Source organism: Rhodomicrobium vannielii ATCC 17100 (genome assembly GCF_000166055.1).
Taxonomy (GTDB): domain Bacteria; phylum Pseudomonadota; class Alphaproteobacteria; order Rhizobiales; family Rhodomicrobiaceae; genus Rhodomicrobium; species Rhodomicrobium vannielii.
Window position 1 is genome coordinate 2,387,501 of sequence record NC_014664.1, and the last position, 112,823, is coordinate 2,500,323.

Here is a 112,823-nt window from a genome sequence, read left to right on the forward strand (position 1 = left end):
TACACCGAGAGCGAAGTTGGCCTGGAAGGAGTCGCGCCACAGGACACGAAGCGGCTCGCGGGAAGCGATATGGCGTTCGCTGCGCCGGAGCCTCACACCACCGTTCTCGTAAAAAGAATGGAAGAGGAAGAGAGCACCGACGAAGGATACGACCGCCGGTCCATCATCGCGAAGGGCTACGAATCACTCGATTCGGTCATCAGGGGCGTCGGCGTCGATCCGATGCAGGCCGGGCTGGTTTCCGCAGCCGTCGCCGCGATAACGAAAACGCGGAAGCTCCGTGCGGGCGAGGAAGTGCGGCTCGGCCTCACGCCCTCGGCGTCAGAGGAAGGCGGCGTGGACGTCGGCAAGATCACCGTGGTGTATCAGGGGACAAACGTCACCATCGTGCGCGACGGCGAAGGCGGCTACGCGCCGAGCGAAAAGCACCTGAAGCCCGAACACAAGGCGGATGACACCGTCGGCGACAGGGCGACCGTCTATCTCAGCGCGTATCGCGCGGCGCAATCGCAGGAAATCCCGTACGACTTCCTGATGAAGTTCGTCAAAGTCCATTCCTATGACGTAGACTTCAAGCAGCGTGTAAAGTCAGGCGACGGTTTCGAGCTGTTTTACGATCTGGTGCAAGACGAAAATGGCGTCGAGCGACCGGGCGAACTGTTTTACGCTGCCGTCACGATCGGCGGAGAAACGCACGGTTATTATCGGTTCCGCAGCAACGAGGGTGTCGATTATTTCGACGACCGCGGCTCGAACTCGAAGAAGTTTCTCATGCGCACGCCGATTCGCGGCGCCCGCCTGACGTCCGGCTTCGGATGGCGCAAACACCCGCTGCTGCACACGCTTCGGCTTCATTCCGGCGTCGACTGGGCAGGCCCGATCGGGACGCCAATCTACGCGGCCGGTAACGGTGTGATCGAGACGGCGGAGCGCAATGGCAACTACGGAAATTACGTTCGCATCCGCCACGCCAACGGCTACAAGACCGCCTATGCTCACATGCTGCGTTTCGCCCAAGGGGTCGCGACGGGCGTCAAGGTTCGACAGGGGCAGGTCATCGGCTATCTCGGCAACACCGGCATGTCGACGGGTCCGCATCTCCATTACGAGGTGCTGATCAACAGCCGCTTCACCAACCCGCTTTCGATCAAGATCCCCAAGGCGCGACAACTTCAAGGACGCCTGCTCGCCGATTTCCGCAAGGAAAGGGCCCGCATCGACGATCTGATGCGCCGCCCGCCAGTGAAGACGCGCGTCGCGACGGTCGAGCGTTAGGACAATAAGTCTCTTAAAGTCCGCGCGCCGTTGCTCCAAAATGCGGCGTCAACCAGCTTCCGCGTCGTCGTCGTCGTCGAGGCCCGGCAGCGATGCCAGCGGCGCAAGAACCGGGTCGGCCGCTGCCCAAACCGCTTGCGTTTCGATCAACGCGAGTTCGCTGCGCCCCTCGCTCTTCTCTACGACGGCATCGATGGCAGCGGTTGCAGCGCGAAGCGAGGCGCTCGCGACGAAGCCGTTCAGCTTGTAGGACAACAGGAACGCCGCAAGCGCGTCGCCCGTGCCGTGCGCCGTAAGCGCCCGCCTTGGCGAGACAGTTGCGAAGACTTCGCCGCCCTTGACGAGAATGTTGGCAACCGAATCGGGTTTCCCCGAAGGCGCGGAGGTCACGACAACGGTCGGTCGCGCGAGCGCCAGCGCCGCCGCAATCGCGCTTGCCGGGCTGGCGATGGGGCGTCTTGCCAGCCATCCGAGTTCGAAAAGGTTCGGCGTGACGGCGTCGGCCACCGGCACGAGCACATCGCGCACGGCCTCGGCTGTCGCCTCGCTGACATAGAGCCCGCGCGGCAAGTCGCCCACGACGGGATCGCACAGATAAAGCGCGGCCGGATTTGCCGCTCTGATTTTCGCGATCCAGTGGCGGCTGAGCTCCGCATGCTCGGGCGTGGGAATGTAGCCCGTCAGCACGCCATCGATCTCGGAAAGCCAGCCGTTTTCTTCCGCCGCGTGAAGGAGGGCGTCGAGCTTGTCGACGGCGACAGGCTCTCCCGCCAGCGCCTTGTATCCGGGCCGGTTCGAGAGCAGAATCGTCGGCAGGGGCAGGACATCATGCCCCATACGTTGCATGACAAAGGCCGTCGCGGAATTCCCGACATGCCCGTAAATCACCTGTGACGAGATCGATAGAACTTTCGCCATATGGACCGCGCGCTCTTTTTCGACAGTCTTACGCGGAAAGCGCCGCCTTGGCTCGGAAAATTTTGGCCAATGGCGGCAAAGCGCTTGCCCGCTCAATGCAAAGTTGAGTCATATCCGAAGGAGAACACCCGATGATCAAGCCTCGCCGCAGCGTCCTTTACATGCCCGGCTCGAACGCCCGTGCGCTCGAAAAGGCGAAAACCCTGGCCGCCGACGCACTCATTCTCGACCTTGAAGACGCGGTCGCGCCAGACGCGAAAGAACTCGCGCGCACTCAGGTTTGCGAGGCGGTGAAGGCGGGCGGCTATGGCGCGCACAAGATCGTCATCCGCGTGAACGGCTTCTCGACGCCCTATGGCGAGGCGGATTTCGCGGCCGCGCTCGAAGCGATGCCCGATGCGATCCTGCTGCCGAAGATCGAGACGGCGGCGGATCTCGACCTTGCTCGCAAGCGCGCGCCGAACGGCACCGGGATTTCGCTTTGGGCGATGATCGAGACGCCGCTCGCCATCTTCAACCTCAAGGAAATCGCGCAGGCCGCTGCCTCGAACGAGCTGCCGCTCACCTGTTTCGTGCTCGGCACCAACGACCTCGTGAAAGCCACGCGCGTTCTGCCCGGCGCGGATCGCCTGCCGCTCATCGCATGGCTGTCGCTGACGGTCGCCGCCGCGCGCGCCTACGGCATCGCGGTGGTGGACGGCGTCTATAATTCCATCAAGGACGAGGAAGGTTTCCGCGCGGAATGCGTGCAGGGCCGCGCGCTCGGCATGGACGGCAAGACGCTCATCCATCCGAATCAGCTCGCCATTTGCAATGAGGTGTTCTCGCCTTCGCCCGAGGAAGTCGCCGCCGCAACGAAAATCGTCGAAGCGTTCGACTTGCCGGAAAATCAGGGGAAGGGCGCGATCAGCCTCGACGGGCGCATGGTGGAGCGGCTCCATGCCGACATCGCGCGGCAGACGCTCGCCATGGCGGAAGCCATCGCGCGGCCGAAGCATTAGCTTGTGACACGGCGCGGCGCTTCCGGGTCTGCCGGGGCGCCGCGAACGGCGCCGACAGGCTTGCCGGGCGCAAGGCTTCGTGCTTAAGCTTTTGGCGGTTCGTGCAAAGCGGGGAGCGGCTTGGACGGGGTCATCTGGCAATGGAGCGGCGCGCTCGCCGAGGGCGCGGCCATGACAGTCGGCCTTGCGCTGGCGACGCTTCCATTCGGCCTCGCGCTGGGGCTTGCGGCAGCGCTGGCCAAAACCTCGCATATCGCGACGGCGCGCGGCCTTGCGGAAGCTTACACCACCATCTTTCGCGCGCTGCCCGAGCTTCTCACGCTGCTTCTCATCTATTTCGGCGGCCAGATCCTGCTTCAGAAGATCGCCGCAGCCACAGGCCTGCCGGTCGATGTGCAGGTTTCGCCGTTCGTGGCCGGGCTAGTCGCGCTCGCGCTCGTGTTCGGCGCTTATTCGAGCGAAGTCATTCTCGCGGCGCTGAACGCCGTCGAGCGTGGCCAGATCGAAGCCGCGCGCAGCTTCGGCATGTCGCCGCGACAGGTGTTTCGCCGCGTGCGGCTGCCGCAGATGCTTCGCTTCGCGCTGCCCGGCCTTGGCAATAACTGGCTCGTGCTGCTGAAGGACACGTCCCTCGTCTCCGTCATCGCGCTGAGCGACCTCCTGCGGGAAACCACCATCGCGGTGCAGGCCACGCGCGAGCCGTTCAAATTCTACGCGGTGGCCTGCGTGATTTACCTCGCCATGACGGCACTTTCGACGCTCGCCATCGCAAGGGCCGAACGCGCGGCGGGGCGCGGCTTCAGGAGCGCGCGATGATAAACTGGACCCTGTTCGAGCGTTTCGGGCCGCGCATGGTAGAGGGCTTCGCCGTCACGCTGGAGCTTGCTTTCGGCTCGGTGCTGCTCGGCCTGTTGATCGCGGCGCCGGTTGCGCTCGGGCGGGCCTATGGCGGGCGCGCGCTGTCGGGCGCGCTTTTCGGCTACACCTACATGATGCGCGGCACGCCGCTGCTCGCGCAGCTCTTCCTCGTCTATTACGGATCGGCGCAGTTTCAGACGAGCCTCGACGCGGCTGGGCTTTGGTGGCTGTTCCGCGATCCGTTTTACTGCTCGCTTCTCACCTTCACGCTGAACACCGCCGCCTATCAGGCCGAAATCCTCGCAGGGGCCGTGCGCGCCGTGCCGCGCGGGCAGGTGGAGGCGGCGAAGGCCGCCGCGATGTCGCCCGCTCTTGTCGCGCGCCGCATCGTTCTGCCGCAGGCCGCGCGGCTCGCGCTGCGCCCCCTCGGCAACGAATTGATCCTGATGGTGAAGGCGAGCGCGCTCGCCAGCGTCGTCACCGTCTATGACTTGCTTGCGACGGCGAAGCTCGCGTTCCAGCGCACCTACGATTTTCAGGCCTACATCGCCGCGGCGCTCGTCTATGTGCTGACGGTGGAGATCATCCGCCGGGTGTGGAATATGCTCGACAGGCGGTTGAACCGTCACCTCATCCGCGCGTAACCGTTCGGCGCGGGCGGATACGCAAGCACTGTGCAAGAGGCCTTACGCCAAAGCCCGGTCACGGTTATGGTTGCGATTGCGATTTGAATTGCGGAGCAGCCTCGGTCAAGCGATTGATGGACGCGTGAGAGCGGTTTCTTCGGCGGGGCATGCGCGCGAAGAAGACGGGTCGCCGCTCAAGAAGCTGGGCTTGAGGGGGTCCGATGCGGGTTTGGCTGAAAGCGCTCTTATTGTTCGGCCTCATGGTGGCGACGCCCTTCGCCATTCAAGCCTTGGTCGGACGCCCGCCGCGCTGGTTCGACGCGGCTCCCTATTTTTCAGTCGCGGATTATATCCCGAGCGTCCAGACGCTGATCTACATCGTCGGCGTTGTCGGGGTGATCGCCGTCATCTTCAACTATCTTTTTTACAGCACCGGGCTCGATGAGATCCACGGCTGGCTCAAACTCGCCGAGCGGGAGATGAACGTCATCCTGAAGGGCGTGGACGCAAGCAGCGGCAAGGGCCGGGCGGACGACCGGATCAAGTGGTGGAACGACATCACCAGCAAGGATGCCTTCTCCAAAACGCCCGATAAAATCTTCGACTTGAACGAAGAAGACGCGAAAAACCGAGGTGGGCCAGGACCCAAGGCGGCGATAACGGCCTTTCTGCTGCGCGAAATATACGATGGCGATATCGAACTCGCGCAGAACAAGATCCTTGCAGAAATGAGAGCCAACGACGGCAAAGTTCCCCATGTCGTCGCGGGGCTTCGGGAAATCCTCGGCCTCGACGATTATCTCGCCGCGAAAGCGGAGTATGAGAAGGAGAAGGCCGCCGGGGTGGTGCGCGATGAGCCACGCTTCAGCGATTTTGGCGTCAACTGGGCGGCGCTGCTTCTCGTCGTGCGGCTTGGCGGCTTCCCGCGCGATATCACGATGACGAAGGGCAAAGACCCGGACAAGGAGATCGTGAAAAATCGGGAAGCACTGGAACTGCTCACTCGCGTTTGATTGGCGCGACCCGGCGTCCGAATATCGACGGCGAAACAAGACATCCATCCGCCGCAATGAGGCGTTTCCTGCCTCCCTCGGGATGAGCGGTGCCCTCGTCGCCCGGTACCGAAGTCGCCGTGGCAGCAGGCCTCCGTAAACGCGAATCGAGCGCATGACACTCCGCATCACCACTTGGAACATCAATTCCGTCCGCCTCCGCTTCGAGCTTGTCGCCCGCTTTGTGCGCGAGACGCGGCCCGATATCCTTTGCCTCCAAGAAATCAAATGCCGCGACGAATTTTTCCCGCTCGAAGGCTTCCGCGAGCTTGGCTTCCCGCACATCGCGATCTGCGGGCAGCCGGGCTATCACGGCGTAGCGACGCTGTCGAAGCTGCCGCTTGAACCGCTGCCGCGTCAGAGCTTCTGCGGCACGGAGGAAGCGCGCCATCTCGGGGCCAAGGTCGCGCTGCCGAGCGGCGGCACGCTCGCCCTGCATAATATCTACGTGCCCGCGGGCGGCGACATCCCCGACCCGGAGTTGAACCCGAAGTTCAAGCAGAAGCTCGCCTATCTCGCGGCGCTGGCGAAGTGGGAGCGCGGCTGGACGGACGACGCGAACGCCGTGCTCGTCGGCGACTTCAACGTCGCGCCGCTCGAAACCGACGTGTGGTCGCACAAGCAGCTTCTGAAGGTGGTCAGCCATACCCCCGTCGAGGTGGAGGCGCTGACGAAGGTGCGCGTGGATGGCCGCTGGGTGGATCTCGTCCGCAAGGTCATCCCGCCGGAAGAGAAGGTCTACAGTTGGTGGAGTTACCGCGCGCGGGACTGGGCGGCGTCGGATCGCGGGCGGCGGCTGGATCACATCTGGGGCAGCGCGGCGATGGCCGAGCGCACGCGCGCCGTCAGCGTGCTGAAAGATGCGCGCGGCTGGCCGGGACCGTCCGACCACGTGCCGGTCACGCTCGATTTCGAGGGGTAAACAGCCGGCTAAACCAGTCGTGTCAAATGTAGCGCTTACACCCCAGCGGACTTTTCGGGACCAAGTCGATTCGCTCGACCCAAAATTCCTTCCGGCTCGGAACCTGTCGCGGAACTGATGTTCCCCAATATGCACGGCGGTTTCGGCTGAGGATGCTTATCATCCGCCCCCGAAACGCTTCCGCCTGTCGCAATTCCAACGTATTCACAGGGAGTAACGCGTCGAAAATTATTGAGATATCGATTTACGCACCGTTCTTGCGGTGGATCATTACTGGCGGCGACGTCGCACTTTTGGCCGCGATGACGGCAGTCGCCTTTGTATGCATGGCATGGTCCGGCACGGAGGATGAGAATGACCGTGCTTGATTACCTCTCGGCTGCGCTTCCCATTCTCGTCGCGCCAGCGTCTCCGCGATCTGTGCCAGCTTAAGCCGCCGTAGGCACCGCCCGCCAGAGGCCTTCCAGATGCCCACGCGCGTCCTCCAGATCGCGGATGCGGGGCGCGCCCGCGTCGTCGGCGACCAGCAGGCCGAGCTTGCGCAAATGGCGGCAGCCGTCCTCGATTTCGAAGTCGCAATCGATGGAAAATTCGGTCTTCAGGAACCTGTCCGCCTCGATCTTCGTGGCCTCAAGGCCGAGATGGCCGTAGCGCAGAAGAAGGGCGTAGGTCAACACGGCCTCCTTGATGTCCTCTTCCTCGGCGTCGTCGTTCAGCGCGGCGAGGACGCTCTGATTGCTGGCGATGTTGTGGAAATAAAGGCTCTGCGCGAGCTTCGCCATATAGCGCGTGCGCGTGTTCAGGAAGCTCGTGAAGCTGCGGATGATCGCGCCGACCGCGCCCGCGATTGTGAAAATGACGAAGAAAAGGCTAAGCGCAACAGCGGCGACGAACTTCAGCGCGGCCATGACGATGGCAAAAATCGTGCTGCCGCCGGAGCCGATCCAGAGCCACAGCTTGTCGAACAGGTTGAATTTGATCTTCGCGTTCGGAAACAGGATCTCTATGTCGCTTTTCGGGATGCGGCGGAAGATCTTGAGGTGCAGCGTTTCTTCGGACACCCCTTCCAACATCTTCTGGTTTCGGATTTTCTTGACGCGCTTTTCAGCTTTCTCGCGCGAGATTTTCTCGATGCGCATGATTTCGGCGACGCGCGTTTCCACTGGCTTCAGCTTGAGGCCGATGAACAGACGTCGATAGGCATCTACTTCGACCGGTCGCTCGATAAGCCATGCGGTCTTCCACGATGTGGTATTGACAGGAATTTTCACATCGCCGCGATAGAAGAGAAGATGAAAGTCGAACTCTTTGAGGTCGACTTCGGCGGCGAACCCCTGGTGATATTCCGCGCCGAGGATCTTCTCCAGCTCATCTTGGCCGATCTGAATGTAATTTGCCGCAGTGGCAGTCTCGATAATACTCTTCCTGAGCTTCGGCAACAATTCCGTGCGTCGATCAGGGCCAAGCTTGACCACGTTCACGGTTTCATCGTCGGGATTGAATGGGTCGTAAAGCTCCACGAGAGAATCGAGCCAGCGCGCCGACTCCACTTGCCGCAGCGCGCAAATATACTGAAAAACGTCTCCCGCGAGCACCCGCTGGCCGGTGTCGAAAAGCTTATCGAGCGCGCGCGCAATGACCACGCCGCGATCCACCGAGATAAACTTTTCGGAAACGACAGACGGGATGGTCTGCCCGGGGACGGTGTCGATGCCTGTTTCGGTCTCAATCTGAACGGGAGGAGCCTCAGACGCCATGCGATCCGCCTCCAGTTGCCCGTCCATCCGCTGCCCTCCGGTTGTAACCATTCGTTTACCCTTTTTCGCGGTCGTCAGCAATACAACCCCGGAAAAGCGCGAGCGATCAATTGGCTGGACGGGTCGGGGTGGCTTTCGCGGCGGGCGATGCCGGCTTGGCGGGTTCGCTTGCTTTCGACGGTGCCGCTTCCGGGTTCGCGACAACGGCGGCTGGCGGGGCGACGGCATCCACCATGATCCCTTCGATGCGCCAAACGCCGCCAATTTTCAGGAACAAGAGATCGTATTGAATCTGAAGCGGTTTGGTCGGGAAATCGCCGACGAGGTGAAGCTGGTTCTGCGGCGTCAGCTCGGGCTGCCTGACGAGGTTCGGAGCAAGCACGAGCGCCGGATTGAGACTGACCCCCCGGTTCCGCAAATTGGCGAAAATCGCCGTAAGCTGGGCCTGATCGAAGCGCTCGCGGAACACCGGCGAACCGAGGTCGCGAAGCACGGAATAGTTGCCCGTCTGGTTCGCGTGCTGCAACGCCATGATCGTCGATTTTATCAGAATGACAATTTCGAGCGTGTCTATCGCCATCTTGGCCTGCCCGGTTTGCGCGGGCGGTTTCGTCGGCGCCGGCGGTGCCTTGGACTGCGCCGAAGCGCTGGCGACGAAGGCTGTCAGGCACGCAACGCTAAGGCAAATACGAAACAGGCTCACTCGCATGACATCTCCTCGGACACAAAAAAGGTTGCCGCAACGCGCGGCAACCTTATCTGCATAAACTGGACTTTACCCAACTTACCAAGTGAACTGTAGACCGGCGCGACCGGCAACATTGTCGCGCTCGGTGCTGAAACCAACGCCACCCGTCGCGGCGACGCGCTCTCCGGCGCCGAAAAGGTTCTTCCCGAGAACGCCCTGGAAGCCGAGGCCGATTGCATTCGAACCATCATACGTGCCGAAGTTGACAGATACGCCGAATTTCTCACCCGCAACGAGGTCCGGCGTCTGGATCGACAGCGCAATCGCAACACCGTCGCGCACGTCCTTGATGCGGTCGTTCAGCACCGCGTCGTTGAAATCGACGTAAGCCTTGTTGGTGGCGTCGCCAGCCGCGATTGGAGCACCGAGGTTCGTGATGCGATTGCCGTTATAGTCGGAATTTCCGCCGAAGCTCGATGCGCCAGAAACGGCGAGGGTGTCGGTCGTAGTGGCGCCGGTCACGGTGGAGTTGCCGGTAATGTGGGTGTTACCCGTGATGGTAGCGCCGCCGGTGGTGACGTTCAGCGCGCCGCCAGATGTGATACCGCCCGTTCCGGCGGTAAGGGCCTGACCGGAGACAGTACCGGTCGTGGTCGAGTTGCCTGTAATGGTCGTGTCGCCGGTGATGGTCGTGGCGCCTGTGATCGTCGTGGCGCCTGTGATCGTCGTGGCGCCGGTGATGGTAGCGCCGCCGCTGAGCGTTGCAAGGCCAGTCGTCGTGATGCCGCCCGCTCCGGCGGTGAGGGTCTGCCCCGAGACGGTACCGGTCGTGGTCGAGATATTGCCACTGGTGGATGAGATATTGCCGGACTGTGTCTGTATTCCGCCGGTCGTTGTCGAGATTTGCGCGTTGCCGGTGGCCGTTACCCCCGCTCCGGTCACTTCAACAGTGCCCGACGTGGAAGGGCCAGAGCCGTTGTCGACCTGCGTTGTCGCGGTGAAGCCTGTGCCAGACACCGTCGCAGTGTTGGTGGCGGTGCTCGTCGTGGGGTCGGCAACGCCGCCAACATAAGTCGTCGTTACAGCCGTCTGTGTCGCCGTAACTGACGATCCGTTCACCGCTACCGATGTGTCGGTTACGGTCTGAGTTCCGTCTGCGGGAGCAGCTGCCGGATCTGTGGCCGTCGCTCCGTTGAAGGTCAGGCCGGTCGCGTTGCTCGTGCCATCGGTAAGGTTTCCGCTAGCGTCGGTTTCAAGCGCCGCTCCGGCCGCCACGCCGTCCACACGAACCGTCGACTGCGCGAACGCCGAACCGCTGGAAAGTGCGATGATGCTCACGCCGCCAAGAAGCGCCGCAAAGGCCTTGTTTGCATACATTGAGAAGTTCCCCTTTTTTGCGCCCTGGAAGGCGGGTATGTGCAACGCGAAGGACGCAATACAAACTTAACCATGCCTTAGGTTGCATATTCGCCTGATCCTCTCAACCTTAACGTGCAGCGATACCGCGTAACCGCACGGTTGTGCTGCAATCTCGCAACACTTTCGGTTGAGTTGAGCTAGGGGAGGATCTGCGGCTTATCGATCTCGTCATTTGAACCATAGGTGCGGCGTTCTGTATGATCGGGCGATTCGCGCCGGCCCCTTCCCGCGCCGGCCCACATCAGCGGAGCAGCGAGACACATGAAGTCCATCGAACAGCGGATTGCGGAAGAACTTGGCGTGCGCGATGCGCAGGTGCAGGCGGCGGTCGATCTCCTCGACGGCGGCTCGACGGTGCCGTTCATCGCGCGCTACCGCAAGGAAGCCACCGGCATGCTCGACGATGCGCAGCTCCGCACGCTGGAGGAGCGGCTGCGCTATCTGCGCGAGATGGAAGACCGGCGCAAGGCGATCCTCGACAGCGTCCGCGAGCAGGGCAAGCTCGACGATGCGCTAGAGGCGCGGATCATGGCGGCGGATTCGAAGGCGCGACTCGAAGACATCTATCTGCCGTTCAAGCAGAAACGGCGCACCAAGGCGCAGATCGCGAAGGAGGCCGGGCTTGAGCCGCTGGCAGACGCGCTGCTGACCGATCCGACGAAGCTGCCGGACGCGATCGCAACGACGTTCATCGACGCCGAGAAGGGCGTGGCGGATGCGCAAGCGGCGCTCGACGGCGCTCGTGCGATCCTCGTGGAGCGCTTCGCCGAAGACGCGGACCTGATCGGCGGCTTGCGCGAAGAAATGTGGGGACGCGGGCGGCTCGCGGCCAAGGCGAAGGACGACAAGAAGGACGCGCCCGAAGCCGCCAAATTCGCGGACTATTTCGACAAGGCCGAGTCGTTCGCCAAGATGCCGTCGCATCGCATCCTCGCGATGTTCCGCGGCGAGAAGGAAGGCTTCCTCGACCTGAATTTCGAGCCGGAAGACCCGGCGCAGGCCGCGCCATCGGGGCCGTCGCTGTATGAGGCGCGCATCGCACGGCGCTTCAACATCGCCGACAAGGGCCGCCCCGCCGACAAGTGGCTGAACGACACGGTTCGTTGGGCGTGGCGCACGCGTATTCAGGGCCATCTTTCCGTGGATCTTCGCATGCGGCTTTGGCAGGCGGCGGAGGAAGAGGCGGTGAAGGTGTTCGCCGGAAATCTGCGCGACCTGCTGCTCGCCGCGCCCGCCGGAACGCGCGCCACGATGGGCCTCGATCCGGGGTTCCGCACGGGCGTGAAGGTGGCCGTAGTGGACTCGACCGGCAAGGTCGCCGCGACGGCCACGATCTATCCGCATGAGCCGAAGCGGCAATGGACGGAGTCGCTCGCGATCCTCGGCCGCCTCTGCAAGCAGCACAATGTCGACCTCATCGCCATCGGCAACGGCACGGCCTCGCGCGAGACGGACAAGCTCGCGGGCGAACTCGTTGCGCTCGCGCCGGAGCTGAAGCTGACGAAGGTCATGGTGTCGGAGGCGGGCGCGTCGGTCTATTCCGCCAGCGCCTATGCCAGCGCCGAACTGCCGGACCTCGACGTGTCGATTCGCGGCGCGGTGTCCATCGCGCGTCGCCTGCAAGACCCGCTCGCCGAGCTCGTGAAGATTGACCCGAAGTCCATCGGCGTCGGCCAGTATCAGCACGACCTCTCGGAAACGAAGCTGTCGCGCTCGCTCGACGCGGTGGTGGAAGACTGCGTGAACGGCGTCGGTGTGGACCTCAACACGGCGTCGGTGCCGCTGCTCGCGCGCGTGTCGGGCATCAGCGAAACGCTCGCCAAGAACATCGTCGCCTATCGCGATCAGAAGGGCGCGTTCAAGCGCCGCGCCGAGCTTCAGGAGGTGCCACGCCTTGGGCCGAAGGCGTTCGAGCAGGCGGCGGGCTTCCTGCGCATTCCGAACGGCGACGACCCGCTCGACGCGTCGTCGGTGCATCCGGAAGCCTATCCGGTCGTGCGCAAGATCGTGTCGGCGGCGAAGGTGGACATCAAGACGCTCATCGGCAACGCGCCCGTGCTGCGCGGCCTCCAGCCGAAGCAATTCGCCGACGAGAAATTCGGCCTGCCGACCGTGACCGACATCTTGCGCGAGCTTGAGAAGCCCGGCCGCGACCCGCGCCCCGCCTTCAAGACCGCGACCTTCCAGGAGGGCGTCGAAAAAATCTCCGACCTGAAGCCCGGCATGGTGCTGGAAGGCGTGGTGACGAACGTGGCCGCGTTCGGCGCGTTCATCGACATCGGCGTGCATCAGGACGGCCTCGCGCATGTCTCCGCGCTGTCGAAGACCTTCGTGAAAGACCCGCGCGACGTGGTGAAGCCGGGCGATGTCGTGCGCGTGAAGGTGCTGGAGGTGGACGCGCCGAGGAAGCGCATTTCGCTGACGCTGCGCCTCGACGATCCGATTGGCGCGGAGAGCGAGCGTCCGCAGGGCGGCGGGCAGCGCGCCCCCACGCCGAAGAAGATGAGCGCCGCGCCGAAGGCTGGCGCGCGGCCCGAGGCTGGCGGCGGCGCGTTCGCGGACGCTTTCCGCAAGGCGGGGCTTAACGGGCGGAAGTGATGACGCGGGGCGGGCGGAGCGATCCGCCTGCTCTGTTTACAGCGCGGTCTGCGTTTCGGCATCGCAGTGCAGCGGCTTTCCTCGGCTGAGTGCGGCGCTGCTACTAAGCCGCTCAGCGCTTTCTGCCAAGGCAGAAGCGGTATTTAGCATGAAATGGTGGGGTCAGCACCCCCTTTGGAAACCCCGGGATCACCGCGAGCACAGCGGATTACATTGAGGACAGGATTACGGGATCACACAGAAAAAAACAACATATTGAAAATAAATAAAATAAATGAATTTCAGGAGCCATATCGCGCGATTCATAATAATTTATAGTGCGGAACCGCCGATCATGCTACGTTAAGGCTTCAATTCGGGTTCCCGAAAGGTGCCCTATGATGAGCCCAACCCCTCATTGTTTAGCTGGCTCCTCTGGGCCATTGTCGTTTCAGAAAATAGCGGGGACTAAAAACAATGGCCAACGGACGACAAGCAACCGCCAAGCGAATGAAAATGGCAGAGCGCTCCAAACAACAAATGGAGATGCATTTTTCAGGATTTCATTCAGCTTTTTTGTGGCATCGCAAGACAAACGACGGGTTCACAACAGTTCCTCGGACACTGCCAATTATAATGCAGGCCGTTGACATGCAATCAAAGGGACAGCCTGCGGGGCATACTCTATTTTGTCTCTGGGCTCGTTCACCGGATAACCCCGTCATCGTCATTGAGAACCCGGTTACTTTTGCCGCAGAGGCCGGATTTTTTGGAGAGCGTGCTGTTGATACTTGGCGTAAGCGCATGAAAAAGCTTCGGGAGCTTTTCATGGTCCAGACGAAATCCGGCCCTTCTGGAGAGTTCCATTATATTTTGCTGGTTAATCCAAACGCTGCATTGGAGTGGATGCGAGACCGCGGACTTGTTCAGGACGGAATATATGCCCGGTTCGTTGACCGCCTGATGGAGGTTGGCGCTTACGGAGAAATTGAAGCGGTGCATGATGCTTGGGCGGCGCAAAAGGCAGTTGATGACGCCGCCGCCGCTGATGCCACCGCTTCGGCGACGGCCAAGCTGGTTGTGGCCGCAGCTTAGGGCAGCGAAAACGGAGGTGAAAATGATGAAAAGAAGAGTTTGCGATCTTAAGCGCCTGCTCACCCGCTTAAGGTCGACAAAATAGAGCTCGGCCCCGAAAGGGCCGAGCATGGTGGGTATCTCTACCGCGCTTGCGGAGCAGGCTGCAAACCATCGCCCCGCAAGCGCACCATAACCAAACAAAAGTTGCCGCTCCAGTTTATTTCGCAATTATTCCGAAAGGCTCCTCACCTCGCCACCCCGACACCCCAAGCGTCGCAGCGCCGCAAGCGCCGTTATTCCCCTCCGCCGCGTCTCCTGTTAAAACAGCCGCTTCATCTCCCGGAACGCGAGAGGAATGGCCTTGCTGGAACGCTGGTCGAGTTCAGCGCTGGAAACGTTGGCGCGCGCGCAGGACACCGCCGCCCAGATGTTCGCGCCGTCCGTGCGGCTCGGCGTGACCGGGCTGTCGCGCTCCGGCAAGACGGTGTTCATCACCTCGCTCGTGCATAATCTCATGGCGGGCAATGCGCTGCCGTTCTTCGAGCCGCTGGCGCAGAAGCGCATCCTGCGCACCTATCTCGAACCGCAGCCGGACGACGCCGTGCCGCGCTTCGACTACGAGGGCAACCTCGCCAAGCTCACCGCCGCCGAACCGGAATGGCCGGAGGGCACGCGCCAGATCAGCGAGCTTCGCCTCACGTTCGAGTATGCGCCCGGCGCGATGATGCGGCGCGCGCTCGGCGCAACGCGGCTGATGCATCTCGACATCGTGGATTATCCCGGCGAGTGGCTGCTCGACCTGCCGCTGCTCGACCTCACCTTCGAGGAGTGGTCGCGGCAGTCCATCGCGATGGCGCGCGAGCCGAGCCGCGAACCGGCGGCGAAGGAGTGGCTGGCGTTCCTCGCGGAGACGAACGCACGTCAGAAGAAAAACGAGCAGACGGCGAAACAGGGCGCGGAGATTTTCACGCAGTACTTGCGCAAATGCCGCGACGACGCGCTGTCCTTCTCCAGCCTTACACCGGGCCGCTTCCTGATGCCGGGCGACCTCGCGGGCTCGCCCGCCTTCACCTTCTTCCCGCTCGAAGCGCCGGGAGGCGCGGCGCCGCCGGACAACAGCCTTTGGGCGATGATGGCGCGACGGTTCAACTCCTACAAGCGGCACGTCATCCAGCCGTTCTACCGCGATCATTTCGCGCGGCTAGACCGCCAGATCGTGCTGGCCGACGTGCTGACCGTGGTGAATGCGGGCGCGGATGCCGTCGCCGACCTCGAACGCGCGATGAGCGACATCCTCGGCTGTTTCCGCCACGGCCAGAACCCGTGGCACGCCATGTTCAGCGGGCGGCGCATCGACCGCATCGTGTTCGCCGCGACGAAGGCGGATCACCTCCACCACACCAACCACGACCGGCTTGAAGCGATCCTCGGCCTCATCGCCAAGAAGAGCATCGCGCGCGCAAACTTCACCGGCGCGGAGGTGAAGGCCTTCGCGCTCGCGAGCGTCCGCGCGACGGGCGAGGCGGAGGCGCGGCAGGGCAACGACCGCCTACCATGTATCGTCGGCGTGCCCCTGAAAGGCGAGCGCCTCGGCAGCCGCGCCTTCGACGGCAAGGAACAGCTCGCGATCTTCCCCGGCGACCTGCCGGAAGACCCCGCGCTCGCGCTGTCGCCGGAATGGCTGAAAATGGGGCACTCGGCGGCGCACTTCGTCCGCTTCCGCCCGCAACGCCAGCGCGCGCTCGGCTTCGGCGAAAGTCCGGTGCTGTCTCACATCCGGCTCGACCGGGCCTTGAACTTCCTCATCGGCGACAAACTCTCATGACCGGCGAACCGAAAGGCCGCACACCCGCGGCGTTCAATCTCGACGACCCAAGGCTCTCGGCGGACGTGCCTCTGAGGGATGAGGCGCCCGCGTACAAGCCGGAGGCGCAGAAGGTGTCGCCAGCCGCCGCGTCGCGCGCCGGAGAACCCGGCCCCGACAAGCCCGGCGCCGCCCCACCGCCCGGCGCGCAGCCGAACGCGAAACCGCGCGCTGCCGGGCCTCAGCCAAATGCGACGGCTCCTGCGCTCGCGCCTTCGGACCAGCCTTCCGGGACAACGGCAGAACCTCCAGAGAAAGCGATCTCGCGCACGCGGAAATGGGGCGGCCTCTTCCTCTCGGCGGTCGGCGGCCTCGTCGTGCTCGCAATGCTCATCTGGGTGCAGGACACGTTCCTGTCGCTCCTCGGCCGCCACGACTGGATTGGCTGGGCCGCGACGATCCTGCTTGCTGTCGCCGTCTTCTCCTTCGCGATGATCCTCGGGCGGGAAATCGCTGGCCTCGCCCGGCTTTCGGCCATGACGAATGTGCGCAAACGCGCCGACTCAGCGCTCATGGTCGAGGACACGAAACAGGCCCGCGTCGCGGCGGGTGAAATCCGCGCCATCTTCGCCGAGAGGCGCGAACTCGCGGACGGTATCGCGCGGCTCAAGAAACACGAGCGCGACATCATGGATGCGAAGCAGGTGCTGGGCCTGACGGAGCGCGAGCTGCTCGTGCCGCTCGACAAGCTCGCGCGCGTGACCATCGGCTCATCCGGCCGCCGGGTGCTGACGGTGACGACGCTCTCGCCCGCCGCCATCATCTCGGTCGGCTTCGTCGCCTATGAAAACTTCCGCATGCTCCGAAACCTCGCCTCGATCTATGGCGGCAGGCCCGGCATCTTCGCCATCCTGAAACTGATGCGGCTTATCGCGGGACATCTCGCGCTCACGGGCGGCATCGCGTTCACCGACGACATCCTGTCTCAGGTGCTCGGCCATGGGCTGACCGCGCGCGTTTCAAAGCGTCTCGGCGAAGGGCTTATCAACGGCGGCTTCACCATGCGCATCGGTCTCGCGGCGGTGGAAGTGCTGCGGCCGCTGCCCTATGTGGAGGCAAAGCAGCCGCGCTTCCGTGAGTTTGTGTCCGAGTTTCTGAAGGTCGGGCACCGCTTCGCCGGAGAGATCACACCGGAAGGGAAAGAACGAGGCCGAGGCTGAATGCCGCGATGAACAGGCTCGCGCTCGCGGCTAAAGCCAGTGGGCGCAGACCCTTCGCCGCGAGCTTTCGGAAACTCGTTTCCAGCCCCATAGCGCCGAGCGCCATGGTTAGCAGCACCATCGTCAGCGTGCCGAAACCGCTCCGCACTTCCGCCGGAATATCCACTACGCTGTTGAAGAGCGTGAGGGCAACGAAGCCAAGCACGAACCAGGGCATCGGCACGGAGGCGCGCGCGCCATCTTCAGCCGCCGAGGCGCGCCGCGACGCGACGAAACCTAGCGTCAGCACGAGCGGGGCCAACATCATCACGCGGCTCAACTTGGCTATCGTTCCATATTCGCCCGCTTGCTGGCCGGACTGGAACGTAGCGGCGACAACTTGCGCGATCTCGTGGATCGACGCGCCCGCCCATAAGCCATAGCCCTGCGGACCAAGGCCCAGCATCGCCGGCAGCATGGGATAGACGAACATCGCGATGGAGCCGAACAGCGTCACGCAGGCGACCGCGTAGGCCACGTCTTCGTCATGCGCGTTCGTGACCGTGTTCGTGGCGATGACCGCCGACGCGCCACAGATCGATGTGCCCGCCGCAATCAGTTCGGCGAGCTTCCGCTCCACGCCGAGCATGCGGCCAAGCCATTTCGTGAAGACGAAGGTCGCGACGAGCGAAGCTGCTATGATCGCGACCCCTGCGCCGCCAACCGCAGCGACTTGCCCGACCGTGAGTTGAAGGCCGAGTAGCACGATGCCGATGCGCAGAAGCTTGCGCATGGAAAAAAGCACGCCTTCCCTTGCGCGCGATGGCGTGCCGAACAGATTGTGAAACGCCATACCGAGCACGATCGCGAGAATCAGCGGACTGAAGGTGGCGACGCCCGGGACTTCCCGCAGCGCGAAAGCCGCGCCCGTGATCGTCCCGACGAGGAACAACCCGGGCCAGATGCTTTGGCCGACACGATGCCGGAGCGCGCGGTGGAGGCGATGAAAGCGACGCCTTTTGCGTAAATCGCCTTCATCGTGAAATACGGTTTCGATATTCGCCACGATTGACCCCCAAGGATTTCCTTGATGGTCGCCCGCGCAGAACAATCATTCCAACAAATAGTTTGGGTGGTTTTAATCTGGAAATGAGAACGATTGCGCGGCTAAGGACGTTTCACTCGACCAGATCGAGCAGCGCGCGCTCCGCCTGGCTGATGCTCCGTTCCTTATGCCGGGCGACGTAAAACGGGCGTTCCGGTAGCGGCAGAGACACCAGCGCGAGCGTCCCCGCGCTCACGAGCGGTTCCGCCACAAGGTCGGATATCGCCGTCGCCCCCGCACCGGCACGGACCGCCGCACACACGGCTTCGTTCGATGGCAGTTCCATCGCAACTTTCAGGGAGGTTGGGTCCACGCCAAGCCCGCGCAGAGCATCCTCGAAAATCGCGCGCGTCCCGGAGCCCGGCTCACGCATCACCCACTGACCTTGCATCAGATCGTCAGTGGCCACGTCCCGACCGTTCCATTCGTGCAGGGGACTGACGACGAGCACCAGCCTGTCGCCCTTCACGGCGCGCAGCCGCAGAGCTGGATCGTCGATCTTGCCTTCCGCGAAACCGATATCGGCAAACCCCTCGCGCACAGCCGCAGTCACCTGCTCCGTGTTGCCGATGGCAAGCTGGACCGAGACCCCCGGATACGCCGCGCGAAAGCGGTGGAGCAACGGCGGCAACCAGTAATTCGCGATGGTCTGGCTCGCGAATAACGACAAGGTGCCCGCCATGCAGCCTGCAAGATCGTGCAGCACGCGCTCTGCTGCGGCGCTCCGCGCCAGCACCGCGCGCGCCTCGGAGAGGAAGAGGCGACCCGCATCCGTCAGTTCGATGCGCCGTCCGATGCGATGGAAAAGCCGGGTGTTGTAGCGGGCCTCCAGCGCCGCGATGGCCGCGCTCGCCGCCGACTGGGTGATGTGGATCGCCTCGGCCGCGCGCGTCATGTGCTCCCGCTCGGCCACGGCGACGAAAATGCGCAATTGCTCAAGAGTCATTGCCGATGCCGCCGCCGCTTTCCGTTGCCCGGCTACTGTAGGGCGTTCCCGGGCACGGATACAACGGCAAGGGGGAACGAGGCTGAACCTCGCCTGTTTACTCTCCAAAAATGCCGCTTTGCGGCTCTCAAGGAGAGATTTCAATGAGACGTTTCCTGATCGCCGTTGCGGCCTTTCTTGTCGCCGCGGGTTTCACAGCGCCTTCCTTTGCGCAACTTTCGACGCCCAGGTTGTCTCCCGATGAAGCGTTCGTGCGCGATCTCAGTTCGGGCGGGCTTTTCGAAATTCAGGCGGCCTATATTGCCTTGCAGAAAACGGACAACGAGGATGTGAAGCAGTTCGCAAAAAAAATGGTCGAGGACCATGGTGCTGCCGACGCCAAGCTCAAGGATACGCTGAGCAAGGCTAATATAAAAGCGCCGCAGGTCACGATCGACGAGCGGCGCATGCAGGAGCTTGACTATTTGAAGGTGGCCGATCGCGATTTCGACCGCCAGTATATTCAGCAGCAGCGCGAAGCGCATCGCGACACGGTGAAACTTCTGGAAAACTACATCCAGCGTGGCGGCAACGAGCAGTTAAAGCAGTTCGCGACCAATCTCCTGCCGACCATCAAGCAGCATCTTGAAATGGCCGACACTCTCAGACCCAAAGAATCTGCGCGCCGCTAGTGGTCGGTTCCATCCCGTAGCGCAAATGTTCTCCCGAACGTAGGCGGACCGAATACGCGGGAAAGCGGTCACGCCACGAACAGGAAAAAGCCGCGCCTCGCGGCTTTTTCTATGCGCCGGAAGCCGTGCGTGCGATCAGTTGTTGAAAGCTGAAGCCGGATGTCTTGCCTTGGGAGGCGGGCATCGTGAGGGTAGCACTGACAAAGGGATTCGCGCCATGACATCGCATCCATCCTATCGCCAATCGATTGAGGGCAGCCTCTCCACGAAGATCGGAGACGCGGGCCTGAGCCCGGACCGGCTCACGCAGTGGCTGACGCTGCTGACGCCGCGCTTCAAGGCGCTTGAGGAAGCCGCGCAGACCGACAGTTTCGCGCATTTCCGCATTCTGAAGGACACCGCCGACATCGAGGAAACCCGCGCGGCTTATGACAAGCTCGCGGCCGGTGCGGAAACCATCGTCATTCTCGGCACGGGCGGTTCGAGCCTTGGCGGGCAGGCGCTGGCGCAGGTCGGAGGCTGGGGCATTCCGGGCGACAACGGCAATGCGGCGGCCAAGTTGCCGGAGCTTCGCTTCTGCGACAACCTTGACTCGCGTTCCTTCACGCGCGGCCTCGCAAGCCTCAACATTCCGAAGACGCGCTTCATCGCGATTTCGAAGTCCGGCACGACGGGCGAAACGCTGTCGCAGGTGCTGACCGCGTTCAAATTCATCGAGGATCAGGGCCACGGCGCGCTCATCCCGCAAATCTTCCTCGGCGTGACGGAGCCCAAAAAGCCCGGCGTTGCGAACGGCCTGCGCGAGTTGTTCTCCGCGCGCGGCATCCCGCTGCTTGCGCACCCGACCGACATTGGCGGGCGCTATTCGGTGTTTTCGGTCGTCGGCCTCCTGCCGGCGCTCGTGCGCGGTCTCGACGTGGCGGCTTTCCGCGCGGGCGCGCTCGACGTCGTGAAGCAGCTCTCCTCGGCCACCATGCCGGAGGATCACCCCGCCGCAGTCGGCGCAGCGCTTTCCATCGGCCTCGCGAAGGATCTCGGCGTCACGAACTCGGTGCTCATGCCGTATTCGGATCGGCTCGAACGCTTCAGCGCGTGGTATGTGCAGCTTTGGGCCGAAAGCCTCGGCAAGAACGGCGAGGGCACGACGCCCATCGGCACGCTCGGCCCGGTGGACCAGCACAGCCAGCTTCAGCTCTTTATGGACGGCCCGGCGACGCACCTCATGACGGTCGTTCGCGTGGCCGAGGCGGAAGACGCGGATCGCGGCCTTACGATCCCCGCCGAACTGGCCGCTGAGGCGGGTGCGCCGTATCTCGCAGGAAAGAGCATCGGCGATCTCGTCGCGGCGCAGCAGAAGGCCATCGTCGACGCGCTCACCAAGGCGAACCGCCCCGTGCGCACCATCGACGTGCCGAAGCTCGACGAGCGGGCGATTGGCGCGCTCATGATGCACTTCTTCATCGAGACGATCCTCGCGGGCGACCTCCTCGGCGTCGATCCGTTCGATCAGCCCGCCGTGGAACTCGCGAAGATCCTCACGCGGCAATATCTCGCCGCCTGACGAACGCCGAAGCACGGGGACGAAGGGTGACGATCCGCGAACTGAGTCAGGTCGAAATCAATCGCATCGCCGCTGGCGAGGTGATTGAGCGGCCTGCCAGCGCGGTGAAGGAGCTTGTCGAAAACGCCATCGACGCGGGCGCGACCGCCATCGAAGTCATCGCCGAGAGCGGCGGGCTGTCGTTGATCCGCGTCTCCGACGACGGCATCGGCATGGACGAGGCGGACCTCGCGCTGTGTGTCCGCCGCCACGCCACATCGAAGCTGCCGAGCGGCGACCTCATGGCTATCCGCACGCTCGGCTTTCGTGGCGAAGCGCTGCCGTCGCTCGGTTCGGTCGGCACGCTTTCCATCGTGACCCGCCCGCGCGCGCTTACACGCGGCCATGAAATCGAGGTGCGCGGCGGTGAAACATCGCCCGTGCGCCCCGCCGCTGCGCGCCCCGGCACATGCGTCGAGGTGCGCGACCTGTTCGCCGCGACGCCTGCGCGCCTCAAATTCATGAAGTCGGAACGCGCCGAGAATGCCGCCATCTCGGACGTGGTGAAGCGGCTCGCGCTGGCCTGCCCGCATGTCGGTTTTGCGCTGACGGTCGGCGAGCGCGCCTCGCTCCAACTCGCCCGCGCCGCCGATGGCGATGAAAACGCCGTGCGCGCCCGCCTCGCCCGCATCATGGGCCGCGAGTTCGGCGAAGACGCCGAGCCGGTTCACCTCGAACGCGACGGGCTGGCGCTGACGGGTTACGCCGGGCGGCCGACGCTCAACCGGCCGGATGCGTCGCTGCAATATGTGTTCGTGAACGGTCGCCCCGTGAAAGACCGGCTGCTGTTTTCGGCCATTCGCGGCGCTTATGTCGATGTCGTCCCGCGCGGGCGCTTTCCGCTGGCGGTGCTGTTTCTCACCGTGCGCGTCGAGGATGTCGACGTAAACGTGCATCCGGCGAAGGCCGAGGTGCGGTTCCGCGAGGCGAGCCTTGTGCGCGCGCTCGTCGTCTCGGCGCTGCACGATGCGCTGCGGTGCGCGGGCGCGATGGCGGCGCGTCCAACCGGCGCGCTGACGCCCGCTTCCGCTGCGGCGCCGGAACCGTTGCAATATCGAGCGCCGCTGCGGACCTGGCCACAAAGTCCGTACCGCTCGACATACCCGCAACCGATGACGGAACCCGGCGCTGGGTTCGAGGAAACGGCGCTTGCGTTCGACACGGAAGATGCGAGCCAGTCGTCAGCGAATGGAGCGACGCACGAAGCCCGCGATTCCGAAGATGCAAATTACGAGCGCCTCGGCATGGCGCGCGCACAGGTTCACAACACCTACATCCTCTCCGAGACGCCGGACGGCGTGATCCTCATCGACCAGCACGCCGCGCATGAGCGCATCGTCTATGAGAAGCTCAAGGCGGCCCTTCTCGGCGGGCGCATCGCGCGGCAATTGCTGCTCATTCCCGAGATCGTGGAAATGCCGGAAGACGACGCCGCGCTCGTGGCCGAGCATGCGGAGACGGTCGCCGGGAGCGGCCTCGCGCTCGAAAGTTTCGGCCCCGGCGCGATCATCGTGCGCGAAGTGCCCGCGCTGCTAGGTCACTGCGATCTGCAGACCCTCGTCCGCGACCTTGCCCACGAACTGAAGGACAGCGCGAACACGGTCGAGGCGCGGCTTCACGCGATCTGCGCGACGATGGCGTGTCACGGAAGCGTCCGCGCGGGGCGCCCGATGCGGCTCGACGAGATGAACGCGCTGCTCCGCGAGATGGAAACCACGCCGAACGCCGCGCAGTGCAATCACGGGCGGCCGACCTATGTCGAGCTGTCGCGCGGCGATCTGGAACGGCTGTTCGAGCGGCGGTAGGCTGATTGCCGTTACGGCCTCAGGCAATCGGCGATGCTCGCGGCGTTCGCGCGCATCATGCCGAAATATTGCTCCGGCCCTGCTTCGATCCGCACGCCGATTTCATCGAGAATGCCCCGGCGCGCGTGGGTGCCTTCCACCAGCATGTCGATCAGTCTCGGCGAAAATTGCGGCTCGGCGAAAATGCAAACCGCGCCCTTTTCGCGAATTGCATCGCGCAGGGCGGCGACGCTGCCCGCGCCGGGCGCGCGCTCGGGGCTCGGCGTCACGGTGCCGAGACTGTTCAGGCCATAGCGATGTTCGAGATATTGCGTCACATCATGGAAGACGACGAACGGTCGCGCCGATAAACCGGCTAGCGTCTTCCGCATTTCGGCATCGAGCGCCGAAAGCCTCGCCTCAAGCGCGGTGGCGTTTGCGTCGTAGCGCGCCGCGTTTGCCGGATCGACGGCGGAGAGTTGCCGCGCAATCTCGCGCACCAGCGCGGCGGCATTTACCGGATCGAGCCAGAAATGCACGTCCGCCTCGTCGGGCGTCGGTGCCGCAGTCGATGACGCGCCATGCGAGGCTCTTGGCGCGAGAAGGTTCAGCCCGGACGCCCGGTCGAGATCAACGACCCGCGCCTTCTCGGGCAGCGATGCCAGCGCCTTGTCCAGGAACACCTCAAGGTGCGGCGAAACGCGGATGACGAGATCGGCACCCGCAAGCGCTCGCGCGTCTGATGGCTTCAGAGCGTAGGAATGGGGCGAGGCCGCTCCGTCGAGGAGCAATTTAGGCTCGGCCACACCCGCCATTACGGCGGCGGCGAGCGAGTGCACGGGTTTGATGGTAGCCACAACGCTCGGCGCGGCGAGCGATGGCGTCGCCACCGCGAGCGCAGCGAAAAGCAAGGCGACGATCACCAGCTCCGCAGCGAACGGGACGTATCGCCTCCAACGCCGGGTGATGTTCAAGGAATTGCGCGCCAACGCGCGGCGGCCCGGCAAGGAATTGATCATGATTTCGTCCGCAACCGGAAACAAGGTGTGATGGTATATCGTTACATCATGATTGAATGCGCCGGAAAATGATAGGGCCACCGAAGGCCCTATCTCCCGCAAACTATTCGGCCGCCTCGGCCATGGCCCGGTGTTCGTCCGCAGGCTGACCGAGTGATGCCGCGAGAAATTCCGCAAAGAGCCGCACGGCCGGGCGCATCGACTGCGCGCCGAGCGCTACGCAGGCTATTTCCGCTTTCGGCACAATGTCGCGAATGGGTTTCACGACGACCTTGCCGCCATCGTACGAGGTGCTGGACGATGGCGTGGCGACATGAACCGAATATCCGTGCCCGCGCGCGACAAGCCCACGCATAACCTCGAACGTCGCAATGCGCTGGCGCACGATCGGCGACACGCCCACGGCATCGAAAACTCGCATGATGTAGCCGGCGATGAGCTGATCGCCGAAGAAGATCATCGGATCGTCCTTCAGGTCGTGCAGGCTGACATCCGGCGCTTTCGCAAGCCGATGATCGGGTGGCAGGCAGACGACGAACGGCAGCTTCATCAAAACGGTGGTATCGAGGGTCGATGGCACGGCGTAATTGAAAGTGAAGCCGAGTTCGACGCGCCCGTTGACGACATCCGCGAGTAGCCGCTCCTGATCGCCCTCGGCAAGCCGAAGCTGGATGAGCGGATAGCGCTTCGAAAAGTCGGTCATGATCGCGGGCATGTAGCACGCGGCCAGCGTCGGGAAGCAGCCGACAGTGACTTCGCCTCGCTCGGTATCGCCGAGCGATTCCGCGGATTTCGAGAATTCGTCGGCGTGCTTGAGGAGCAGGCGAGCTTCCGCGATGAGCTTTTGGCCCGCCGGGGTCAGCGTGACGCCTTTCGCGTGATGGCGCACGAAGATGGCGATGCCGAGCATCTGCTCCAGCTCCGCGATTGCGGCGGAAACGGACGGCTGGGACACCTGAAGCTTGCGTGCGGCTTCAGTGACGTTCCCGCTGTCGGCGGCGGCGGTGACATACCGCAAAAGTCTGAGTGAAATATTCATACGAAGGGATTAACCCAAACCACGCCTTATAGGCCACAAAAGAAAATTTAATATCCCGGGAAATTTGCACACGAAGCCAAAACCCCCGCTTGTGGGCGGGGGTTTTACAAGTAATGCGGGAAATCTACTTACCGCGGATGCTGTCTTTCACGCCACCGAAAGTATTTTGAACCTTGCCTTCGGTCTTGTCAGCCTTACCTTCCGCTTCCGTCTTCGTGTCTCCGGTGACTTTGCCAACCGTTTCCTTGACGGATCCCTTCGCCTGCTTGGCACTGCCCTCTACGCGGTCCTTATCCATTTTGCACTCCTTTGACTATCTTCTGGGAGGAGAACCCTCCGGCAGGCAAAGAGTTCAATGGACGAACGCGATGGGCGGCGCGAAACTCGGAATCCCCGTCGAGCAAATTCGGAATCGTCCCATGCCCACACTTGCCCCGGAAAACAGCCTGCTCCTCGCCATCGATTTTCAGCCGCGCCTGATGGCGGTGATCGAGGACGCCGCCACCGTCGTCGGCCACGCGAAGAAGTTGCGGGCGGCGGCATCCCTTCTCGGCGTGCCGACCCTCTTCACCGAGCAATATGCAAAGGGCCTCGGCACTACGGTGGAAGACCTGGCCCCAATGGAGGCGTTCCAGAAAATGACGTTCGACGCTTGCGGCACTCCCGGATTTCTCGACCGCCTGGGCGAAGGGAAAGACATCGTGGTGGCTGGCTGTGAAGCGCACATTTGCGTTTTGCAAACCGTGCTGAGCCTTCTCGACGCGGGCCGGCGCATCTTCGTTGTTCGCGATGCGATTGGATCGCGGCGCGCGGAGAGCAAGGAAACCGCCGTCCGTCGCATGGAGCGACACGGCGCGGAGATCGTCACGGTCGAGATGGTCGTTTTCGAATGGCTGCAGACGGCGGAAAACGCCCGTTTTCGCGAGGCGGCCGCGTTGATCAAGTGACGGCTCGCGAATTGCGGTTTACGCCTCAAACGCGGGCGTAGACATCCTCCAGCCGCACGATGTCATCTTCGCCGAGATAGGGGCCGGACTGCACCTCGATCAACGTCAGCGGAATGAGCCCGGGATTTTCCAGCCGGTGCGTCGAGCCGAGCGGCACATAGATCGACTGGTTTTCCGAGAGAAGCTTGGTTTCGCCGTCGATGGTGACGCGCGCGGTGCCCTTGACGACGATCCAGTGTTCGGATCGGTGATGATGCCGCTGGAGCGAAAGCGCCGCGCCCGGCTCGACTGTAATCTGCTTCACTTGATAGCGGTCGGAGTGATGTAGCGTTTCGTAGTTGCCCCACGGGCGATGCACCGTGGTGTGCTGCTCGGCCTCGTTCCGGCGCGTAGCGGCTAGCTGCTGCACCACCTCTTTCACGGTGCCGCTCTCGGTGCGCCTCGCGACGAGTGTCGCGTCCTTCGTGGATATGACGACGATATCTTCCACGCCCGAGACGGCGACAAGGCCGCTTTCCGCGCGCACATAGCAGCGGCTCGCGTCGCGCAAGAGTACGTCGCCGCGCGTCGCGTTTTCGCGCTCGTCCTTCTCCGCCGCATCATAAAGCGCGTCCCACGTGCCGACGTCGCTCCACCCGGCGTCGAGGGGCACAAGCGCCGCTTTCTCGGTCTTCTCCATGACAGCGTAGTCGATGGAATCGGCGGGGCATTCGCGGAAACTGTCGGCGAGGCGGATGAAATTCATCGGATCGGCAGTCGCGTTCTGCACTGCGTCGAGGGTCGCCGCGACCATGGCGGGTTCGAAGCGCGCCAGTTCGTCGAGATAGGCCCGCGCCCCGAACAGAAAGATGCCCGAGTTCCAGAAATAGAGGTCTTCCGCGCAGAAACGCTCGGCGGTGGCGCGGTCGGGCTTTTCGACGAAACGATCGACTTTCAGCACCGCTCCGGCTTGATCCGCCGGACCGGCGGTCTTCACATAGCCGTAGCCGGTTTCAGGCTTCGTCGGCTTGATGCCGAAGGTGACGAGACGACCGTTCTGCGCCGCACCGCGACCAGCTTCCACGGCGGCGAGAAACGCGCGCGGGTTCTCGATATGATGGTCCGACGGCATGACGAGAATCAGCGCGTCGGGGCCACCCCGTTCCAGCGCGAGATGCGCCGCGACCGCCGCCGCTGGCGCGGTTGAGCGGCCTTCCGGTTCGAGCACGATGCCCTGACACGCCAGCTTCGCGGTCCGAAAGGCGGCCACTACGCCGAAGCGGTTCTCTTCGTTGGTTATGACGAAGGGCGGCATGAATGCGCCAGAGGCGGGCACCCGTCGCGCCGCGTCAACCAGCAGCGGCTCGGCGCTGACGAGAGCATGAAATTGCTTCGGATGCTTCGAGCGCGAAAGCGGCCAAAGCCTCGAACCCGACCCGCCCGCGAGAATGACTGGAATGATCATCCAAAGCCCCATGCAAAAAGTAAGTCTCTTCTCTTTGCGACTTCGAGGCGAAGGTCATGTCCTAAATATGACGCGGGCACAATCGGTTGCGAAGAAGGAAGGCAAGGGGTGCCTTCCTTCCGCTGGAAATCAGCAGCCGTGAATGGCCATGCAGCGGCGGAAACGAGGGCCGAATCCCCAGCGGGCGCGACATTCGCGAATCCACGCGCGGCAGCGACCGTACTGTACGGTTTGCACCATGGTATTTTCGTAAGCTGCGGCAGGAATCTTCGGAGCTTCGGCAGCGCCCGCAGCGGAGGAAAGGGCGGCGGCGGCGCCAAAAAGCGCAAAGCCGAAAGCGGCATAAGCAAGCGTCTTCATGATCTGTCTTTTCCTATAAATCCTCCCTCGGCGCAAAAACCGTGCCTCGCTTTCGTGACAGGAAAAGGACAAGCCTGCGCCTTTCTCTCGAAATGCCGAAAAATTGAATCCGTTTCGATTCAACAGGCGGCTGCGGAGAAAAGCGGCATCCGGCTCATTCGGTCGGAACCAGCGGTTTGACCGATGGCAGCATCGGCGCGGCGGCGGCTTGCCGATGCGATTCCTCGTCGTCGGGTTCGTCGCGCGGGCCGGCGAGCCATCCGAACAGCCTCAGAAACAGTCGGCTCGCGTCGTCCATCACCATGAAGAACGCGGGCACGAACAGGAGCGATAGCAACGTCGAGACGAGCAGGCCGCCGATCACGGCAATCGCCATCGGCGAACGGAACTCGCCGCCTGCGCCGAACGCCAGCGCGCTCGGAAACATGCCGCCCGCCATCGCGATGGTCGTCATCACGATGGGCCGCGCGCGCTTTCGCCCGGCGTCGATGATCGCGACGCCGCGAGGCACGCCGCGCCGCAATTCCACGATGGCGAAATCCACGAGCATGATCGCGTTTTTCGTCACGATGCCCATCAGCATGAGGAAACCGATGAAGACGGGCAGGCTGATCGGCCGATCCGTCAGCAGCAGCGCGAAAATCGCGCCGCCGATGCAGAGCGGCAGCGATAGCAGGATCGCGACCGGCTGAAGGAAGCTGCCGAACAGGATCACAAGCACGCTGAATACCATCATCACGCCCGCGCCCATGGCGTAGCCGAAGCTCGAAAACGTCTCCGTCATCACTTCGACGTCGCCGGATTCGCGCAAGACAACGCCCGGCGGCAGGGCCTTCGCGGCGGGAAGCTGGTACACGGCGGCGAGTGCCTGACCCAGCGCGTCGGTGCCGACGAGATCTGCGCCGATGGCGACGCGGCGCAACCGGTCATACCGCTCGATGGACGACGGGCCCTTGCCGAGCTTCACCTCAGCCACGGTAATGAGCGGCACGGTGTCGCCGCGCGCCGTCTTCACCTTGAGGTTCTGCAAAAGCTGAAGGTTCGTGCGCGCCTGCTCATCGAGCTGCACGCGGATCGGCACTTGCCGGTTCGGCGCATTGAACTTGGCGAGGTTCTGATCCACGTCGCCGAGCGTGGCGATGCGGACGACTTCGGACAGGGCCTCCGTCGAAACGCCGAGTTCGGCCGCGATCACGGCGCGGGGGATGATGAGGATTTCCGGGCGGTCGAGTGCTGCGCCGTTCACCGCATTCGCGAGCCACGGCACGGTGCGCATCTCGCTCGTGAGTTTTGCGGCGGTCTCGCTCACCTTGTCGTTGTCGGTGCCGGTCACTTCGATGGTGAAACTGCGCTGCCCGTTTTCAGCCATCACCCAGGAGCGAACGTCGGGGATCTCCTTCAACTCGGCGCTGATAAGCTGCTCAAGTTCGCGCTGGGTAATGGCACGCTCGGCGCGGGGTGTGTATTGGACCGTGAGCGTCGCCTTGCGCACCTCGGCCGAGCCGCCGGTCGGGCCGAGAATGCGGCCGCCGTCGATGAACACCGACACTACTTCGGGTCTGCGCTTTATGATGGCTTCGGCCCGGCTCGTGATGATTTCCGTATCGCCGAGGCGAGAGCCGGGCGGCAGTTCGATCGCGAAGATCGAGCGGTTCGTGTCTTCGGCCGGAAGGAAGCCCGATGGCAGCAGCGACACGCTCGCGATGGAGGCGGCGAACACCACGAAACCCAGCATCAGCGTGCGGTAATAGTGGCGGACGGTCCAGCCGATCACGCGCGTATAAGTGCGCATGATTAAGCCGTCGCGAGGGTCTTCATGCGCCTTCGGGCGAAGGAAGTAGGCCGCGATCATAGGCGTGAGGAGGCGCGCGACGAACAGCGAGAACAGAACGGCGGCGGCGACCGTCAGCCCGAACTGGCGGAAATACTGGCCCGCGATGCCCCCCATGAAACTCACCGGTGCGAACACGGCGACGATGGTGAGCGTGATCGCGATCACCGCGAGACCGATCTCGTCGGCCGCTTCCAGCGCCGCGCGATAGGGCGATTTTCCCATGCGGATGTGCCGCACGATGTTTTCGATCTCGACGATGGCATCGTCGACGAGGATGCCCGTCACGAGCGTGATCGCAAGCAGCGACACCATGTTGAGCGAGAAGCCCAGCATCTCCATCGCCCAGAATGTGGGAAAGACCGAGAGCGGCAGTGCGATGGCGGCAATGAGGGTGGCCCGCCAATCGCGCAGGAAAAGGAAGACGACCAGCACCGCGAGCGCCGCGCCTTCGAGCAGCGTATGCATCGCGGATTCGTAATTGCCGAGCGTGAAATCGACCGTCGAGTCGATCTTCTCGAACGCCACGTCCGGGTGCGCCGCAGCGAGTGTGGCAAGTGCGGCGGCCACGCGCTCCGCGACCACGATATCGCTTTCGCCCTTCGCGCGCACGACGGTGAAGGCGACGACATCGCGCCCGTTCAGCGTCGCGAACGTCCGCCGCTCCTCGGTGGCGTCGCTCACGGTGCCGAGTTGATCGAGGCGCACCTTGCGGCCGCCAGGCAGCGTGACGGAGGTCGCGGCGAGGTGCTCGACCGTCGTTGCGCTCGCCAGCGCGCGGATGGATTGTTCCGCGCCGCCGAGCCAGCCGCGCCCGCCCGCGAGATCGGTATTCGTCGCGTGAAGCTGCGCGTTAACCTCGCCCGCCGAAATGCCAAGCGCGATGAGCCGATCCGGGTCGAGCGAAACGCGGATCTCGCGCTTCACGCCGCCAACGCGGGACACTTGCGCCACGCCGCGCACGCCTTGCAGCTTCCGCGCGGCCGTGTCGTCTATGAACCACGACAGTTCTTCGAGCGTCATCGACGGCGCCGACGCGGCATAGGTGACGATGGGCAGGCCCTCAATGTCGAGCCGTTGGGTGATCGGTTCGTTGATGGTGCGCGGCAATTCCTGGCGCACCTTCGACACGGCATCCTTCACGTCGTTGACAGCGCGGTCCGTGTCGGTGCCGAGCTGGAATTCAATGGTCGTGACGGAGGAACCGTCCGTAATCGAGGACGTGACGTGCTTGACGCCCGTGACGCTGGCGACGGTGTCCTCGACGCGCTTCGTCACCTGCGATTCAAGTTCGACCGGCGCCGCACCCGATTGCGTGATGGTGACGGTGACGATGGGAATGTCGATGTTCGGAAAGCGCGTAACGCCGAGGCTGAAGAACGAGATAAGCCCGAGCGTCATCAGCACGAGGAACAGCACGAGCGACGGGATGGGCTTGCGGATCGCCCAGGCGGAGACGTTCGTGCTCATTTCGCGATCCCCGGCGACGGCGCCGTGGCGGCTGTTTGTGTTTCGACGAAGTGGGGCGTGATCTCGTCGCCGTCGCGCAACAGCGATGCCGCGCGCATGACGACCACCTCACCCTCGGCAAGCCCTTCCCGAATTTCGATGCTGTCGCCCGAAAGAAGGCCGGGTTTTACGGCGCGCTCGCGCACCTTGCTGTCTACGACGACGAGCAACGTCGCGCTGTCGTTCTTGTAAAGCACCGCCGTCGCGGGAACGCCGACCGCGTCGCGCTTGCCCGCGCTGATGAGCGCCTGCGCAAAGGTGCCGATGCGCAGGTCCGGCGTAGTGCCGAGCGAGATGCGAACGCGGCCGAGGCGGGTTGTCGGGCTCACCTCCTGCGAGACGAGCCGCAATTGCCCCTCGCGCGCGCCGAGCCCCTCGATCTCGATCCGCGCGCGCTGGCCAGCCCTCAGCTTCGCCATATGAAACTCCGGCACCTCCGCGTCGAGTTCCACCTCGCCGCCCTTAATGACCCGAAACAGCGGGTCGCCTGCCGCCGACGACACGGAGCCAACGCGGGCGGTGCGGCGGCTTACGATGCCAGCGGCGGGCGAGCGGATATCGGTTCGCGCGAGCTTCACGTCGAGTTCGCGACGCTGCGCACGGATCAGAAGCTGCTCGGCGTCGGCGAGTTTCAACCCTTCGCGCTGGGCTGCGAGCCGCGCCCGCGCCGTGCGGAAAGCCGCGTCCCGTTCGTCGAAGGCGGCTTGACTGACGGTGCCCGTTTCGCGCAGCGGCTTGACACGGTTGAACGAGTCCTCGGCCTGCTTCAGCGTGGCTTCGCTTTCCACGATCTGATTTTTCACCTGCTCTATGACAGCCTGAGTTTTCGCGAACGACGCAGCGTTCTGCGCGATCTGCGCTTCGAGGATGTCGCGCGACAGGCGCGCCAGAACCTGCCCCTCGGCGATGGTGTCGCCTTCCTCGGCGAGAAGCTCCGTAAGTCGCAGTCCATCGATCTCCGGGCCGACCAGCACCTCCTCGCGAGCGACCAGAGACCCCGTCACCAGCAACTTATCCACAAAAGATATTGTCCGCGCGTCGGCGACCGTCACCACCGGAGGCTTTGCCTTTCGAGGGCCGTCATCGGCAGAAGCGCCGCCACCTGCGGCCAGCGCTAGAAAAGTGACGATGAGCAGCCTCGCGAGGGAGCTGCGTCCGAAAAAATCGAGCGCCATGGCGGAAGACATTTTTTTTCCAATGATCGTTGCACGGCTCGGAATGACAGCGAGCCGCGGCATCGCGTTCGTCGCCCTTTTTCATCCGCTGCGAGCAAATGATGCTGACCATAAGAGCGCACGCCATTTGCCGATAAAGCAGAAAATCGGAGCCTCTTTAAGCTTCAGTTCGAGGCGATGTTATGTCCTTGGAGTAGCGACGACTATTCATCTCCACGAGAAGCCCGTCGACGTCAAGGATCGCGCCGGTGTCGCGAACGGTCGGGCGCGCGAGCAACGCCGCCGCCGTAAGCCCGAGCACCGGGTGGTGCCAGCGCGGCGCAACGTCCATGAGAGGGCGGAGGACGAACGCTCGTTCATGAGCGCGCGGATGGGGAAGGGTGAGCTTCGCATCCCTTACAGGGTGGCCCCGCAGCCAGTTGCGCACGAGGCTCTTATAGCTTACGATGTCGAGATCGAGTGGGCGCGGAGCCCATCGGTGATCGGCGTGATGATGCTTGACGGTGAGAAATCGCCCCGCTTGCGCCTCAATCCGCTTCAAAACTCGTAACAGTGCGTCCGCAGGCATTGACGAGTTGACGGATGCGACGGCATTTACAAAGTCGGGCTGTTCTACCTCGCTATGCGCCTTCGTCCGATAGAGTCTCGACGTTTTTTCGATTTCGACGCCGCATGAAGCCAGTTCCCGGACCGCCCTCTGGAGAGTCTCCTCGGGCGATCCCCAAGGCCCAGGCAGGTTGGACCCGAGTGCAATGAAAATCCCGTTTTGCAACAAAATGCCTTGATTTGCACTCATATATCGAGCCATCAATGTTTCTTTCGCCTGTTGGGGGAATGGTAGCCCTTAGAAACTACTTAGAATGCAACAAGACATTCGCAGCCAAGGTAACCGGATGAATTTCTATACGACCGAGCGAATTGCTCTCTTCATAGACGGGGCGAACCTCTATGCCACGGCTAAGGCTTTGGGCTTCGATATAGATTATAAGCGACTTTTAAATCTTTTCCGCAACAAAGGCGTATTGCTGCGAGCGCTGTATTACACCGCTCTGGCAGAGGAACAGGAATATTCTTCCATTCGTCCTTTGATCGATTGGCTCGACTATAACGGCTACTCGATGGTTACCAAGCCCACGAAGGAATTCACCGATGCCTCCGGGCGCCGGAAGATCAAGGGCAACATGGACATCGAACTCGCTGTCGACGCCATGGAACTGTCGGAACACCTCGACCACATCATTCTTTTCTCGGGCGACGGAGATTTCCGCACGCTCGTGGAAGCGCTCCAGCACAAGGGCAAACGCGTGAGTGTCGTCTCGACGCTGACGACACAGCCGCCCATGGTTGCGGACGAGCTTCGTCGGCAGGCGGATCAGTTCATCGATCTCGCGGACCTTCAGAAGGACATCTGCCGCACCCAGCGAGGCGAAAATGGCCGCGAATATCAAGCGCACATCCATGAGCAACGGCATCATGAGCGCATGAACGCGGCGACTCTGCGCGATACTCCGGTGGATGCGGACTAGCGACAGGCAGCAGGGGCGTGACTCAAGTCGCCCTGCCCCTCAGCCCCGCTTGCGCCGCGCGACAAGATGGCGAGCGAACCACAGCCCGATTGCCTCTTTTGCCCGAGGCTCGCAGACTTCCGCCGCGATAACAGAGCCGATCACCCCGATTGGTTCAACGCTCCGGTTCCGTCCTTCGGTTTCCCCGATGCTCCACTCCTGATTGTGGGTCTCGCGCCCGGTCTTCGAGGCGCGAACCGCACCGGTCGTCCATTCACGGGTGACTACGCCGGGGTTTTGCTCTACGAGACGCTGCTCGACTTCGGCTTCGCGTCCGGCACGTACGATCAGCGCGCCGACGATGGACTGTCGTTGCGCGCCTGCCGAATCACGAACACTGTTCGATGCGTGCCACCCGAGAACAAGCCCACGCCTGCAGAAGCGGCGGCCTGCCGGGGATTCCTCTCGGCAACGATTCGCGAGATGCCGCACCTGCGCGCGATCCTGGCGCTCGGCCGCATCGCCTTCGACGGGACGTTACGCGCGCTCGATCTCAAAGTTTCGCAGTACAAGTTCGCTCATGGCGCCGCCCACGATCTCGACGGCGGACGTAAACTTTTCGGCAGTTATCATTGTTCACGGTATAACACGAACACCGGCCGCTTAACGGCGGAAATGTTCAGGGATATCTTTAAGCAAATCGCGGTCTATCTTGAGAGCACCGCAAAAGAACAGAGCCAAGGCAATGCTGGAAGTCACCACCGATAAGGTTGCGCACGTCATTCTCCGCGCTCGCGAACTCGACGTGAAAACCGCTGCATGGGACGACGACGCAGATAGCGACGACGCGACGAGCGATGCGATCCTCGAAGATCGCCCCGACGACGCGACGCGGCAGGAACTCAGGGAATTCCTCGACAGCCTCAACGAGGACGAGCAGGCGAGCCTGATAGCGCTGGCCTGGATCGGACGCGGCACCTATGCGCCGGGCGAACTCGACGAGGCGATCGCGACAGCCAAGACGGAACACGGGAATAACCCGGTAGATTATCTGTTCGGCCTGCCGCTTCTGCCGGATTACCTTGAGGACGCACTCGACCAACTTGGCTATTCGGTTGAAGAAGCCGAAGAAGGCATCGTCCGCCGGACCTAGTGCACTGACTCATTCAGAAGGTGCAGATTGAGGCGGTTGAGCTTGTCGAAGATTTCATCGGCGGTTTTGGTCCAGACGAAGGGTTTTGCGTTCCGGTTGTGATCGGCGATGTAGCGCTTGATGGCGTCTTCGAGGTCGGCGACGGATTTGAAGACGCCACGACGGATGCGCCGCCGGGTAATGGCGGAGAAGAAGTTTTCGACCGCGTTCAGCCAGGACGCCGAGGTCGGCGTGAAGTGAAAAACCCACCTCGGATGATCCGCCAGCCAGGCGTCCACCTTGGGATGCTTGTGGGTTCCGTAGTTGTCCAGAATGACGTGGATGATCTTGCCGGCTGGGACCTTGCGCTCCACGGCGTTGAGGAATTTGATGAACTCCTGATGGCGGTGGCGCTTCATGCAGCGGCCGAGCACGGTTCCATCCAGCACGTTGAGTGCGGCGAACAGCGTGGTGGTTCCGTTGCGCTTGTAATCGTGGGTCATGGTCGCGCATTTGCCGGGCTTCAACGGCAGGCCCGGTTGAGTGCGGTCGAGCGCCTGGATCTGGCTCTTCTCGTCGATGGACAGGACCACGGCATGGCAGGGCGGGCTCATGTAGAGGCCCACCACATCCTCGACCTTTTCGGCGAAGGCGGGATCGTTCGACTTCTTGAACGTGCGCAAGCGGTGCGGCTGAAGGCGGTGGGCTCCCCAGATGCGCTGCACCGTGCGCAAGCTGACGCCCGCCGCCTTGGCGACAGCGCGTCCGGTCCAATGCGTGGCGTTTCCGGGGGGCTCGGAACACGGCAGCGCCAGCACTTTCGCGACGCTCTTCGCTGACAAAGGCGGCTTGCCTGGCTTGCGGGTCTGGTCGCGCAACAGCCCGTCCACCCCTTTTTCGGCGTAGCGCCGCTGCCAACGCCATACGGCTGGCCGGCTGACGCCGCTTAAGCGGGCGACGTCGAAAACGGAACGGCGCTCAGCAGAATGAAGCACGATCTTTGCCCGCTGCGCGTGCTTCTGCGGGCTGTTGCGGTCCCCGATGACCGCCGCCAAACGTGAGCGGTCTTCGGACGAGAGAAGGATGCAGACGGTTTGAGCCATGCCTGAAGCATGCCTTGCTTCGTCTGCTTTGTGAATCCTATGTTTGCGTCAGTGCACTAGCGTCGTCTCGTAATTCAGGGGCGGCACGCCGCTGGCTAGGTCTGGTGGTCGACGCAACAGCACCGTGAGCGCGCGAGCGCCCGCACAGACCTCCTCGCGAAGGCCGTCGGCCTCGACGTTCGCTGCGGGAGGTCACGGCCAGTCACCTCGAGACGGGGCTTGTAACGCCCCCGCGCCGGGTGCCAGCAACGATCACCTCTCCTGTTTAGCGGCGACGGAAGCGGTCGACCGGCGTCGTAACCTCTTCGGCTTCCACGGTCGTTTCTGGCGTTGTGACCAGAGCATTCGATGTCGCCGTGTCATTAGCGGGCGTGGGCGGCGTCTTCGCGTCGGAACCGTCTTTGCCGACCGGAGACGCGACCACATCGACCGGCTCGTTCGAACGGCCGGACAAGCCCTTGGTCTTTGCGTAGGAGTCGGGCAACGATTCGCCTTCGAGCGACACCACGTCGAGGGCTGAGATCTCGGCGGCGAAGTCATCGGGGTTCGCTGAGGCGTTGGCGGGCGGCGTCTTCCACTCGAAACTGCCAAGCGCACCGGTGGTCGGCGAAATCGGTTGCCATTCAGCGGAAACGGTTCCGTCCGGAGCAACCCAGACCGGGTCCGGAGCGCCACGCGCCGCCTTCGCGAGCCATTCGCGCGCACGACCCGAATCGCGGTTCTGCCCGGCCTCGATGCGCGCCATCAGGCGGCAAACGCGCGCGGGCGGATTGTTGGCGAGATAGGGTTCGAGCGCAAGCCGCGCCGTCTTCCATTCCTGCGCGTCAATGGCGGAAACCGCAACCGCAACCGCGCCTTCGAGCGTCTGCGAGCCGGCCGCGACGAGCGACTTGACGCGCGCGAGGCGGTCACGGGGCGAGTCGCCGCGCCGTGCGTGGGCAAAGGTCAGCGCGATTTCAGGATGCTGCGTCGAGCGCCATGCCTGCGTGAGTATTTTCGTCGCGCGCGATGTCTGCCCCTGCGTGGTCAGGATGCGGCCCGCAACCACAGCGGCGGGGATCAGCGTCGGCGACAGGTCGAAAGCTTCCGTCGCGTAGGCGAGCGCCTTGCTTGGCTGCGAGTCTTCCAGCTCGATGGCGAGCTGCGTCAGAAGCAGCGAACGGCGCCGGTCGGCTTCGGGCTTGGCGAGGTGACGATGTTCCTTCGCGATCTGAAGGGTTTTCAGCGCGGCCCGCCAGTCGCCCTCGCGGGACTGGATCTCGAACAGCGCACTCGAAGACCACGCCAGCGCAGGATTCGCGGCCAGTGCGCGTTCCGCAAACTGCTTGGCGGCCTCGTTCTGGTTCGCCTTCTTCGCTTCCATGTAAAGACCGCGAAGGCCAAGCTCTGCCATTTCCGGCTTTTCGAGCATGCGCTCGAACGCCTGCCGCGACGCAATCGAATCCTCATTCAACTGTGCCGACTGCGCCTGAAGCAGAAGGGCGAGCGGCTCGTTCGGAACGGTACGTCTCGCGATCGCGTCCGCCTTGAGCGCGGCGGATTTGTCGCCCGCACCCGCTGCGAAAATGCCGCGACGCACGGCTTCCTGGCCGACGCGCTGGCGGCGGCGCTGCATCCTGCCGCGAAATTTCTTCGGGCCGGTCCATGTGAGGAGGCCGAGCCATCCCAGAAGGAACACGATGACAAAGGCCAGCAGCAGAGCTACCGAGCCGATGAAGACGCTCGTCTGGATGTCATAGCCGAGCCACTGGATGGTGACGTTACCCGGCCGGTCCGCGATCCAGGCAAACCCGACGGCGACAAGGACGATGATCACGAAATAGCCGATGAGGCGGGTCATGACTTAGATTCCAAAGTTAGCGAGTTCGCGCTTGGTTGCCGGTTGTTCAGTTCTGGGCGGCCTGGGGCTTCGTCAGGGACGCGATAATCTGCTGATCGGTGTTCTTCACGGCTTCGTCGGCGGCGACGCGGGCTTTCACCTGCTCAAGCCACGCGCCGATTTCGTCCTTCGCCGTAGCGGGGAGCGTGTCGGCGGCCGCAAGGGCACCTGCGGCATTCCCTGCCTTCAGCGCGGACGAAACCCGCCCGAGGATGGCCTCGACCGTATCGCCACCATCGCCGGACGGCTTGACCTGAACCGCGGAGCGCGCACGCGCCATCACCTGGCCCACGACGCTGTCGGGCGACTGCTTCTGATAATGCCGCTGGATCGCCACGCGCGCCGCATCCTCGAAACTCGCCCGCAGCGCGGCGATGGAGGGCACGCCCTTATCCTTGTAAGCGGCAAGTTCCGACACCGGGAGCTTTTCCGGCGACAGGTTTTCGATGGCCGTCAATTCTTCTGCAAAGGGCCGCCCTTCGGCGACCGCGCGCTTGAAGTTGGCGAGTGCAAGCGAAAGTGCTGCGTTGCGGGCGTCGGCGCGCCGTTCGCCAAGGCCGCGTTCAAGGCCCGTGATACGGTCTCCGATGGGCGCGAACTGCTCCGCGACAGCCGCCGCCACGACTTCCTTGCTCGGCTCGATGCCAGGCTTCTGCTCGACGGCTTCGATGCGCTGCGTCACCGATTGCAGGGAGGCCGTCGCGTCCTTGCCGGTCTTCTCAAGCGCATCAAGACGATTGTTGACCTCGGTCAGATCGACGGCCGGAGCCGCCGGAGCCGGGCTCGCTTCCGCCGCCGCGACAGGCCGCGCGCGCACGGCTTCGCCGAGTTGCGCCGTCCGCTGCTGGAGGTCCGCGATTTGCCGACGTGCTTCCGCGTCAGCGCCGCCGCTCGTGTCGGTTGGCACCGTGAAATACACCGCACCAGCGCCGACAAGGCCGCCAATAATGCCCGCCGTCAGCGCCTTTAGAACGCTGCCGCCTCCGCCGCTTGAGGGCTGCGGCGCCTGCTCGATGATCTGCGGCTTCGGCCGGGGCGACGTGTCTGCGCCCGCAGCCGCTGGCTGAGCCTTTTCGCCATCGATGATAGTCGGTCTCGGTTTCTTGTCTTCGGGCATCGTCGGACCAGCCTATTTATCTTTTTTGCAAGCGCCATATTCCACAGGATCGTGGTCGCGGAAGGGCAGGGTTGCGCCTAACGTACAAGGTCGAGAAGAGCCTTGCGATTCGGCCTTTCGGATATGTAAACGCCACGCGGTTCGAGCGTTCGAAGTTGCTGCGCTACGGTTTCCGATATGCAAAAATATGACAGTTTTTTAGCGCATTCAGCCAATCGATGCCTGTGACATAATGAAACGTATATTTCGGCCGTGCGTGGCGAGAGCAACGTCACCCCGTCGAGCGTGCCCCGTTCGATCATGTCGGCGATATCGGGTTTGAACGCCTCGGCGGCTTGCATGACGTAAACCGCCAGCGACCGCGACGGCATGCCGTGGCTGGTCAATTCTCCGACGATGTCGAACGAAAGATGTTCGCCCGCCACATGGACGAAGCGCGTGCCGGGCGCGGCCTGAGCGACAATCGCGGCGGCGAGTTGTTCGCCTGTGTCAGCGACCGCGAGAGGCTTTTGAAGGCCGCAATGTCGGGCGCGTCGCGCTGTAGCGTCACCCACGCAATAGATAGGGAAACGCGCCAAGCCGCCGATTGCGCCCGCCTGTTCCAGCGCGCGCAACGTGTTGCCGCTCGTGACGATGAGCGCGTCCGTATTCTCAAGCTCCGCCGCGTCGAAATCGAGCGCGCGCAGTTCGATGAGCGGCTGGAGCACGGGCTCATGCCCAAGTTCCCGCAATTCGCCCGCAAACGGCGCGGCGTCCTGCTCCGCTCTCGTTACCAGCAAACGCATTCCGCCTCCGCTGTCGCAAAATTCCGGACGAGGTGCGGAAGCCGCGAGGCGGCATTCCGCTGATGCGCGATCATGTCAGGCCGCCGGGGGGAACACATCCTTGCCGCCCCGTGCATAAAGCTCCTGCGCGGCGTCCTTGCCCATGGCGGCTGCGTCGTTCGCGCTGCCCTCGCGGGTGGTTTCGTAGATGCGCGCGCCGTCGGGCGTGAGGATCGCGCCCTTGAACGACACCCTGCCGTGACCGTCATAGCGGGCGAGCGCGGCAATCGGCGTGCGACACGAACCGTCGAGTTCGCTGAGGAAGGCGCGCTCGGCGTCGATGGCGTAGCCGGTCGCCTCGTCATGCAGCGCCATGATGAGCTCGCGCGTCACCTGATCGTTCGAGCGGATCTCGATGCCGATGGCGCCCTGCGCAGGCGCGGGCAGCATATCTTCCACAGGAATATGTTGGGTGATGCGGTCGGAAAGGCCAAGCCTGTTCAGCCCGGCGGAAGCCAGCAGCGTCGCGTCCGCCACGCCGTCTTCGAGCTTCTTGAGGCGCGACTGCACGTTGCCGCGGAAGAGCACCGTCTTCAGGTCCGGGCGCTTGTTCTTGATGAAGGCTTCGCGGCGGACGGAGGCCGTGCCGATGACCGCGCCCTCCGGCATATCTGCAAGCGATTTCGCCTTCATCGAAATGAACGCGTCGCGCACATCCTCGCGGGGGAGGTTGCAAGCGATTTCAAGCCCATCCGGCAGGAAAGCCTGCACGTCCTTCATCGAATGGACGGCGATGTCGATCTGGTCAGCGAACAGCGCCTCTTCAAGTTCCTTGGTGAAAAGCCCCTTGCCGCCAACCAAAGACAAGGCCTTGTCGAGGATTTTATCGCCAGTCGTCTTGATGACGACGCGCTCGAATTTGACCTCGTCGCCATAGATCGCGGCCAGGCGGTTCTGTACTTCCGTAGCTTGCGCCAAAGCCAGCGCACTGCCACGTGTACCGATGCGAATTTGCCTTGCGTCTGAGTGATTTTTCATGGTTGTGTTGACTTAGGTTGTAGGGGTGCGTCCGACTTCTTGAGGGATGCAGAGGATTGGGACACTAAGCATATCGCAGCCGCAAGGTACAGCACTAAAGCAAGACGGAATTAGACACTGATCATGCAGCAACGCGCGAGCACCGGAGCAACTAAGGAGCCGGGGGCGACAAAAGACCGCGAGTTGACAGTGCTGGGAATCGAGACGAGTTGCGATGAAACCGCTGCTGCTATAGTCCGGCGCGACCCTTTCGGCAACGGCACACTTCTCTCGTCTATCATAAGGTCGCAATTCAAAGATCACGAAGCCTATGGCGGCGTCGTGCCGGAAATTGCTGCGCGCGCTCATGTCCAGGTGGTCGACAAGATCGTGGAAGCCGCGCTCAATGAGGCGAAGCTTGACTTCGGCGACCTCGACGGCGTGGCCGCGACAGCCGGGCCCGGTCTTATCGGTGGCGTGCTCGTTGGACTCGTCACGGCGAAGGCCATCGCGCTCGTGCACGACATCCCGCTCGCCGCGGTGAACCATCTCGAAGGCCATGCGCTGACGGTCGGTCTCACGGAAGGGCTTCGGCCGCCATACCTGCTGTTGCTGGTGTCGGGCGGTCATACGGAATTTCTGAAAGTCGGCGGTGCGTTCCAATACGAGAAGCTCGGCGGCACCATCGACGATGCGCTGGGCGAGGCGTTCGACAAGGTCGCCAAGATGCTCGGCCTCGGCTTTCCCGGCGGCCCCGCCGTGGAGCGCACGGCCGCCAGCGGCGATCCGTATCGCTTCGATCTGCCGCGCCCGCTCGCGGGACGCCCCCGCCCCGACTTCTCCTTTTCCGGCCTCAAGACCGCCGTGCGGCAGGTCGCGCTTACGCATGCGCCTGTGTCGCGTCAGGTCGCGGCCGATCTTTGCGCCTCGTTCCAGAAGGCAGCGGGCGACGTGGTGCGCGACAGGTTGCGCGCCGCCATGACAATCTATGAAGCGTCCGGCTTGCCTCGGCGGCTCGTTGTGGCGGGCGGGGTCGCGTCCAACCGCACGCTGCGAACCGCGCTGCTCAAGGAGTGCGAGGCGTCCGAATACACCTTCCACGCGCCGCCGCCGGGGCTTTGCACCGACAATGCGGCAATGATCGCCTGGGCTGGCGCAAACCGGATCGCGGCCGGGCTTGTGGATGGGCTCGACGTTGCGGCCCGCGCGCGCTGGCCGATTTCCGAAGTTTCGGTCCCGGTCGAGACGGTGAAGGAGCTTTCCGCGGCGGAATGACCCTGACCGGGCCTGCGGGTTGCGCGGTCTCCACCGCCTCGCTACCAAAGCCGCCTGAATCGGCATCGCCCGCAGCCGCATGTCGCGGGGCATTTATAGAGAGGCGGCTCGGCCATGGCCACGAACACCCCCGGCGAGACAACGCGATTGCAGCACATAGGGGTCATAGGTGGCGGCGCCTGGGGAACGGCGCTTGCGCAATCCGCCTGCCGCGCGGGGCGCAAGGTCACGCTCTGGGCCTATGAGTTCGAAACGGTCGCCGAAATCAACGATCACCGCACCAACCGCGTCTATCTGCCGGGTGTCGCGCTCGATCCAGGCATTCGCGCGACCGCAAAGGCGAAGGACATCGCGGCGGCTGACGCTCTTCTTTTTGTTGCGCCATCGCAGTTCTCCCGCGCCGTCGCCAGCGAAATCGCGCCGCATCTTCAAAGCGGCACGCCCGTCGTGATCTGCACCAAAGGTGTGGAGCAGGGCACGAATGCGTTCATGAGCGAGGTGGTGCACGAGGTGTTGCCCGGCGCGAAAATCGCCGTCCTCTCCGGCCCGAGCTTCGCGGGTGAGGTGGCGCGCAGTCTGCCCACCGCGCTGACGCTTGCCTGCCCGGACGAGGCGCTCGGCGCGGAGCTGACCGCAGCCCTCGCGCATCGCACCTTCCGCCTTTACTGGACCGACGACGTTACGGCCGCCCAAGTCGGCGGCGCGGTGAAGAACGTGCTGGCGATTGCGGCGGGGATTGTGGAAGGCCGGAAATTCGGCGCTAACGCTCACGCGGCCATGGTCACGCGCGGTTTCGCGGAATTGGTGCGGCTCGGGCGGGCGCTCGGCGGGCGCTTTGAAACGCTGACCGGGCTTTCCGGGCTCGGCGATCTCATCCTCACCGCATCGAGCGTTCAGTCGCGCAACATGTCGCTGGGGTTGGCGCTTGGGCAGGGCCGCCTGTTGTCCGAAATTCTCGGCCAGCGGAAATCCGTCTCCGAGGGCGTGCATTCGGCGGGCGCGGTTGTCGCGCTGGCGGCGAAGCACGGGGTGGAGATGCCGATCTGCGAGGCCGTGCACAGCGTCGTCAAGGGCGAGACGAGCGTCGACGACGCCATCGATGCGCTGTTGTCGCGCCCGTTGCGCGCCGAGGTAGATTTTCCGCCCGCGCAGTGAATCGCGCGCCGCTTCCCTGAACGCGGGTCTCTTCGCCTTTAACAAATCCGGCCGTGACGAGAAATCGCCAACAAAAAAGGAGGCCGAAGCCTCCTTCCTTGCAAATTGTAAACCCGCGTTACTGAGCCTTCGGGGTTTCGGCAGACTTGTTCTCGTTGATCTTCTCGTTGACCTTGTCCTTCGCCTGATCGTAGGCTTGACCGGCCTTCTCCTTCGCCTGCTTCCAGCTTTCGGCCGCCTTCTGGCGCCACTCGGTTACACGCTGATTGAACGCCTGATCGTTCAGCGTCTTGTAAGCCGGAGCGGCCTTAAGCTGCTCCTTCGTGGCGTCGACCGTGAAGACGTGCTTGTTGTCTTTGGTTTCGGATTTGATCGCGTCGAAGGGAACGGCGACTTCCTTCTCGCCGATGCCGAGCACACCGCCGACGCCGATCACTGCAATCGCGATACGGCCGTCCTTGTCGAACACGAGGTTCGCAATCTTGCCGATCTGCTGGTTGTCCTTCGCGAGGACGGGCGTGCCGACGAAGTCCGTGCCGAGCACTTCTTCATTCGTCTGCTGCTCGATGAACGTGACAGGAGCCGTAGCGGCGGGAGCCGTCGTCTGCGCTGCGAGGGGGCTGATAGCAATCATCAAAGCCGTGACAGCCGTGAGTGTGGTTTTCATTCGGGAAACTCCATGTTCGCCGTGCCAAGAAACACGGATGGTAAGACACACGCATATAGGAAAGGTTCCGGTTGGCGGAATGACGCGAAATCATGAATATTTCGAAAGCTTCGGGCTTCCAAATCGACCGGAACTGAACAAAGCTGCAAAAAAACGCCGGAGCTCATTCAACCTCTGCGGGTCGATTCGTCCGTACGATGATGAGTTGCACCGCAACAAGGCCGTTTTCGGGCCGTATCGCGTGCGATTAAGACCGTCCCCCCGCGCTCGTGCTCTGGTGCATTCGTTTGGTCCACCTTGCCGCACGCTCTCAAGCAAACGCATGCGCCTCAAGAGCACTAGCAACCGATTGATTGTAGTGCAGTTTTCTAATTTTGCATCTGATGACGGTTCCGCCAGCGCCTGCATTGGGCGGTCATCCGAAAACGATGTCGTGATGCGGAGAGCCGCACGCTCTCATATCCAGCGGCGCACGCGCTTTCGATAATCGAAGAACTGCGGACCGAATCGCGCGGCAAGATAAGCTTCCTCGCGTTTGACGACGCGTTCCTGCATGTAGAGGAGAAGCGCGGGCGCAAGCAGGATCAACCACAGGTTCCCGAGCGCAAGGCCGAGCCCGACCATGAAGAAAGTGAAGGTCAGATAGATCGGATTGCGCGACACGGAGAAGATGCCGCTTTGCACGAGCGCGGCCGCCTTCTCGCCGGGGAGTATCGCCGTTCTGGCGCGGAACATCTCGCGGGCGGCGAGCACGGCGATGACGAACCCCGCCACCATGAGCGCATTGCCCGCGACGATGCTCGCAACGTCCGGCTCTCCTGCAAGCAGCGGAAAGAAATGCTGAAGCGCGAAGCCCGCCGCGAGGAACAGCAGAAGCACCACCGGCGGCTTCGGAAAGATTGGTGCATTGACCGGCTCGCCGCCCATGTGATCTTTAGTGCTCATCGCTCGCCCTCTTATAACAGTGATCCCATGCATAAAGCTGAACGGTTTCCCTCTGTCACGCCGCTTTCGCGCGACATCGAACCCACTCTTCGCGCGGCCATCGATCAGAAGGCGAAGCCGATCGGCTCGCTCGGCCGCATCGAAACGCTCGCCATCCACGCCGGTCTTATAACGCAATCCTTAAAACCAGATCTGGGTCGCGCGGCGCTTGCGATCTTCGCAGCCGATCATGGCATCGTCGCGGAGGGCGTGACGGCATACCCGGCCGAAATCTCCACGCTCGTCACCGGCATGGCCTGCGACGGCAAGGCGGGCGGCAATATCGCCGCGAAGGGCACGGACGTCGAGGTGTTCGTGATCGACGCCGGGCTGAAAACCCCGCATCCGCCGCATCCGCGGCTCACGTCGCGGCGTATCGGCCCCGGCACGCGCGACTTTCTGCTTGAAGCCGCGATGACCGACGATGAACTCGGCGCGGCGCTTCTCGCAGGCTTCGAGATCGCGCAGGATCTGAAGGCTCAAGGCTTCGGCATGCTGGCGCTCGGCGAGATCGGCATCGGCAACACGAGCTCGGCGGCGCTTGTCGCGCATTGCGTGACGAAGCTGCCGCTGGATATCGTCGTTGGACCGGGCGCAGGCGCGCCGCCAGCGGGGCTGCAACACAAGCGCGACGTGCTCGCGCGCTCCTTCACCCGCGCGCCCGTCGAAACGGGCCTCGATGCGCTGCGTGAGTTCGGTGGCTACGAGATCGCCATGATGGCGGGCGCGATGTTCGGCGCTGCGCATGCGCGGCAGGTCGTGATCGTCGACGGTTTCATCGCCACCGCCGCCGCCTGCGCCGCTGTCGCCATCGACCCGAACTTGCGCGATTATCTGCTGTTCTCGCACCAGTCGGCCGAGCCGGGCCACATCGCGCTGATGCAATGGCTGAACGCGGAGCCGTTCTTCAGCTTCGGCATGCGGCTTGGCGAGGGCACGGGCGCGGTGCTCGTCGTGCCGATGCTTCGCATGGCGCAGGCGATGCTCGACACCATGGCCGATCTGCCGGGACCGCACCCGACGCACACCAAATAAGGCTGCGCACGAAATGATCGCCTTCGTCCGCACCGAGTTTTGCCTGTTTTTGAGCGCGGTACAGTTTCTCACGCGGCTGCCGGTGCCGGGGCTGTTCGCCTTCGACCATGCATGGCTCGACCGCAGCGTGAAATATTTCCCGTTGGCGGGCGTAGTGGTTGGCGGCATTTCGGCGGCGGTGCTGCTGGCCGCGTCGCTCGTGTGGAGCGGGCCGCTGCCTGCGTTGCTCGCTGTCGCGGCGGGCGTCGCGGCGACGGGCGCCTTCCACGAGGACGGCTTCGCCGACTTCTTCGACGCGATGGGCGGCTCTACGAAGGAAAAGCGCCTCGCGATCATGACCGACAGCCGTCTCGGCACGTTCGGCGTGGTGGCGACGGTGTTGAACCTCGGCGTGAAGGTGTTCGCGCTGGCCGCGCTGCCGGTGCCGGTGGCCGCCGCCGCGCTCGTGGCGATCCACGCGGGCGGGCGGCTGGCGGTGATTGCCGCAATGCCCGTGCTGCCCTACGCGAAGCCGGTGGAGGCGGGGAAGATGAAGCCTGCCGGGCACAGCGTCACCGCGCGCGGGCTCACCGTCGCCGCCGTGTTCGGCCTCGCGCCGCTGGCGCTGCTGCCGGTGTCCCTCGCGCTGGCGGGGCTGGCGGCTGGCGTCGCCGCCGTGCTGTTCATGGGCTGGCGTGCGAAGCGGCTGATCGGCGGCTACACGGGCGACGTGCTCGGCGCGTTCGAGCAAAGTTTCGAACTGGCGTTTCTGCTCGCGCTGGCCGCATGCGTCTGATCCTCGCGCGACATCCGAAGCCGGTCGTCGAGGCGGGAGTGTGTTACGGGCGTCTCGATCTCAATTGCGAGGCAAGCGAGGTGGATGTCGCCGTGGCGCGCCTCATGCCGCATGCCAGCGGCGCCGTCGTCTACATGAGCCCTGCCCGGCGTTGCCGCGATCTCGCCTTGCGTCTCGATCCGGCCGCACGTATCGAGCCGCGCCTTCAGGAACTCGACTTCGGCGCATGGGAGGGCGTGCGCTGGGACGCCATCGCGCAATCCGACTTCGACGCCTGGGCGAACGGCCTGCCCGATACCGCTCCACCCGGCGGCGAAGCTCTGGCGGCCATGGCCGCGCGGCTGTCGGATTGGCTCGCGAGTTTGTCGCGCGATCACGCCAATGCTGGACGCGAACCCTTGGGCGGGAGCGGCGGACGATCCGCCACCGTCGTGTTCGCGATCACCCACGCGGGCCCGATCCGCGTTCTGCGCGCGCTAGCCGAAGGCGTGCCGCTGCTGACGCATTTCGCGCAGCCGGTGCCTTATGGTGAGGCGATTGCGCTGGATATGGCAAAGCTTGGGCTGTAGCCGGAGGCGGCTTTATCCAGACGAGCGGCCTCACAGCCGCCCGCGTCCACCGGTGTCCGGAAACCTAGCCCTTGATGAAGGCAAGGAGGTCGGCGTTGACGGTTTCGGCCTCGGTCGTGGGCATGCCGTGCGGAAAGCCTTTGTAAGTCTTCAGCGTGCCGTTCCTGAGCAGCTTCGCGGAGAGCGGACCAGCGTCGGCATAGGGCACAATCTGGTCGTCCTCGCTGTGCATCACCAGAACCGGCACCGTGATCTTTTTCAGATCGTCGGTGAAATCCGTCTGCGAGAACGCGACGACGCCGTCAGAATGCGCCTTCGAGCCGCCCATCATGCCTTGCCGCCACCAGTTCCAGATCACACCCTGCGACGGCTTTGCGCCCGGGCGATTGTAGCCATAGAACGGTCCCGCCGGGACATCATGATAAAACTGCGCGCGATTGGCGGCGATCTGCGCCTGAAAGCCGTCGAAAACCTCCTTCGGCAGGCCGCCCGGATTGGCCTCCGTTTTCACCATGAGAGGCGGCACGGCGCTGATGAGTGCAGCTTTCGAGGCGCGGCTTTCGCCATGGCGCGCGAGGTAGCGGACCACTTCGCCGCCGCCGGTGGAGTGCCCCACATGGATGGCATCCCGAAGGTCGAGATGCTCGGTCAAAGCCGCGAGATCGTCGGCGTAATGATCCATGTCGTGACCTTCGCTCGTCTGGGTAGAACGGCCATGGCCGCGCCGGTCATGCGCGATCACGCGGAAGCCCTTGCCCAGAAAGAAGAGCAACTGCGCCTCCCAGTCGTCGGCCGAAAGCGGCCAGCCGTGGCTAAAAACGATAGGCTGGCCGGAACCCTGATCCTTGAAAAAGATATCGATGCCGTCTTTGGTTGTGACTACAGGCATGCGCTTGATCCCGATTGTGGATTGTTCACGGAACATCACACGGACCGACATTCGGTTCCCCCGCGCGGCTGAGGCGACTGGATGCGGCGCTCCGATGGACGGAATTGGCAAAACGCGGCGCACTTTCGTCGGAGATGAAGCGAAAACCAGAGCGAGATGCAGTGAAAAGCATGGCATGCGAGGCGCGCGTGCTTGGTCAACGCTTGCGGGCAAGGCACAACTTTTTTCTATTGCTGGTTGACGCGACATTAATTTCAGGCTTCCCTAGGTTCTAATTGGGAAGGCAAGAGACATGGACTTTATTGAAGAGTGCAAACGGCGTCAGGCCGCGCTACTCGATACGCTGGCTGAAATGAATCAAAGCAAGCTGTTTGGCGGCGATGAGCTGCAGGCCGCGCGTTTCAGGCAAAATGCATGCAAAACGATCTCCCTTTACGAGAAAATCATTCATTTGGCCAAAGGCGACGCGGTCGGTCACGCCTGACGACTTGCGTCGTCGTGAATGTGCAGCGTTCACGCGAGCAGGGATCTTTAGGCCCCTCTGCCTGAGCCCGTCGCCCCGGATCGAAAAAACGCCCCCCGCTTCGATTGCCATTCGCTCGCCCACGGTCAGCGCTTTTTCGCAGCCTGGGCGGCTGGCGCCGCGGAGGTCTCGATGGGCGCTTTGGGATGAACCATCGCGAGGGAAATGCCGTCGAGCATCCATTGGCCATCGACTTGCAAAAAGGCGAAGTCGAAATGGACCTGCTCCGGCGACGAGGGAATGAGACCGGTCAGACGGATGGAACCATTTTGCTGCAAGGATGGCGGCCCTGCGAGTTTGGGGGTGATGAAAAGGATCGGGGCGAGATCGAGGTTGCGCTGGCGAAGGGACGCAAAAGCTTCGGCCAGCCGCGTCGCATTGTTGCTCCGCTGAAAGTCTGGCGTGCCGAGATCGCGTAGCAGCGTGTAATTACCCGTCATATTTGCCTGATTGACCGCGATTATCGTGGTCTTGATCAGCATCACGAGTTTGTAGTCGTTAGGGATGGCGGCATTGCGCGAGGCGAGCGCGTCGCCCCCTGTCGCGGCGGCCGTTCCGGCGTTTTGCTCCTTGGTCGCAGGAGCTGGTTGCGCGGAGGACTTGCTGGAGGCGCTCCAATTTTGGGCCTGCGCCTGCCCGACAAGCAACAGGGTGAGCACCAGAATGCCAAAGCCGACTCTTGCCTGTCCAGCCATCGTTACCTTCGGGTACATCATAAGCATTTCTAGACCATTATACGGTCGGGCGAAAGCGGCCTGACAGGCGGGAACCTAAGGTGTCGAGCTTGCGTGTAGATCGACGCAAAAAAAGAACCGCCTGAACGAAGGCGGTTCTTCCGATCTATATCGAAGCGGTGGCGAGCCGCTTCCCTTCGATCCTACCGGTTACTTCAGCGGGGGAAGTCCGCCGCCGCCCGCGATCTGCAGCGAGACGCGGCCCGCAACCTGTTCGCGGTCGGTGCTGAAACCGATCGCGCCGCCAAGAGAGACCATGTCGTTCGCGTCGAAAACGCCGCCCGCGATGGCTGCGATGCCAGACACGGAGAACGCGTTGTAGCCGTCATAGTTGCCCCAGTTCGCGGCGAGCGCCCAGGTCTGGTCACCAGTACGATCCGGCGTGGCGAGCGAGGTCGCGACCGCGATACCGGCCGCGAGGTCTTCCGTCCTCGACCCGAGATAACCCATCCGGTTGAAGAGGAAGCCGCCATCCGAGGCAAGGTTGCCGCTGCGGTCAGACGTCACGACTTCGAGCGGACCGGACTGATAGGCCTTGCTCTGGTAGCTGGTGATACCAGCGAAGGTATACTGGTTATTAGCGTTGCCCACGGAGACCTGGTTGGCGCGCGTGGTGGAGACGTTGGTGCCGATCGCATAGGAGTTGGAATAACCCGCGTCTGCTCCCGTGCCGAACGCCCCGGAGCGCCTGCCGGAGGCTTGTGCGCCTGTGCCAATCGCGACCGCGTCGTTGGCGCTCGCCGTGGCACCGAAGCCGATCGATGTCGTTCGGTCTGCGTCGACGCCGTTGCCTGAGAGAGTGCCGATAGCGATATTGTCGTTCCCGCTCACAACATTGCCTGCGAGCGAGCCGCTGGCCTGATTTCGACTGCCGGCAACCAGATTACCGGAGAGGTTACCCACGGCGACGTTACCGTTCCCGAGCACAGCGTTGCCCGAGGCGATGCCGCTCGACTGGTTGCCGATGCCTGCCACGAGGTTACCCGAGGCGATACCGCTCGATTGGTTGCCGATGCCGATCACCGCATTGCCGGTTCCAACGCCGGAAGTCTGGTTCGCATAGCCAATGACGAGATTGCCGGAAGCGGTGCCCGAAGCGCTGTTGTCATCTCCGAAGACAGCGTTGCCGGTCCCGACGCCCGAGGCCTTGTTGCGGTCGCCGCGGACGATATTGCCCGAACCCGTGCCGGATGCGCTGTTGTCGTCGCCGAGTACGAGGTTGCCGGACGCGACGCCGGAGGCTGCGTTGCGGTTGCCGCGAACGAGGTTGCCCGAAGCCGTGCCGGATGCGCTGTTGTCGTCGCCGAGTACGAGGTTGCCGGACGCGACGCCGGAGGCTGCGTTGCGGTTGCCGCGAACGAGGTTGCCCGAAGCCGTGCCGGATGCGCTGTTGTCGTCGCCGAGTACGAGGTTGCCGGACGCGACGCCGGAGGCTGCGTTGCGGTTGCCGCGAACGAGGTTGCCCGAAGCCGTGCCGGATGCGCTGTTGTCGTCGCCGAGAACGAGGTTGCCGGACGCGACGCCGGACGCTGCGTTGCGGTTGCCCGCGACGAGATTGCCCGAAGCTGTGCCGGATGCGCTGTTGTCGTCGCCGAGTACGAGGTTGCCGGACGCGACGCCGGAGGCTGCGTTGCGGTTGCCGCGAACGAGGTTGCCCGAAGCCGTGCCGGATGCGCTGTTGTCGTCGCCGAGTACGAGGTTGCCGCTGATGAAGCCCGAGGCCTTGTTGCGGTCGCCGCGCACGATGTTGCCCGAGCCGGTACCCGACGCGCTGTTGTCGGAGCCTTCCACGATGTTACCGGTGATGAAGCCCGAGGCAGCGTTGCGGTTGCCGGTGACGACATTGCCCGAGCCCGTGCCGGACGCGCTATTGTCGCTTCCGTTCACGATGTTGCCGGTGATGAAGCCGGAGGCTGCATTGCGGCTGCCGGTGACGACATTGCCCGAGCCCGTGCCGGATGCGCTGTTGTCGTTTCCGGTCACGATGTTGCCGGTGATGAAGCCGGAGGCTGCATTGCGGCTGCCGGTGACGACATTGCCCGAGCCCGTGCCGGATGCGCTGTTGTCGCTTCCGTTCACGATGTTACCGGTGATGAAGCCCGACGCAGCATTGCGGCTGCCGGTGACGACATTGCCCGAGCCCGTGCCGGATGCGCTGTTGTCGCTTCCGTTCACGATGTTACCGGTGATGAAGCCCGACGCAGCATTGCGGCTGCCGGTGACGACATTGCCCGAGCCGGTGCCGGACGCGCTGTTGTCGCTTCCGTTCACGATGTTGCCGGTGATGAAACCCGAGGCCTTGTTGCGGTCGCCGCGCACAAGGTTGCCCGAGCCCGTACCGGACGCGCTGTTGTCCGAGCCCTCGACCAAGTTGCCGGTGATGAAGCCGGAAGCCGCGTTGCGATCGCCGCGCACGACATTGCCCGAGCCTGTGCCGGATGCGCTGTTGTCGCTTCCGTTCACGATGTTACCCGTGATGAAGCCGGAGGCTGCATTGCGGTTGCCGGTGACGAGATTGCCCGAGCCGGTGCCCGACGCGCTGTTGTCGCTCCCGGTCACCGCATTGCCGGTGATGAAGCCGGTCGCGAGATTGCGGTCGCCGGTGACGAAATTGCCGGAGCCTGTGCCGGACGCGCTGTTGTCGCTTCCGTTAACGATGTTGCCGGTGATGAAGCCCGAGGCAGCATTGCGGCTGCCGGTGACGACATTGCCCGAGCCGGTGCCGGACGCGCTGTTGTCGCTTCCGTTAACGATGTTGCCGGTGATGAAGCCCGAGGCAGCATTGCGGCTGCCGGTGACGACATTGCCCGAGCCTGTGCCGGATGCGCTGTTGTCGCTTCCGTTCACGATGTTGCCGGTGATGAAGCCCGAGGCAGCATTGCGGTCGCCGGTGACGAAATTGCCCGAGCCGGTGCCGGATGCGCTGTTGTCGCTTCCGTTCACGATGTTACCGGTGATGAAGCCCGAGGCAGCATTGCGGTCGCCGGTGACGAAATTGCCTGAGCCTGTGCCGGATGCGCTGTTGTCGCTGCCGTTCACGATGTTGCCGGTGATGAAGCCCGAGGCAGCATTGCGGTCGCCGGTGACGAAATTGCCTGAGCCGGTGCCGGATGCGCTGTTGTCGTTTCCGGTCACCGCATTGCCGGTGATGAAGCCGGTCGCGAGGTTGCGGTCGCCCGTTACGAAATTGCCGCTGAGGTCGCCGAACGCCGAATTGAACGAGCCATTCACGACGTTGCCTGACGCGTTGCCGACAGCCTTGTTGCTGTCGCCGGCTACTGCGTTGCCGCTGAGGACGCCTACCGCAAGATTGCCCGAACCGTTCACCCCGTTGCCGCTGAAATTACCCACAACAGTGTTGAAGGTGGCACCATCTGCATAGCCGTTGCCGGAGACGTCGCCGATGACGGTGTTATTCTGGACGTCTGCGCCGGATAGATTGCCGGAGCCGTTGCCGATGATCTTGTTGTTCTGGAAATTCTGGCCGTTGCCGGAACCCGACAGGTTTCCAACGACGAGGTTGTTCGAGTAATTCGCACCGTTGCCGAGAGCCGAGGTGTTGCCGATGACCGTATTGTTGGCGAAACCGGTCTGATTTAGGCCGCCGGAGCCGTTGCCAATTATGGTGTTGTCTGTCACCGAGCCGAGGTTACCGGTACCCGAAGCGTTGCCAATGATCTTGTTGCCCGTAACCGGGCCGCCAAGGTTAAGGCTACCCGAGCCGTTGCCGATTATCGTGTTGTTCTGAACGTCGTTGCCGTTGCCGCTGCCGGATGCATTGCCGATGATGGTATTACCCGTCACGGAACCCGCTAGGTTCAGGCTGCCAGAATTATCGCCGAAAATTCTGTTGTCGGTTACGTTGCCGCCGTTTCCGCTGCCCGAATTATCGCCGACGATCCTGTTATTGGAAACGGTAACGGTTTGGGCCAGACCGTTCAGGCTGCCTGAGTTGTTGCCGATGACCGCGTTGTTGCTGATCGTCGCGTTTCCGCCGAGGAGACCGTTGCTCGAAAGCGAATTGTTTCCCTGAACATTGTTGTTCTGGATATTGGCGTTACCGCCTAAAAGCGACGTTCCGTTCAGGCTGAGCGAATCGGTACCCTGGACGTTATTGTTTATGAGCGTCGCGTTTCCGGACGTCAAACCGCTGCCGTTTCCACTCGCGGAATTGCCCACTACAGTATTGTTTGTGAGAACAGCTGTTCCCGACGTCGCGGGCAATGTCGCATTACCGTTGTTGCGGAGGGCTTCCGCGCCATCCACCGTGTTGCCGGTGCAGTTCAAGCTGTTGCTGCCTAGGAAACCACCGGTTCCGTTCGTTTTTCCGGCGTTGGTGCCGGTCAATGTATTCGTGCCGCCGGGGCAGTCCAAGGCCACAGCAGGCGCACTTGTCATTGCTGTCAATGCAGCGACGCTGACCCCGGCCGCGAGCGCATAACGAAGAGTGCTAAGTATATGCACTTTCTGATTTAACATCGACCTTCTCCAAAAAGTTTCGCCGGGCGTGGGTCATTTCTCAGTCATGCAATAGGTGAATGCGACCTATGCCCTCCCTGGTTGTGGAGAAGATCAGAGTCCCCTATGCCGAGCAACGCTTCAATACTCGCACAGGTAGAATTTTGCCCTTATGTTGACAAATAGTCACGCGTTCAGGTTGCATCTGCAACCCGACTGGCATATAGCGAGCAAGTCGCAAGCAACTCATTACTACTTTGAGTTGAATATTAGAATTTACTGCAGCTTCGATAAGTGCACGTAGCGCGACCGCTCCAGCCACGCATAAGAAGCCCCGTGGCACGCCGCCTTTCGTTGGGAAAGGAACTGGCCGCGCATGCAGGCGCTGCGCACGCCGAAGCCGAGGACGCTTGAACGCGCGAACCGCCCAAGGCGAAGCACGGTTTGCTTCAAGCGAACAGCCCGAGGAGGCCCATCGATTCGGAGATTTTGCTCGGTCGTGCCGGAGATCATCGCTGAGCGCGCGAGTCGCTCGCGACGCCCGTGTGGCTGGGTCGTCGAGAAGGTCAACACCGACCAGTTCGCGCTTGCGCGCTCGGAGATCATCGCCAGATTCCGGGCCGTCAACCTGGGCGCCGCCTCAGACGAGTTGTAGCCTACCTGCGATGTGGAGAAGCCGCCGCTCGACCGTGCACAAAAAAAAGCGCCCAACTCCGGCGAAGGTTGGGCGCTTTTGCGTTTTCACGCATGCGTCGGGAGGGAAGCCGACGCTGAGAGATTAATGCCTTCGGCTAGACGGGGGGGCACTACCGATGGTGACTGGCATCAATCTCTCTATGCAAGGTAAGATAGCACGGCCCTCATCGATTGCAAATGAAAAATCGGCAATTCGCACCTTGACAGTGGCGAATCTGTCGCAGCTTGACCGTGTCAGTTCGCGGCCTTGAAACCGATCGTCTTCGAGAATTCGAAGACATCGGGCGCAGGTGCTTTATTTTCCTCGAGATTCGCGACCTCGATCTTGGTGCTCAGACCCTGCGCATCGGTGATGATCCACTCCTTCAGCACCATGTCCGGCTTCGAGAACATGAGGCGGATGCGCCCCGAGCCGTCGCCTTTCTTGTCCTCGACGGTGAGAACGACGACGTCCGTCCACTGTTCGACACCGAGAATGTTGGCGTCGTTGATGAGATCGACGTGTTCCGACAGCAAGAGGCGGAATGGCGTGACCTCCAGCGGGTAGCGGTCCGAGGTGTTCAGGTCGTGATCCTCGATGGCAAGATATTTGCCGTCCGCGATGATCTTGAGCCTGCTCGGCGCGCCGTAGTCGAACCGAACCTTGCCGCCACGCGCGAGATAGAACTTGCCGCGCTTCTGCTTGGTGTCGGGGTCCGACTGGACGAACACGCCCTGAAGAAATGTCATCTTGTTGAAATAATCGTTGATTTTAGCAACGACTTCGAGGTCGCTTTCCTGGATGGGTGCAGCGGCCGGTTCGGGCGTCACCGGCGGCTGCTGCGCAAGGTCGGTTTGCCAGCCCGGCGCCGAAGTGGATGCCGTTCCACCGATGGGGCTTGTCGGCTTGGCCGCCGGGGTCGAGGGCTCGACCGGAAGCGTGTCCACCTGATTCGCTGGCGGAGCTGCCGGAGCCGGTGCGGCGGAAGGAACCGGATAGGTTTTGTGGACTTCCGTCTGACCACCCTGCGCAAAAGCCGCGGTCACGGTGCCGGCGGCCAGCAGCGCGCCGAGCGCCACCCGCGTCAGCCGCGCCCCTGATCCCATTAAGCTCGAAACGACGCGCTTGCTCATGCTTCGGGTGCCCCTGTGAAAACGTCAAAATTTTGCGCTCATCAATTTGCAAGAAAGCGTCAAATTCGCGGCGAGACGGCAGAGTGGCCCTATATTCGTCTTCGAGAAGACACGCCAGTGCATAAGTGAAATGCGGTGACGCGCATCGCTCGTCCGCTCCGCGCGGAACCGCCATCGTCCGCGCCGCTAACTCGCCCTGTTGCGCTCCTCGATCAGAATCTCCCGCCGACCGGTGCGGCCCGGCGCTCCGACGATGCCTTCCTGCTCCATCCGCTCGATGAGCGAGGCCGCGCGGTTGTAGCCGATGCCGAGGCGGCGCTGGAGATAGCTCGTCGTCGGCTTCCGGTCCTTCAGCACGATGTCCACGGCGGATGCATAAAGGTCGCCGCTGTCGCCGCCGCCACCACCCTTGCGCGGGGCTTCGTCTTCGGCGTCCGGGTCTTCGAGGATGTCGTCGCGGTAGTTCGGGAAGCCCTGCGCCTTGAGATGCGCGGCGACGTGCTCCACCTCTTCGTCCGACACGAACGGCCCGTGCGCGCGGATGATGCGCCCGCCCGCAGCCATATAGAGCATGTCGCCCGCGCCGAGGAGTTGTTCCGCACCCTGCTCGCCGATGATGGTGCGGCTGTCGATCTTCGACGTGACCTGAAAGCTGATGCGGCTCGGGAAGTTCGCCTTGATCGTGCCCGTCACCACGTCCACGCTCGGGCGCTGCGTCGCCATGATAAGATGAATGCCCGCCGCGCGCGCCATCTGGGACAGGCGCTGCACCGCGAATTCGATGTCCTTGCCCGCCACCATCATCAAGTCGGCCATTTCGTCGATGACGACCACGATGTAGGTCATCGGCACCGGATCGAAGATTTCTTCCTCCTCGATCGGCTCATCAGTGTCGGGATCGAAGCCGGTCTGAATGACGCGCTTCAACGGCTGCCCGCGAAGCTGCGCGGCGGCGACCCTGGAATTGTAGCTCGTGATGTTGCGCACGCCGAGCTTCGACATCTTCTCGTAGCGCGTGTTCATCTCCTTGACCGTCCACTTCAGCGCGGCGACGGCCTTTTTCGGGTCGGTCACGACGGGCGCGAGCAGATGTGGGATGCCGTCATAGACGGAAAGCTCCAGCATCTTCGGGTCGATCATGATGAAATTGCACTGGCTCGGCGGCAGGCGATAGAGCAACGACAGGATCATCGTGTTGATGCCGACCGACTTGCCGGAGCCGGTCGTGCCCGCGATGAGCAGATGCGGCATGCGGGCTAGATCCACGACGATGGGTTCGCCGCCGATGGACTTGCCGAGCGCGAGCGGCAGCGCGGCCTGACTGTCCTGAAACGCGTTCGACTCGATGATGCCGCGCAGTGAGACCATTTCGCGCTTTGCGTTCGGCAATTCGATGCCGATGGCGTCGCGGCCGGGGACCACGGCGACGCGGGCCGAGACGGCGCTCATGGATCGTGCGATGTCGTCGGCGAGGCCCACGACGCGCGAGGATTTCGTGCCGCGCGCGGGCTCAAGCTCGAACAGCGTGATGACGGGGCCGGGATAGATGCCCGACATCTTGCCCTTCACGCCGAAGTCGCCAAGCACGCCCATCAGCCCGGACGCGCGCTGCATCAGCATGGGGTCGTGCGCGCCGGGGCGCTCCGAGGCAACGGGCGGCGACGACAGCAGCGAGAGCGGCGGCAGCGCGGACGTAAAGTGTTCGAGCACATCGTCGTCTGTGCGAAGCGCGGGCTCGTCGTTGGCGGCCTTCACGTAGATCAGCGGCTTCTGGCGTTTCACGGCTGCGGCGGCCGCTGTGCCGGTTTCCATGATCTTGTGCGCGCCGTTCAGCGCCGTTTCCATGGCCTTGCCCGTGAGGCGGCGGATCGGCGAAACCGGCTCGCTGTCATCGTCGGACATTCCGTTCGCCGTGGCGCCGGCGGATGAACTCGGCGAGCGGCGCACTCCGAAGAACGGTTCGATGCGAACATCCTCGAAAAGCCCGTCCGGTTCGGCATCGACACGCCGCGTTTCGGACCCGCCGAGCGAAGGCGACGGGCGGCTGCCCCAATCCGAGAAGGCCGAAGGCTCCACGGCCTTCGGCGCGGGCTTTCTGGGCGCTTTTGCCGGGGCGGGCGACGGAGCGGGCGCGGGCGTTTCCTCGCGAACCCGCGCGAGCCAGTAATCGCCGGGATGCGCGAACGCCGCAAGCGCACCGCCGCCTTGCTGAGAGACGCGCTTCGCCCAAGCCGCCGCCTTGTCGATCAGAGGTTCTTCCTTGGCTTTCGCTTTGCCCTTGCCTTTCGCCGGAGCCTCGCCCCCCAACTGGAACGCCGCGGGGAGAACCTTGGAGTTCAGCCCGCAGGCCCGAAGCAGGCACCACCCGCCAGCGGGCAGCAGGACAAGACCGAAGAGCGGCCACAGGAGCGAAGGCGCAATCGCTGCCGTTGCCTTCGCCACGAGCGCAGCCGCGAAGTCGCCCGCGATGCCGCCGAGCCCCGTATCCAGCACCCACGTTTTCGGCGTCGGAAACATCGCGAAGAAGGCCGGCACGAGCAGCGCCGCCGCTGCCCAGTAGGCGAGGCGCAGGCGCGGACGCGAGGGGATGTGACCGCCCGAGATGCGGAAGCCGAACACCGAGATCGGGAAAACGAGGAAGGGCGAGGCAAGCCCGAACGCCTGCATCATCGCGTCGGCGACGCTCGCGCCACGATGGCCGAGCCAATTATGCGGCTGTGATGTCGTGGCGTAGCTTGGGCTCGGGTCGCCGTAGGACCAGCTTATCAGCGCAAGCCAGATCGCGGCCGCAATCCCGACCAGCGAGAACCCCAAAACGCGCCACGGCAAGCGTCGCACCTCGGCCGCCAGCGCTTTCGGCAGAAACCTTTGCCTCGACTCCATGCGCGCACGCCACCCCACGAAAATACCGGACGACTTACCGGACTCATGGCCGACCGCGCGGCCATCTCACAACAACATCGACGCGAGGCGATCCACGGCGTCGCGCGTCACGTCGAGAGGGTCCACCAGCGCGAGCCGGACGTAATCGCCCGCCGGATTGAAGCCGCGCTTGTCCGGTTGCGCCAGAAAGGCCCCAGGCAACACTTTGACACCGCATCCTTTCCAAATCGTTTTCGCAGCCTCGACACCTCCACCTAAATGCGAGAGATCGAGCCAAAGAAACATGCCGCCCGCAGGCTCGTAATAATTCGGCAGACCGCTGAGCTTTTCGTTCGCGGCGGCGAACTTCGCCTGATAGAGCGCGCGGCTTTCGGCGGCGTGCGCGTCGTCGGACCAAAGCGCCACCGAGGCATGCTGGATCGGGATCGGCACCTGCGGACAGGCCACATTTCGGTATTGCAGATAGTCCTTCAGGAACCCCGCATCACCCGCGATGAAGCCCGACCGAAGCCCCGGCGCATTCGAGCGCTTCGACAGCGAATTGAAGACGAGCACGCGGTTAAGATCGCCGGTCCGCGCGGCCACCTGAAGCGCGCTTGCGGGTGGCTCGTTCTGGTAAATCTCTGAATAACATTCATCCGAAAAAACGTAGAACTCATGGCGGCGGGCAAGCGCGATCAGCCGCTCGAAATAGGCGGGGGTGGCCACAACGCCCTGAGGGTTCGCGGGCGATGCGATGTAGAAGGCCGCCGTGCGGTCGAGGAGCCTCGGATCGAGCGCGTCGAGGTCAGGCAGGAAGCCGCTTGCGGCGGTCGCGGGGAGCATGACAGCTTCGCAACCCGCCGTGAGCGCGCCCGCGTAATAGGCTTGATAGAACGGGTTCGGCATCAGCACGGCGGCGCCGCGCGCGTTCTTCTTCGCCGCCGCCAGCGTCATCGCCGAAACGAGACCTTCGCGCGTGCCGCATAGCGGGAGAATGTGCCTATCCGGGTCAACGACGCCCGACGCCAGCGCGTAGCGGCGCGTGAGCCATACAGCGATGGCCTGGCGCAGTTCCGTGATCCCGTTGATCGGCGGATATTTCGAAAAGCTCTTCCAGTGTTCGGCGATGATATCCGCCGCAAACGAGGGCACGCCATGGCGCGGCTCGCCGATGGTCATGTCGATGGGAGAAGCGCCGGGCTTCAGCCCCTCGATGAGGTCGCGAAGACGCGGGAAGGGCGACTGGATCGTGGACAGCGAGGTTTCGGTTTCGGACACGGGCGGGCACCGGGTTGCTTCAACGTCAAGCTGCGGAGTCTAGCACCGTGAGACGGAAGGCAAAACCCTGGGGGCGATAGAAAAGCCCGGGAGATGGGTTCCCGGGCTTGCCCTGCCGCCACGCCGAGCGCCGGAGGGAGGCGTTCGGCGAGCGAGAGTGCTTCAAGCAAAGTGGATGCGCGTTCGCTTGAAAACGCCTCGAAGCAGAGAGAAAGCAATTTCGAATCCGAAGAAGCACGAAAAAGCTCGGCAGGAGACAGCGAGGTTGCTGCCTTGAAGAGGAGGTTCGGACGGCGCTTAGGCCGTCCGCGCCGACTACATGTTGTACGCGCGTTCGCCATGCTCGGAGATGTCGAGACCTTCGCGTTCTTTCTCCGTGGAGACGCGCAGACCGACGACGACCGAGATGATGAGGAACACGATCACGCTGCCGACGAGCGACCAGCTGCCGGTAAGCGCGACGTTCTTGATCTGGATCAGAACCTGAGCAGCGACGTCATACTCGCCGACCGGGCACTTGTCCGTCAGGATGCCGTTCGCGATTTCGCATTTCGTGTAGTCCACCACACCGGTGCCGCCGTAGATCGGAGCGGCGAGAATGCCGGTGCCGATCGCGCCGAGAATGCCACCCACGGCATGCACGCCGAACACGTCGAGCGTGTCGTCATAGCCGAGAGCGCTTTTCACAGCGGTGCAGAAGAAGAAGCACACCGCACCGGCGACGAGGCCAAGCACGAGCGCGCCCATGGGACCGGCGAAACCGGAAGCAGGCGTGACCGCGACGAGACCGGCGACGACACCGGAAGCGAGGCCGAGGAGGCTAGGCTTGCCCTTGAACAGCCACTCGACGAGGAGCCAGGACAGACCGGCGGCCGCCGTCGCGATGAAGGTGTTGGCCATGGCGAGAACCGCCGTGCCGTTCGCTTCGAGGCTCGAACCGGCGTTGAAGCCGAACCAGCCGACCCACAGGAGCGCCGCGCCGACCATGGTCAGCGTGAGCGAATGAGGCGGCATGGGCTCCTTGCCGTAGCCGATGCGGCGACCGACGAGCAGCGCGCCAACGAGACCCGCGATACCCGCATTGATGTGAACGACCGTGCCGCCCGCGAAGTCGAGGGCACCCATCTGGAAGCCGAAACCGGAAGCGGCGAGAGCAACTTCATTATTCAGGGCGAGATCGGCGGGACCGGGGTTCGACCACACCATATGGGCGATCGGGAAGTAAACGATGGTCACCCAGAGGATCGAGAAAAGGAACACGGCCGAAAACTTCATGCGCTCCGCGAAGCCGCCGACCGCCAGCGCGGTGGTGATGGCCGCGAAGGTCATCTGGAAGCAAACGAACACGAGTTCGTGGATGCCAACGCCGGGCGTGAAGGTTGCCGCGACAGTCGAAGAGTCGATTCCCGACAGGAATAGACGCGAGAAGCCGCCAATGAACGGCGCGAGCGCGCCTTCGCTGGACGTGAAAGTAAGGCTGTAGCCGTAGACGAACCAGATCACGCAGACGACGCACTGGATCATGAAGACCTGCGTGAGCATCGAAAGCATGTTCTTCGTGCGAACCATGCCGCCGTAGAAGAGCGCGACGCCCGGAACCGTCATCAGGAGGACGAGCAGCGAGGACACCATCATCCAGCCGTCGTCAGCCTTGTTAACAACGAGTTCCGGAGCTTTCGCGACCGTCGTCGCGGCGGCAGCTGCCGCCTCGGCTACTGCTTCGGGCGCCGCAGCGGCGGCGTCCGTTGCCGCGGTCGCGGCCTCCTGGGCGAGCGATGGATCGACGAGAGCCATCGCTCCCAGGGCTGTTGCCCCTAGAAGAGCTAGATTACGCCAGACAGGTGTCATTGATTTTCCCTTCTTACTAAAGAGCATCAGCGTCGGTTTCGCCCGTGCGGATGCGCACCGTGTGTTCGATCGTCGACACGAAAATCTTGCCGTCTCCGATCTGCCCCGTTTTCGCCGTCGAAGAAATTGCTTCGATGACTTTATCAGCCTGTTCGTCGGCCACCACGACTTCGATCTTGATCTTCGGAATGAAGTTCACTTCATATTCCGCGCCGCGATAGATTTCGGTATGCCCCTTCTGACGGCCGTAGCCTTTGACTTCGCTGACCGTGAGCCCTTCGACGCCGAGACCGTCGAGGGCTTGACGGACTTCTTCCAGCTTGAATGGCTTGATGATCGCCATCACCAATTTCATGTTTGATCCTCCAACAACCTGCCTCGAACACGCGCATATTCTAACGTGTCGGCGCGAAGGAAAAGGGGATCGCGAGGACACGGCTTCCGCAGCGACTTCAAAAGCTGTGCCAAAGGCGAGCTTTCGTCCATGCGACACGGAGCGCAGAGAATCGACCTTAAACTTACCGCTTTGTCGAGGATGGCTTGAAAATTGGGCGCTTATTTCTAAAGCAATCGCAATAATTCGCCTAATATTTAGGCAACGTGCTTTGTTCGGCGGCACTATTGCGGGGCACATGAGCGCATAAAAGCGACACCGGGCGGCCGAACACTCTTTCGTGATTGCGCGAAACTTTCGTGCAAAAGCGCGCCGTCAGCCTGGAGTGCGGCTCGGGTCAGGGCAAGGCATGGGACGGACAAGGTCGTGTGCCTGCGTCGGGGCGGGGGCCGGATAATGCCGTTGCGTCCTGAGAGCGCGCTCGCGAGCGCATCATTCCATCAAGTCGGACGCGGCTTTGCGATGAAGTTGCAACACGTGGGCTGTCGCTCTCACGACGGCGCCCACGTGTTCAGGTTTCGAACTAGATCTTCTTGTTCAATTCCGTCTGGATATCGATCGTCACCTCGTCGGAGACGAACGGCGCGGCCTGTGATACGCCAAAGTCCGTGCGCTTGATCGCCGTGGTGGCGCCGATACCGAGCGTAGGCTTCTTCGACATGGGATGCGCGCCGTCGAAATTAAGCGTGACATCGAGAACGACAGGCTTCGTCACGCCTTTGATCGTCAGGTCGCCTGCAACCTTGCCGCTTTTCTCGCCCGTGCGTTCGAACTTCGTGCTCTTGAAGGTCGCGTCGGGGAAAGCCTTGGCATCGAACAGCTTGTCGCCCTTCATATGATCGTTGAACACCGGAACCAGCGTCTCGATGCTGTCGGTCTTGAAGGTGATGTTGACCTTGCTGTTCTCCGGCTTGGCCGCGTCGTACAGCACTTCGCCTTCGTAGGTCTTGAACTGAGCGCATTGGCGGCTGATGCTCAGATGGTTCCAGCAGAAGCGAACTGTCGTATGACCGGGATCGAACGAGTAGGCCACAGGCTCAGCAGACGCGATGGTGGTTGCCGCGAAAAATGCGGGAATGGAAGCAATAAGAATTCTGCGCAACGACATGCCGTGTCTCCGTCTGGTTAACCGTATGCGCCAAGCACAACGGCGCTCTGGGGCGAACAGATGGCAACTTGTTGGCGAGCCCGTGAATTTATGTATCGATTTTTTCATTTTCACTGGTCGACCAGAAACACTGTTCCTTGATCGGGGAGACGGGGGCTTTGCTTTCGCGGCGGTGACGCCTATTTATTTAGCGACGGAACGCTGAGGCCCATGCCCGAATTACCCGAAGTCGAAATCATCCGGCGCGGCCTCGCCCCTGCCATGGAGGGCGCGGCGTTTTCCGCCGTCACGCTCAACCGCGCCGACCTTCGCTTTCCGTTCGAGCCGCGTTTCGTCGAACGCCTGCGCGGGCAACGCATCGCGCGCCTCACGCGGCGGGCGAAATACATCGTGGCGGAAGCGGATAGCGGCCTTTGCCTCGCCATGCATCTCGGAATGACGGGCCGCTTCACCATCGAGCACAAGGCGGATGGCGCGGTGACGCCCGGCTCGTTCTATTACGAGCATGCCGCCAACGCGCTCCACGACCACGTTGTTTTCGCAATGAGCAACGGCGAGGTGATCCGCTACAACGACCCCCGCCGCTTCGGTTACATGACGCTGTTCGGGGCAGGCGAGATGGCCGCGCATCCGCTTTTTCGCGCGCTCGGGATCGAGCCGTTGTCCGATGCGCTGACGCCGGATTATCTTGCGGCGCGCGCGGCGGGGAAGGCGCAGGCGCTCAAGGCGTTCCTGCTCGACCAACGCATTATTGCAGGGCTCGGCAACATCTATGTATGCGAGGCGCTGTTTCGCGCGGGCTTGCCGCCGGACGCGGAGGCGGGCGCGCTCGGTGTCGGCAGGCGCGGCAAGGCGGCGGCCGCGCGGCTCTGCGCCGCGATCAAGGCCGTGCTCGAAGACGCGCTGCTCGCGGGCGGCTCCTCGATCCGCGACTATCGCCACGCCAACGGCGACGGCGGCCATTTCCAGGAGAAGTTCGACGTGTATGGGCGTGGCGGCGAGCCGTGTCATAATAAGTGCGGCTCATTCATCGAAAGAAAAGCCCAACAAGGGCGCTCGACTTTTTTCTGTCCGCACTGTCAGGCAAAGATCTGAAAGGAACACCCCAAATGACTTCCGCATCTTCCGAAACCGCGTCATTCGAAACGGTGCTCTTTGAGAAAAAGGGCCGGGTCGGCCTCGTCACGCTGAACCGTCCCAAGGCGCTGAACGCGCTCAACGCGCAGCTCATCGCGGAACTCAATCAGGTGCTCGACGCCTGCGAGGCCGATGCGGACATCGGGGCTATCGTAATCACCGGCTCCGAGAAGGCATTCGCGGCGGGCGCGGACATCAAGGAAATGAAGGACAAGACCTTCGGCGATGTGATCCTGCAAGACTTCATAGCGCCGTGGGAGCGCATCACGCGCGTCCGCAAGCCGGTGATCGCGGCCGTCTCGGGCTTTGCGCTGGGCGGCGGCTGCGAACTCGCCATGATGGCAGACTTCATCATCGCATCCGACACGGCGAAGTTCGGCCAGCCGGAAATCATGCTGGGGGTGATCCCTGGCGCGGGCGGCACGCAGCGGCTCACGCGCGCGGTCGGCAAGGCGAAGGCGATGGACCTCATTCTCACCGGGCGCCACATGGACGCTGCCGAGGCCGAGCGCGCCGGGCTCGTGGCGCGCGTCGTCCCCGCCGCCGATCTCGTCGCGGAGGCGCTGAAAGCCGCCGAGAAGATCGCGAGCTTCTCGCTGCCCTCGGCCATGCTGGCGAAGGAATCGGTCAATCGGGCTTTCGAGACGACGCTCGCCGAAGGGGTGCGTTTCGAGCGCCACGCGTTCCACGCGCTGTTCGCGACGGAGGATCAGAAAGAAGGCATGGCGGCCTTCGCCGAGAAACGGCCCCCGCAATTCAAGCACGCGTAAGGACCAATTCCGGCGTTTGCAGCCGTTGGCAGCACGCTCGCGAGCAAATGCCGGAATCAAGCTCCGCTATAACCCTCTGATTCCAGAGCAGCTTTTGAATTTGATATTGTGCGAGAGCCTGCTGCCACCGGGACGCAAAATGTAAAATTCGCTCCGCTATTTATTGTGATCGCCATGTATTGGACAGGGACGACTTCGCACGCTACGATAACCATAACGTGAAGGAAGGCATCTCGCTTGAAGATCATGTCCAACCCTGCGGCGGAACGGTCCCACTTCAATGCCAGCCGGTGCGAGGCTTGTTTCATAAGGCATCGCGGGATCTGTCAGGCCTTGTCGATGGAGCAACTCGAACGGCTGAGTTCGATTGCGCGTCGCCGAGTCATTCCAGCCAACCACTACATCTTTCGTGACGGCGACGAAGCTATCTCATTCGCGGCCGTGAATACGGGTGTGGTGAAGCTGATCAAGACAACCTCGGAAGGCGAGCGCCACGTGATCGGCCTCGTCTACGCGCCGGAATTTCTGGGCCACACCTTCGCGGAAACGCACAAGTTTTCTGCTGCGGCCGCAACCGACGTCGATATCTGCACATTCCCCCGTCAGGCGTTCAACCGCCTTCTTCTCGAATACCCGGATATGCAACGATGGCTGTTCGAGTTCACGGTGCAGGAACTTGATGTGACGCGCGAGTGGACGCTCATGCTTGGGCGCAAATCCTCTTTCGAACGCGTGGCGAGCCTGCTTCTCATCATCGCGCGGCGCACTCGCAATGCCGGGGCCCAGCCTGTCCACGAAAACTGCGCCGAGTTCGAGCTTCCGCTCACGCGCTCCGAGCTGGCGGATTATCTCGGGCTGACGCTTGAAACGGTGAGCCGCAAGGTCAGCCAATTGAAGCAGCAAGGATTGATCGAGCTTCGTTCGACGCGGGACGTTGTCGTTCCCAACATCGAACGGCTCGCCGAAGCCGCAAGCATGGATGAGCATCGCGAGTCGGCGAAAGCGGCCAAGGTTGCCGCCTTTCCGGCCTGAAGCATGCGGTGAAAATGGCTCGCCGGAGCGTCGCGAACGCTTCGCGCTGTTACTTGGCCTGAATGCCTTTGACGTACACGCCAAGCTCCGTAACCGCGCGGTTTGCGGGCGCAGCGCCGCATTCATCGGTGAAGATCGACTTCCAGTTAGGCATTCCGCCGTGCGACTTGCCGCTTTCGCCTTTCAGAAGCTTGAAGACGTACTCGGTCGGAAACGCGCCGTTTGAGCGCTCTGCGAGCGTCGTCAGGTCCGGCGGCGTGAGCTTCATTTCTTTTGCGAGGATGCCGCCGCCCTTGCCATCCGGCCCGTGACAAAAGGTGCAGTTCTCGGCAAACAGCTTCGAGCCGGGGAGCACTTCCATGCGTGCGCAGGGATCAATGCCGCTGTCCGTCTGCGCCGCGCAAGGCAGGGCGAGCAATGTGAGCGCAAGCACCGCTGCGGCACGGACGGTTTTTCGTGGTGTTCCGTGCATGGTTTGCCTCGCCCTCAGTCTGCATCACTCGAAACGATTCTCTCGGGGAAGCCAACCGCATGCATTGCGCTTTCCACCGCCAGCGCAGGGAATTTTTCATTTGATTGACACCCGCTGAGGGCTCCAACATCAAATGAAAAATTAGAAACCGCACTAGAATCAATTGGTTGCTGGTGCTCTTTAGGCGCATACGTTTGCTGGAGAGTGTGCACTGTTGGCCGCGCCCAGATCATAGAGTTTCCGGCGTTCCTTCGACTCCGACATTTGCTCGTGAGCATGCCGGTCGCACTCGGAGCGCCAGCGTGCGTTGTCGAGCGCCCCTCGACGCGCTAAATCTTCTCCTCAACGGAAAGGAATTGCGGCCATGATTCGTCAGAAAATATCCGAGACTTTGAAAGACGCCATGCGGGCGAAAGACGAGGTGAAAACGACGACGCTGCGCATGGTGAACGCTGCGATCAAGCAGAAGGACATCGACGTGGCGCGCGGTCGCGGCGACGAGCACATCGGCGAGGACGAAGTGCTGAACCTGCTGCAAAGCCTGATCAAGTCTCGCCGCGAGTCGGTGGAGCTTTACAAGAAGGGCGAGCGGCCGGATCTGGTGGCGAAAGAAGAGGCCGAGATCGCGATCATTTCAGACTTTCTGCCGAAGCAGATGAGCGACGATGATCTCAAGGCCGTCGTGAAGGAACTGGTCGGCACGCTGGGTGCGACGAGCGTCAAGGACATGGGCAAGGTCATGGCCGCGCTGAAGGCGAATTACGCGGGCCAACTCGACATGACGAAGGCAAGCGCCGTCGTGAAAGAGGTGCTCGCCGGGAACTGACGGGGCGGGGAGCGAGCTTTTTCGCGCCCATCTCGCCCAAGGCGGACGCGTGGCCTCAAGGTGAGGCGGCGCGTTTCGATTTGCATAGCGCGGCGATCGCCGCGCCGAACTCAAGGATCACTGCGGACCCCGCACTTTGCGCGCAGGTATCAGAGCTTAGTGCAGGTTGGCGAGACCGACATGCGAGAAGCGATCCTGACGCGTTGTCAAAACCTTGGGCATGCGGGAAACCAGCTCGATCAGCAGCAGAAGCTCCTGCCTCACGTTGTGATCCTCGATCCGGCTGAACGCCGTAACCAACTGACGCGACTGCTCGACGGCGCCATTTTTCGTGTCGACCGTAGTGCCGACCCCATCGAGCAAGGAACGGAATAACTCGTCCATGTCCTGTTTCATCACTACCGACTCCAACTCAACCTTACGCGAAGGTGACGCCCAAACGATAATCAAAGGTGTACAAAACAATTGTTGCAACTTTAAGTCAAGGCGTGCCGTTGTTTTATCACAGTTTGTCAACGGCTCCGCGCCTTGGCTTAAGCGTGGCTTTCGCGAGGATGGCGGATGCAACCGTGCTTCCACTCAACCTCACGCCAGTTTTACTTTGTTAAACGGACACTCTCATGTCGAAGAGAAGCACCTCCGTCTTTTCCACAGCTTCGATGCGGATATCCTCTCTTGAAACGGTGCCCGCGCCGTCACCCGCTCCAAGGCTCTCGCCATTCGCCGTCACAGAGCCTCGAACGACCTGAATCCAAGTCGCGCGCCCCTGGGCAATCCGATGCTCGACAGCTTCGCCCGGCTCAAGAATTGTGGCGTAAAGGTCTACGTCGCGGTTGATCGCAATCGAGCCGTCGCGCCCGTCTCCCGACGCAACGAGCCGCAGCCGCCCCGCCTTCTCCGCTGCGGGAAACGTCTTCTGATCGTAGCCCGGCGCGGCGCCATCGCGCTCGGGCAACACCCAGATTTGCAGAAAATGTACCGGCTCCGCATCCGACGCGTTGAACTCGCTGTGTCGAACGCCCGTACCCGCCGACATATGCTGCACGTCGCCCGGCCGAATGACCGACCCATGGCCCATGCTGTCCTTGTGCTGAAGTCCCCCTTCGATCACGTAGGAGATAATCTCCATGTCGCGATGCGCGTGGCTAGGGAAGCCGCCGCCTGCCGCGACGCGATCCTCATTGATCACCCGGAGCGGCCCGAAGCCCATGCGCTTCGGATCGTAATACTCGCCGAATGAGAAGGTGTGGCGGCTGTCGAGCCAGTCGATCTGCGTGCGGCCCCTGTCTTCGGACCTGATCACAACCATGGCCATGCGATTGTCCTTCGCTCGCTGTTTGGCCGTCACATGCGCATCGGGCGTCCCGCCGCCAAGAGCGAAGGGAAATCACAAGCGCGCGAACCGATCAGGCCCGCGTGTCACCCGCAACCGCCGCCGCCATGGCATAGCCGAGCGCCACCGCCGCGAGGCACATCCCCACCGAGAGGCCGACATTCGCGAGCGCCGACCATGGCTTGCCGTCGCGCAGGAGATCGAAGGTTTGCAGGCTGAACGACGAAAAGGTGGTGTAGCCGCCGCAAATGCCAATCATCACGAAGGCGCGGGCGTCGCCATGGAGGCCGTAGCGGCTGCCCGACACCGACAGCGCCGCGAACAGCCCGATGATGAAAGAGCCGGTGATATTGATGAGGATCGTGCCCCACGGAAAATACGGTCCGGTGAGGCGCACCATGGCGTCGGACACGGCGGCGCGCGCCACGCTGCCGATGGCTCCACCGAGCGCGATGAAAAGATAGGTCATCAAGGACATGGTCTGCTCGTGTGGGATCGAGGGCTATGCGGGCGCGCCCCGAGACAAAAGAACGCCCGCTGACGCAGCGGGCGAACCAAGATTATAAGTCGGGGCGGGTTATAGGACCGTCACCACGCATTAACAAGCGCGGCGTCAGGCGGGCGAGGTTTCCCCGATGCCGACCGGGCACGAAACGCCGGTGCCGCCGAGGCCGCAATAGCCGCCGGGGTTTTTCGCCAGATATTGCTGATGATAGCCCTCCGCGAAGTAGAACTCGCCCGCGGGTGCGATTTCGGTCGTGATCGCGCCGTGGCCCTTCGCGGAAAGCGCCTGCTGATAAGCTTCCTTCGACGCGAGCGCCTCGCGCTCTTGCTCGTCATTCGTGGTGTAGATCGCCGAGCGGTATTGCGTGCCGACGTCATTGCCCTGCCGCATGCCCTGCGTGGGGTTGTGCGATTCCCAGAAGGCTTTCAGCAACTCGCCATAGCTGACCTTCTTCGGATCGAACACGACAAGCACCGCCTCGGTGTGGCCGGTACGACCCGAGCAGACTTCCTCATAGGTCGGGTTGGGCGTGAAGCCGCCCGCATAGCCCACGGCGGTTACGATTACGCCGGGAATTTGCCAGAAGCGGCGTTCCGCGCCCCAGAAGCAGCCCAGCCCGAAAATCGCGATTTCGCTCCCTTCGGGGTATGGCGGCTTCAGCGCGGCGCCGTTCACGATATTGGTGTCGGTGGTTGGAATTGGCGCGTCGCGGCCCGGAAGTGCGGTCGCGGCGTCCGGCATCTTGGTTTTCTTGCTGAACGAGAACATGGGCACCTCTCTTTCGCGCTCGATATGGGGATGCAGAGGCCGAAAGAAAAAGATTCGCGCCGGCGTTTCCGGCGCTGTTCACGCAGTCTTGCGCGCGGCAGGCGCTAGTTGACGCGAACGTCAGGAAGGGACGGCTTCTCGACGCTGATTGTATTCTGGTCGTAGATGTAGAATGCCGCGATTGCGACGAGCGCGACGACAAGCGCGCCGATGATGAAATTCCGCATTTTCAGTGCTCCTTCTAGCTGAACGTCAGTCAGCAAACGGAAGAGACGCGGGCTAGTTCCGTTCTTGCTTCCAGAGCGTTTCGCTATTTCTTCTTCACGGCTGCGAATGCGGTGAGCGCTCTTGCCCGCGCCGCCGCGTGATCGACAATGGGGTGCGGCCAGGTTTCGCCGAGCGTCACGCCAGCGTCGCGCAGGGCCGCCGCGCTGGCGGTCCATGGCTTGTGGATGAGCGATGCGGGAAGCTTGGCGAGTTCCGGTACGAACGCACGCACGTAATCGCCTCGCGGATCGAATTTCTCGCCCTGAAGCACGGGATTGAAAATGCGGAAATAGGGCGCGGCGTCCGCACCGGACCCCGCCACCCACTGCCAGCTTGCGGCGTTGTTCGCGAGATCGGCATCGACGAGCGTATCCCAGAACCAATCCGCGCCTGTCTGCCACGGCGACAGCAGATGCTTGATGAGGAACGAGGCGACGATCATGCGAACGCGATTGTGCATCCACCCTGTCTGCCAGAGCTGGCGCATGCCCGCGTCTACGATGGGGTAGCCGGTGCGTCCGCGCTGCCACGCTTCGAGCGCGTCTGCGTCGTCCCGCCAGGGGAAGGCCGTGAACTCGGGGCGGAACGGCGCCTCGGGCAAATGCGGAAAATGAAACAGCAGGTGATAGGAGAACTCCCGCCAGCCGACCTCGCGCAGATACGCATCGGCCGCCGCGTGATCGCCCGCCGCTTCCGCTGCCGCCTGCACGGCGTGCCAGATCTGGCGCGGGCCGATTTCGCCGAACGCCAGATGTGGCGAGAGCCGCGACGTGCCGTCGATGCCGGGTTCGTCGCGCCGCGTGCGATAGCTGGGAAGCGCAGCCTCTATAAATGCGGTGAGGCGTTCTCGCGCCGCCGTCTCGCCCGGCCGCCACGCGGCGCGGATACCGCCTGCCCAATCGGGTCTTGTCGGTTCGAGGGCCAAGCTTGCCAGCGCGTCGGAGCGCGGCCAGCTATCCGGCGCGGCGAGTTTTTGCGGCGCGGGCAACGGCGTGGCGGGCGCGCCGCGCTGCGATAGTGCCCGGAAAAATGGTGTAAAAACGCGGAACGGCTCGCCCGCGAGGTTCGCGATGCTTTCCGGCTCAACGAGGATCTGCCCACCGAACCGCCGCAGCGAAACGCCGCGCGCTTCGAGCGATGGTTTCAGCCGCCCTTCGAGCGCGCGCTGATAAGGCTCATAGCCGCGCGTGAAGAGCACCGAGCGAGCGCCGGTTTCCTCGATCAACTCGCCCAAAACGCGCTTGGTCTCGCCGTGTCGAAGCACCAGCCGCGAGCCGCGCGCCTCAAGGTCTGCCCCCAGCGACCGCAGCGATTGATAAAGCCACCAGCGGCTTGCACCGCCCATGCGCCAACGCCCCGGCGTCTCGTCGTCGAGGATGTAGACCGGGAGGACCGGCGCGCCCGTCTCGGCGGCGGCTGACAAAGCGGGGTGATCGGCGAGCCGCAGGTCGCGGCGGAAGAGGACGAGCGCCGGAGCGGCACGCGATGAAAGGGGCATTATCGGCGTTTCTCCATTACCTCGCGACATCAAAGGCGCGATTCGCTCGGAAGTTGCACCGCGAACGCCAGATCGCAATTGCGTTCCGGCGGCGTTTTTGCGACAGTTAAGCGAAGCAATCCGATCCGGCCCTGGCACGCGCAAACGGTATTAATGCCGCAAGACGAAGCCCTGTGTATCGCGGCGGAACTCGATCCGCCTTTCACGATCCTCGGTGCGCAAAGCCAGCGCGTTCCGATCGTCTTCAATTCGCCTCACAGCGGACGGGTTTATCCATCCGTCTTCCTCGCCGCATCAAGGCTTTCCGCGCAGGCGCTCCGCAAGTCCGAGGATGCGTATGTCGAACAGCTGCTGCATGCTGCGCCAGAGCATGGCGCCGTGCTGATGCAGGCGCACTTTCCGCGCGCCTATGTGGATATCAACCGCGAGCCTTACGAACTCGATCCGCTGCTTTTCAACGGACGGTTACCCGATTTCGTCAACAGCCAGTCGCTGCGCGCCATCGGCGGGCTCGGAACTATCGCGCGCATCGTCAACGAGAAGGAGGAGATTTATCCGGGGCCGCTCGCGCTCGATACGGCATTCGTGCGGATCGAGAAGCTCTACAAGCCCTATCACGCGGCGCTTGGCGACCTGTTGCAAGCGTCTCGGGCGCGCTTCGGCGGGGCCTTTCTTTTCGATTGCCATTCGATGCCGTCGCAGCAGGTCGAGCGCGGCGGATGGCCGGATTTTGTGCTGGGGGATCGCTTCGGCGCGTCCTGTGCACCTGAAATCACGCGGCTCGTCATGGCTCTGCTGAAGGGTCTCGGCTATCGCGTCGGCCTCAACAAGCCTTACGCGGGCGGCTACATCACCGAGCATTTCGGCAAGCCGCGACACGGCATCCACGCGCTGCAGATCGAGGTCGACCGCAGCATCTACATGAACGAGGAAACCTTCGAAAAGACGCCCGCGTTCATGAGCCTCCAGCGCGACATGTCGCACGTCGTGTCCACGCTGGTGCAGGAGTTGCCGCGCTGGAGCGGAGGCTATAAGGTCGCCGCCGAGTGATGTGATCGCGGAGGGCAGGCGGAGCCTTGGACTTAGGTGCCCTCGCGCGAACCGGCCTTGGACGAGGGCAAAAAAAGAGGCCATCCAAAAGATTGAACGGCCCCAAGTCTAGGGAGGAAACGCCCAAGGAGGGCAGCGACACGCGTAATGAACGCATATCGCACCGCAGTAATATCGCATTGCAACGCACAAAATACAAGAGCCAGTTGTGATGTGCACGGCCGAGGCCGTTTCGGCAACAATCTGTTCGCCAATTCTGGCTGTACGAAACATCTGCCAACTTGCATACAATTCCACGCAGTATGTCGACAAACGGGGAGGGTCTGACGTGCCGATAGCCTTTGAATTGCTGCTCGAAACAGCTCACAAGCTCGCCAACGCGGCAAGTAGCGTCACTTTGTCTCACTTTCGCACTGGAACAAACGCGGATCACAAGGGTGGCTCGTCATTCGATCCCGTGACCGTAGCCGACCGGGGTGCGGAAGAGGCGATGCGCGCGATTATCCGGCGCGATTTCCCGGACCATGGCATCGCCGGCGAAGAGTTCGCCCCGGTGAACGAGGGCGCGGACTATGTCTGGAGCCTCGATCCCATCGACGGCACGCGCTCCTATATCATCGGCCTCCCCATCTGGGGCACGTTGATCGGCGTCCTCTATCAAGGCAAGCCCGTCCTCGGCATCATGGACCAGCCTTTCATCGGCGAGCGTTTCTGGAGCGACGAGCAGGCCGCATGGTACCGCGGACCGAACGGCCTCAGGCGTTGCAGGACGAGGACATGCCCCGGCCTTGGCGACGCTTTGCTGACGGCCACCACGCCGGATATGTTCGAGGGCGAGGATGCTACGCAGTTCGATCGGCTCGCCAGTTCCGTGCGCATGCGCCGCTTCGGCGGAGACTGTTACGCCTATGGCATGCTTGCACTCGGCCAAATCGACATCGTGGCGGAGGCGTGCCTGAAGCCGTTCGACATCGTCGCGCTGATCCCTATCGTTGAAAAGGCGGGTGGCGCGGTGAGCACGTGGGACGGCGGCGAGCCGCAGGCGGCGGGCCGCTGTATCGCTGTTGGCGATCCCGCGTTGCTGGATGTCGCGCTCGACCGGCTGCGAGGCTGACGCGAGGGGCGCTGCGACGGAGCCAGAAGGCCCCAAAGGTCGAGGTCGCCTCGGCCGCGCAAAACACGGCGGCTCGGTTAATATAAGCTCCGCCGCCGCCTTCGAGAGCGCTGCCCTAAACTCGTGGGGGCGGCTCTCGCCACAATCTTGAAGCGTCTGACTGCGCCTCGCCCGACGCTATCCGCCCTTCGTGTGCTTCTGGAAGATGACCCAGAGTTTCTCATCGGAACCGTAAAGCCGGATCGTCTCTTCGGACGAATTGCCCCAGTAGTCCGTGCCACTCTCCGACCTGTCCGGCCTTCCGAAAAGGGCCACGAAGGCTGGCTTCAGGCTTTGGGCCGTCGCATAGGGGTTGTCTTTCGGCGAAAGGATCGCGGTGATTTTCGAGGCGGTCATGTGGTCTTCGGGGTTCACGTCCTCAGGCTCGAACTCGACACTGAGTGTGAAGCTGCCGTTGCTTATGTAGAGGCGCTGCTGGCATTGCTTTCGCCCGTTGCGGCAGGTTTCTTTGAGCGTCGCGGGCTCGGTGAAGAAACCCGACCCGTCGACTGTGCGCTTCACGAACGAAAAGCTGTCGCCGAGTTGGATGCCGAACACGCTGCATGCGGAAATGTCGGAGATTTTCTTTTCCCTGACGGCGCATGGCTTCGCGCCCGAGAACAAGAGGCGGCGGAAGTTCTCCTTGACGGCGTCGCGATCAAGAGCGGCGCCGTCGGACGTGGCCACATAGGACCGCACCGACGCGGGCACCAGGCTCTTCTTGTCGTTCAACGAACTCCACGCGAGCCACACCGAAAAGCCGACAAGCCCCAGGACACCAAGCGAGTAAAGCGTGGAAAGGAGCACCCGCTCCCAGATATTATGAAACGCCTTGTCATCCATCTATTTGACCACTCACACGAAAAACGCGACACGTGTTTTATGAAACTTTTATCTTTCGCCAAGCATGCCGCATAGGCCGCAGACGCATTGATGCACAGCTTAAGGCCGTGGATTCGTGAATCGCGCCGAGTCGGAACGGCGGACGGGCCCACCTTGTTGAATTCCCAAAAGGCGCGAGCAAAAGGCGGAACGCGAAACGGCGTTTCCATCTCGCGCTCCGACGAAGCGGAAGGAGATAAGGGTGGATACGCATCAGCAAGGGTTCGCGAAGCTCGTCACAATGATAGACGCCATCGAGGTCGGCATGCTGACGACGGCCGACGAAAGCGGTCACATGCGGTCGCGGCCCATGGCGACGCAGCGCGCGGAAGATGGCTGTCTGTGGTTTTTCACGAGCCGGGATTCACCGAAAGTCGAGGAGATCCGGAAGGATTGCCAGGTAAATGTCAGCTATAGCGACCCCGCGAACCAGATCTTCGTGTCGGTTTCGGGCCTCGCGCGCACCCTCCGGGACGAGGCCAAAATTCGCAAGCTCTGGACGGGGCAGGCCCAGCGCTGGTTCCCGGAAGGCCCGGAAGATCCACGCATCGCGCTGCTCTCGGTTGAAATCACAGCGGCGGAATATTGGGACGTGGACGCGTGCAAGATGCGCGAGTTGATGAAGTCGAACGCCTCGCCCAGCGAACTGGAGGCCGCGACGGAGCACAAGGCAATGTCGTAAAGGCGTTAGCCTCGCACACCATGGCGCTCGGCGGATGAGATATTCGGTCGATGCGCGCCTCGGCGCTTTGCGTGCTGGATATGGCTGAGCCGCATCAGCCCGAAGATCCCGAACAGCGTCGCGAGATACGCCGCGACCTGAAGCCATGACGGACGGTCGTCATAGCCGACGAGCGTCTGCATCATCACACCGAACAGCGTGTTCGTTGAAAGGAAGCCCGACGTATTCCACGCCGTGTCCGCCCAAACTGACACGATGTCCGCGTCCTGGAGAATTCTGACGCATTGCGACGCCATGCCGGCCGCGAGCAGCGCAATCAGCACGCTCGTCACGGAGAAAAGATAGCGCGGCGGGATGCGGACAAGACCGGCGTAGGTCAAGGCGGTGAGCGCGATGCCGCCGCCAAGCCCGAGCATGCCGCCAGCGAGCATCATCGAGCCGCTTTCGCGCGACGCGATGGCGTTGCCGTAGAGAAACAGGACGACTTCCGCGCCTTCGCGCAGCACCGCGACGGCGACCACGATGGCAAGCGCCGTCAGCGACTTGGCACCCTCCGCGACGGCGGCACCGGCAGCCGAAAGCTCGGCCGCCATCTGCTTGCCATGGCTCGCCATCCAGACGTTATGCCAGGTCAGCATCACCACCGCGAGAGCGAGCACGCCCGCGTTGAAAACTTTCTGCCCTTCGCCGTCGAGCGCCTCCGACAGGCTGCCCGCGAAGATGGCAAGGAGCGCCGCGCCGATAAGCCCCGCACTGATGCCGCCAGCCACGAACCAGCCGCGCGAAGGCACGCCCTTCGTCGCCGCGAGCACGATCCCGACGATAAGCCCGGCTTCGATGACTTCCCTGAAAACGATTATGGCGGCGGCCAGCATGCGATGCTCCTGAGCCGGACGCGCATGAACCCGCGCATCGCCCTGATATACCAGACGCGTGCCGCAGATCTCAAGCGCACCGGCGCGAAATAAAGAAGGCGCGTATCGTCTTCGTGTAATGCGCGGCAGACACGCGTGCAATATTTATCTTCTCGAATTAGATTTGTTCTAAGTTATCGCGGCGCACCCGAGGAATGCTTTGCGACCCCTCGCAGCGTTCGAAAATCGACTTGGCTTCGCAAGTGAAGGACGGGCGCGCGGCACGTTCATCTTGAGGCCGCAGCGCCGTGGCGGTTCGCCGCTCGCGGTTTTCGGGGTGGTACGCGCTGAAAGGCTTCCTAAATTAGTGCGACCGCTTTCTCGTCCCGGTGATATAAGTGTCTGGCGGGAGCGATCCGGACAAGCGCGCCGTTATCCCTTCTCGGGAGGATCAAGGTCTATGTTCATCGAACTTCACGACACCAGTGGCAACCTCACGCTGATCTGCGTGGAGGATATCCAGCGCGTGCGCAAGGGCGCTCACGGCGGCTCCGACATCTTTATGAACGAGTTGGACGGCTGGGTGCAAGTGGGCGAGAGCGTCGCTGCGGTTCGCGACCTTATCATCAAGGCCGGCGATATTGTTACGGCGGCGGCGAAAGTGGACAGCGGCAAGCCGATCCGGCTTCAGCCGCTTGATAACCCGCGCGAAAAGGATTGAAGGTCGAGAGGGCGACGCGTCGCCCTCTGTCAATGACCGGTGGCCGTTAGCCGCGACCACCGCCGCGGCGTTTCGCAACGCGGCCAAGCCCCTCGTCTCCCGCCTTCAGCATCGCGACGAGCCTGCGCTTCTGCGCTTCGTTCAACGACTGGTAAAGCGGCTCGGCGGCGTCCGCGAGCTTCTTCAGCGACCCGCCGCGCTCCTCAAGCTGCTCCGCGCGCTCCTTGATGGCCTGAATGGCATCTTCGGGCTTCTGCCGATCGCGCTTGGCAAGCCGCTGATCCATGCGCTTCTGCATGATATCGCGCAAAGCCTGCTCAACGGGGGGCCAGTTCTTTTCCTGATCCTGCGTGAGCTTGAGCCCGGCTTTCAGGCCCGCGATGCGCGCATCCGCGAAAGCTTTCATATCGTCCCGGCCGAACCGGAACCTCTTCTGCTCGGTCTGGCGCGGTTGCGGCTGCGCCTGCGGGCTTTGCGCGCCGTTGTCGTCAGCATCTGCCCGCTGCGCATAGACGGACGACGGTCCGAGAAGCGCGAGCGCCATCACGCCCGCGACGATAGACTTGTTCATGGGACTTCCTCCACTATCGAAACTCTCATTTGATAAGGTAACGGTGGAGACACCCGTCAAGTTCGATCCTGATCGGAGCAATAACAGGGCATTAATGCGCCTGTATCTCCGCAACATGGCGATGCTCGCCTTCAGGAAACGATGTTTGCAACCAATAAAATTCCCATCAAATTAACTCGCTGCCGCATTTTCGACAATGCGATTGAGGATCACTCAAGAGCGGCGTGGGACGTTATCACATCGTTTACAAAACAAATAAACCATTTGACGAAAACTTTATAAGTTTACCATAGAGCAACATTGGTATTCCTTAAACAAATTCTCTACCTTAGCTTTCATCTTGAACTAGGCGGCAGCGGAGCGTTCGCTGACCGCGTTAATTCTTCAAGACACGGAAAGTTCATGCCGAATATGCCTGCCAAAGACCAAGCTCCGATCAAGAAGATATCGCGTCGCTCGCCCCTGTCGCTGGTCAGTCGCAATCTTGTCGGCGCCTCCGCGGTTGCCTTCTGCGTGATCGCGGGTGCCGGAGCCTACCAGTTGCAAGCCGCGCCGGATGTTGCTCCGCAAAGCGAGACGACGAGCCATCTGCCGAGCTTTACGGCGCTCGCGGAACGCGTTTCGCCGTCCGTCGTATCGGTGCGCGTGAAGGCCGACCCGCGCCTTATCGCCTCGCAGGACGGTGGGGCCGATGAGCGCTCTCCCGATGGCAACAAGGACAATCCTTTCAGCGGCACGCCGCTCGAACGCTTCTTCGCGGGGCCGAAGGGTCTCATACCGCCCGACCCGAAGGGCAAGGACAAGAAGGGTGGAACGCCCGGCGCGCCCGTGCTCGGACAGGGCTCCGGCTTTTTCATCTCGCAGGACGGCTACATCGTCACGAACAACCACGTCGTCGAAGGCGCGATGAAGGTTGAGGTGCTGACGACCGAAGGCCGCGTGTTGCCCGCCAAGATTATCGGCACCGATGCAGGCACCGACCTCGCGCTTCTGAAGGTGGAAGGGCGCAATTTCCCGGCGATCAAGTTCAGCAAGGGCGACGTCAAGGTCGGCGAATGGGTGATCGCGCTCGGCAACCCGTTCGGCCTCGAAGGCACGGTGACGGCGGGCATCGTATCGGCGCGCGGCCGCGACATCGGCATGGGCGCGTATGACAACTTCATCCAGATCGACGCTTCGGTGAACCAGGGTAATTCCGGCGGCCCGACCTTCAATCAGTCGGGCGAGGTGATCGGCGTGAACACGGCCATCTTCTCGCCGTCCGGCGGTTCGGTCGGCATCGCGTTCGCCGTGCCCGCCAAGACGGTTGAAACCATCGTCGCGCAATTGAAGGAAAAAGGCCGGGTGACGCGCGGCTGGCTCGGCGTCGAGGTGCAGCCCGTGACGCCGGAACTCGCCGACAGCCTCGGCCTCCGCGACCCGCAAGGCGCGCTCGTGACCTCGCTTATGCAGGGCAGCCCGGCCGACAAGGGCGGCCTGCTGCGCGGCGATGTCGTGCTCAAGATCAACGAAGGCGATGTGAAGGACAGCCGCGACCTCGCGCGCCGGATCGCTTCCATTCCGCCGCAGACCGCCGTCCGCCTCGCGATCTTCCGCAACGGCAGGCGCGAAGCCCTTGCCGTCAAGCTGACGGAACTGAAGGATGAATCGAAGCTGCCGGGCGGTCGGAGTGGCCCCGCGCTGCAATCGGAAATCGGCGGCCTCGGCATCTCCGTCGCGCCCATGGTGAACGGCACCGGCGGCGCGCCCGGCCTCGCCATCGTGGAAATCCGCCCGGACGGCAAAGCCGCCGATGTCGGCCTCGTGCAGGGCGACGTGATCCTCGCGGCGAACGGCTCGGATCTGTTCACGCCCGACGCGCTGGAGGCGGCGCTTCGCAACGCCCGCGCCATCGGCAAATACCACGCGCTGACACTCGTTCAGCGCGGTGCGACGCAGGTCTTCGTCGCGCTGCCGACCGGCGCTCGCTGACAGCAAAAAGTTTGAGGGGCGGGTCGGGGGCGGTTTCGCCCCCGATTTGCATTTGCGGCGGCGCGCACATCCGCTGTTGGAGATGCGGCTCGAGTCCCGTACGATCACGGCTTGCGCCGCCTCGCGCGGCAACCTAGATCTGAGCGGTTAAAGCATTTCCAGGACGTGGAAGCCGGTTTTCCATCGGGAATTGCGATACAGGAACAAGATAGAGTGCTTCGTTGAACGGACGGAAGCGCTCTTACGAACGGACCCCGCGCCATGCCGAAGATCACGCCCACTGAAGCTCTCATCTATGTCATGATCACGATGTCCGCTGCGGATCGGCAGATCTCGGACCGGGAACTCGACCGCATCGCGCAAATCGTGAAGCACCTGCCCGTGTTTCTCGGCTTCGATGAGAACAGCCTCGCGAAAACGGCCGAACGCTGCGGCGACATGCTGAGCGAAGACGAGGGGCTGGAGCATCTGCTCGAACTCGTGTCGGCGTCCCTGCCCAAGAAGCTCCACGAGACGGCCTATGCCTTGGCGGTGGAGGTCGCGGCGGCTGACCTCAAGGTGCCCGACGAGGAAATCCGTCTCCTCGAAATCATCCGCGACGCGCTGCACCTCGACAAGCTCGTGTGCGTGGCCATCGAGCGCGCCGCCCGCGCGCGACATCAGACGCTCTGAGTCAAGCCAAGTCCACAACCTGCTTTGCAAAGCGCCTGCGCGCCGTCTATATAACGCGTACCGATTTCCCTGAAAGGCGCGCGTGCGGATGGCTTTCTCGCACATATCATTCAAGAAGATGAACGGCCTCGGCAACGACTTTGCCGTGCTTGACGCGCGAGCGAACGATTTCCAGCTGACGGCCGACGAGGCCAGCGCCATCGCCAACCGCGAGACGGGCGTCGGCTGCGATCAGGTGATCGTGCTGGAGCCGTCGAGCCGCGCGGATGTGTTCATGCGCATCCTGAACGCGGACGGCTCCGAGGTCGGCGCCTGCGGCAATGCGAGCCGCTGCGTCGGCGCGCTGGTGGCCGCTGAACTCGGGCGCGAGCGCGTCACCATCGAGACGGCGGCGGGCGTGCTCGACGCGCGCATCTCGGGCGACGGCCTCGTGACGGTGGACATGGGCGTGCCGCGCTTCGGCTGGCGCGACATTCCGCTCGCGAAGGAAGAGCCGGACACCCGCGCCATCTCGCTCGCGATCACGCTTCCCGATGGCCGCGTGCTGGAAGGGCCGAGCGTCGCCAATGTGGGCAACCCGCACGCCATTTTCTGGGTCGCCGACGTCGACGCCTACGACCTTGCCACGTTCGGGGGTGCGCTGGAATACGATCCGATCTTTCCCGAGCGCGCCAACATTTCGCTCGCCGAAGTGATCGACGACCAGACCGTAAAACTGCGCGTCTGGGAGCGCGGGGCGGGCATCACTCAAGCCTGCGGCACCGCCGCCTGCGCCACCGCCGTCTCCGCCGCGCGAACGGGTCGCACGGGCCGTTCCGTCGAAATCCGCCTGCCCGGCGGCGTAATCGGCATCGAGTGGCGCGCGGACGACGACCACATCCTCATGACCGGCCCCGTCGCGCACGAGTTTGAAGGCACGCTGACGCTGTCCGGCGGCTCTCTAACGGTGGCGCGCGAATCATGACCGTCGATGTCATCACATTCGGTTGCCGCCTCAACACTTACGAAAGCGAAGTGGCGAAGAAGCACGCGCAGGACGCAGGCGTGACCGACGCCGTGATCGTCAACACCTGCGCGGTGACGGGCGAAGCCGTGCGGCAGGCGCGGCAGGCGATCCGCAAGCTTCGCCGCGAGCGGCCAGGTGCGAAGATCATCGTCACGGGTTGCGCCGCGCAGATCGAGCCGGAAACCTTCGCCGACATGGACGAAGCCGACCACGTTATCGGCAATGGCGAGAAGACGAGTGCCGCGACGTTCCTGAGCCTCGCGGCGGGCGACCTCGCTCGCGTGCGGGTGAACGACATCGCGAGCGTCCGCGAGACCGCGCCTCATATGATTTCTGGGTTCGGCAGCCGCGCGCGCGCCTATGTCGAGGTGCAGAACGGCTGCGACCACCGCTGCACCTTCTGCGTGATCCCGTTCGGGCGCGGACCGTCGCGCTCGGTGCCTGCGGGCGAAGTCGTCCACCAGATCCGCGCGCTCGTCGAGGACGGTTACCGCGAAGTTGTGCTGACGGGCGTCGACCTCACCTCCTATGGCGCGGATCTGCCCGGCGAAATGAAGCTCGGCCGCCTCGTGCGCACCGTGCTGCGCCTCGTGCCGGAATTGCCACGCCTGCGCATCTCCTCCATCGACACTATGGAAGCGGACGACGCGCTCATCGACGCCTTCGCCGAGGAAGAACGGCTCATGCCGCACCTTCACCTCTCGCTGCAATCGGGCGACAACCTCATCCTGAAGCGCATGAAGCGCCGCCACGCCCGCGAGGATGTCATCCGCTTCTGCCGCGAGATGCGCGAGATCCGCCCGGACATGGTTTTCGGCGCGGACCTCATCGCCGGCTTCCCGACCGAGGACGAAGCCATGTTCGAGAACACGATACGGCTCGCCGACGAATGCGGCCTGTCCTTCATGCACGTGTTCCCCTATTCGCCGCGCCCGAAGACGGCCGCCGCGCGCATGCCGCAGCTCGACCGCGCGCTCGTGAAGGAACGCGCCGCGCGGCTTCGCGGGAAAGCCGATACGCGGCTCGGCACGCATCTAGCGGATGAAACCGGCAAGGTGTTCGAGGTGCTGATGGAGCGCGAGCGCGTCGGCCGGACGCCCGGCTTTACGGAAATTGAAATTGCGGGCGGCGCGGAACGCGGCGGCATCGTGCGCGCACGCGCAACCGGCCACGACAAGCGCCACCTTATCGGGGAGTGCCTGGCATGAGCGAAGATAAGCGCGGCCTGTTCGGATCGGTCCGCATGTTCGGCATCGGCAAGAAGGAACAGCCCAAGCCCGAGGCTCCGAAGCCCGAGGCGGTCGAGGTTGAGACGCCATTGGCGGAGCCCGTTCGACAAGCGGAATATGATTCCGTTGCTTTGGCCGAAGCGCCGGTCGCCGCCGAAAGCTGGAAAGATTTCGAAATCGTGGACGAGCCGCGAGGCGAAGCGGTTGTCGAGGAATTCCAGGCTCCTTCCGAGCCGTCGGCCGCGCCGGTTCAGCCCTCGCCAGCCGCCGCACCCGAAGAAAAGCCGCGCGTCGGCTGGCTCCAGCGCCTCAAGCAGGGGCTGACGAAGACCTCGTCGAAGCTCACCGAAGGCATCACCGGCGTCTTCACCAAGCGCAAGCTTGATGACGACACGCTTGAGGAACTGGAAGACCTGCTGATCCAGTCGGACCTCGGCCTCGCCGTCTCGGCCCGCGTGATCGCCGCGCTCAAGAAGGCGCGCTACAACAGCGACATCTCGCCGGAAGAAGTGCGCGCGATCCTCGCCGCCGAGGTGGAGAAGGTGCTCGGCCCCGTCGCGCAGCCGCTCGAAATCGACACATCGAAGAAGCCCTACGTCGTTCTCATGGTCGGCGTGAACGGCACCGGCAAGACGACGACAATCGGCAAATATGCGAAGCAGTTTACCGAGCAGGGGCTGAAGGTCATGCTCGCGGCGGGCGACACGTTCCGCGCGGCGGCCATCGAGCAATTGAAGGTTTGGGGCGAGCGCACGGGTGCGCCTGTCGTGTCGGGCGCGCAGGGCGCTGACGCCGCGGGGCTTGCCTTCGACGCGCTCACCCGGGCGAAGAAAGAGGGCGCCGACCTTCTCATCATCGACACGGCGGGGCGCCTCCAGAACAAGACCGGGCTCATGGCCGAGCTTGAAAAAATCATTCGCGTGATCCGCAAGGTGGACCCGGAAGCCCCGCATTCGGTTCTTCTGACGCTCGACGCGACCACGGGGCAGAATGCACTTTCGCAGGTCGAGATTTTCGGCAAGACCGCTGGCGTCACGGGCCTTATCATGACGAAGCTCGACGGCACGGCGCGCGGCGGTATCCTCGTCGCCATCGCGGCCAAGCACGGTCTGCCGGTGCATGCCATCGGCGTCGGCGAGAGCGCAAGCGATTTGCAAGCTTTCTCTGCGCAGGATTTTGCACGCGCCATCGCGGGCGTCAGTTGAGGTCGGAGGGTTCAGGAGTGGCAGGTTTGGAAGCGATGAAGTCCGAGGCGATCAAGACGAAGACCGAGGCGACGAATCCGGTCGACAAGACCTCGATCCTGAAACTTCTGCTGGATGTCGGGCCGCTCGCGATTTTCTTCATCATGAACGGCCGGGCCGGCATTTTCTACGCCACGGGCGCGTTCATGGTCGCGACCGTGATTTCGCTCGTCGCAAGCCGCCTGCTGTTCAAGCGCATCCCCGTCATCGCGCTGGTCACCGGCGTGTTCGTCATGGTCTTCGGCGCACTCACCATCTGGCTGCACGACGACACCTTCATCAAGATCAAGCCGACCATCGTGAACTGCCTGTTCGTGGTCATCCTCGCCACCGGGCTTTACTTCCGCCGCCCGCTCCTGAAGCTCGCGCTCGGTGAGGTCTTCAAGATGGAAGACGAGGGATGGCGCATCCTCACTATGCGGTGGATCGGGTTTTTTGCCGTCCTCGCGGTGTTGAACGAGGTCATGTGGCGCAACTTCTCGACCGACACGTGGGTCACATTCAAGTCGTTCGGTATCATGCCGCTGACCTTCGTCTTCATGCTGTCCCAGGTCGCGCTGATCATGCGCTATCAGATCCCGGAGGCCGAGCCGGAAGCCTCCGAAGCCAAAAGTTAGGGACTTCGGAGAATTCTTTCCGTGCGCTGTATGGAACCTCCGGTTGCCGTTTCCATTTCTCGTGATAGGCTCATAGCTTAACCCGAGTGCCGGATGACAATGCTGGACACAAAATCAGGAGCGGGGCAAACGGGCAGACGGCGGAAGAAGACCCCCGCAAGCCGCGCCCCCGCCATCGACTCCTCGATCATTCATCTTCTCCACCGCGCTAGCCAGAGGGCTTCGGAAATTTTCGCGCAGGAAACGCGAGATTTCGATCTGACTGCGCGGCAATATGCTGTGGTTACAACCGTGGCGCGGCATGAGGGCCTGAGCCAGACCGATCTCGTCCGTCTGACGGGCATCGACCGCTCTACGCTCGCCGATGTGGTGCAGCGCCTTCTGAAGCGTGGGATCATCGAGCGCGAGCGCACGATGCGCGACGGGCGTACCTATGCCGTGAGCCTGTCGGCGGAGGGGCGCGAACTTCTCGACGCGATCAAGCCGATTGCGCGTCGTGCCGATCGGCTCGTCATGAGTTGCCTCGGCGATGAAGACGGCAAACTCGCGGCGCAAATCCTTTCCCGACTGCTGCGCAAAGCCGACGAAGATGGCGATGACGTTTTTATGAAACCCGCGCGTTAGGTTGTACGTGAACGATCTCGCCAACCGAAAAGGTTGGATGTAGAGTATCCATATGGGCGCGAACCTTATCAGTTTCAGACTGGCCTCGTCGAAAGACGCTAATGCGGTGGCGGCGATCCACGACGCTGCGTGGCGCTCGACCTATCAGGGCATCATTCCGCATCTCCACCTTGAGCGCATGATTGCGAGGCGTGGTCCGCGCTGGTGGCAGGAGCAGGTGGAACGCGGCGCTAACGTGACGCTCCTCATCTTCGACGGCGTGCCGCAGGGCTACGCTACATGGGGTAAGGCGCGCGGCACCTGGCCGTGGGAAGCTGGCGAAATCTTCGAGCTTTATGTGAACCCCGCTTTTCAGGGCATTGGCCTCGGCACGCGACTTTTCGCCACTGTGAAGGATGCGCTCAAGCGGGAGGGGCTGAAACGGCTCGTCGTGTGGGCGCTGAAGGACAACGAGACGGCCTGCGCCTTCTATGGCGGGCTCGGCGGCTCCATTGTCGCGGCCACGCCGGAGCGCTACGGCGATGTATCACTGACGCGCGTCGCCTTCGCTTGGGGCGTCAACGTGAAATCGTCCAAGGCCTGACGGGCTTTTGCGCGAACAGGCGGCGCATCCTCCGCATCGAATGATCCGCGAGCCGCGGCTGAACTCACATTCCCTCTGAATATGCATCCAGATCGCTGGAATCGCGCGCGGGCTTCCCGCCGCTGGACCAAGCGCCCGGCGTCGCCTTGTGCTCCTCGGTCCCGCTGATTTTCGCGCCGAAGCAGGCGCTGCGCGCATAAAAGCACAGGTCAAGCAAATTTCGTTTTGCGGCCTTATTTTCGTCCAACCGCTGAGGCATCAATATCACATCACAAGGCGGCGACGGTTCAGGCCCCCTCGGAAATTGGCGCCGCTTGTGAGAGTTGAGTCGGTAGTAAAGCGTCCGAGTGTGCGTTTGTTAGCGTCAGCTTTCTGTAGCGTTTGTTGAGTGTCAGTAAGCGCGTGGCCGGTTATGCGTAGCGCTTTCGCCCCGTGGACCGACGTAAGATTTGGTTTACGAGTTTGGTTTAGAGTCCTCGCAACCAAGGGACGTTGTTCCCGAATAAAGTTGCCCCTGAGAGACGAGGCCACCTGCATTGGCCCCCACCCCCGCTAGCCAAAATGGCTTCGTCTCTCTTTTTCCTCCCCCTGTTTGTCAGCGATAGCTCCTCTCCGTGCCGAAACCGCGAGGCGAATTCTCTGCGCGCGACGAAAACGGCATTCAACTTTGCGTGCCTTGGCGCGGCCCGACATCCGACCGACGCGATTCGGCTTTAGAGCTGAGACAGGAAACGCGCATGGAGAACCCGGATGGCAAGCGAACTCATTTTCTACACAAACCCGATGTCGCGCGGGCGGATCGTCCGCTGGATGCTGGAAGAGGTCGGGCACCCATACCGCACCGAAATCGTCGAATACGGTCCGCAAATGAAATCGCCGCCCTATTCCGACATCAACCCGATGGGAAAAGTGCCAGCGCTTCGCCACGGCGACGCTGTCGTGACCGAAACCGCCGCGATCTGCGCATACCTCGCCGACGCGTTTCCCGGCGCGGGCCTCGCGCCCGCGCCGCAAAGCCCTGCGCGAGCCGCCTGGTATCGCTGGCTGTTTTTCGGCGCGGGTCCTCTCGAAGCTGCCATCACGAACAAGGCATGCGGCTTCGAGGCGTCCGAAGAAAAAAGCCGCATGCTGGGTTACGGGAGTTTCGCCTCCGTGATGGACACGCTGGAGAAGGCCGTGTCCGCGTCCGATTATCTCGCAGGCGACACATTCAGCGCGGCCGACGTCTATGTCGGGTCGCAGGTCGCATGGGGCCTCCGATACGGCACCATGGAAACGCGCCCCGCATTCGAGCGTTACTGGGGCCGGCTCAAGGATCGCCCCGCCGCTATCCGCGCCGCTCGGATCGACGACGATCTGCTCGTGAAGACCAGACCGGCCTGATCCGTTCAGGTTGCCTTGTATCGATGCGAAGGTGGATACAAGAATCGCGTCGACCGAGGGAACGAAAGCTTTATCGCAACTTCAAAGAGTGCAAAAAAGGGGCGGCAGAGCAAATCTGGCGTCTCAAGCGCTTCGTTCGGCCACACACCGCAGTCGCCCCAAAATGGTTGACGAAAACGCTCGGATATATTCCATTTACGGAATAAGTATCGCAACCTGAACGCCCCCCACACGCGAGGAACGATAGCCGCATGCCTCATGACACGCCGCTCATTGCAACCGTTGTTGGCGGCCTTGGGTTCGCGTTCATTTTCGGGGCTATTGCTAACCGCCTTCGCTTGCCGCCGCTCGTCGGCTATCTGCTCGCCGGTATCCTCGTGGGGCCGCACACGCCCGGCTTCGTAGCGGATCAGTCGCTTGCACCGCAGCTTGCGGAACTCGGCGTCATCCTTCTCATGTTCGGCGTGGGGCTGCATTTCTCGCTATCGGACCTTCTCTCTGTCCGAAAGATCGCCATACCCGGCGCGATCGTGCAGATCACGCTCGCAACGATCCTCGGCCTCGGCCTGGCGCTGGGCATGGGTTGGCCAGTCGGCGCTGGCCTCGTCTTCGGTCTTGCGCTTTCGGTGGCGAGCACGGTCGTTCTGCTGCGCGCGATGCAAGAGCGTCGCCTCATCGAGACGGAGCGCGGGCGCATCGCGGTCGGCTGGCTGATCGTGGAAGATCTGGCCATGGTGCTGGCGCTGGTCCTGCTACCGGCGCTCGGCCCGCTCATCGGTGCAACAGGCACCAGCGCACCGGACCCGCTGGCAACGCATCTCGGCCTCGACCTCGGACTCACCGGCATTCTCTTCGTCACTTTCGCGAAGGTCGGCGCTTTCGTCGCCCTGATGCTGATCGTAGGACGACGCGTCATCCCCTGGCTGCTGCACCGCATGGCGCATACCGGCTCGCGTGAGTTGTTCCGCCTGTCGGTGCTTGCCATCGCGCTCGGTGTCGCGTTCGGCGCATCGGAACTGTTCGGCGTTTCGCTCGCGCTCGGCGCATTCTTCGCGGGCATGATCATGAGCGAGTCCGAGCTGTCGCAGCGGGCGGCGCAGGAGACGCTGCCGTTGCGTGACGCCTTCTCGGTGCTGTTCTTCGTCGCCGTAGGCATGCTTTTCGACCCCACGAGCCTCGTCAACGACCCGCTGCCGATCCTCGCCGTGCTCTTCATCATCGTGATCGGAAAATCGGTCGGCGCTTTTCTGATCGTCATCGCGTTCGGTTATCCCATCGCCACTGCGCTCACGATTTCGGCGAGCCTCGCGCAGATAGGCGAATTCTCGTTCATCCTCGCCGACCTCGGAATCCAGCTGGGCGTCTTGCCGAAGCAGGGGCGCGACCTCATTCTCGCGGGCGCGCTGCTGTCAATCGTGCTGAACCCGCTCGTGTTCGCGGGTGTGGATCGTCTCAAGCCGTGGTTCGAACGTCGTCGTCCGCCCGCCGAGACGCCGGCAGCTGCCGCGACCCGCGCTACGGCTCCCAAGCCTAAAAAGAAGGAAGCCGAACCCGCCGAGAGCGACGACGGCCCTCCGCTGCCGACCAAACTGAAGAACCACGCCGTGCTCGTAGGCTACGGCCGCGTCGGCAGTCTCGTCGGCAAGGCGCTGAAGGAGAGCGGCAAGCCGTTCCTCGTCATCGAGGACGGCGAGAAACCCCTGGCGAGCCTTCGTGCGGACGGCATCGAAGTTATCGTCGGGAACGCTGCCAGCTCAGACATTCTCGCCGCCGCGAATCTCAAAGGCGCGAGCGACCTCATCGTCGCCATTCCGAACGGCTTCGAGGCCGGACAGGTTGTGAGTCAGGCGCGCGCGACACATCCCGGAATGCGCATCGTGGCTCGCGCCCACTCCGATGCGGAGGTTGAGCATCTGATGAGCCTCGGTGCGAACGCCGTGGTGATGGGCGAACGTGAAATCGCGCGGGGCCTGATCGAGGAAATGGCGGGGGGCACGGCGGCAACCGCGCCGGACGGCACGCTCAAGGCTACGGCTGTGTCGCGAGGGGGCGAGGCCGACATCCAGCGCGAGGATCGCGTCGTCTGAGCAGGCGGCGTATCCCAGCGCATGATCCGCAACGGACGGCGTAATGCCCGCAGAGTCGGGCGGCACATCCCCTACTTTTTCGGCTTGCGTGCAGGCTTAGGCTTGGGAAGTGGCAATTCGGCTGCCGTCAGCTCGACGAGCGTTGAAAGCCACTCGGCATCGTCCCAACGATCGCCCGCGATCAGGAAATGCGGCTTCGCCCCCGGATAGGGGAAGCCGTCCTGCGGTTCCCCGAGGAAGGCGCGACCGGCGGCCGTTGGCTTCACATAAAGCTGGTCGTCGCAGATAAGCGCGACCGTCTTGCCGTCGCAGTAGATCGCATACTCGCCGAACATCTTGCGAGCGGATACGCGCCCCGCCCGCTGAAGCTGCTCGATCACGTAATCGACGGTGCCTTGCTGCGACGCCATCAGCGGTAATCCGTTGCGCTCAGATCGACCCGCGTCCGAATGGAAGCGGCGGGGGCGCACAATAGAAAGCTGCATCAAATCGCACTTGATTTGATGCAGGCAAGCTGATCCGAAACTGACGGCGTCGTGCCGTGACGCGGCCGTGCCATAATCGCATCGCTTTTGATGGAATCAAACGCGCGCTCCTTAAGCAAAACCGCGCGTCGGGATCAGAACATCGCCGCGTGCACGCGATCCGGCGGATTGTGGCCATCGAGGAACGTGCGGATGTTGATGATGACCTTCTCGCCCATATCGAGGCGGCCTTCGATGGTTGCGGAACCGAGATGCGGCAGGACCACAACCTTCGGATTGCGCAGAAGCTTCGGATTGATGGCTGGCTCGTTCTCGAACACGTCGAGACCCGCGCCCGCAACCTCGCCCGCCTCGACCATGCGCGACAGCGCGTTCTCGTCGATGACTTCGCCACGCGCCGTGTTGACGATGTAGGCCGTCGGCTTCAGCAGCTTGAGGCGGCGCGCCGACAAGAGATGGAACGTCGCGGGCGTGTGCGGGCAGTTCACCGAGATGATGTCCATGTGGGCGAGCATCTGATCGAGGCTTTCCCAATAGGTCGCGCCGAGTTCGGCCTCGACTGCGCCCGGCACGCGGCGGCGGTTATGATAGTTGATCGACAGGCCGAACGCCTTGGCGCGGCGCGCGACGGCGCGGCCAATGCGGCCCATGCCGATAATGCCGAGCTTCTTGCCCCAGATGCGGTGCCCGAGCATCCATGTCGGCGACCAGCCGTGCCACTCCTTGCCGTCCTGCAGGTAGTCGGCGCCCTCCACGAGGCGGCGCGGCACCGAGAGGATCAGCGCCATCGTCATGTCCGCTGTATCTTCGGTAAGGATACCCGGCGTATTGGTGACGATGATGCCACGATTGCGCGCCGTTTCGAGGTCTATGTTATCGACGCCGGTGCCGTAGTTGGCGATCAGCTTCAATTGAGGGCCGGCCGATGAAAGAAGCGTCTTGTCAATCCGGTCGGTTACGGTAGGAACGAGCACGGTCGCCGTTCGCATCGCCGCAGCGAGCTGGTCCCGCGTCATCGGTGCGTCGGAAGCATTGAGCGTCACGTCGAACAGCTCGCGCATGCGGGCCTCGACTAGCTCGGGAAGTTTGCGGGTGACGACGACTTTAACGTTTTGTGCGGTCATAGGGGGCTCGACATGGCCGGCTTGGCCTTGATGGACAGGTGCAATGCAATTTCGCTCCCGTTATCTAACAGATACGGCCCGCGATGACAAAGTTTCGGATCGTATGCGGCATATTGGTCGCGTTCTCGTTTTTTTCCGGCGTATCGTTAGCGCAGGAGGCGGCGCAACGCAATGCCGGGCCCGTCACGGGGCTGCCTTTGCCGCGCTTTGTCAGCCTGAAAGCGAGCGAGGTAAACGCGCGCGTTGGTCCCGGCGGCGAGTATCAGATCGCGTGGGTGTTTCGTCGCGCGGGGCTTCCCGTGGAAGTGATCGCCGAGTTCGAGAACTGGCGGCAGGTGCGTGATTCGGAAGGCGGCACCGGTTGGGTGAACGCGGCGCTGACGAGCGCGCGTCGAACGGCGGTCGTCGCCCCCTGGGTGAAGGATCGCATGCTGTTCCGGCTGACCGCGACGCGCGGCGGCGGCACGCTCGTCGCGCAGATCGAGCCGGGCGCTATCGTCGATATCGCGCAATGCGACGGCGAGGATTGCGAGGTCTATGCGAGCAAGCAGAAGGGATATCTGCCGCAAAAGAGCCTTTGGGGCGTATATCCCGGTGAGAAGGTGAAGTAGCTGCGCCGGAGGGCGAGGCAATGACGCACGGGAAAGGGACGGCAATGGTCTACGAAATCTGCGAAATTCATGTGAAAGAGGGTGAGGAAGCAGCATTCGAGGCGGCGGTGAAGGAAGCTGCACCGTTCTTCCAGCGCTCGAAGGGTTGCCTCGGCCTTGAGCTTCAGCGCACCATCGAATCGACGTCGAAATATCGGCTCGTCATCCAGTGGGAAACGCTCGACGATCACATCGTGCATTTCCGCAACTCGGAAAACTTTCAGGAGTGGCGGAAGCTCGCCGGGCCGTTCTTCGCCCAGCCGCCGCATGTCGAGCACACGAATGTAGCGCTGACCGCGTTCTGACGGCGGCGCGAGATTCATCCCGCAAAGGGGATGCCTGCCGCGATGACTCCGCGCCCAAATCGGGCGCGATAACGCTTCGACACCGCGACCGCCTTCGGTGCGGATGGTGCGGCGTGCGTTCGCGCCCCTACGAATTTCTGCGGGCGCGAAACGGCCAGAAACGAGCGCGTCAAAAATTATCATTCGTGTGGAAAGTCCGCGTCTTCCATCGTTGCATCGTGCCAAGTGTGATGCTATGAACCCCGAACCGAGCGGTGATCCGGACGGCTGTAGCGAAAGCGGCAGGGCGTTGTCTGCGGAACGGCGCGGTAATCCTCCGGAGGGGTGCCCGAGTGGCTAAAGGGGACGGACTGTAAATCCGTTGGCTAAGCCTACGTTGGTTCGAATCCAACCCCCTCCACCATTTCCCGCTCAAATATGGAAAAAAAGGCGCGTTCGTTTCTCCGGCCGTCGTCATATTGTCCAATGCCCGAGTTATGGCTGATTGCCAGGTAAGGTGCCCGATCGGGCCGCTCGGTCTGGAGTGCCCTTGATCAACCCGTTCAACCGGTCAACGCGTAAGGGCATTTTCTTCTCTCCTTGAAACGAGAGAAAGAAATCTCGAAAAGCCTCCAGGTTTTGGAGCAACGCGTTTTCTTCGCGCAAACCGGGCTCCATTTCGCTCGAATGCGCACTAAAATGATGGAAATCGACCAACCCGGCGTTGCGATGAATTCGTAAATGCGCGACGCCCCGGCGAAGGATAAAACGTGGCTGAAACTTCCCCTCCCGCTGCTTCCGCACCCGAATTCGATGAACGCCGCTCGGCTGTTTCGGTCGAGACGGCCGACACGTCGGGCGACGAAACCACCGAGGCATCGGTGAGCACGTCGACCGATAACGCGCCGCGACCGATCATCATCACAGGCGTGAACGGTCACATCGGGACCATCACCCTTAACAACATGGCCAAGCGCAACGTTCTCAGCTCGGCGTTGCTCGACGCGCTTACGGCCGCGCTCGAAGACTTCAAGGCGCAGTCGGTACGGGTGGTGATCGTGCGCGGGCAGCCGGGCATCAAGGTCTGGTCCGCCGGGCATGACGTCAGGGAGCTGCGCCGCGGGCATCAAGATCCGCTTGGCTATGCCGATCCGCTGGAACAGGCGCTGCGGGCGATACGCTCATATCCGGGGCCGGTCATCGCCATGGTGCAGGGCTCGGTGTGGGGCGGCGCCTTCGATCTGGTCCTGTCATGCGATATGATCATCGCGGACGAGACCTCCACCTTCGCCATCACCCCGGTTAATCTGGGTCTGCCGTACAACACGACCGGCCTGCTGCACTGCCTCAACCGGCTACCGGTGAACTTCATCAAGGAGATGTTTTTCACCGCCAATCCGGTGAAGGCAGAGGCCGCCGAACACTGGGGTATCATCAACCACGTCGTCCCCTCGACGGAGATCGAAACCTTCACTCAAACGCTGGCGCAGCACATCGCCACGAAAGCGCCGCTCGCCATCGCCGTCGTGAAAGAGCAGCTTCGGGTGTTGACCGACTTCCAGCCGGTGGCGGCGCAGGTGTTCGAGCGCATCCAGAACATGCGGCGCGAGGTCTATGAGAGCGCCGACTATCAGGAAGGTGTCGATGCTTTCCTCGAAAAGCGAAAGCCTGATTTCCAGGGTATGTAATCGGCCGACCGGCAGCGACCCTATGCCTTCGGCAGCGCCTCGATGATCACGAAGGCCTGCGCAAGCGGGTAATCGTCGGTGATCGTGAGGTGAATGCGCGCCTCATGGCCGTCGGGCAGCAGCGTCGCAAGCCGCTCCTGCGCGCCGCCGGTGAGCCGCATCGTCGGCGCGCCGGACGGCAGGTTCGTCACGCCCATGTCGCGCCAGAACACGCCATCCGCGAGGCCGGTGCCCAGCGCCTTGGCGCAGGCTTCCTTCGCCGCGAAACGCTTGGCGTAGGACGCCGCGCGCGCGGCCCGCGCGTCGGATTTCGCGCGCTCGGTCTCCGTGAACACGCGGTCGAGGAAGCGGTCGCCGTAGCGCGCGATTGTTTTCTCGATGCGGCGGATGTCGGTGAGATCGCTGCCGATGCCGATTATCATGGCTCGCGGGGCGCTATTGCTGCTGTTGCTGTTGGGCCGATGCGTTGTCGTCGGGCCGCTTGCTGGCGCCCTTCGCGATGGCCGCCCGCATGCGCCAGATCGCTTCCGACAGGCCGATGAAGATCGCTTCGCCGATGATAACGTGGCCGATGTTCAACTCGCGGATCTCCGGGAAGGCGGCAAGATGCTTTGCGGTTTCGAAGTCGAGGCCATGGCCTGCATGCACTTCGAGACCGGCAGACGCGGCGAGCGTGGCGGCCTTGGCCAGCCGGTCGAGTTCCGCTCGCGCCGTAGCCTCGTCGCGCGCGAGCCACGCCTCGCAATATTGTCCGGTGTGCAGTTCGACCACCGGCGCGCCCATGCGAGCAGCGGCTTCGATCTGGCGCGGCTCGGGATCGATGAAAAGCGACACGCGTATGCCGTCGTCAACGAGCCGCTTCACGATGGGGAGCAGGTGATCTTCGCCGCCCGCAGCGTCGAGGCCGCCTTCGGTGGTCAGTTCCTCACGCCGCTCGGGCACGATGCAGCACGCATGCGGCTTCGTAACGAGCGCGATGCCGGTCATCTCTTCGGTGGCAGCCATTTCGAGGTTCAGCGGTGCGGCGATCTCCGCCTTGATGCGGCGAATGTCCTCGTCGCGGATGTGGCGGCGATCCTCGCGCAAATGCGCCGTGATGCCATCCACCCCCGCCTTCACCGCCACGCGCGCCGCCTCGATGGGATCCGGTCGCGCACCGCCACGCGCGTTCCTGAGCGTCGCGACATGATCGATATTGAGGCCGAGCCGAACGGGAGATTTTACAGGCATGATCACCACTTACCGGAGAGACGCAGCCGTCTTCGCAGGCACGGGGCGCTGCGCGCTCTTCTGCAATTCGAGCAGACGGCGTATGAAAACATAGATGACGGCAGAAATCGCGCCGCCGAGGACAAGCGCGCCGAGCGCCATCGGCTTCAGCACCGGCCAGAGCCCTTGCACGGCGGTGGCGATGCTGTCCGGCGAGCCGCTTGTCAGGCTTTCGCCAAGCGCCTGCGCGCCGGACTGGAAGTGGCTAAGGTCGGCGTTCGCCGGATTGCCGAGGAAGATGCTGCCGAGCGTGAAGGTTGAAACCCAGATCAGCGGATAGGTGATCGGGTTGCCAGCGAAGGTGCCCACCTGCGAGGCGAAGACGTTGCCGCGCAACACGACCGCCAGCACGGCGGCCAGCAGCATCTGAAAGCCGAAGAACGGCGTGAAGATCGCGAACACGCCAGCTGCGCAGCCGAGCGCGATGCTGTGCGGCGTCGATTTGATGCGAGCGAGGCGATAGAACATGTAGCGCATGGAACGGTCGAAGCTGCGCGTCGGCCAGAGCGCGTTACGCACCCGTCGGCCTATCGAAAGCGGTTCCTTGCGTTTGAAAAGCATAAATCCCAGCCTGAAAGCCAAGCGCCTTCGCGATTGCCAACCTCTTCCGTCTCCTGACAGAATCGGTATCGCCGGTTAAACCTTCAAGCCCCGGCTGCCCGGCTTCACCGGAGGTACACCTTTGACGGAGGCAGGGATTTGATCGGGCGGGAAGATGGGAATGTCAAGCCGAATGAGGGGGACGAAAGGCACCGGCAGCTTCGCGCGGCCGCCGGAGCGGTCGACGAGCGACGCGGCTGCGACAACGGTTCCGCCCGCCGCTTCCGCAGCTTCGATGCATTCGCGCGAGGAAAGGCCGGTTGTGACGACATCCTCGACCATGATGCATCGCTGGCCCGGCTCGATGCGGAAGCCGCGCCTGAGCGCGAACACCCCGTCCACGCGCTCGAAGAAGATCGCAGGCAGGCCAAGCTGGCGGCCCATCTCATAGCCGACGACGACGCCGCCCATGGCGGGCGACACGACGAGATCTATGCCGTCGGCGAGGCCCGCGGCGCGGATCTTCCCGGCGAGCGCTGCGCAGAGCCGTTCGGCGCGCTTCGCGTCCATCAGCACCCGAGCGCATTGGAGATAGGCGGTCGAGTGGTTGCCCGACGACAGCACGAAGTGGCCTTCGAGCAGCGCGCCAGCGTCGCGGAATTCTGTGAGCACGGCATCGTCGGTAAGCATGGGGGATCTTTCGATAGGTAAAGGATTGGGTCAGGCGATCACGCGGCTCGCTGTGCTAACCACGGGGAGGTTTTTGACGCCGTTGACGATATCCGTCAGATGCTTGAGGTCAAGAACCTCAAGGTCGATAAGCATCTCGGTATAGTCCCTCGCGCGCGTGACCATTTGCAGCTTGTCGATGTTGCCACGCGCCGCGCCGATCACGCTCGCGATGCGGGCGAGGCTTCCCGGCTCGTTGAGCGCGGTCACCTGCATGCGCGCGGGGTAAAGTTCGGTCGTGCCTTCCTGAATGTCCCAAGTCACATCGATCCAGCGGTCGAGTTGATCTTCGAAGGCGCGCAGCTTCGCCGAGTGAATCGGGTAGATCGTGATGCCCTTGCCGGGATCGAGAATGCCGACGATGCGTTCGCCCGGCACGGCGCCGCCCTCCGCGAGCTTGACGATCGGCGAGCCGTCCGCGTTTTGCAGCGGGACGCCCTTGCTCCGCAATTCCCGGTCTGAGCCGGTGAGAAGCCCCGCCCAGCGGAATTTGAAGCCAGCGACGCGGCCGAGGTTGAACCAGCCCGCTTCGTCGCGCGTGATGGTGCGGCGCTTCGGCGGCACGTCGCTGCGGAAGTTCGGGTCGAGCGCGCCGAGCACCTCGTCCGCCGCAATATCGCCCTGTCCCACGGCCGCGAGCAGGTCTTCCGCCGTCTTCATCGCGAAACGCGGCAAGATGGGGGAAAGTTCGGTGTCGGGTGCCTTGTCGGCGCGCTCCAGCGCAGCCTTCATGATGTCGCGGCCGAGCGCGAGATATTGCTTGCGTACGGCTTCGCGCGTGGCGCGGCGGATGGCCGAGCGCGCCTTGCCGGTGATGACGGCGTTTTCCCACGCGGCGGGCGGCGTCTGCGCCTCCGACAGGATGATTTCCACCTCGTCGCCGTTCTTGAGTTCGGTCAGAAGCGGCATGTGCCGCCCGTTGATCTTCACGCCGACGCAGTGATTGCCGATATGTGTGTGCACCGCATAGGCGAAGTCGATGCCGTTTGCGCCGCGCGGCAGGGCGATGAGGCGGCCCTTCGGCGTGAAGCAGAACACCTGATCGAGGAAAAGTTCGAGCTTCGTATGCTCAAGGAATTCTTCGGGATTGTCGCCTTCGAGGAGGTTGTCGACGAGCTTGCGGAGCCACTGATAGGCTGTGCTCTCGCTCGGTTGCGGCCCCTGAGCGCCGTGTTCGTCGCCGTGCAATTTGGCAAGCGCCGCGAGTTTGTAGCCCGAATGCGCGGCGACGCCGTACTCCGCGATCTGGTGCATTTCGGCCGTGCGGATCTGCAACTCCACGCGCTGGTGGCGCGGCCCGACGATGGTCGTGTGGATCGATTTGTAATCGTTGTGCTTCGGTGTCGAGATGTAGTCCTTGAAGCGGCCCGGCACCACGCGCCACGTGCGATGCACGACCCCGAGCGCTGTGTAGCAATCCTGCACATCAGGCACGATGACGCGGAAGCCGTACACGTCGGACAGTTGCTCAAGCCCGATCTGCTTGTTCTGCATCTTGAGCCAGATCGAATAAGGCTTCTTCTCGCGGCTGGTGACATCCGCCTTGATGGCCTGCGCTTCGAGCTTGGTCCTGAGTTCGCTGGCGATTTCTTCGGTCAGGCCGCGGTTCTGTTCGCGCAGCACGTTGAGGCGCGACATGAGCGTTTCGTAAGCCGCCGGATGCAGCCAGCGGAAGGACAATTCCTCCAATTCGTCGCGGATTTCCTGGATGCCCATGCGGCCCGCGAGCGGCGCATAGATGTCCATCGTTTCCTGCGCGATGAGCCGACGCTTCTCGGCCTTCATGTGCTCGAGCGTACGCATATTATGAAGCCGGTCCGCGAGCTTGACGAGCAGCACGCGCACGTCGCTCGAAATGGCGATCAGAAGCTTGCGGAAATTTTCGGCCTGCTGCGTCTTCTTCGAGACGAGGTTCAGCTTTTCGATCTTGGTGAGGCCATCGACGAGCGCGGCGATGTTCGGACCGAAAAGCTTTTCGATCTCGTCCTTCGTGGCCTGCGTATCTTCGATGGTGTCGTGAAGAAGGGCGGTCGCGATCGTCTCGTCGTCGAGCTTGAGCCCGGTCAGGATCGCGGCGACCGCCAGAGGGTGGGAAAAATACGGATCGCCCGAAGCGCGCTTCTGCTGGCCATGTGCCTGCATGGCATAAACGTAAGCGCGGTTGAGCAGCGCCTCGTTGGCCTTGGGATTATAGCTCAGAACTTTTTCAACGAGATCGTACTGCCTCATGATCTTGGGCGGCTGCGATCTCGTTCGTGTTTCTAGCTGCACGGCCTCAACTGTCTGTTGGCTCTTAATTTACGCCACGAGAATAAGTGAAATTCCAGACTTAACCAAGCGTGACGCAGCGCCGTGAACAGCGAAATTATCCCTTGGAGCGTCCGCCGCTTGCGGCCTCGGCCGGAATGCTGCGCGCGAGCCCCTGAAGAAGCTCTTCTTCGGTGATGCGGTCAATCTGCTGATCGGCGAACTGATCGTCCGGGCCGAGCACATTGGCCTGCCGCGAACTCGGCAGCGAGGGCGCAGCTTCGGCCTCGGGCTCGTCGACTTCGACGTGCGATTGCAGCGAATGGATGAGGTCTTCCTTCAGATCTTCCGGCGAAACGGTCTGATCGGCGATTTCACGAAGCGCCACCACCGGGTTCTTGTCGTTGTCGCGGTCGATCGTGATGGGCGCGCCGGCCGAAACCGCCCGTGCCCTGTGCGCAGCGAGGAGCACAAGTTCGAAGCGATTCGATACCTTATCAACGCAATCTTCTACGGTGACGCGTGCCATGAAAACCTCAAATGTTGGGAGGTCGCTAAAATAGGACCGCCTGCCAGCATTTGCAAGCTCAAGTTGGCACGCGGGGCTTGCGTGGAGCTTTCCTTGATTCGGCCGGAACACTCGCGCCCCACATGCCTTTCCCCCACAAGAAGAATTGATGCGCCTCCAAATGCGGAAGACACGCCATGACAGTCACCATCACCCACGTCTACGACACCTATGAAAGCGCTGAAAGCGCCATACGAGAGCTTGAGGCGGCCGGTTTCCATCGCGACGAAATCAGCATCATCGGCACCAATGCAAAGGCCGTCGATGATTTCCGCGCGATGGAAGAGAAGGAGGAAGGCGACGCCGCCGCCACGGGCGCTACGCTTGGCGGCGTAGCTGGCGCGGGCGCAGGCATGCTCGCTTCGCTGGGACTGGTGGCCATTCCGGGCATCGGTCCGCTGGTTGCTGCGGGCGTTCTGGCGACGACACTGGCGGGCGCGGCCACGGGCGCGGTTGCAGGTGGACTTCTCGGCGGGCTCGTGGCTTACGGCATTTCGGAAGACGAAGCTGAAGTCTACGCCGAATCTCTGAAGCGCGGCGGCACGCTCGTTTCGCTTCGCGCGGCTGACGACAAGGCGGACGAAGGCGAGCGGATCATGCTCCGCCACCGCCCGGTCGATATGGAAGTGCGTGCCGATCAATATCGGGCCGATGGCTGGCAGGGTTATGACCCGGAGGCGCCCGCTTTTCCACAGAAGGAAAGCGGCACCGGTCGGCAACAGCCGCGCGCAATGTAGCCGCCCAAGGGAGTGCGCCTTGCGCGCTCCTTTCTCGATGCGCGCCGTTTATCGCCCGCGCGACAATTCCTCGCGGATGATCGCCGTAACGCAAGTTGCGACGATGCCCGGCAGATCCGAACGGAGCGCCACGATCTCGCTTCGCAACGCCGACACTTCCTTACGGATGTCGCCGAGTTCGGCCTTGATCTCCAGGAGTGCGTTCTCGTTATCCGTCACCTTGCGGAGGATATGGCGCGACACGGCTTTTTCGCCCTTCGCGTCTTCTTCCAGAAGCGTTACGCGCCGGTTCAGCGTCGCAATATCGGACTCGTCGTTCATTTGTGTCTCAGGCCTCGGTTCGCGCCATCATACAAAGTGGAAAACTGTTTCGCAATTCGTGACCGCCCGTTAAGCTTTTTTGAGCCGCACGCATCTTGTCTGCGGCCCACGGTTCTTCTAAGCCATTTCACATGAGCGCTGAATCGCCTCCGCATCCGGATCACAGAGACGTCGAAGACCTTGCACGGGGCGTTCGCTCCGGCAATCGCGTGTCCGTCGCACGCGCCATCACCCTGATCGAGAGCCGCAAGCCCGCGCATCGCGTGAAGGCGCGGCTTCTGCTCACGACTTTGAACGATGCCGCCGGGAGCGCGCTTCGCGTCGGCATCACCGGCGTGCCGGGCGCGGGCAAGTCGACCATGATCGACGCGCTGGGAACATTGCTGGTGCGGAAGGGCCATCGCGTGGCCGTGCTCGCCGTCGATCCGTCTTCGACGCGGTCGGGCGGCGCGATCCTCGGCGACAAGACCCGCATGGCGACGCTCGCCGCCGAAGAGAACGCGTTCATTCGTCCGTCGCCATCCTCGGGAACGCTCGGCGGTGTGGCGCGCACCACGCGCGAAACGATCCTTCTTTGCGAGGCGGCAGGCTTCGACGTTATCCTCGTGGAGACGGTCGGCGTCGGGCAATCGGAGGTCACTGTCGCAGGCATGGTGGATTTCTTCCTCCTACTGATGATCGCGGGCGGCGGCGACGAATTGCAGGGCATCAAGAAAGGCGTGATGGAACTCGCGGACATGATCGCGATCACCAAGGCCGACAGCGGCAACGAGCACGCCGCGCGCCGCGCCGCAGGGGATTACCGCGCCGGGTTGCACATCCTCACGCCTGCGAGTGCCACGTGGAAGCCGCCCGTCATCACGATTTCCTCGCGCGACGGCATCGGCCTTGAAGATTTATGGGCGAACGTGCTGTCCCATCGCGCAACCCTCGAAGCGACCGGCGAGTTCGCGTCCAAACGCCGCGATCAGGATGTGCGCTGGATGCATGCGATGATCGAGGATCAGATCCGGCAGGCTTTCCTCACGAACGAAGCGGCCACCGCGAAAATCGAAGCGCTTGAAAGCGAGGTGCGGCGCGGCGCAAAGCCGCCATCCGTCGCCGCCGATGAAGTGACCAGCCTCATCTTCGGGCGCGCGTGACGCGATGGCAGGGGCGAACCCCGTCCGCGTGCTCGTGACCGGCTTCGGCCCGTTTCCCGGCGTGCCGCATAATGCATCGGAAACGCTCGTCCGCCTCCTCGCGATGCAGGCCGCGTCCCGCACTGCCGAAATCGAACTATCGACCGCCGTGCTTCCTGTATCCTGGGCAACCGCACACGAGGCCGCAAAGAGCGCCGTTGCCACGTTCGCGCCGGACGCAGTTCTGCATTTCGGCGTTTCGAGGCGCGCGACCGCCTTCGAGATCGAGTCCCGCGCGGTGAACATCAGCGGTTCGCGCCCCGACGCGCACGGCCATACCTTGCCGCCCATGCCGCTCGTGCGGGCGGGCGCGCCGCTCCTTACGCCGACGCTGGCTCCGCTTCACCTCATCCGCGCCCTGCGCCGCGCGAACGTCCCGGCGGAACTGTCGCGAAACGCAGGCCGTTATCTGTGCAACGCCCTTTATTATCGGAGCCTCGCGCGCGAAGGCGATGGCGGCCCGCTCGCAGCGTTCATTCACATGCCGGTTCTGGGCGATCCTTCGCTGCGCCCGCGCATCACCATCACGGAAGCCGTGGATGCCGCCCGGATTCTCGTTCAGGCCGCAGCCGAAGCTGTGCTACGCGCAAAGAGGCAAACGGCACGCCACGGCAGGAGTGGACACGGCAATGGATCGCAGACATTTCATCGGGATGGGTGGAGCGGCCGCACTCTTTGGCGCGAGCGCGGCTGAAGCGGCTGCTGCCGTCTCCGAAAGATCCGGCAGGGCGCTTTCCGATTTCGGCGTGATCGCGAACGGTGAGGCAGATCAGACGACCGCCATGCAAAAGGCCGTCGACGCCCTCGTCGAAGCGGGGCAGCCGATCCTTGTGCCAGCGGGGCGCTATCGTATCTCGGGCGTGCAACTCCCGTCCAAGGCGACGCTCGTCGGAACATCAGGCCTCAGCGTTATCGTAGCGCCGCCCGGCCGCGCGGCCTTCGAGTGCGTCGGCAGGCAGGGGGTGAGCCTGCGCGGCCTGTCCTTCGTCAATCAGGGCGTCGTCGCGCGCGAATGCCGCAATCTAACGGTCGCTGATTGCGAGGTCCTTTCGAGCGACGGCGACGGCCTCTATTGCGGCGGCTCGGGCCTGCTCGTCACCGGGAACCGCGCGGCATCCTGTGCGAAGGCTGCCATCTGGGTCGAGGGTGACGGTCTCGTCACAAACAACCTCATCGGCGGCAACGGGCGCTTCGGCCTTCGCATCGGCAGCGCGTGGCGGCTCGGCACCGTGACCGTGATTGCGAACTCCATCGACGGGCCTGCGGTCGGCATCGGCGTTTCGAGCGCGGAGCAGGGCTACGCCATGATCGCCATGAACATGATCGCTGGCGCGAAAGAAGGCGGCATCCGAGCGCTCGACGGCGACACGGTTATCGGCAAGGATCTGACGCGCGGCGGCTCGGAAGCATTCCGCAACCTCGCCATCGCCGCGAATGTATCGATGTGAGCCGATCGTGCCGATTTTGACCATCGAGGAAGCGGAAGACTTGACCGCCAGCGCCCTGCAACGCTCGGGTGCGAACGCCGCTAACGCCGCGAGCACGGCGCGCGCGCTCGTGGCGGCGGAAGCGGACGGCCTCAAGGGGCATGGGCTGGTGCGCGTCCCGACTTACGCCGCGCAGTTGAAAGCGGGAAAGGTGAAGGGCGACGCGGTGCCAGCCGCGAGCCAGGCGCGCCCGGCCGCGGTTTTGATCGACGCCGGTTTCGGCTTCGCCTATCCCGCGCTCGAACTCGCGGTGGAACGGCTCGGCCCGCTTGCCCGCGCGCACGGCATCGCGATGGCGGGCATCACACGTTCGCATCATTGCGGCGCGGCGGGGCTTCCGGTCGAAGCGTTGGCGCGGGCTGGCATCGTCTCGCTGCTCTTCGCAAACGCGCCCGCCGCCATGGCTCCTTGGGGCGGGCGGACGCCTGTTTTCGGCACGAACCCGCTGGCGTTCGGTTGCCCGCTGCCGGGCGGCGATCCCATCGTCGTCGACATGTCGCTGTCGAAGGTCGCGCGCGGCAACATCATCGCGGCGAAGCGCAAGGGCGAGGCGATCCCTCCCGACTGGGCGCTCGACGCGGAAGGCCGCCCGACGACTGACCCGGCGGCCGCGCTGACAGGCACCATGGCCCCGCTCGGCGACGCGAAGGGCGTGGCGCTCGCGCTCATGGTCGAGCTTCTGGCCGCAGGGCTGACGGGCTCGCGCTTCGCGGGCGAGGCGACGTCGTTCCTCGACGACATCGGCGAGCCGCCCGCCACCGGCCAGCTCATGATCGCCATCGATCCGCTCGCCTTCTCGGACGGCGCGCTTGAGCGGTTCGCCGTGCTCGCCAGCATGATAGAAGCGCAGGACGGCGCGCGTCTGCCTGGAGCGCGGCGGTTCCAGATCCGCGCAGCCTCGCGCCGGGACGGGCTGGACGTCGCAGAGTCTCTGGTGACGGAGATCGCGGCGTTGTAGCGGTCAGCCCTCAGAGCATGATCCGCAAAAGTGGATGCCGGTTTTGCGATAAGATCATGCTCAGGCAGAAGTTTACAACGGCGCCCGGCGCGCGCGACCCTGTGGAGCCGCCAGAGGGGGCGGCCCGGTCGGTGCGGCCTCTGCGTCGGACACCTCGCGGCGGCGGAACGGATTGCGCGCCGGCACGTTCGAAAGCCCGATGGCGTCGGCTGTGTGCTGGATGAATTCGGGCGGCAGGCCGGTCCCGGGCAGCGGCTTCGCCATCAGCCCCTCATGCGCCTTCAGCATGACCTGCTTCCAGATTTCGGCCGGAAGCGAGCCGCCCGTGACGCCGCGCATGGGACTTGCGTTGTCGTTGCCCATCCACACGCCGCCGACCCATTGCGCCGTGTAGCCGATGAACCACGCATCCTTGTATTTCTGCGATGTCCCAGTCTTGCCCGCAGCCGGATAGAGGTCGAGCGAGGCCGCCATCGCCGTTCCGCCCGCGACGACGGAGTTCATCATGTCGTTCATGGCGGAGATGGCGCGCGGAGACACGATGCGCGGCGGCGGCGCCTTGGAGCGCTCGAACAGCACGCGGCCCTGATCGTCGCGAATGCGCTCCACGATCTCCGGCACGACCGAGAAGCCGCCGTTGGCGAAGACCGCGAAGCCGGAGGTCATTTCGAGGAGCGTTGTTTCGGAGGTGCCGAGCGCCATGGTGAGGCCGACATTCTTCGCCGACAGCACGCCGAGGCGGTTCGCGACTTCCACCACGCGGTCGGTGCCGACAGCCTTCGCGAGGCGCACAGCGGCCATGTTGCTCGAATGCGTGAGCGCCTGCCGCAGCGTGATTTCGCCGCGATAGGTATTGCCGAAATTCGAGGGCTTCCAGCCGTCGACCTCGATGGGCGCATCCTCGATCTTCGTGTCCGGCGTCCAGCCTGCCTCGACGGCGGCGAGGTAGATGAACGGCTTGAAAGCCGAGCCCGGCTGCCGCATAGCCCGAACGGCGCGGTTGAACTGGCTTTCCGCGTGATTGCGCCCGCCGATCATGGCGCGGATCGCGCCGTCCGGCGTCATCAGCAGCACGCCCGCCTCGGTTGCGCGCGCGGTGCGGCCCTTGTTGCGGATGACATCCTCGACCGCCGTCCGCGCCGTAAGCTGGAGGCCCGCGTCGATGGTCGTCTCAACCACGAGGTTGCGATCCGTCTCGCCGGTCAGCATGGGCGCGACTTCCGCCACCCAGTCCGCGACAAAGCCGAAGCCGGGCTTCGACGGCGGCACCTTGAGTTCGGCCGGATGGGCCAGCGCCTCGGCATATTGGTTGATGTCGATCTGGTCCGTCTCGGCGAGGATGCGCAGGATCTCCTTCGAGCGGTCGCGCGCGCGGTCCATGTTCGAGGTCGGCGAATAATAGGAGGGCGCCTTGATGAGCCCAGCGAGCAGCGCCGCTTCGCCGAGCGTCACGTCTTTCGGCTCCTTGCCGAAATAGGAATGCGTCGCCGCGCCTATGCCAAAATTGCCGCCGCCGAAATACACGCGGTTGAGATAGAATTCGAGGATCTGCTGCTTGGTGAACCGGCTTTCGAGCCAGATCGCGAGGATGAATTCCTCGGCCTTGCGGGTCCATGTGCGCTTCGGCTGAAGGAACAGGTTCTTCACGAGTTGTTGCGTGATGGTCGAGCCGCCCTGCACCACTTCGCCGGAACTCCAGTTCTTGCTCGCGGCGCGCGCCAGCCCGATGGGGTCGAGCCCGAAATGATAAAAGAAGCGCCGGTCCTCGGTCGCGAGCACGGCCTTGACGATGTTCGGCGGGATTTCGGCATAGGGCACGTAGTTGCGCCGCATGCCGCGCTCGGCGATGAACTCGCCGCCGCGCGCAAGGATGGTGAGGTTCGGCGGCAGGCGAAGCACCATGGCCTGGCGCGGATCGGGAAGCACCGTGGCGTAATAGGTAACCACGGCCAACAGTGTGATCGCGCCCCATCCGACAGCGACGATCAACCACGGGATCAGTTGAAGGAGCGGGCGGTGTGCGCTGCGGCGCGGTTCGGCCAGCGGGGATTTGATGACGAGCCAGAAGGAAAAGGTGCGGATCGTAGTCCAGACGGCGGCGAACGCGGCGCGAACACTGAGCGCGAGCACGCGCCCGGCAAAGGCCGCCGCCGCGCGCGCATGATGACCTGCTGCCGCCCCGAAAGAAGCAGCACGCTCTTCGCCTTGGCCCACACGCCACTCGGCCACGCAACGCCCTCACAAACGCCCACATAACGCGCGCCGGAGAACCGGACGCGACCACCCACGCTGCCCACGCGGATAGTTTTATGAAAGTTATGCGTGTGTGATTAAGGGCGCGTTAAGGGGAGCGGCGAGCGCACCAGTTCGCAACCGCCCCGGCGACTCGATCGCCGGCCAAGCCGGAGCAGCGCGAAGGATCGGCCCGCGCGCTGAGAATTTTGAATGGTGCATGTTACCGCGCGAACGCCGCGAAAGGCTGCCGGCGCGCCGACGAAGACAGTGCGCGCGGCTTACGCCGTCAGCGTACCGTCCGCGCCCTCGATGAGAATGCCGTCGTTGCCGAAGGTCGAACCGTCGTCTGCGCGCGGCTTGTCGGGACGGCCGACGCTCGTATAGGCGAAGCCCGCATCCCGCGCGAGGTCGGCGCGGTAGATGTTGCGAAGGTCCACCAGCACATCGCCGCTCATTTTTTCCTTGAGCGCGGGCAAGCTGACGGCGCGGAACTCATTCCACTCGGTGAGAACCACGGCGGCGGCGGCGCCCTCGGCTGCTTCGAGCACGCTCTGGCACCAGACGAGGCCCGGCAGCAACGGCTCGGCCTGATGGCGGCCCTGCGGATCGTAGACGCGCACCGTCGCGCCGCGTTCCTGAAGCATCGGCAGAATCACGAGGCTCGGTGCATCGCGCATGTCGTCGGTGTTCTGCTTGAAGGTGACGCCGAGCACGGCCACCGTCTTGCCCACAACATCGCCGCCGAGCGCGCGGATCACACGGTGCGCCATGGCGATCTTGCGCTCGTTGTTCACCTTCTCGACCTGCTCGACGAGCGTCAGCGGCGAGCGAGCCTCGCGCGCGGTGCGGGCGAGCGCGGACACGTCCTTCGGGAAGCAGGAGCCGCCATAGCCCGGCCCCGGATGGAGAAACTTGTCCCCGATGCGGCGGTCAGAGCCGATGGCGCTGGCGACCTGCTGCACGTTCGCGCCGACCTCTTCGCACAGATCGGAAATTTCATTGATGAAGCTGATCTTCATGGCGAGGAACGCATTCGCCGCATATTTCGCAAGCTCGGCGCTTTCGCGGCTGACGAACATCACGGGCGCGCTGCGCAGGCGGAGTGGCTCGTAAAGGCGGTCCAGAACCTCGCGTGCGCGGTTGTCGTCTACGCCGACGAGCACGCGGTCGGGGTGCATGAAGTCCTGAATGGCCGAGCCTTCGCGCAGGAACTCGGGGTTCGAGCAGATGGCGAAATCGGCGTCCGGGCGGAGGCGGCGCATGCGGCGCTCGATCTCGCGGCTCGTGCCCACGGGCACGGTCGATTTCGTGGTGATGACCGTGAAGCCCGTCAAATGCGGGGCGATTTCCTCGACCGCCTGATACACATAGGAGAGATCCGCGTAGCCGTCGCCGCGTCGCATCGGCGTGCCCACCGCGAGGAAGATGAGATCGGCCTCGCGCGCCACTTCGGCCAGCTCCGAGGTGAAGCGCAGGCGACCGGAGCGCACATTCTTTTCGACGAGCACATCAAGGCCCGGCTCGTAGATCGGAATCTCGCCGCCGTTCAGCTTGTCCAGCTTCGAGGCGTCCTTCTCGACGCAGGTCACGTCCCAGCCGAATTCTGAAAAACAGGCGGCGGAGACAAGGCCGACATATCCGGCACCGATCATGCAAATGTTCACGGCGAGGCTCTCTCTATGTGCGGGATCCGCACACTGTTGCGGTTTGTGAAACCTGGCAGTTGGCAGCATTCCACTTTAGGGGAATAATTTTTGCACCTTTTAGACGCTCACGGCAGCCACCGCAATCGCCAGCGCACAGCTACCTCCCCGTTTGCATGGCTATCCACCGGTTGCATAGCTTTTTTCGATGATCATTTGGGACGCTTCGCCGCTTGCCTCGATCCCGCGCTTCGGGATTTATATGAGAAAAGCTCGGAGGGCCGTCAGGTGCATAACGAAATCGTTCTCGTGATCGGAAACAAGGCGTGGTCGTCCTGGAGCCTGCGCCCGTGGCTTGCGGCAAAGGTTGCGGGAATTCCGTTCCGCGAGGAGCATGTTCAACTTCGGCAGCCCGACAGCGCGGCGCAGATCGCGCGGCATTCGCCCTCGGCCCGCGTGCCCGTGCTGAAGCGTGGCGCGCTCACCGTGTGGGACAGCCTCGCCATCTGCGAATATCTTGCGGAAATATCCGCGCATGTGAAGCTCTGGCCGGACGATCCGGCGGCGCGCGCGGTTGCACGGTCGGTCGCGGCCGAGATACATTCGAGTTTCCACGCGCTGCGGAAGGAGCTTTCGATGGACTTCCACGCGCGCTTTAATCGCGTCGAGCCATCGGATGCGGCGAAGGCCGACATCGCGCGCATCGTCGCTGTGTGGCGGGATACACGCAAGGCCTATGACGCGGGCGGCCCGTTCCTGTTCGGCGCGTTCTCGGTCGCGGATGCGATGTACGCACCAGTTGCGACACGTTTTCGCACCTACGGCATCGACCTCGCTGCCTTCGGCGACGACGGCACGGCCGCGGCCTATGCGCACGAAGTGCTCAGCCTGCCCGCGATGCACGACTGGGGCCAAGGCGCGGCACGCGAGGGGATCGCGGGCGGGGCGGCGTAGGCTGCAACCACCGTGCGCCTTAAGTGATCAAGGTGACGAAGTCCTCGCGCTTGTAGCCCTGGAAAAACAACAGCGTCGTCAGCTCGGTATGGAGCACCTGCGCGTCGGCCTCCGCTGCAACGACGGGCTTCGCATGATAGGCGACGCCAAGCCCCGCCGCCTTCAGCATGGAAAGGTCGTTCGCGCCGTCGCCGACCGCGATAACGTCTTCCGGCGAAAGCCCGTTCGCGGCGACTTCGTCGTTCAACGCCGCAAGCTTGGCCTCGCGGCCGAGGATCGGCTCCTCGACGCCCGCGAGCTTGCCCTCTTCCCAGATGAACTGGTTGGCGCGGTTCTTCGCGAAGCCCGCCATGCCGCCGACCGCGCGCGTGAAATAGGTGAAGCCGCCCGAAACGAGCACGGTATGCCCGCGATGCGCGTTCATCGTCTCGACCAGCGCCTGCGCGCCGCGATTGAGCGTGATGCGTTCGGCGAGTACGCGCGAAAGCTCGGTCTTCGGCATGCCCCGAAGCAGCGCAATGCGCTCGCGCAGCGCGTCCGCGAAATCGAGTTCGCCCCGCATGGCCCGCTCCGTCAGCGCCGCGATCTGCGGCTTGATGCCCGCAAAATCGGCCATTTCGTCGAGGCATTCCTGCGCGATGATCGTCGAGTCCATGTCCGCGATCAGCATGCGCTTCCTGCGGCCCTGCGCTGGTTGTACGCAGAAATCCACCGGCGCGTCGCCAAGCGAAGCAGCGACCGTTCCCTTCAGGTCTGCGGCGGCAACCTTTTCTTCCGGCGCAAGCGTCAGGATAAGATCCAGCGCCTCGCCTTCGGACAGCCAGCCGAATTCGAGATCGCCATTCAGGTCGCGTTGCAGTTGCGCGGAGAGACCGAGGAGGAGATCCTTCGATTCGGGCGCGGCGGTGAGTGTGATGGCAATGTCCATGGGGAGACTGGCTTGATCCGGGTTTTATGTGCAGGTGCGAAAAGAATGCGCTCTTCATATCGCAGGCGGAACCCGCGCCGCAAGCGCACGTTTGCCGCTCGCTTCTCCGGCGGCTTCAAGGCTTCGCGATGACCGACGAAAAACCGAAAGCGGTTCTCATCATCGGCGCGACGGCAAGCGGCAAGTCGGCGCTGGCGCTCGATGTCGCGGAGCGGTTCGGCGGCGTGATCATCAACGCCGATTCGATGCAGGTCTACGCCGAGCTTCGCATCATCACGAACCGTCCTACGCCTGCGGAGGAGGCGCGCGCGCCGCACCGGCTTTACGGGTTTCGCCCGGCGCGGGAACCCTATTCGACGGCGCTTTGGCTCGCTGATGTCGCACGCGAGGTCGCGGACGCCGAAGCGCGCGGTCTGTTGCCGGTGATCGTCGGCGGCACGGGGCTTTATTTCAAGGCGCTGACCGAGGGGCTTTCCACCATCCCCGAAATCCCCGCAGAAATTCGCGCACATTATAGACTGCGGGCCGAGACGGAACCGGCGGAGGCGCTCCACGCCGAGCTTTCCCGCCGCGACGCCGCCACAGCCGCGACCATCCGCCCGAGCGATCCGCAGCGCATCGCCCGCGCGCTTGAAGTGCTGGAGGCCACCGGTCGCCCGCTCGCAGACTGGCATGCGCAGAAGGAGCCGCCGCTTCTTTCGGCGGCGGACGCGCTGCCGGTCGTGGTGGAGATCGACCGCGCCGCGCTTTACCGTCGCTGCGACGAAAGGTTCGACCGCATGATCGAGGCAGGCGCTATCGAGGAGGCGCGGGCCATCGATGCGTTGCACCTCGATGCAGCTCTCCCCGCTATGCGCGCGGTCGGGCTGCCGCCATTGATCGCCTTCGCGCGCGGCGAAGTTTCGCTCGGCGACGCGGCCGAACGCGCGAAGACCGCAACGCGAAATTATGCGAAGCGGCAGCTTACATGGATCAGGAATAATTTTATTTCGCGTAATGACTGTTTTACGAAAGAAATGCAAGGAACAAAAAGTGAAATCAATCTGTTTGTCCGAAAACGCTTGACCGCTTTTCACTAAGGGATTAGCGCAGTCCGAACAGAAGCGTGGTTGCCGTCACGTTAACAACAGCATGGACAGGCAGAAGCGCCCGAGAGCCTCGGTTCTCGCGGCGGTTTTTTTGTCCGATGCGTCCGTGTACGGCGCGCGATTTTGAAGGTGGGGCGGTCGCAAAGGCCGCGTTTGACTGGAGTTTTTCTATGGCACGCGCGATGACGGGCGCAGAAATTGTTCTGCAAGCCCTCGCCGATCAGGGCGTCGAACACATTTTCGGCTATCCGGGCGGCGCCGTACTTCCGATTTACGACGAGATTTTCAAGCAGAACGGCATCAAGCACTTCCTCGTGCGGCATGAGCAGGGCGCGACACACGCGGCCGAAGGTTACGCGCGCTCGTCCGGCAAGGTCGGCGTCGTGCTCGTCACCTCCGGCCCCGGCGCAACGAACGCCGTTACTGGCCTCGCCGACGCGCTCATGGATTCCATTCCGCTCGTCTGCATCACGGGTCAGGTCGGCACCCCCCTCATCGGCTCGGACGCCTTCCAGGAATGCGACACGGTCGGCATCACGCGCCCCTGCACAAAGCACAATTACCTCGTCAAGGACGTGAGCGACCTCGCACGCATCCTGCATGAGGCGTTCTACGTCGCGCAGAATGGCCGTCCCGGCCCGGTCGTCATCGACATTCCGAAGGACGTCCAGTTCGCGAAGGGCACCTATATCGGCCCGAACAAGGTCGTTCACAAAACCTACCGCCCGCAGGTGAAGGGCAGTCCGCAGGCGATCCGCGACGCCGTGGACCTGATCGCCAGCGCGAAGAAGCCGATCTTCTACACGGGCGGCGGCGTCATCAACTCCGGCCCGGCGGCCTCGAAGCTCCTGCGCGAGTTCGTGGACACCACCGGCTTCCCGATCACGTCCACGCTGATGGGTCTCGGCGCCTATCCCGCTTCGTCGAAGCAATGGCTCGGCATGCTCGGCATGCACGGCACCTACGAAGCCAACATGGCGATGCATGATTGCGATGTGATGATCTGCGTCGGCGCGCGATTCGACGACCGCATCACCGGGCGACTGAACGCGTTCGCGCCGAACTCGAAGAAGATCCACATCGACATCGACCCGTCGTCGATCTCGAAGACCGTGCGCGCCGACATCCCGATCATCGGCGATTGCGGTTACGTGCTCGAAGAGATGCTGCGCGTCTGGCGTTCGCGCGCGCCCCAGATCGACAAGAAGGCGATCAAGGCGTGGTGGACGTCGATCGATGGTTGGCGCTCGCGCGATTGCCTCAAATACAAGACGCGCGATGACGTGATCATGCCGCAATACGCCATCCAGCGGCTTTACGAACTCACGAAGAACCGCGACACTTACATCACGACCGAGGTCGGCCAGCATCAGATGTGGGCCGCGCAGTTCTATCGCTTCGACGAGCCGAACCACTGGATGACGAGCGGCGGCCTCGGCACGATGGGCTACGGCCTGCCGGCGGCGGTCGGCGTGCAGGTCGCGCACCCGGAAAGCCTCGTCATCGACATCGCGGGCGAGTCTTCGGTGATGATGACGATGCAGGAGATGTCTACGGCGGCACAGTACGGCCTGCCGATCAAGATCTTCATCCTGAATAACGAATATATGGGCATGGTGCGTCAGTGGCAGGAACTGATGCATGGCGGGCGCTATTCGCAGTCCTACGCGGAAGCGCTGCCGGACTTCGTGAAACTCGCGGAGGCGTATCACGGCGTCGGCCTGCGCTGCGAGAAGCCCGACGAACTCGACGACATGATCATCGAGATGATCAATACGCCGAAGCCGGTGCTGTTCGATTGCCGCGTGTCGAAACTCGCCAACTGCTTCCCGATGATTCCGTCGGGCGAGGCGCACAACAACATGCTGTTCGGCGACGAACTCGCCAGTGAAGACATTGAACTCGCCTTCTCGAAGGGCAAGGCGCTCGTCTAAAGCGGTGCGTCGGGCTTCCGGCTTCACCGCCGCGAGGCCCGCCGACGCGGCCCAAAGTAAGGTGGCATACAATGAACAAGATGGAATGGGGTCCGGCGATGCCCTTGGCAGATCCGCAGGAGCGAATTGAGCGGCATACGATTTCGGTGCTCGTCGACAACGAGCCGGGCGTTCTCGCGCGTGTCATCGGCCTGTTCGCCGGGCGCGGCTACAACATCGACAGCCTGACGGTGACCGAGGTCAGCCGCGAGGCTGGCGCATCGCGCATCACCATCGTCACTACGGGTTCGGTCGAGATCATCGACCAGATCAAGAGCCAGCTCGGCCGGCTCGTGCCGGTGCACGGCGTG

106 protein-coding genes, 1 tRNA gene and 1 pseudogene (2 of these 108 running past the window's edge) are annotated in these 112,823 nt (G+C 63.2%); 56 read left to right on the plus strand and 52 right to left on the minus strand.

Annotation, left to right across the window (positions count from 1 at the left end; genetic code table 11):
* Positions 1–1,275: the 3' portion of a M23 family metallopeptidase gene (locus RVAN_RS19030; RefSeq protein WP_013419786.1), read on the plus strand. 726 nt of this gene lie to the left of the window's left edge; the window shows 1,275 of its 2,001 coding nt (coding positions 727–2,001); its start codon lies beyond the left edge, outside the window; the stop codon is at positions 1,273–1,275.
* A 48-nt stretch (positions 1,276–1,323) separates the two neighbouring features.
* Here the strand turns inward: RVAN_RS19030 and pdxY are convergent, their stop codons facing one another.
* The gene (gene pdxY, locus RVAN_RS10975; RefSeq protein ID WP_013419787.1) at positions 1,324–2,193 is read right to left on the minus strand and encodes a pyridoxal kinase; all 870 of its coding nucleotides are present in this window, start codon (positions 2,191–2,193) and stop codon (positions 1,324–1,326) included.
* Between the two features lie 131 nt (positions 2,194–2,324).
* Here pdxY and RVAN_RS10980 point away from each other — a divergent pair, with 131 nt between their 5' ends.
* The 5 genes from RVAN_RS10980 (at position 2,325) to RVAN_RS11000 (ending at position 6,652) form a co-directional block, all read left to right on the plus strand.
* Positions 2,325–3,194: an HpcH/HpaI aldolase/citrate lyase family protein gene (locus tag RVAN_RS10980; RefSeq protein WP_013419788.1), complete on the plus strand. Its 870-nt coding sequence runs from the start codon at positions 2,325–2,327 to the stop codon at positions 3,192–3,194.
* Between the two features lie 120 nt (positions 3,195–3,314).
* Positions 3,315–4,010 (plus strand): ABC transporter permease, encoded by a 696-nt coding sequence (locus RVAN_RS10985; protein ID WP_041787490.1) that lies wholly within the window; start codon positions 3,315–3,317, stop codon positions 4,008–4,010.
* A complete protein-coding gene (locus tag RVAN_RS10990) occupies positions 4,007–4,696 on the plus strand; it encodes an ABC transporter permease (RefSeq protein WP_013419790.1) in 690 nt (229 codons plus the stop codon). Before RVAN_RS10985 ends, RVAN_RS10990 begins: the two co-directional genes overlap by 4 nt.
* A 203-nt stretch (positions 4,697–4,899) precedes the next feature.
* Positions 4,900–5,691, plus strand: coding sequence for a hypothetical protein (locus RVAN_RS10995; RefSeq protein ID WP_013419791.1), 792 nt, complete (start codon positions 4,900–4,902; stop codon positions 5,689–5,691).
* 154 nt (positions 5,692–5,845) lie between these two features.
* Entirely contained in the window at positions 5,846–6,652 is an 807-nt protein-coding gene (locus tag RVAN_RS11000; RefSeq protein WP_013419792.1) for an exodeoxyribonuclease III, read from the plus strand.
* 428 nt (positions 6,653–7,080) lie between these two features.
* On the opposite strand, the gene RVAN_RS11010 is transcribed toward RVAN_RS11000, so the two are convergent.
* The 3 genes from RVAN_RS11010 to RVAN_RS11020 form a co-directional block, all read right to left on the minus strand.
* Entirely contained in the window at positions 7,081–8,436 is a 1,356-nt protein-coding gene (locus RVAN_RS11010) for a TMEM143 family protein (RefSeq protein WP_013419793.1), read from the minus strand.
* Between the two features lie 79 nt (positions 8,437–8,515).
* A complete protein-coding gene (locus RVAN_RS20505; RefSeq protein ID WP_169309541.1) occupies positions 8,516–8,989 on the minus strand; it encodes a hypothetical protein in 474 nt (157 codons plus the stop codon).
* A 204-nt stretch (positions 8,990–9,193) separates the two neighbouring features.
* Entirely contained in the window at positions 9,194–10,474 is a 1,281-nt protein-coding gene (locus RVAN_RS11020) for a collagen-binding protein (RefSeq protein ID WP_013419795.1), read from the minus strand.
* Between the two features lie 303 nt (positions 10,475–10,777).
* On the opposite strand from RVAN_RS11020, the gene RVAN_RS11025 reads away from it, so the two are divergent.
* From RVAN_RS11025 to RVAN_RS11040, 4 genes are all read left to right on the plus strand, one after another.
* Entirely contained in the window at positions 10,778–13,114 is a 2,337-nt protein-coding gene (locus tag RVAN_RS11025) for a Tex family protein (protein WP_013419796.1), read from the plus strand.
* A gap of 456 nt (positions 13,115–13,570) precedes the next feature.
* Positions 13,571–14,188 (plus strand): hypothetical protein, encoded by a 618-nt coding sequence (locus RVAN_RS19675; RefSeq protein WP_210160434.1) that lies wholly within the window; start codon positions 13,571–13,573, stop codon positions 14,186–14,188.
* Between the two features lie 337 nt (positions 14,189–14,525).
* Positions 14,526–15,995: a YcjX family protein gene (locus tag RVAN_RS11035; protein WP_013419798.1), complete on the plus strand. Its 1,470-nt coding sequence runs from the start codon at positions 14,526–14,528 to the stop codon at positions 15,993–15,995.
* A complete protein-coding gene (locus RVAN_RS11040) occupies positions 15,992–17,194 on the plus strand; it encodes a YcjF family protein (RefSeq protein WP_013419799.1) in 1,203 nt (400 codons plus the stop codon). The genes RVAN_RS11035 and RVAN_RS11040 overlap by 4 nt, the downstream gene beginning before the upstream one ends.
* Here RVAN_RS11040 and RVAN_RS11045 read toward each other — a convergent pair.
* Both RVAN_RS11045 and RVAN_RS11050 read right to left on the minus strand, forming a co-directional pair.
* Complete coding sequence (locus RVAN_RS11045) at positions 17,160–18,239, minus strand: YeiH family protein (protein WP_013419800.1); 1,080 nt, start codon at positions 18,237–18,239, stop codon at positions 17,160–17,162. The genes RVAN_RS11040 and RVAN_RS11045 overlap by 35 nt on opposite strands.
* A 112-nt stretch (positions 18,240–18,351) precedes the next feature.
* A complete protein-coding gene (locus tag RVAN_RS11050; protein WP_013419801.1) occupies positions 18,352–19,224 on the minus strand; it encodes a LysR family transcriptional regulator in 873 nt (290 codons plus the stop codon).
* A gap of 143 nt (positions 19,225–19,367) precedes the next feature.
* Here RVAN_RS11050 and RVAN_RS11055 point away from each other — a divergent pair, with 143 nt between their 5' ends.
* From RVAN_RS11055 to mutL, 3 genes are all read left to right on the plus strand, one after another.
* Positions 19,368–19,895, plus strand: coding sequence for a DUF4142 domain-containing protein (locus RVAN_RS11055; RefSeq protein WP_013419802.1), 528 nt, complete (start codon positions 19,368–19,370; stop codon positions 19,893–19,895).
* A 217-nt stretch (positions 19,896–20,112) separates the two neighbouring features.
* Positions 20,113–21,456 (plus strand): glucose-6-phosphate isomerase, encoded by a 1,344-nt coding sequence (locus RVAN_RS11060; RefSeq protein ID WP_013419803.1) that lies wholly within the window; start codon positions 20,113–20,115, stop codon positions 21,454–21,456.
* Positions 21,457–21,482: 26 nt separating this feature from the next.
* Positions 21,483–23,300: a DNA mismatch repair endonuclease MutL gene (mutL, locus tag RVAN_RS11065; RefSeq protein WP_013419804.1), complete on the plus strand. Its 1,818-nt coding sequence runs from the start codon at positions 21,483–21,485 to the stop codon at positions 23,298–23,300.
* Between the two features lie 11 nt (positions 23,301–23,311).
* On the opposite strand, the gene RVAN_RS11070 is transcribed toward mutL, so the two are convergent.
* The 3 genes from RVAN_RS11070 to RVAN_RS11080 form a co-directional block, all read right to left on the minus strand.
* The gene (locus RVAN_RS11070; protein WP_013419805.1) at positions 23,312–24,298 is read right to left on the minus strand and encodes a zinc ABC transporter substrate-binding protein; all 987 of its coding nucleotides are present in this window, start codon (positions 24,296–24,298) and stop codon (positions 23,312–23,314) included.
* A gap of 103 nt (positions 24,299–24,401) precedes the next feature.
* On the minus strand, positions 24,402–25,337 hold the full coding sequence (locus RVAN_RS11075) for a LysR family transcriptional regulator (RefSeq protein ID WP_013419806.1): 936 nt from the start codon (positions 25,335–25,337) through the stop codon (positions 24,402–24,404).
* 124 nt (positions 25,338–25,461) lie between these two features.
* Positions 25,462–25,635 (minus strand): CsbD family protein, encoded by a 174-nt coding sequence (locus RVAN_RS11080; protein ID WP_013419807.1) that lies wholly within the window; start codon positions 25,633–25,635, stop codon positions 25,462–25,464.
* A 121-nt stretch (positions 25,636–25,756) separates the two neighbouring features.
* On the opposite strand from RVAN_RS11080, the gene RVAN_RS11085 reads away from it, so the two are divergent.
* Entirely contained in the window at positions 25,757–26,284 is a 528-nt protein-coding gene (locus tag RVAN_RS11085) for an isochorismatase family protein (RefSeq protein WP_041789010.1), read from the plus strand.
* Positions 26,285–26,309: 25 nt separating this feature from the next.
* On the opposite strand, the gene RVAN_RS11090 is transcribed toward RVAN_RS11085, so the two are convergent.
* The 5 genes from RVAN_RS11090 to folK form a co-directional block, all read right to left on the minus strand.
* The gene (locus tag RVAN_RS11090; protein WP_155942429.1) at positions 26,310–27,728 is read right to left on the minus strand and encodes a mannose-1-phosphate guanylyltransferase/mannose-6-phosphate isomerase; all 1,419 of its coding nucleotides are present in this window, start codon (positions 27,726–27,728) and stop codon (positions 26,310–26,312) included.
* A gap of 129 nt (positions 27,729–27,857) precedes the next feature.
* A complete protein-coding gene (locus RVAN_RS11095; RefSeq protein WP_245257977.1) occupies positions 27,858–28,211 on the minus strand; it encodes a hypothetical protein in 354 nt (117 codons plus the stop codon).
* A gap of 31 nt (positions 28,212–28,242) precedes the next feature.
* Positions 28,243–31,389: an efflux RND transporter permease subunit gene (locus tag RVAN_RS11100; protein ID WP_013419811.1), complete on the minus strand. Its 3,147-nt coding sequence runs from the start codon at positions 31,387–31,389 to the stop codon at positions 28,243–28,245.
* Positions 31,386–32,615, minus strand: coding sequence for an efflux RND transporter periplasmic adaptor subunit (locus tag RVAN_RS11105; RefSeq protein WP_013419812.1), 1,230 nt, complete (start codon positions 32,613–32,615; stop codon positions 31,386–31,388). Before RVAN_RS11105 ends, RVAN_RS11100 begins: the two co-directional genes overlap by 4 nt.
* 145 nt (positions 32,616–32,760) lie before the next feature.
* The gene (gene folK, locus RVAN_RS21175; protein WP_013419813.1) at positions 32,761–33,411 is read right to left on the minus strand and encodes a 2-amino-4-hydroxy-6-hydroxymethyldihydropteridine diphosphokinase; all 651 of its coding nucleotides are present in this window, start codon (positions 33,409–33,411) and stop codon (positions 32,761–32,763) included.
* An 85-nt stretch (positions 33,412–33,496) separates the two neighbouring features.
* Here folK and RVAN_RS11115 point away from each other — a divergent pair, with 85 nt between their 5' ends.
* The 3 genes from RVAN_RS11115 (at position 33,497) to RVAN_RS11125 (ending at position 35,261) form a co-directional block, all read left to right on the plus strand.
* Positions 33,497–34,129 carry an NYN domain-containing protein gene (locus tag RVAN_RS11115; protein ID WP_013419814.1) on the plus strand — a complete coding sequence of 211 codons (633 nt, stop codon included), beginning with the start codon at positions 33,497–33,499 and terminating at the stop codon, positions 34,127–34,129.
* Between the two features lie 66 nt (positions 34,130–34,195).
* Positions 34,196–34,876 carry a uracil-DNA glycosylase gene (locus RVAN_RS11120; protein ID WP_013419815.1) on the plus strand — a complete coding sequence of 227 codons (681 nt, stop codon included), beginning with the start codon at positions 34,196–34,198 and terminating at the stop codon, positions 34,874–34,876.
* The gene (locus RVAN_RS11125; protein WP_013419816.1) at positions 34,854–35,261 is read left to right on the plus strand and encodes a DUF3775 domain-containing protein; all 408 of its coding nucleotides are present in this window, start codon (positions 34,854–34,856) and stop codon (positions 35,259–35,261) included. The genes RVAN_RS11120 and RVAN_RS11125 overlap by 23 nt, the downstream gene beginning before the upstream one ends.
* A 9-nt stretch (positions 35,262–35,270) precedes the next feature.
* On the opposite strand, the pseudogene RVAN_RS11130 reads toward RVAN_RS11125, so the two are convergent.
* The 5 genes and pseudogenes from RVAN_RS11130 to hemC all read right to left on the minus strand — a co-directional run bounded on the left by RVAN_RS11130 (position 35,271) and on the right by hemC (position 41,141).
* A pseudogene (locus RVAN_RS11130) lies at positions 35,271–36,343 on the minus strand (IS630 family transposase).
* A 265-nt stretch (positions 36,344–36,608) separates the two neighbouring features.
* Positions 36,609–38,183 carry a heme biosynthesis protein HemY gene (locus RVAN_RS11135; protein WP_013419817.1) on the minus strand — a complete coding sequence of 525 codons (1,575 nt, stop codon included), beginning with the start codon at positions 38,181–38,183 and terminating at the stop codon, positions 36,609–36,611.
* 46 nt (positions 38,184–38,229) lie between these two features.
* Entirely contained in the window at positions 38,230–39,339 is a 1,110-nt protein-coding gene (locus tag RVAN_RS11140; protein ID WP_013419818.1) for a COG4223 family protein, read from the minus strand.
* A gap of 77 nt (positions 39,340–39,416) precedes the next feature.
* Positions 39,417–40,124, minus strand: coding sequence for a uroporphyrinogen-III synthase (locus tag RVAN_RS11145; protein WP_013419819.1), 708 nt, complete (start codon positions 40,122–40,124; stop codon positions 39,417–39,419).
* Between the two features lie 75 nt (positions 40,125–40,199).
* Positions 40,200–41,141 (minus strand): hydroxymethylbilane synthase, encoded by a 942-nt coding sequence (gene hemC / locus RVAN_RS11150; protein ID WP_013419820.1) that lies wholly within the window; start codon positions 41,139–41,141, stop codon positions 40,200–40,202.
* Between the two features lie 183 nt (positions 41,142–41,324).
* Between hemC and tsaD the strand changes: the two genes are divergently transcribed.
* Positions 41,325–42,395, plus strand: a complete 1,071-nt coding sequence (gene tsaD, locus RVAN_RS11155) for a tRNA (adenosine(37)-N6)-threonylcarbamoyltransferase complex transferase subunit TsaD (protein ID WP_041787499.1) — start codon at positions 41,325–41,327, stop codon at positions 42,393–42,395.
* Between the two features lie 114 nt (positions 42,396–42,509).
* Complete coding sequence (locus RVAN_RS11160; protein ID WP_013419822.1) at positions 42,510–43,550, plus strand: NAD(P)H-dependent glycerol-3-phosphate dehydrogenase; 1,041 nt, start codon at positions 42,510–42,512, stop codon at positions 43,548–43,550.
* 118 nt (positions 43,551–43,668) lie between these two features.
* Here RVAN_RS11160 and RVAN_RS19035 read toward each other — a convergent pair whose 3' ends face one another.
* Together RVAN_RS19035 and RVAN_RS11170 are read right to left on the minus strand one after the other, a co-directional pair.
* The gene (locus RVAN_RS19035; protein ID WP_013419823.1) at positions 43,669–44,217 is read right to left on the minus strand and encodes a PRC-barrel domain-containing protein; all 549 of its coding nucleotides are present in this window, start codon (positions 44,215–44,217) and stop codon (positions 43,669–43,671) included.
* A 456-nt stretch (positions 44,218–44,673) separates the two neighbouring features.
* Positions 44,674–45,162, minus strand: coding sequence for a methyltransferase family protein (locus RVAN_RS11170; RefSeq protein WP_013419824.1), 489 nt, complete (start codon positions 45,160–45,162; stop codon positions 44,674–44,676).
* Between the two features lie 27 nt (positions 45,163–45,189).
* Between RVAN_RS11170 and cobT the strand changes: the two genes are divergently transcribed.
* Genes cobT through RVAN_RS11185 form a run of 3 tightly spaced genes read left to right on the plus strand, consistent with a single transcriptional unit; the run spans position 45,190 to position 47,580 of the window.
* Positions 45,190–46,236 carry a nicotinate-nucleotide--dimethylbenzimidazole phosphoribosyltransferase gene (cobT, locus tag RVAN_RS11175; RefSeq protein ID WP_013419825.1) on the plus strand — a complete coding sequence of 349 codons (1,047 nt, stop codon included), beginning with the start codon at positions 45,190–45,192 and terminating at the stop codon, positions 46,234–46,236.
* A gap of 13 nt (positions 46,237–46,249) precedes the next feature.
* Complete coding sequence (cobS, locus tag RVAN_RS11180) at positions 46,250–47,011, plus strand: adenosylcobinamide-GDP ribazoletransferase (protein WP_013419826.1); 762 nt, start codon at positions 46,250–46,252, stop codon at positions 47,009–47,011.
* On the plus strand, positions 47,002–47,580 hold the full coding sequence (locus RVAN_RS11185) for a histidine phosphatase family protein (RefSeq protein WP_013419827.1): 579 nt from the start codon (positions 47,002–47,004) through the stop codon (positions 47,578–47,580). The genes cobS and RVAN_RS11185 overlap by 10 nt, the downstream gene beginning before the upstream one ends.
* 64 nt (positions 47,581–47,644) lie before the next feature.
* Here RVAN_RS11185 and RVAN_RS11190 read toward each other — a convergent pair whose 3' ends face one another.
* A complete protein-coding gene (locus RVAN_RS11190) occupies positions 47,645–48,469 on the minus strand; it encodes an alpha/beta fold hydrolase (protein WP_041789019.1) in 825 nt (274 codons plus the stop codon).
* A gap of 292 nt (positions 48,470–48,761) precedes the next feature.
* Between RVAN_RS11190 and RVAN_RS11195 the strand changes: the two genes are divergently transcribed.
* Entirely contained in the window at positions 48,762–48,953 is a 192-nt protein-coding gene (locus tag RVAN_RS11195) for a hypothetical protein (protein ID WP_013419829.1), read from the plus strand.
* Positions 48,954–49,078: 125 nt separating this feature from the next.
* Here the strand turns inward: RVAN_RS11195 and RVAN_RS11200 are convergent, their stop codons facing one another.
* Positions 49,079–49,687, minus strand: a complete 609-nt coding sequence (locus RVAN_RS11200) for a hypothetical protein (RefSeq protein ID WP_013419830.1) — start codon at positions 49,685–49,687, stop codon at positions 49,079–49,081.
* Between the two features lie 189 nt (positions 49,688–49,876).
* Positions 49,877–53,872 (minus strand): beta strand repeat-containing protein, encoded by a 3,996-nt coding sequence (locus tag RVAN_RS11205; protein ID WP_155942430.1) that lies wholly within the window; start codon positions 53,870–53,872, stop codon positions 49,877–49,879.
* On the opposite strand from RVAN_RS11205, the gene RVAN_RS20235 reads away from it, so the two are divergent.
* Together RVAN_RS20235 and RVAN_RS20240 are read left to right on the plus strand one after the other, a co-directional pair.
* Positions 53,847–54,167: a hypothetical protein gene (locus RVAN_RS20235; protein ID WP_155942431.1), complete on the plus strand. Its 321-nt coding sequence runs from the start codon at positions 53,847–53,849 to the stop codon at positions 54,165–54,167. The genes RVAN_RS11205 and RVAN_RS20235 overlap by 26 nt on opposite strands.
* Before the next feature lie 516 nt (positions 54,168–54,683).
* Entirely contained in the window at positions 54,684–54,839 is a 156-nt protein-coding gene (locus RVAN_RS20240) for a hypothetical protein (RefSeq protein WP_155942432.1), read from the plus strand.
* Positions 54,840–55,114: 275 nt separating this feature from the next.
* Here RVAN_RS20240 and RVAN_RS19040 read toward each other — a convergent pair whose 3' ends face one another.
* The 6 genes from RVAN_RS19040 to RVAN_RS11240 all read right to left on the minus strand — a co-directional run bounded on the left by RVAN_RS19040 (position 55,115) and on the right by RVAN_RS11240 (position 63,486).
* Positions 55,115–55,993, minus strand: coding sequence for a LolA family protein (locus RVAN_RS19040; RefSeq protein ID WP_013419833.1), 879 nt, complete (start codon positions 55,991–55,993; stop codon positions 55,115–55,117).
* Between the two features lie 186 nt (positions 55,994–56,179).
* A complete protein-coding gene (locus tag RVAN_RS11220) occupies positions 56,180–58,876 on the minus strand; it encodes an FtsK/SpoIIIE family DNA translocase (RefSeq protein WP_013419834.1) in 2,697 nt (898 codons plus the stop codon).
* A 66-nt stretch (positions 58,877–58,942) separates the two neighbouring features.
* Entirely contained in the window at positions 58,943–60,136 is a 1,194-nt protein-coding gene (locus RVAN_RS11225; protein ID WP_013419835.1) for an aminotransferase class I/II-fold pyridoxal phosphate-dependent enzyme, read from the minus strand.
* 315 nt (positions 60,137–60,451) lie between these two features.
* The gene (locus RVAN_RS11230; protein ID WP_013419836.1) at positions 60,452–61,984 is read right to left on the minus strand and encodes an ammonium transporter; all 1,533 of its coding nucleotides are present in this window, start codon (positions 61,982–61,984) and stop codon (positions 60,452–60,454) included.
* A 16-nt stretch (positions 61,985–62,000) separates the two neighbouring features.
* On the minus strand, positions 62,001–62,339 hold the full coding sequence (locus tag RVAN_RS11235; RefSeq protein WP_013419837.1) for a P-II family nitrogen regulator: 339 nt from the start codon (positions 62,337–62,339) through the stop codon (positions 62,001–62,003).
* Positions 62,340–62,901: 562 nt separating this feature from the next.
* The gene (locus RVAN_RS11240; protein WP_013419838.1) at positions 62,902–63,486 is read right to left on the minus strand and encodes a YceI family protein; all 585 of its coding nucleotides are present in this window, start codon (positions 63,484–63,486) and stop codon (positions 62,902–62,904) included.
* Between the two features lie 210 nt (positions 63,487–63,696).
* Here RVAN_RS11240 and mutM point away from each other — a divergent pair, with 210 nt between their 5' ends.
* The 3 genes from mutM (at position 63,697) to RVAN_RS11255 (ending at position 66,425) form a co-directional block, all read left to right on the plus strand.
* Complete coding sequence (gene mutM, locus RVAN_RS11245; protein ID WP_013419839.1) at positions 63,697–64,581, plus strand: bifunctional DNA-formamidopyrimidine glycosylase/DNA-(apurinic or apyrimidinic site) lyase; 885 nt, start codon at positions 63,697–63,699, stop codon at positions 64,579–64,581.
* A 14-nt stretch (positions 64,582–64,595) separates the two neighbouring features.
* Positions 64,596–65,393 (plus strand): enoyl-CoA hydratase, encoded by a 798-nt coding sequence (locus tag RVAN_RS11250; RefSeq protein ID WP_013419840.1) that lies wholly within the window; start codon positions 64,596–64,598, stop codon positions 65,391–65,393.
* Between the two features lie 339 nt (positions 65,394–65,732).
* A complete protein-coding gene (locus RVAN_RS11255) occupies positions 65,733–66,425 on the plus strand; it encodes a Crp/Fnr family transcriptional regulator (RefSeq protein WP_049779374.1) in 693 nt (230 codons plus the stop codon).
* 49 nt (positions 66,426–66,474) lie between these two features.
* On the opposite strand, the gene RVAN_RS19045 is transcribed toward RVAN_RS11255, so the two are convergent.
* A complete protein-coding gene (locus RVAN_RS19045) occupies positions 66,475–66,897 on the minus strand; it encodes a c-type cytochrome (protein WP_013419842.1) in 423 nt (140 codons plus the stop codon).
* A 364-nt stretch (positions 66,898–67,261) separates the two neighbouring features.
* Here RVAN_RS19045 and RVAN_RS11265 point away from each other — a divergent pair, with 364 nt between their 5' ends.
* The gene (locus RVAN_RS11265) at positions 67,262–67,723 is read left to right on the plus strand and encodes a GatB/YqeY domain-containing protein (protein WP_013419843.1); all 462 of its coding nucleotides are present in this window, start codon (positions 67,262–67,264) and stop codon (positions 67,721–67,723) included.
* 156 nt (positions 67,724–67,879) lie between these two features.
* Here RVAN_RS11265 and RVAN_RS11270 read toward each other — a convergent pair whose 3' ends face one another.
* From RVAN_RS11270 to RVAN_RS11290, 6 genes are all read right to left on the minus strand, one after another.
* The gene (locus RVAN_RS11270) at positions 67,880–68,119 is read right to left on the minus strand and encodes a hypothetical protein (protein ID WP_013419844.1); all 240 of its coding nucleotides are present in this window, start codon (positions 68,117–68,119) and stop codon (positions 67,880–67,882) included.
* Positions 68,120–68,327: 208 nt separating this feature from the next.
* The gene (locus tag RVAN_RS11275) at positions 68,328–69,038 is read right to left on the minus strand and encodes a pirin family protein (protein ID WP_013419845.1); all 711 of its coding nucleotides are present in this window, start codon (positions 69,036–69,038) and stop codon (positions 68,328–68,330) included.
* A gap of 91 nt (positions 69,039–69,129) precedes the next feature.
* Positions 69,130–69,534 (minus strand): fluoride efflux transporter CrcB, encoded by a 405-nt coding sequence (gene crcB / locus RVAN_RS11280; RefSeq protein WP_013419846.1) that lies wholly within the window; start codon positions 69,532–69,534, stop codon positions 69,130–69,132.
* 135 nt (positions 69,535–69,669) lie between these two features.
* Entirely contained in the window at positions 69,670–70,329 is a 660-nt protein-coding gene (gene msrA / locus RVAN_RS11285; RefSeq protein ID WP_013419847.1) for a peptide-methionine (S)-S-oxide reductase MsrA, read from the minus strand.
* Between the two features lie 104 nt (positions 70,330–70,433).
* On the minus strand, positions 70,434–70,556 hold the full coding sequence (locus RVAN_RS21025) for a hypothetical protein (protein ID WP_013419848.1): 123 nt from the start codon (positions 70,554–70,556) through the stop codon (positions 70,434–70,436).
* Positions 70,557–70,639: 83 nt separating this feature from the next.
* A complete protein-coding gene (locus tag RVAN_RS11290) occupies positions 70,640–72,094 on the minus strand; it encodes a cryptochrome/photolyase family protein (protein ID WP_013419849.1) in 1,455 nt (484 codons plus the stop codon).
* Between the two features lie 153 nt (positions 72,095–72,247).
* Here RVAN_RS11290 and RVAN_RS11295 point away from each other — a divergent pair, with 153 nt between their 5' ends.
* Both RVAN_RS11295 and hisN read left to right on the plus strand, forming a co-directional pair.
* Positions 72,248–73,144 (plus strand): N-formylglutamate amidohydrolase, encoded by an 897-nt coding sequence (locus tag RVAN_RS11295; RefSeq protein ID WP_013419850.1) that lies wholly within the window; start codon positions 72,248–72,250, stop codon positions 73,142–73,144.
* Between the two features lie 328 nt (positions 73,145–73,472).
* A complete protein-coding gene (hisN, locus tag RVAN_RS11300; RefSeq protein ID WP_013419851.1) occupies positions 73,473–74,258 on the plus strand; it encodes a histidinol-phosphatase in 786 nt (261 codons plus the stop codon).
* 177 nt (positions 74,259–74,435) lie between these two features.
* Here the strand turns inward: hisN and RVAN_RS11305 are convergent, their stop codons facing one another.
* A complete protein-coding gene (locus tag RVAN_RS11305) occupies positions 74,436–75,140 on the minus strand; it encodes a hypothetical protein (RefSeq protein WP_013419852.1) in 705 nt (234 codons plus the stop codon).
* Positions 75,141–75,381: 241 nt separating this feature from the next.
* Here RVAN_RS11305 and RVAN_RS11310 point away from each other — a divergent pair, with 241 nt between their 5' ends.
* Positions 75,382–75,861 carry a pyridoxamine 5'-phosphate oxidase family protein gene (locus RVAN_RS11310; RefSeq protein ID WP_013419853.1) on the plus strand — a complete coding sequence of 160 codons (480 nt, stop codon included), beginning with the start codon at positions 75,382–75,384 and terminating at the stop codon, positions 75,859–75,861.
* A 5-nt stretch (positions 75,862–75,866) separates the two neighbouring features.
* On the opposite strand, the gene RVAN_RS11315 is transcribed toward RVAN_RS11310, so the two are convergent.
* Positions 75,867–76,736, minus strand: coding sequence for an FTR1 family iron permease (locus RVAN_RS11315; RefSeq protein WP_013419854.1), 870 nt, complete (start codon positions 76,734–76,736; stop codon positions 75,867–75,869).
* Between the two features lie 439 nt (positions 76,737–77,175).
* Between RVAN_RS11315 and RVAN_RS11320 the strand changes: the two genes are divergently transcribed.
* Complete coding sequence (locus tag RVAN_RS11320) at positions 77,176–77,436, plus strand: hypothetical protein (protein ID WP_041787517.1); 261 nt, start codon at positions 77,176–77,178, stop codon at positions 77,434–77,436.
* A gap of 46 nt (positions 77,437–77,482) precedes the next feature.
* Here RVAN_RS11320 and RVAN_RS11325 read toward each other — a convergent pair whose 3' ends face one another.
* Positions 77,483–78,007, minus strand: a complete 525-nt coding sequence (locus tag RVAN_RS11325) for a Spy/CpxP family protein refolding chaperone (protein ID WP_013419855.1) — start codon at positions 78,005–78,007, stop codon at positions 77,483–77,485.
* A 411-nt stretch (positions 78,008–78,418) separates the two neighbouring features.
* Here RVAN_RS11325 and RVAN_RS11330 point away from each other — a divergent pair, with 411 nt between their 5' ends.
* From RVAN_RS11330 to ybaL, 10 genes are all read left to right on the plus strand, one after another.
* A complete protein-coding gene (locus RVAN_RS11330) occupies positions 78,419–79,978 on the plus strand; it encodes a trypsin-like peptidase domain-containing protein (protein ID WP_041789032.1) in 1,560 nt (519 codons plus the stop codon).
* A 261-nt stretch (positions 79,979–80,239) separates the two neighbouring features.
* Positions 80,240–80,650, plus strand: a complete 411-nt coding sequence (locus RVAN_RS11335; protein ID WP_013419857.1) for a tellurite resistance TerB family protein — start codon at positions 80,240–80,242, stop codon at positions 80,648–80,650.
* 88 nt (positions 80,651–80,738) lie between these two features.
* The gene (dapF, locus tag RVAN_RS11340) at positions 80,739–81,614 is read left to right on the plus strand and encodes a diaminopimelate epimerase (protein WP_013419858.1); all 876 of its coding nucleotides are present in this window, start codon (positions 80,739–80,741) and stop codon (positions 81,612–81,614) included.
* Positions 81,611–82,864: a tRNA (N(6)-L-threonylcarbamoyladenosine(37)-C(2))-methylthiotransferase MtaB gene (gene mtaB, locus RVAN_RS11345; protein ID WP_013419859.1), complete on the plus strand. Its 1,254-nt coding sequence runs from the start codon at positions 81,611–81,613 to the stop codon at positions 82,862–82,864. Before dapF ends, mtaB begins: the two co-directional genes overlap by 4 nt.
* A complete protein-coding gene (gene ftsY, locus RVAN_RS11350) occupies positions 82,861–84,090 on the plus strand; it encodes a signal recognition particle-docking protein FtsY (RefSeq protein WP_013419860.1) in 1,230 nt (409 codons plus the stop codon). The genes mtaB and ftsY overlap by 4 nt, the downstream gene beginning before the upstream one ends.
* A 35-nt stretch (positions 84,091–84,125) precedes the next feature.
* Entirely contained in the window at positions 84,126–84,746 is a 621-nt protein-coding gene (locus RVAN_RS11355; RefSeq protein ID WP_013419861.1) for a septation protein A, read from the plus strand.
* Between the two features lie 93 nt (positions 84,747–84,839).
* A complete protein-coding gene (locus RVAN_RS11360) occupies positions 84,840–85,370 on the plus strand; it encodes a MarR family winged helix-turn-helix transcriptional regulator (protein ID WP_155942434.1) in 531 nt (176 codons plus the stop codon).
* 52 nt (positions 85,371–85,422) lie between these two features.
* On the plus strand, positions 85,423–85,953 hold the full coding sequence (locus tag RVAN_RS11365; protein ID WP_013419863.1) for a GNAT family N-acetyltransferase: 531 nt from the start codon (positions 85,423–85,425) through the stop codon (positions 85,951–85,953).
* A 750-nt stretch (positions 85,954–86,703) separates the two neighbouring features.
* Positions 86,704–87,336, plus strand: a complete 633-nt coding sequence (locus RVAN_RS11375; protein WP_013419864.1) for a glutathione S-transferase family protein — start codon at positions 86,704–86,706, stop codon at positions 87,334–87,336.
* A 251-nt stretch (positions 87,337–87,587) separates the two neighbouring features.
* Positions 87,588–89,423, plus strand: a complete 1,836-nt coding sequence (gene ybaL / locus RVAN_RS11380) for a YbaL family putative K(+) efflux transporter (RefSeq protein ID WP_013419865.1) — start codon at positions 87,588–87,590, stop codon at positions 89,421–89,423.
* Between the two features lie 71 nt (positions 89,424–89,494).
* Here ybaL and RVAN_RS11385 read toward each other — a convergent pair whose 3' ends face one another.
* Together RVAN_RS11385 and RVAN_RS11390 are read right to left on the minus strand one after the other, a co-directional pair.
* Entirely contained in the window at positions 89,495–89,833 is a 339-nt protein-coding gene (locus tag RVAN_RS11385; RefSeq protein ID WP_013419866.1) for a TfoX/Sxy family protein, read from the minus strand.
* A 209-nt stretch (positions 89,834–90,042) separates the two neighbouring features.
* Positions 90,043–91,032: a 2-hydroxyacid dehydrogenase gene (locus RVAN_RS11390; RefSeq protein WP_013419867.1), complete on the minus strand. Its 990-nt coding sequence runs from the start codon at positions 91,030–91,032 to the stop codon at positions 90,043–90,045.
* A gap of 83 nt (positions 91,033–91,115) precedes the next feature.
* Here RVAN_RS11390 and RVAN_RS11395 point away from each other — a divergent pair, with 83 nt between their 5' ends.
* The 4 genes from RVAN_RS11395 (at position 91,116) to scpB (ending at position 93,654) form a co-directional block, all read left to right on the plus strand.
* Positions 91,116–91,643 carry an SH3 domain-containing protein gene (locus RVAN_RS11395; RefSeq protein ID WP_013419868.1) on the plus strand — a complete coding sequence of 176 codons (528 nt, stop codon included), beginning with the start codon at positions 91,116–91,118 and terminating at the stop codon, positions 91,641–91,643.
* A gap of 20 nt (positions 91,644–91,663) precedes the next feature.
* Positions 91,664–91,987, plus strand: a complete 324-nt coding sequence (locus RVAN_RS11400; RefSeq protein ID WP_013419869.1) for an antibiotic biosynthesis monooxygenase family protein — start codon at positions 91,664–91,666, stop codon at positions 91,985–91,987.
* A 318-nt stretch (positions 91,988–92,305) separates the two neighbouring features.
* Positions 92,306–92,390, plus strand: a tRNA-Tyr gene (locus tag RVAN_RS11405).
* A gap of 346 nt (positions 92,391–92,736) precedes the next feature.
* Positions 92,737–93,654, plus strand: a complete 918-nt coding sequence (gene scpB, locus RVAN_RS11410) for a methylmalonyl-CoA decarboxylase (RefSeq protein WP_013419870.1) — start codon at positions 92,737–92,739, stop codon at positions 93,652–93,654.
* 20 nt (positions 93,655–93,674) lie between these two features.
* On the opposite strand, the gene acpS is transcribed toward scpB, so the two are convergent.
* The 6 genes from acpS to rpoZ all read right to left on the minus strand — a co-directional run bounded on the left by acpS (position 93,675) and on the right by rpoZ (position 98,968).
* A complete protein-coding gene (acpS, locus tag RVAN_RS11415; RefSeq protein WP_013419871.1) occupies positions 93,675–94,076 on the minus strand; it encodes a holo-ACP synthase in 402 nt (133 codons plus the stop codon).
* A 13-nt stretch (positions 94,077–94,089) separates the two neighbouring features.
* The gene (locus RVAN_RS11420; RefSeq protein WP_013419872.1) at positions 94,090–94,884 is read right to left on the minus strand and encodes a pyridoxine 5'-phosphate synthase; all 795 of its coding nucleotides are present in this window, start codon (positions 94,882–94,884) and stop codon (positions 94,090–94,092) included.
* Positions 94,885–94,893: 9 nt separating this feature from the next.
* Entirely contained in the window at positions 94,894–95,484 is a 591-nt protein-coding gene (locus RVAN_RS11425; RefSeq protein ID WP_013419873.1) for a DUF2062 domain-containing protein, read from the minus strand.
* 75 nt (positions 95,485–95,559) lie between these two features.
* Positions 95,560–96,153 (minus strand): orotate phosphoribosyltransferase, encoded by a 594-nt coding sequence (gene pyrE, locus RVAN_RS11430; protein WP_013419874.1) that lies wholly within the window; start codon positions 96,151–96,153, stop codon positions 95,560–95,562.
* Between the two features lie 30 nt (positions 96,154–96,183).
* On the minus strand, positions 96,184–98,424 hold the full coding sequence (locus RVAN_RS11435; RefSeq protein WP_041789040.1) for a RelA/SpoT family protein: 2,241 nt from the start codon (positions 98,422–98,424) through the stop codon (positions 96,184–96,186).
* 133 nt (positions 98,425–98,557) lie between these two features.
* Positions 98,558–98,968 carry a DNA-directed RNA polymerase subunit omega gene (gene rpoZ, locus RVAN_RS11440; protein ID WP_013419876.1) on the minus strand — a complete coding sequence of 137 codons (411 nt, stop codon included), beginning with the start codon at positions 98,966–98,968 and terminating at the stop codon, positions 98,558–98,560.
* 176 nt (positions 98,969–99,144) lie between these two features.
* Between rpoZ and RVAN_RS11445 the strand changes: the two genes are divergently transcribed.
* Positions 99,145–99,744: a general stress protein gene (locus RVAN_RS11445; protein ID WP_013419877.1), complete on the plus strand. Its 600-nt coding sequence runs from the start codon at positions 99,145–99,147 to the stop codon at positions 99,742–99,744.
* Positions 99,745–99,792: 48 nt separating this feature from the next.
* Here RVAN_RS11445 and RVAN_RS11450 read toward each other — a convergent pair whose 3' ends face one another.
* Positions 99,793–100,065 (minus strand): hypothetical protein, encoded by a 273-nt coding sequence (locus RVAN_RS11450; RefSeq protein ID WP_013419878.1) that lies wholly within the window; start codon positions 100,063–100,065, stop codon positions 99,793–99,795.
* Between the two features lie 131 nt (positions 100,066–100,196).
* Here RVAN_RS11450 and meaB point away from each other — a divergent pair, with 131 nt between their 5' ends.
* From meaB to RVAN_RS11470, 4 genes are read left to right on the plus strand one after another with little or no spacing between them, the layout of a single operon-like run.
* Positions 100,197–101,207, plus strand: coding sequence for a methylmalonyl Co-A mutase-associated GTPase MeaB (gene meaB, locus RVAN_RS11455; RefSeq protein ID WP_013419879.1), 1,011 nt, complete (start codon positions 100,197–100,199; stop codon positions 101,205–101,207).
* Between the two features lie 4 nt (positions 101,208–101,211).
* Positions 101,212–101,940, plus strand: coding sequence for a peptidase C15 pyroglutamyl peptidase I (locus tag RVAN_RS11460; RefSeq protein WP_013419880.1), 729 nt, complete (start codon positions 101,212–101,214; stop codon positions 101,938–101,940).
* Complete coding sequence (locus tag RVAN_RS11465) at positions 101,876–102,694, plus strand: right-handed parallel beta-helix repeat-containing protein (RefSeq protein ID WP_169309542.1); 819 nt, start codon at positions 101,876–101,878, stop codon at positions 102,692–102,694. Before RVAN_RS11460 ends, RVAN_RS11465 begins: the two co-directional genes overlap by 65 nt.
* Positions 102,695–102,701: 7 nt before the next feature.
* Positions 102,702–103,691, plus strand: coding sequence for an Ldh family oxidoreductase (locus RVAN_RS11470; protein WP_013419882.1), 990 nt, complete (start codon positions 102,702–102,704; stop codon positions 103,689–103,691).
* A gap of 72 nt (positions 103,692–103,763) precedes the next feature.
* Here RVAN_RS11470 and RVAN_RS11475 read toward each other — a convergent pair whose 3' ends face one another.
* The gene (locus RVAN_RS11475; protein WP_013419883.1) at positions 103,764–105,920 is read right to left on the minus strand and encodes a transglycosylase domain-containing protein; all 2,157 of its coding nucleotides are present in this window, start codon (positions 105,918–105,920) and stop codon (positions 103,764–103,766) included.
* Positions 105,921–106,204: 284 nt separating this feature from the next.
* The gene (locus RVAN_RS11480; protein WP_155942435.1) at positions 106,205–107,590 is read right to left on the minus strand and encodes a UDP-glucose dehydrogenase family protein; all 1,386 of its coding nucleotides are present in this window, start codon (positions 107,588–107,590) and stop codon (positions 106,205–106,207) included.
* A gap of 267 nt (positions 107,591–107,857) precedes the next feature.
* On the opposite strand from RVAN_RS11480, the gene RVAN_RS11485 reads away from it, so the two are divergent.
* Positions 107,858–108,523 carry a glutathione S-transferase family protein gene (locus RVAN_RS11485; protein WP_013419885.1) on the plus strand — a complete coding sequence of 222 codons (666 nt, stop codon included), beginning with the start codon at positions 107,858–107,860 and terminating at the stop codon, positions 108,521–108,523.
* A 19-nt stretch (positions 108,524–108,542) separates the two neighbouring features.
* Here RVAN_RS11485 and serB read toward each other — a convergent pair whose 3' ends face one another.
* A complete protein-coding gene (serB, locus tag RVAN_RS11490) occupies positions 108,543–109,451 on the minus strand; it encodes a phosphoserine phosphatase SerB (RefSeq protein WP_013419886.1) in 909 nt (302 codons plus the stop codon).
* Positions 109,452–109,579: 128 nt separating this feature from the next.
* On the opposite strand from serB, the gene miaA reads away from it, so the two are divergent.
* From miaA to ilvN, 3 genes are all read left to right on the plus strand, one after another.
* Entirely contained in the window at positions 109,580–110,530 is a 951-nt protein-coding gene (gene miaA / locus RVAN_RS11495) for a tRNA (adenosine(37)-N6)-dimethylallyltransferase MiaA (RefSeq protein WP_013419887.1), read from the plus strand.
* Positions 110,531–110,709: 179 nt separating this feature from the next.
* Complete coding sequence (locus RVAN_RS11500; protein ID WP_013419888.1) at positions 110,710–112,473, plus strand: acetolactate synthase 3 large subunit; 1,764 nt, start codon at positions 110,710–110,712, stop codon at positions 112,471–112,473.
* A gap of 71 nt (positions 112,474–112,544) precedes the next feature.
* Positions 112,545–112,823: the 5' portion of an acetolactate synthase small subunit gene (ilvN, locus tag RVAN_RS11505; protein WP_013419889.1), read on the plus strand. 270 nt of this gene lie beyond the right edge of the window; only the first 279 of its 549 coding nucleotides appear in the window; its start codon is at positions 112,545–112,547; its stop codon lies off the right edge, out of view.

What these genes read in the sequence shown, in the direction of transcription:
- RVAN_RS20235 (WP_155942431.1), top strand. Translation starts at nt 53,847, where the DNA reads ATGAGCGTCGCGTTTCCGGACGTCAAACCGCTGCCGTTTCCACTCGCG.
- RVAN_RS11275 (WP_013419845.1), bottom strand. Translation starts at nt 69,038, where the DNA reads ATGGCCATGGTTGTGATCAGGTCCGAAGACAGGGGCCGCACGCAGATC.
- msrA (WP_013419847.1), bottom strand. Translation starts at nt 70,329, where the DNA reads ATGTTCTCGTTCAGCAAGAAAACCAAGATGCCGGACGCCGCGACCGCA.
- serB (WP_013419886.1), bottom strand. Translation starts at nt 109,451, where the DNA reads ATGGACATTGCCATCACACTCACCGCCGCGCCCGAATCGAAGGATCTC.
- RVAN_RS11010 (WP_013419793.1), bottom strand. Translation starts at nt 8,436, where the DNA reads ATGGACGGGCAACTGGAGGCGGATCGCATGGCGTCTGAGGCTCCTCCC.
- RVAN_RS10990 (WP_013419790.1), top strand. Translation starts at nt 4,007, where the DNA reads ATGATAAACTGGACCCTGTTCGAGCGTTTCGGGCCGCGCATGGTAGAG.
- RVAN_RS11035 (WP_013419798.1), top strand. Translation starts at nt 14,526, where the DNA reads ATGGCCTTGCTGGAACGCTGGTCGAGTTCAGCGCTGGAAACGTTGGCG.
- RVAN_RS11190 (WP_041789019.1), bottom strand. Translation starts at nt 48,469, where the DNA reads ATGCCTGTAGTCACAACCAAAGACGGCATCGATATCTTTTTCAAGGAT.
- crcB (WP_013419846.1), bottom strand. Translation starts at nt 69,534, where the DNA reads ATGTCCTTGATGACCTATCTTTTCATCGCGCTCGGTGGAGCCATCGGC.
- RVAN_RS11100 (WP_013419811.1), bottom strand. Translation starts at nt 31,389, where the DNA reads ATGAGCACGAACGTCTCCGCCTGGGCGATCCGCAAGCCCATCCCGTCG.
- RVAN_RS11060 (WP_013419803.1), top strand. Translation starts at nt 20,113, where the DNA reads ATGACATCGCATCCATCCTATCGCCAATCGATTGAGGGCAGCCTCTCC.
- folK (WP_013419813.1), bottom strand. Translation starts at nt 33,411, where the DNA reads ATGGCTCGATATATGAGTGCAAATCAAGGCATTTTGTTGCAAAACGGG.
- RVAN_RS11195 (WP_013419829.1), top strand. Translation starts at nt 48,762, where the DNA reads ATGGACTTTATTGAAGAGTGCAAACGGCGTCAGGCCGCGCTACTCGAT.
- RVAN_RS11335 (WP_013419857.1), top strand. Translation starts at nt 80,240, where the DNA reads ATGCCGAAGATCACGCCCACTGAAGCTCTCATCTATGTCATGATCACG.
- RVAN_RS11375 (WP_013419864.1), top strand. Translation starts at nt 86,704, where the DNA reads ATGGCAAGCGAACTCATTTTCTACACAAACCCGATGTCGCGCGGGCGG.
- ybaL (WP_013419865.1), top strand. Translation starts at nt 87,588, where the DNA reads ATGCCTCATGACACGCCGCTCATTGCAACCGTTGTTGGCGGCCTTGGG.
- RVAN_RS11055 (WP_013419802.1), top strand. Translation starts at nt 19,368, where the DNA reads ATGAGACGTTTCCTGATCGCCGTTGCGGCCTTTCTTGTCGCCGCGGGT.
- RVAN_RS11160 (WP_013419822.1), top strand. Translation starts at nt 42,510, where the DNA reads ATGGCCACGAACACCCCCGGCGAGACAACGCGATTGCAGCACATAGGG.
- meaB (WP_013419879.1), top strand. Translation starts at nt 100,197, where the DNA reads ATGAGCGCTGAATCGCCTCCGCATCCGGATCACAGAGACGTCGAAGAC.
- RVAN_RS11075 (WP_013419806.1), bottom strand. Translation starts at nt 25,337, where the DNA reads ATGAATATTTCACTCAGACTTTTGCGGTATGTCACCGCCGCCGCCGAC.
- RVAN_RS11115 (WP_013419814.1), top strand. Translation starts at nt 33,497, where the DNA reads ATGAATTTCTATACGACCGAGCGAATTGCTCTCTTCATAGACGGGGCG.
- RVAN_RS11305 (WP_013419852.1), bottom strand. Translation starts at nt 75,140, where the DNA reads ATGGATGACAAGGCGTTTCATAATATCTGGGAGCGGGTGCTCCTTTCC.
- RVAN_RS11230 (WP_013419836.1), bottom strand. Translation starts at nt 61,984, where the DNA reads ATGACACCTGTCTGGCGTAATCTAGCTCTTCTAGGGGCAACAGCCCTG.
- RVAN_RS11315 (WP_013419854.1), bottom strand. Translation starts at nt 76,736, where the DNA reads ATGCTGGCCGCCGCCATAATCGTTTTCAGGGAAGTCATCGAAGCCGGG.
- RVAN_RS10980 (WP_013419788.1), top strand. Translation starts at nt 2,325, where the DNA reads ATGATCAAGCCTCGCCGCAGCGTCCTTTACATGCCCGGCTCGAACGCC.
- RVAN_RS11085 (WP_041789010.1), top strand. Translation starts at nt 25,757, where the DNA reads ATGCCCACACTTGCCCCGGAAAACAGCCTGCTCCTCGCCATCGATTTT.
- RVAN_RS11270 (WP_013419844.1), bottom strand. Translation starts at nt 68,119, where the DNA reads ATGAAACAGGACATGGACGAGTTATTCCGTTCCTTGCTCGATGGGGTC.
- RVAN_RS11145 (WP_013419819.1), bottom strand. Translation starts at nt 40,124, where the DNA reads ATGCGTTTGCTGGTAACGAGAGCGGAGCAGGACGCCGCGCCGTTTGCG.
- RVAN_RS11295 (WP_013419850.1), top strand. Translation starts at nt 72,248, where the DNA reads ATGCCGCAAGACGAAGCCCTGTGTATCGCGGCGGAACTCGATCCGCCT.
- RVAN_RS11040 (WP_013419799.1), top strand. Translation starts at nt 15,992, where the DNA reads ATGACCGGCGAACCGAAAGGCCGCACACCCGCGGCGTTCAATCTCGAC.
- RVAN_RS11220 (WP_013419834.1), bottom strand. Translation starts at nt 58,876, where the DNA reads ATGGAGTCGAGGCAAAGGTTTCTGCCGAAAGCGCTGGCGGCCGAGGTG.
- RVAN_RS11445 (WP_013419877.1), top strand. Translation starts at nt 99,145, where the DNA reads ATGACAGTCACCATCACCCACGTCTACGACACCTATGAAAGCGCTGAA.
- RVAN_RS11200 (WP_013419830.1), bottom strand. Translation starts at nt 49,687, where the DNA reads ATGGCTGGACAGGCAAGAGTCGGCTTTGGCATTCTGGTGCTCACCCTG.
- RVAN_RS11255 (WP_049779374.1), top strand. Translation starts at nt 65,733, where the DNA reads ATGGAGCAACTCGAACGGCTGAGTTCGATTGCGCGTCGCCGAGTCATT.
- RVAN_RS11235 (WP_013419837.1), bottom strand. Translation starts at nt 62,339, where the DNA reads ATGAAATTGGTGATGGCGATCATCAAGCCATTCAAGCTGGAAGAAGTC.
- RVAN_RS11020 (WP_013419795.1), bottom strand. Translation starts at nt 10,474, where the DNA reads ATGTATGCAAACAAGGCCTTTGCGGCGCTTCTTGGCGGCGTGAGCATC.
- RVAN_RS11500 (WP_013419888.1), top strand. Translation starts at nt 110,710, where the DNA reads ATGGCACGCGCGATGACGGGCGCAGAAATTGTTCTGCAAGCCCTCGCC.
- RVAN_RS11400 (WP_013419869.1), top strand. Translation starts at nt 91,664, where the DNA reads ATGACGCACGGGAAAGGGACGGCAATGGTCTACGAAATCTGCGAAATT.
- RVAN_RS11240 (WP_013419838.1), bottom strand. Translation starts at nt 63,486, where the DNA reads ATGTCGTTGCGCAGAATTCTTATTGCTTCCATTCCCGCATTTTTCGCG.
- RVAN_RS11355 (WP_013419861.1), top strand. Translation starts at nt 84,126, where the DNA reads ATGAAGTCCGAGGCGATCAAGACGAAGACCGAGGCGACGAATCCGGTC.
- RVAN_RS11325 (WP_013419855.1), bottom strand. Translation starts at nt 78,007, where the DNA reads ATGAACAAGTCTATCGTCGCGGGCGTGATGGCGCTCGCGCTTCTCGGA.
- cobS (WP_013419826.1), top strand. Translation starts at nt 46,250, where the DNA reads ATGATCGCCTTCGTCCGCACCGAGTTTTGCCTGTTTTTGAGCGCGGTA.
- RVAN_RS11265 (WP_013419843.1), top strand. Translation starts at nt 67,262, where the DNA reads ATGATTCGTCAGAAAATATCCGAGACTTTGAAAGACGCCATGCGGGCG.
- acpS (WP_013419871.1), bottom strand. Translation starts at nt 94,076, where the DNA reads ATGATAATCGGCATCGGCAGCGATCTCACCGACATCCGCCGCATCGAG.
- RVAN_RS11320 (WP_041787517.1), top strand. Translation starts at nt 77,176, where the DNA reads ATGTTCATCGAACTTCACGACACCAGTGGCAACCTCACGCTGATCTGC.
- RVAN_RS11385 (WP_013419866.1), bottom strand. Translation starts at nt 89,833, where the DNA reads ATGGCGTCGCAGCAAGGCACCGTCGATTACGTGATCGAGCAGCTTCAG.
- RVAN_RS10995 (WP_013419791.1), top strand. Translation starts at nt 4,900, where the DNA reads ATGCGGGTTTGGCTGAAAGCGCTCTTATTGTTCGGCCTCATGGTGGCG.
- RVAN_RS19675 (WP_210160434.1), top strand. Translation starts at nt 13,571, where the DNA reads ATGGCCAACGGACGACAAGCAACCGCCAAGCGAATGAAAATGGCAGAG.
- RVAN_RS19045 (WP_013419842.1), bottom strand. Translation starts at nt 66,897, where the DNA reads ATGCACGGAACACCACGAAAAACCGTCCGTGCCGCAGCGGTGCTTGCG.
- RVAN_RS11185 (WP_013419827.1), top strand. Translation starts at nt 47,002, where the DNA reads ATGCGTCTGATCCTCGCGCGACATCCGAAGCCGGTCGTCGAGGCGGGA.
- RVAN_RS11140 (WP_013419818.1), bottom strand. Translation starts at nt 39,339, where the DNA reads ATGCCCGAAGACAAGAAACCGAGACCGACTATCATCGATGGCGAAAAG.
- miaA (WP_013419887.1), top strand. Translation starts at nt 109,580, where the DNA reads ATGACCGACGAAAAACCGAAAGCGGTTCTCATCATCGGCGCGACGGCA.
- RVAN_RS11460 (WP_013419880.1), top strand. Translation starts at nt 101,212, where the DNA reads ATGGCAGGGGCGAACCCCGTCCGCGTGCTCGTGACCGGCTTCGGCCCG.
- RVAN_RS11450 (WP_013419878.1), bottom strand. Translation starts at nt 100,065, where the DNA reads ATGAACGACGAGTCCGATATTGCGACGCTGAACCGGCGCGTAACGCTT.
- RVAN_RS11105 (WP_013419812.1), bottom strand. Translation starts at nt 32,615, where the DNA reads ATGTCTTCCGCCATGGCGCTCGATTTTTTCGGACGCAGCTCCCTCGCG.
- RVAN_RS11050 (WP_013419801.1), bottom strand. Translation starts at nt 19,224, where the DNA reads ATGACTCTTGAGCAATTGCGCATTTTCGTCGCCGTGGCCGAGCGGGAG.
- RVAN_RS11135 (WP_013419817.1), bottom strand. Translation starts at nt 38,183, where the DNA reads ATGACCCGCCTCATCGGCTATTTCGTGATCATCGTCCTTGTCGCCGTC.
- RVAN_RS19040 (WP_013419833.1), bottom strand. Translation starts at nt 55,993, where the DNA reads ATGAGCAAGCGCGTCGTTTCGAGCTTAATGGGATCAGGGGCGCGGCTG.
- cobT (WP_013419825.1), top strand. Translation starts at nt 45,190, where the DNA reads ATGCATAAAGCTGAACGGTTTCCCTCTGTCACGCCGCTTTCGCGCGAC.
- pyrE (WP_013419874.1), bottom strand. Translation starts at nt 96,153, where the DNA reads ATGCTTACCGACGATGCCGTGCTCACAGAATTCCGCGACGCTGGCGCG.
- ftsY (WP_013419860.1), top strand. Translation starts at nt 82,861, where the DNA reads ATGAGCGAAGATAAGCGCGGCCTGTTCGGATCGGTCCGCATGTTCGGC.
- RVAN_RS20505 (WP_169309541.1), bottom strand. Translation starts at nt 8,989, where the DNA reads ATGGCGATAGACACGCTCGAAATTGTCATTCTGATAAAATCGACGATC.
- RVAN_RS11390 (WP_013419867.1), bottom strand. Translation starts at nt 91,032, where the DNA reads ATGACCGCACAAAACGTTAAAGTCGTCGTCACCCGCAAACTTCCCGAG.
- RVAN_RS21025 (WP_013419848.1), bottom strand. Translation starts at nt 70,556, where the DNA reads ATGCGGAATTTCATCATCGGCGCGCTTGTCGTCGCGCTCGTCGCAATC.
- RVAN_RS11025 (WP_013419796.1), top strand. Translation starts at nt 10,778, where the DNA reads ATGAAGTCCATCGAACAGCGGATTGCGGAAGAACTTGGCGTGCGCGAT.
- RVAN_RS11090 (WP_155942429.1), bottom strand. Translation starts at nt 27,728, where the DNA reads ATGATCATTCCAGTCATTCTCGCGGGCGGGTCGGGTTCGAGGCTTTGG.
- RVAN_RS11420 (WP_013419872.1), bottom strand. Translation starts at nt 94,884, where the DNA reads ATGCCTGTAAAATCTCCCGTTCGGCTCGGCCTCAATATCGATCATGTC.
- RVAN_RS11425 (WP_013419873.1), bottom strand. Translation starts at nt 95,484, where the DNA reads ATGCTTTTCAAACGCAAGGAACCGCTTTCGATAGGCCGACGGGTGCGT.
- rpoZ (WP_013419876.1), bottom strand. Translation starts at nt 98,968, where the DNA reads ATGGCACGCGTCACCGTAGAAGATTGCGTTGATAAGGTATCGAATCGC.
- RVAN_RS11070 (WP_013419805.1), bottom strand. Translation starts at nt 24,298, where the DNA reads ATGATCAATTCCTTGCCGGGCCGCCGCGCGTTGGCGCGCAATTCCTTG.
- RVAN_RS11360 (WP_155942434.1), top strand. Translation starts at nt 84,840, where the DNA reads ATGACAATGCTGGACACAAAATCAGGAGCGGGGCAAACGGGCAGACGG.
- RVAN_RS11330 (WP_041789032.1), top strand. Translation starts at nt 78,419, where the DNA reads ATGCCTGCCAAAGACCAAGCTCCGATCAAGAAGATATCGCGTCGCTCG.
- hemC (WP_013419820.1), bottom strand. Translation starts at nt 41,141, where the DNA reads ATGAAAAATCACTCAGACGCAAGGCAAATTCGCATCGGTACACGTGGC.
- mutM (WP_013419839.1), top strand. Translation starts at nt 63,697, where the DNA reads ATGCCCGAATTACCCGAAGTCGAAATCATCCGGCGCGGCCTCGCCCCT.
- RVAN_RS11120 (WP_013419815.1), top strand. Translation starts at nt 34,196, where the DNA reads ATGGCGAGCGAACCACAGCCCGATTGCCTCTTTTGCCCGAGGCTCGCA.
- RVAN_RS11000 (WP_013419792.1), top strand. Translation starts at nt 5,846, where the DNA reads ATGACACTCCGCATCACCACTTGGAACATCAATTCCGTCCGCCTCCGC.
- RVAN_RS11125 (WP_013419816.1), top strand. Translation starts at nt 34,854, where the DNA reads ATGCTGGAAGTCACCACCGATAAGGTTGCGCACGTCATTCTCCGCGCT.
- RVAN_RS19035 (WP_013419823.1), bottom strand. Translation starts at nt 44,217, where the DNA reads ATGAAAACCACACTCACGGCTGTCACGGCTTTGATGATTGCTATCAGC.
- RVAN_RS11465 (WP_169309542.1), top strand. Translation starts at nt 101,876, where the DNA reads ATGGATCGCAGACATTTCATCGGGATGGGTGGAGCGGCCGCACTCTTT.
- RVAN_RS11170 (WP_013419824.1), bottom strand. Translation starts at nt 45,162, where the DNA reads ATGAGCACTAAAGATCACATGGGCGGCGAGCCGGTCAATGCACCAATC.
- RVAN_RS11395 (WP_013419868.1), top strand. Translation starts at nt 91,116, where the DNA reads ATGACAAAGTTTCGGATCGTATGCGGCATATTGGTCGCGTTCTCGTTT.
- pdxY (WP_013419787.1), bottom strand. Translation starts at nt 2,193, where the DNA reads ATGGCGAAAGTTCTATCGATCTCGTCACAGGTGATTTACGGGCATGTC.
- RVAN_RS11290 (WP_013419849.1), bottom strand. Translation starts at nt 72,094, where the DNA reads ATGCCCCTTTCATCGCGTGCCGCTCCGGCGCTCGTCCTCTTCCGCCGC.
- dapF (WP_013419858.1), top strand. Translation starts at nt 80,739, where the DNA reads ATGGCTTTCTCGCACATATCATTCAAGAAGATGAACGGCCTCGGCAAC.
- RVAN_RS11080 (WP_013419807.1), bottom strand. Translation starts at nt 25,635, where the DNA reads ATGGATAAGGACCGCGTAGAGGGCAGTGCCAAGCAGGCGAAGGGATCC.
- mtaB (WP_013419859.1), top strand. Translation starts at nt 81,611, where the DNA reads ATGACCGTCGATGTCATCACATTCGGTTGCCGCCTCAACACTTACGAA.
- RVAN_RS11250 (WP_013419840.1), top strand. Translation starts at nt 64,596, where the DNA reads ATGACTTCCGCATCTTCCGAAACCGCGTCATTCGAAACGGTGCTCTTT.
- RVAN_RS11365 (WP_013419863.1), top strand. Translation starts at nt 85,423, where the DNA reads ATGGGCGCGAACCTTATCAGTTTCAGACTGGCCTCGTCGAAAGACGCT.